Source organism: Streptomyces minutiscleroticus (assembly GCF_014650875.1).
Lineage (GTDB): Bacteria > Actinomycetota > Actinomycetes > Streptomycetales > Streptomycetaceae > Streptomyces > Streptomyces minutiscleroticus.
Window position 1 is genome coordinate 56,249 of sequence record NZ_BMVU01000014.1, and the last position, 98,539, is coordinate 154,787.

Consider the following 98,539-nt stretch of genomic DNA (forward strand, 5'->3'; position numbering starts at 1 on the left):
GGATCTTCGTGGCGTGGGCCTCGCCCAGCGCGCCGCCGAAGATCCGGAAGTCGTGCGCGTAGACGAAGACCGTCCGGCCCTCCACCGTGCCCCACCCGGTGATCACACCGTCGGTGTACGGCTTCTTCGCCTCCAGCCCGAACCCGCTCGCCCGGTGCCGCCGCAGCTGCTCGACCTCCTGGAACGATCCCGGATCCAGCAGCAGCTCGATCCGCTCCCGCGCCGTCAGCTTGCCCTTCGCGTGCTGCGCCGCGGTCGCCTTCTCGCTCGGGCCCGCCAGCGCCTGCGCACGGATCTCGTGCAGCTCGGCCACACGCCCGCGCGCGTCGGCGGGTTCGCCGGCCGAGGATCCGGTGTCGTCCAAAACGGTCATGTAGCGACCTTACGAAGTCGACCAAGGAAACAGGGCCGTCGACTCCTCACAGTCTCCGACCCGTTTTCCTGGTGCCCTTGAACAGAACCACCCCCCTATTCACGCGATTCGACTGCTCAGGGGCCTCGTGGCTTGTAGGGGTCGCACAAACCGGTCAGCTGAGAGCCAGCTCACATTCCCGTGTGGCGCATGCCGTCCCCGGGGTGATGCGCAGCCTCAGCCGGTGCCCGGTGGCGAGGGGTTCGACGCCCTCGCCGGCGCCGAGCACCCGGCGCACGGGGTGCTCCCACACGAGGTCGAAGGGGGTGCCGGTGCGCGGCGGCTCGCCGACGCAGAGGGTAGCGGTCCGCCCCCGGCGGCGCACGAGCAGGCTACAGGGGGCCGTTGAGGTGAACGGTCCCGCCGTCCCGGCCCGCCAGAGGTTCGCGGCGAGAAGGCCCAGGCGGTCCACGCGGACGGCCTGACGGGCCGGGTCGTTGGCGAGGACGCACAGCCCGCCGCCGGTGGCGGCCCGGCGCGCGACGGCCCCTCGCGCGGCACCGGGCAGCACGACGTAGACGTACGCCGCGCCGTCCGGGTCGGTGCCGTGGTCGAGCCAGAGCGTCCGCCAGCGGCGGGTGCGGCGCTCGGCGGTGCCCCCGGCGTTGATGTCGGCCCAGGCCCCGGTGCGGTCCTCGCACAGCGTCCGGGGCGCGGCCCCGCCCGGGAAGAGCCAGCCGCCGTGCCCTTCGAGGTGCGCCCAGCCGCGCCCGGTGGTGAAGGCCCGCGTCCCGCCCTCCCCGAGGTTGCGGTTGTCCACGACCGTCTCGACCGGCACGCCGTCCGAGGCCGTGATCCCGGCCCCCAGGCAGACCACGCAGTCGTCGAGGAAGAACCAGGACTTGCGGGCCCGCAGGGTCGAGCCGAGCCCCTTGAGGTGCTGGCCGACGGCCGCGTACTCCCCGTCCGTCGTGCCGCCGACCCAGCGCGCGTCCGGCCGCGGCTCGCCCCACTCGCCGCCCGCCCGGTCGGCGAGCCGCTTCGTGGACACGGTCGTGCCGGGCATCCGGTAGGGGTCCACGGTCGGCCAGAACCAGTCCGTGTACTGGTCGGCGGGCTCCTGGGCGGCCCACCAGTAGAGCATCCCCGAGCCGGTGTGCCAGCCGCGCGGGTGCTCGCCGTTGCCGCACTCGTAGTGGGCGATCCGGTCGCTGGCCATGGCGAGGTGCGCGGTGAAGCCGGGCCGCCGGTGCACCGCCCGGTCCATGGCCGGGAACAGCCGGTGCCCCACCGGCTCCGGCGCGGCGGGCACCGGGGAGGCCGCCACGGCGTGCAGCCTGGCCAGGTCCGCGACGCCGAACTGCCGCGCCCGCAGGACCGGGGCGACGGTGTCCCGCTCGATCCAGCCCTTCACCATGCCGTGCCAGCGGGCGCGCTCCGCGGGGCCCGCGCTCTCGGCGAGCAGTGCGATCGCCGCGATCAGCGCCTGCCCGTGGACGTGGTCGCCACGCATCACGTGCCGGTCGTCGTCCTTCTGGCACCCGCGGCTGACGGCCCGTCCGCTGACGCCGTCCATCACGAGGCCGTCGTGGACCAGCGGCGCGTACGCGCGCTCCACGCTGTCGAACACGGCCTGCCGGGCGGGGTCGGTCACCTCCCAGGGCGAGTCCGCCAGGAGCGCGAACAGCCGTCCGAGCCCGTCGAGCAGCACCTGCCCGTACGTCCCCGAGTAGGCGACGTGGGCGTGCTGCACGAACGAGCCGTCGGCGTACGGGCCGTCCCCCTCGGTGACGTACCGGAAGACCGGCGACAACGCGTCCCGGGCCAGCGCGATCTTCCCGGGCGCCCGGCCGAGGACGCCGCGCAGGGCGACCGAGCGGCACAGGTCGACGCGGTTGGCCCCGGTGGAGGTGCCGGAGTGGTTCCGCAGCGCCTCGTCCGGGACGAAGTGGTCGACGGCGGCGCAGGCTGCGGCGATCCGGTCGGCGGAGAGCTCGTCGTACAGCGCGGCGACGACGTCCGTCAGGAGCCGGGGGCTGCCGATCCGCCACTCCCACCAGTTGCCGTAGGGCGTGGTGCCGGGGCGGTAGACGGTGGCCGACAGGTGGTCCAGGCCCCGGACGACGTCCGCGAGCAGGCCCGCGTCGCCGGTCGAGCCGGTGCCCGGCTGCACGTACGCCTGCGTCATGGTCCACAGCCGGTCGTAGCTCCGGGTGATGCCGGCCGGCGGGTCGAAGGGGTGGTCGGGCCAGAGGGAGCCGGGCGCGGGGGCCATGGCCGGGCGCAGGCCGCGGGCCAGCTCGCCGGTCTCGGCCAGGCGGGCGGCGCAGGGCTCGGCGGCCGGGTCGTACCCCGTGCCGAGTGCGATCTCCAGCCAGCGGGTGCGGAGCGCGTCGTACACGTCGGCGCCGCCCCCGGCGGCACGGGCGAGGGGGACGCCGGCGGCGTGCGCCGCGAGGGCGGCGGCGAGCAGGAACGTACGGCGCGACGCGGTCACGGGCGGGTCCTCCGACGGCTCGGCGGGCGCGGGGGCCGGACCGGCACCGGCCGCTCCGCGCGGTCGTCCTGGTCCTACCCCGTCCTGTCCCGTCCCGCCCGGCGGACGGGCGGGACGGGGCGCGCGGCGGGCGGACTCAGCAGCCGCCGCAGTTGTAGTACAGGACGTCCCAGTGGTTGCCCTCGTCGGCGTAGACGTTGCCGGAGGCGGACCGGTACTGCGGTGCGCCGTCGCCGCGCAGGCCGATGTACGTGAACGTGCTCTTGACGTAGTTCGTGACGCAGGTGTTCTTGCCGTAGTCGAGCTTGTAGCCGTTCCAGTGCGAGTACGTGCCGCTCGCGTGGCCGGTCTCGGTGCCGCCGGTGATGTTCAGGGCGCAGCCGGTGGCCCGCTTCAGGGTCTGGGCGCCCTGCGCGGTGGCCAGGTTGAGCTGGTCGAACGACGTGCAGGTGGGGGTGTTGCGGTCCGAGCAGCCGCCCGAGGAGGACCAGGTGACGCCGGCCTCGCGGAACATCGAGGTCGCGGTGGCGTGGCTGATCTTGGTGACGGCGACGGCCCCGGCGGAGGCGGCGGCCGCGGAGGCGCCGCCGGCCACGGCGGCGCCGGGGGCGAGAACCAGGGCCAGGGCGGTCAGGGCGGAACGGAGCTTCATACGGGTCCTTCCTGCGGGCTGTGGGGGTCGGGGCACGACGGGCCGTCGCGCCCCGGGAACGGCCGTGCGTCTCGTGGGGCGGTCGTGCGGCAGAGCGGTGCGCGCGCCGGGAGGCCCCTGCGCGGCAAGGAGATGGTGCACGAGGTCTACGCGTGTCCACCAGAGGGCGTCGAGGAGCGTCAGAGGTCTGGACCCATGGCACCGGATCCGGAGGGGTGACACTTTCGCGGAAGCTGTTGAAATCTAAACAGGAATAGGTCTATGGTCTTTCTAGTTGAACGTTAAACAGCTTCGGCGCAGGGCCGGAGCCCGTCTCCGCAAGGACGCGTCATGAGCATCTTCGGCCGCAAGAACAGCACCGCCTCCGCCGCCACCGCCACGGCCCCCGCCCCGGTGAACCCCGAACTGGCCGCGCTGACCGGCGAGTACACGATCGACCCGTCCCACACGACGATCGGTTTCACCGCCCGGCACGCCATGGTCACCAACGTCAAGGGCAGGTTCCTCGACTTCACCGGCACGCTGCGCCTGGACGGCTCCGACCCGGCGAGGTCGACGGCCTCCATCGACGTCGTGATGGACAGCATCGACACCGGCTCGGCGGACCGCGACGGGCACCTGAAGAGCGCGGACTTCTTCAAGACGGAGGAGTTCCCCTCCATGACCTTCCGCTCCACCTCGGTCGAGGCCCTGGGCGGCGACGACTACCGGATCACCGGCGACCTGTCGATCCTCGGCACCACCAAGCCGCTCACCATCGACCTGGAGTTCAACGGCGCGGCGAAGGACCCGTTCGGCAACGAGCGCGTCGGCTTCGAGGGCAAGGCCGAGCTCCTGCGCTCCGAGTGGGGCCTGACCTGGAACGCGGCGCTGGAGACCGGCGGTGTCCTCGTCTCCGACAAGATCAAGCTGAACTTCGACATCTCCGCCGTCAAGCAGGCGTGACCGGCCTCCGCCGGCCCTGTTCCCCGCGAGCGCGAGCGCCCGTCCCCCACTCCGCCATGGAGGGACGGGCGCTCGCACGTCCGCGGCGCGCCACGCCACGGGTCGGCACGCCACGGGCCGTCACGCCGCGGGTCCTCGTCCCGCCGGCCGGCACGCCGCCGGTCCTCGTGCCGCCGGCCGGCACGCCGCCGGTCCTCGTGCCGCCGACCTCGGTGCCGCCGGAGCGCTCGCGCCGCGGTCAGAAGTCGCCGCCCCCGCCGAAGTCCCCGCCTCCGCCGAAGTCGCCGCCCCCGAAGTCCCCTCCCCCGCCGCCGAAGCCGCCGCCGAAGTCGTTCGGGTCGAAGTTGGCGCCGGAGACGTCGCCGCCGCCGAAGGCGTCGTACCCCTCGGCCCCCGCGGCGTACGCCGGCCCGTACATCGACGAGCCGAGCAGGGTGCCGACCAGGAGCCCGGGCAGCAGGCCGCCGCCGAAGTAGCCGCCGGCCCAGGGCGCGTACGCCGGGCCCGCGTCCCAGTACGGGCGGCGGCCGTGGTCGGTGTCGACCTCGCGGACCGCCGGGTCGTGGCCGTCCTGGATGCGGGCCAGGTCGGCCGCGCAGACCGGCACCTCGCGCGGGACGCCGCCCCGCGGGGTCCAGGCGGCGTCGGCGACCGACGGCCCGTGCCGCGGGTCGAAGAAGCAGGGTGCGCGGCGCTCCGGCAGCGGGCGGCCCTCGCGGCGCGCGGCCAGCACGGCGAGCGCGTACCGCCCCTCCTGGAGCGTCTCGGTGACCCGGCGCACGTCCTCGGGCGCGCGGGCGGCCGCCATGAAGGACTTCGCCCGCTCGTAGGCGTCCAGGGCGTGCTCGTAGTCCGTGCGCATCGCGTCGTCGGCGCCGGGTTCGCCGGGGTGGAAGTCGAGCCGGTCCAGCTCCTCGCCGAAGGCGGTGATGTCCTCGTCGACGACGGTCCTCAGCCGTTCGAGGGCCGCCCGCTCCTCCTCCTCGCGGTGCCGGCGGTTGCGCCGTGCGAGCGCGTACGCGCCCGCGCCGCCCGCCACGACGACCGCGCCGACGGTGACGAGCGCGCCGGTGGAGGGCCCGCCGCCGGAGTCGTCCCAGCCGGACGGCGCCGATCCCCGGATGCTCGCCAGGGCGCGGCCGGTGAAGTCGTCGAGCTGCTGCCGGGCGCCCTCGCCCTGCACGCTGGTGACGAGGTTGCGCACGCCGTCGCGCGACATCACCGCCGAGTCGGCGCGCGCGTCGAACCGGTCGCCGAGGCGGATGCCGTACAGGCCGGTGACGCCGGTCGCGGTGCGCAGGTTCTGAAAGAGGTTCTCCGTGGGGTAGTCCCCGGGGAGCACGGCGACGAAGACGGGCTTGTCCGCGTCCTCGATCCTCTTGGCCAGGGCCTCGGCGTCGGGAGCGGACAGGATGTCCGAGGCCGCCGGATCGACGTACACGGGGCTCTCGCGGAGCGCCTCGGCGATCACGGAGACGTCCGTGGCGGCGTCCGCGCGGGGGGCGCCGGCGGTCAGCGCCAGCAGCGCCGCGAACACGGCCAGCAGCGCGGCGAGCCCCTTGGGCAGTGCGGCAGCACCCTTCATACTTCGACGCTACCCCGATTTACGCATTACGGACATCGAACCTGATGGGCGGTGCGTGCCGCGTGCCGCACCGCCCATCAGGAGCCGTCGGGCGACGGCGTCACGCCGCCCGGTATGCCTGCGTCAGCTTCGCCACCGCCGCCGCGTACCGCCCGGTGAGCAGCAGGTGGTCGGCGTCCGCGAACGGCCCGGCGAACTCCGCCGTGACGGTCGTGCCCGCCTTCTCCTGCACCAGCAGCCGCGCCCGGGTGACGGCCGCCCGGCCGGCCTTCTCGGCGCCCGCCTTCTCGGCGGCGGCGGCCGCGAGGGCCAGCGCCTTGAGGGTGCCGGTGCCGCCGGAGGGCACGGCGGTGCGCGTCGTCAGGCCCCAGCCGTAGGGGAACTGCGGGTCGTACGAGGCGTCGCCGACGTTGATCGGCAGCTGCGCCTCGGACCTCGGCCAGGTGACCGGCAGCTGCCCGGTGAAGGCCCGCCGGCCGTAGAGCACGTCCGCGACGCCGTCGCCCTCGGTGCCCGGCAGCCAGGAGGCGACGAGCGCGTCGATGGCGCCGAGCCGGTCGCCGATCAGCTGGGGGCGGCCGGAGACGACCAGCACCGCGCACTTCATGGCGCCGCACACCTTGTCCACGGCGGCCCGGTCGGCGGCGGTCGGCTCCAGGTCGTTGCCGTTGCCGACGTCGCCCACGCCCTCGGCGTACGGGGTCTCGCCGATCACGACCACGCCCACGTCGTAGCCGTCCGTGGGGGCGGAGGCGTCCTCGGAGTAGGTGATGCCGGCGCCGGGGGCGGCCTTCCTCATGCCCTCCAGGACCGTCGTGCCCTCGGTGATGTCGCCGGAGGAGCCCTGCCAGGTGACGGTCCAGCCGCCGCTCTGGTTGCCGAGGTCGTCGGCGTTGGACCCGGCGACGTACACCTTCTGGTTCTTCCTCAGCGGCAGGACGCCGCCCTCGTTCTTGAGCAGGACCTGCGACGCGGCGGCCGCCTCGCGGGCCACCGCCCGGTGCTTCGCCGAGCCGATCCCCGAGGCGCCGCGGGTGTCCGCGTACGGCTTCTCGAACAGGCCGAGGCGGAACTTCTGGGCGAGGATGCGCGACACGGCGTCGTCGATCCGCTTCTCGCCGATCCGGCCCGCCTCGACCTCGTCGACCAGGATCTGGTGGAAGGACTTGTACTCGTACGGGACCATGATCATGTCGAGGCCCGCGTTGACCGAGGTGCGCACGTCGGAGGCGTAGTCGCCAGGCAGCTGGTCGATGGCGGCCCAGTCGCTGATCACGAAGCCGTCGAAGCCCAGGCGGTTCTTGAGCACCCCGGTGAGCATCTCCGTGTCGGCGTGCATCTTCACCGGGCCCTTGTCGTCGCCGACGATGTCGAGCGAGGAGTACGAGGGCATGACCGTGCCGACGCCGCGGTCCACGGCGTCCCGGTACGGCGCGAGGTGCACCGCCTCCAGCTGCTGCCGGGTGACCGTGGTGACGCCCTGGTCGACGGTGTAGCTGCCGGTGGTCGACGAGCCGTACGCGGTGCCGCCGTCGGCCACGAAGTGCTTGGCCGTGGCCAGCACCTTGTCGCCGCGGTCGAGGTCCCGGCCGTCGGCGGCCCCCTGGAAGCCCTGGATCATCGTCTCCATGGACTCCACCAGAGCCGGGTCCTCGCCGAAGGACTCGTAGGAGCGGCCCCAGCGCTCGTCGCGCGTCACGCACAGGCAGGGGGCGAAGTCCCACGGGACGCCGGTGGCGCGCACCTCGGCGGCGGTCACCGCGCCGGTGTCGTACGCGATCCCCGGGTCGCGGGCGGCCCCGATGCCGATGTTGTGCGGCATGATCGTGGCGCCGACGAGGTTGTTGTGGCCGTGCACGGCGTCCACGCCGTAGATCAGCGGGATCTGGAACCGGGTGGCCCGCGTGCGCAGCTGGAAGCCGTCGATCGTCTTCGCCCAGGCCTCGGCCGTGTTCGGGGTCGGCGTCGAGCCGCCGCCGGAGAGCACGGAGCCGAGGCCGTAGGCGGCGACGTCGCCCGCGGTGCCGAGCGCGGCCCGCTCGGCCTGGGTCATCTGCCCGGCCTTCTCCGCCAGGGACATCCGCGACAGCAGGTCCGCGACCCGCTTCTTCACCGGCAGTCCCTTGTCCAGGTAGGGCAGTCCGTGGGCGTCCACGACGACCTGCGGGGTCTCCGCGGGCGCCTTCGCGCCGGTCACCGTCAGCCTCAGCGGGATCGTCTCGGCCGCCTCGGCCGCCCTGTCCTCCAGGGTGCGCACCTCGACCGTGCGGGAGGTGCCGGAGGCGGTGCCCGCGGGGAAGCTGACGGAGCCCTCGACCTCGGCGTAGTCCTCGGCGGAGGCGGTGCCGCCGGCCGTCTCGTACGCGACGGTCACCGGCTCGTCGAGGGGCGCGGAGCCGGTGGTGGCGACCGAGATCCGCACCTTCGCCGTGCCGCCCTCCCGTACCGGGTGGACGGCGGAGTCGGTGAGCACCTGGGCGCGCAGGGACTGGTCGGCCCGGCCGTACAGCTCGACGCCGTCCATCGCGAAGCCGCTCTTCACGCCGGTGGGCAGCGTGACCGCGTAGCCCCACATCCGCGTCAGCCCGAGGACGTGGTCGATGCCGCCGACCGGCTGGTGGTCCGTACGGTACGTGAAGTCGGCGAAGGGGATCTCCACCTGTTTCCAGCCGGTCCGGTCGTCGGTGAAGGACGTGGTCCACAGCTCGGAGGCGCCGCCGTTCGCGCCGCCGTCCTTGATCTCGAAGTGGACCGCCTCGCCGGTGCCCCGGCCCTCCCACCAGAAGCGGACGCCCTTGTGGGCCGACCAGTCGTGGGCCGGCCCGTCGGAGGCGAACTCGTGGCTGAAGCCGCCGTAGCCGCTGATGTCGTAGCCGCCGGAGAGGACCTTCTCCCCCTCGGGCGCGTCGTCGCGCGCGGCGAGTTCCAGAGTGGGCGGGTCGTCGGTGTCGCCGCCCCAGGTGAAGAGGGCCTCGGCGGGCGGGTTCGCGAACGGAACCTCGCCCTCGAAGCGGTCCACCGGCACCGGGGCCGGGTCGCCGGCGCCGGCCGCCTGTCCCGCGGCGGCCAGCGGCAGCAGCCCGGTGAGCAGGGCGGCGGAGACGAGCAGGGCGGTTCTTCGCATGGGTCCCTCGGCTCCCGTCATTGAGATCGCGGCTTAAATCATGGCGTGAGTTAACTGGCGTGACGGTACGCCGTCAAGACCTGACGCCGGAACCGGTACAGCCGCGGCCCATGGCCGGAACGTGCCCGCCGCCCTTTCATTCCCTGAACGCCGAACCCCTTGACGTGTACACGAAGGCGTCATTTACTCACGGCTCGCACGCCCCGTTCCCCCACCCCCAGAAGGGCGGCACTCGATGCACCCCTCCACCAGAGCCGAGCGGCTGGCCCGGTGTCTCCTCACCGGCGCCCTGGCCGCGGCCGGACTCGCCGGCGTCGCGGCGGCGCCCGCGCACGCCGCGGGCGAACAGGTCACGGCCTATCTGACGACGACCGACGACTCCGGCGGCCGCCACGTCGTGCGCGGCCTGGAGGCCCAGGCCCCGTTCGCCTTCCAGTCCGGCAGCGGCGGCGGCGAGAACATCTCGGTCGACGAGAACACCCGCTACCAGACCTTCACCGGCGGCGGCGCGTCCTTCACGGACACGGCGGCCTGGCTGATGAACAGCAGCGGCGCGCTGTCGCAGGCCACGCGGGACGCCACGATGCGGAAGCTGTTCTCGCCGACGGAGGGCATCGGGCTGTCGTTCCTGCGCAATCCGATGGGCGGCTCCGACCTGGCCCGCTTCGGCTACACCTACGACGACGTGCCGGCCGGGCAGACCGACGCCGGCCTCTCCCGGTTCTCGATCGCCCACGACCAGGAGGCCGTGCTGCCGCTCACCAAGCAGGCCCGGCAGCTCAACCCGGACCTGACCGTGATGGCCTCACCGTGGACGGCCCCGGCCTGGATGAAGGACAGCGGACAGCTCAACGGCGGCTGGCTGAAGGCCGAGTACTACGGCGCGTACGCCTCGTACTTCGTGAAGTACCTCCAGGCCTACCGCGACCAGGGCGTCCCGGTCTCCTACGTCACCGCGCAGAACGAGCCCACCTGCTGCTCGGGCTACCCGTCGATGAGCTGGAACGCCTCCGGCCTCGCCTACTTCACCAAGAGCGAGCTGCTGCCCAAGCTCCAGGCGGCGGGCCTGTCCACCAAGGTGCTCGCGCACGACTGGAACTGGGACACCTACGACGCCTACGCAGCCCGGACGGTCGACGACGCGGCGGTGCGCTCGCACCCGAACTTCGGCGGCATCGCCTGGCACGGCTACGGCGGCGACGTGGCCGAGCAGACGTCCGTGCACGACCGGTACCCGCAGCTGGACGCCTTCGGCACCGAGCACTCCGGCGGCACCTGGATCGCCAACCAGCAGCGCGAGGACATGAGCAACATCATCGACTACACCCGCAACTGGGCGAAGTCGGTGACGAAGTGGTCCCTGGCCGTGGACCAGAACCGGGGCCCGCACAACGGCGGCTGCGGCACCTGCGACGGCCTGATCACCGTGCACAACGGCGACTCCCGGCACGGCCAGGTGGACTACACGATCGAGTACTACACGATGGGCCACCTGACGAAGTTCGTGAAGCCGGGCGCGCAGCGCATCGCCTCGACCGCGAGCTCGTCGGTGCCGAACGTGGCGTGGCGCAACCCGGACGGCTCCAAGGCCCTGATCGCCTACAACGACGCCTCGTCCGCGAGGACCGTGACCATCGCCTGGGGCTCGCAGCACGCGACGTACTCGCTGCCCGGGAAGACCTCGGCGACCTTCACCTGGTCCGGCACGCAGTCCGGCGGCGGCGACCGCTCGGGCGCCTTCGTGGGCCTGGCGGGCAAGTGCCTGGACGTGGCCGGCGGCTCGACCGCGAACGGCACCGCCGTGCAGCTCCACGACTGCAACGGCTCGGCCGCGCAGCGCTGGACCGTGAAGGCCGACGGTTCGGTCCAGGCGCTCGGCAAGTGCCTGGACGTCACCTCCGCCTCGACGGCGGACGGCGCGAAGGTGCAGCTCTACGACTGCAACGGGACGACCGCCCAGCGCTGGTCGTACAACGCCTCCACCGGCGACGTCGTCAACACGGCGGCCGACAGGTGCCTCGACGTGACGGACAACTCGTCGGCGAACGGGGCGCGGGCGCAGATCTGGTCGTGCACGGGGGCGCCGAACCAGAAGTGGCGCCTGCAGTAGGCGCGCGTTCCGGTCCCGCCGCGCCTCCCGTCCCGGCTCCTGGGGGCAGCGCCCCCGCACACGGGACGGGAAGGAGCGGCGGGGCGAGGAGGCGTCGGCCGGCCCCGGCAGGGCGGGGCCGGCTACTCGGCCGGCTCGACCCCGGCCCGCAGCAGGCCGTACGTGTACGCGTCCTCCAGGGCGCCCCACGACGCGGCGATGACGTTCTCCGCGACGCCCACGGTCGACCACTCGCCCGCGCCGTCCGAGGTGGAGATGAGCACACGGGTCGTGGAGGACGTGCCGTGCTTGCCCTCCAGGATGCGGACCTTGTAGTCGACCAGCTCCAGCTGCGCGAGCTGCGGGTAGATCTTCTCCAGGGCCACGCGCAGGGCCCGGTCCAGGGCGTTGACCGGGCCGTTGCCCTCCGCCGTGGCGACGATGCGCTCGCCCTTGGCCCACAGCTTCACCGTGGCCTCGTTGGCGTGGGTGCCGTCGGGGCGGTCCTCGACGATGGCGCGCCAGGACTCGACCCGGAAGTACGAGCGGGCCCGGCCCTCGGCCTCCGCGCGCAGCAGCAGCTCGAAACTGGCGTCGGCCGCCTCGTACGTGTAGCCCTTGAGCTCGCGCTCCTTGACGCGCTCCACGACCCGGCCGACCAGCTCGCGGTCACCGCCGAGGTCGATGCCCAGCTCCTTGCCCTTGAGCTCGATCGAGGCGCGGCCCGCCATGTCGGAGACGAGCATCCGCATGGTGTTGCCGACCAGCTCGGGGTCGATGTGCTGGTACAGGTCCGGGTCGACCTTGATGGCCGAGGCGTGCAGGCCCGCCTTGTGCGCGAAGGCGGAGACCCCGACGTAGGGCTGGTGCGTGGACGGGGTGAGGTTGACGACCTCGGCGATCGCGTGCGAGATGCGGGTCATCTCGGACAGCGCGCCCTCGGGCAGCACCTTCTTGCCGTACTTCAGCTCCAGGGCGGCGACGACCGGGAAGAGGTTGGAGTTGCCGACGCGCTCGCCGTAGCCGTTGGCGGTGCACTGCACGTGGGTCGCGCCCGCGTCGACGGCGGCGAGGGTGTTGGCGACGGCGCAGCCGGTGTCGTCCTGCGCGTGGATGCCGAGCCGGGCGCCGGTGTCGGCGAGGACGGTGGCGACGACGGCCTGCACCTGGGCGGGGAGCATGCCGCCGTTGGTGTCGCAGAGCACCACGACGTCGGCGCCGGCCTCCGCGGCGGTGCGCACGACCGCCTTGGCGTACTCGGGGTTCGCGCGGTAGCCGTCGAAGAAGTGCTCGCAGTCGACGAAGACGCGGCGGCCCTGGGCGCGCAGGTGGGAGACGGTGTCGCGGACCATCTCCAGGTTCTCTTCCAGGGTGGTGCGCAGGGCCAGTTCGACGTGCCGGTCGTGAGACTTGGCGACGAGCGTGATCACCTGGGCACCGGAGTCGAGCAGTGCCTTGACCTGCGGGTCCTCGGACGCCTTCCCGCCTGCACGGCGGGTGGCGCCGAACGCGACGAGCTGCGCGTTCTTGAAGTCGATCTCCTGCTGGGCGCGGGCGAAGAACTCGGTGTCGCGGGGGTTGGCCCCGGGCCAGCCGCCCTCGATGAAGCCCACGCCGAAGTCGTCCAGGTGCCGGGCGATGGTCAGCTTGTCCGCGACGGTGAGGTTGATGCCCTCACGCTGCGCGCCGTCGCGCAGCGTGGTGTCGAAGACGTGGAAGTCGTCGTCGACGCGCGAGGGGGCGAAATGCTCGTCGGTTGCGTCCGTCATCTCTCTGGCTCCTGGAACTCGGAATCGGTCTACCGGAATGACCGGCTCCACCGCCCTCATGGTCCCGCGCGCTCCGGTCCCGGCCGCGGGTGGGGCCAGGAAACAGAAAAACCCCTCGCGGGTGCGAGAGGTCTGCGCGCGGGTCGAGGACGACGGTGTCCGCCCGTACGTGGTCGTACAGGAGGTCACTGCGGACCGGCGCGCCTGCTGCCCATAATCATGGCGAGCGAGAGCACGGGGGCAGTCTGGCACAGTCCGCCCCCGCGTTCACCGTTCGTCTCAGCATGCGAGCCGCATCGTCCGGTCCGCGGCGGTCCCCGGGGCCGGACGCGCCGCGGACGGGCGGGTCCGCGGCGGCCCCGGCGGCCGGTGCGGGGCTCAGGCCAGGCGGTGCATCCAGCCGTGCTCGTCGCCCGCCGTGCCGCGCTGGATGTCGAGGAGCTTCTCGCGCAGGCGCAGGGTGACCTCGCCGGGCTCGCCGCCCGCCTGCCGCCACTCGGCGCCGCTGGTGCGCTTGACCGTGCCGACCGGGGTGATGACGGCCGCGGTGCCGCAGGCGAAGACCTCCGTCAGCGCCCCGCTCTCGGCGTCGCGCTGCCACTGGTCGATCGAGACGCGCTCCTCCTCGGCGGTGTAACCGAGGTCACGGGCGACCGTGAGCAGCGAGTCGCGCGTGACGCCCTCCAGGATGGAGCCGGACAGCGCCGGGGTGACGATGCGGTCGCCGTAGACGAAGTACAGGTTCATGCCGCCGAGTTCCTCGACCCACGCGTGCTCGACGGCGTCGAGGTAGCAGACCTGGTCGCAGCCCTGGGCGGCGGCCTCGGCCTGGGCGAGCAGGGAGGCCGCGTAGTTGCCGCCCGTCTTGGCGTCGCCCATGCCGCCGGGGACGGCGCGCACCCGGTCCTCGGAGACGAAGATGGAGACGGGCTTGACGCCGCCCGGGAAGTAGGCGCCCGCCGGGGAGGCGATCACGATGAACAGGTACTCGTCGGCGGGCCTGACACCCAGGCCGACCTCGCTCGCGATCATGAACGGGCGCAGGTAGAGGGACTCCTCGCCGCCGTGCGCGGGCACCCAGGCCCGGTCCTGCCGCACGAGGGCGTCGCAGGCCTCGACGAAGGTCTCGACCGGCAGCTCGGGCATCGCCAGGCGGCGGGCGGAGCGCTGGAAGCGCTCGGCGTTCTTCTCGGGCCGGAAGGTGGCGACGGACCCGTCGGGCTGCCGGTATGCCTTGAGCCCCTCGAAGATCTCCTGCGCGTAGTGCAGGGTCATGTTCGCCGGGTCCAGCGAGAGCGGCCCGTAGGGAACGAGCTGGCCGTCGTGCCAGCCCCGGCCCGCGGTCCACTTGATCGTCACCATGTGGTCGGTGAAGTGGCGGCCGAATCCGGGGTTGGCCAGGATCGCCTCCCGCTCCGCGTCGGAGAGCGGGTTCGCGGTGGGCTTGAGCTCGATCGTGGGCGTCGTCATGAGTGGTGTCCTTCACCGGTTGTGTGTGGCGGGCCGCGCTCACGCCTGTACAGCCAGTGGCCAGTGTTAGGACGTCCGAGCAATCCGTCATCGTACGGCTCCGCGTTCGATTATCGCGCGCGGACGACCGTGGACGAAACGGCGTGAATGCGGCCCAGGGTTGATGGTGGCACCCGGCGACGCAGAGGAAAAGCCGCCGGGTGCGATGCGACCCGGCGGCTTGGGGTGACGAGGGGTTCCTCGGGTACCGGCGGGTCAGCCGGATACTCGGGCGGCGAGCGCGTCGCCGATCTCGTCGGTGGTGCGGGCTGGCTGCCCGGCGCGCGCGGCGAGGTCGGCGGAGACGGCGTCCTCGATGCGGGCGGCCTCGGCCTCGTGGCCGAGGTGGCGCAGCATCAGCGCGACGGACAGGACCGTGGCGGTGGGGTCGGCCTTGCCCTGGCCGGCGATGTCGGGGGCCGAGCCGTGGACGGGCTCGAACATCGACGGGTACTCGCGGCCGGGGTTGATGTTGCCGGAGGCGGCCACGCCGATGCCGCCGGAGACGGCCGCGGCGAGGTCGGTGATGATGTCGCCGAAGAGGTTGTCGGTGACGATCACGTCGAAGCGCTCGGGCTGCGTGACGAGGTAGATCGTCGCCGCGTCCACGTGCATGTACTCGGTGGTGACCTCGGGGTACTCCTCGGCCACCTTGTTGAAGACGTTGGTCCACAGGTGGCCCGCGAAGGTCAGCACGTTGTTCTTGTGGATCAGTGCCAGCTTCTTGCGCGGGCGGGCCTGGGCGCGGGCGAAGGCGTCGCGGACGACGCGCTCGACGCCGAAGGCCGTGTTGACCGAGACCTCGGTGGCGACCTCGTGCGCGGTGCCCTTGCGGATGGTGCCGCCGTTGCCCGTGTAGGGGCCCTCGGTGCCCTCGCGCACGACCACGAAGTCGATCTCGGGCTGGCCGGCGAGCGGGGTGGCGATGCCGGGCAGGAGCTTCGACGGGCGCAGGTTGACGTGGTGGTCGAAGGCGAAGCGGAGCTTGAGCAGGAAGCCGCGCTCCAGGACACCGGACGGGACCGAGGGGTCGCCGATCGCGCCGAGCAGGATGGCGTCGTGCCGCTTCAGGTTCTCCAGGTCGGCGTCGGTGAGGGTCTCACCGGTGGCGTGGTAGCGCCGGGCGCCGAAGTCGTACTCCTTGGTCTCCAGCTTCACATCCTGCGGGAGGACGGCGGAGAGGACCTTCAGACCCTGGGCCACGACCTCCTGGCCGATGCCGTCGCCGGGGATCACTGCGAGATCGATGGTGCGAGAGCTTGCCGACATGGGCAGCACCGTACTCCTGGTCCCACGGGATGACACGGGGTGTCCGCCATACGGACGCCAGGCGACACGGCCGGACGGGACGGGGCGGCGGGGCGGGGCGGCCGGGGCGACAGCGCGTAAGACGCCGTTCACCCGTATGCCCGGCGGGCGTTGGGGACCGCCGGGAAGTCTCTCGGGCATGGACACCCCTGACGTCGGCATCCCGGAGCGGCTCGCCCGCACGATGAGCATGGCCGAACAGCACGACTACCTGCGGTCGCGGCTCTCGCGGCGCCGGGTCCTGGCGACCGCGGGCGCCCTCGCCGCCGCGGGCGCGGCGGCCGGCTGCTCCGGTCCGTCCGGCCCGGCGGACGCGAAGGCGCCGCGCTCGTCCGCGGCCCTCCCCGGCGCCGCCACCGGGCGCGTGCACGGTTCCGTCGTGGCGCCCTTCGGCCGCCACCTCGCCTTCGGCGCCGACCCGCGCACCCGGATGCGGATCTCCTGGCAGGTCCCGCTCGCGGTCCGCGGGCCGTACGTGCGGGTGGGCACGGAGCCCGGGGAGCTGGACCGCAGGATCGAGGCCGAGGTCCGCGCCCTGCGCACCCCGTCCCTCTCGAAGCTGCTCCCGGCCGTCGACCAGTACTACCTGCACGCCGCCCTCGACGGCCTGGAGCCCGGGACGACGTACTACTACGGCGTGGGCCACGAGGGCTTCGACCCGGCGTCGCCGGAGCGGATCTCCACCCTCGGCACCTTCCGCACCGCGCCCGCGCGCCCGGAGAGGTTCGTCTTCACGGCCTTCGGCGACCAGGGCGTCAACCGCGCGGCCGTCGCCAACGACCGGCTGATCCTGGACCGCGGCCCCGCCTTCCACCTGCACGCGGGCGACATCTGCTACGCGGACACCACGGGCCACGGACAGCGGACGGACGTCTACGACGCCCGGGTGTGGGACCGGTTCCTCGCGCAGACCGAGCCGGTCGCGCGCACCGTGCCGTGGATGGTGACGACCGGCAACCACGACATGGAGGCCTGGTACTCGCCGGACGGCTACGGCGGCCAGGCGGCCCGCTGGTCGCTGCCGGACAACGGCCACGACCCGCACGGCTCCCCGGGCGTGTACTCGTTCGTCTACGGCAACGTCGGCGTCGTCGCGCTGGACGCCAACGACGTCTCGTACGAGATCCCCGCCAACCTCGGCGTCTCGGACGGGCGGCAGACCGAGTGGCTGGACCGGCGCCTGGGCGAGCTGCGCGGGCGGGTGGACTTCGTCGTGGTGTTCTTCCACCACTGCGCGTACTCCACGGCCCGGCACGCCTCGGACGGCGGGGTGCGCGACGCCTGGGTGCCGCTCTTCGACAAGCACCGGGTGGATCTGGTGATCAACGGTCACAACCACGTGTACGAGCGGACCGACGCGATCCGGGACGGCGAGGTGGGCCGGCGGGTGCCGGTGGGCGGCTCCACCGACCCGACGCGCGACGGCGTCGTCTACGTCACGGCGGGCGGCGCCGGCAAGGACCTGTACGACTTCCCGGACGGCGTGAAGGACAGCTACGAGGGGCACGCCGCCGACCGCGAGTCGGTGGGCACCTTCCACTGGGCGGAGGGGAAGGACAGGGTCCCCGAGACCGTGGAGTGGTCGCGGGTGCGCTACACCGGCCACTCCTTCCTCTCCGTCGAGGCGGAACCCGGTCCGGCGCCGCGGCTGAGGGTGTCGGCGCTGGCGCAGGACGGCGAGCGCGTCGACCACTTCGAGATCGGACGCGGCGCCTGAGCGGCGCCGCGGACACGGGCGGGGCGGGCGGGACGGACGGTGCGGGCGGGGCCCGGCTCAGTGACCCGTCTCGCCGCCGTTGTCCCTGCGGTCGAGGGCGCGCTGGAGGGCGGCGGCGGCGTTCTTGCGGTCGGACTCGCTCGTGCGGGAGACGTGGCGGACTCGGCGGCGGACGGTCGTCTCGGCCATGGGGGATCGACTCCTTCGAGGAACGCGGGAGTGCAGCGGCGGACTACGAGCCCTCCCCGCCGCCACGCACCGGGCGCGGGGGGCGGCTCCCCGAAGGGGCGGGGGCCGGTGCCGCAGGGGTCGCCTGCCTCGGGCTCCGGCGCGCTGCCGCCCATCGCTGGGTCGAGCGATTCGTTCGGCTCCTACAAAGCTAGGCGACGAAGGAGTGCCTGTCTCCACAATTAGTCGGGCTTCCTACTATCTGAGACGGTGGCTTCGGTCACACCGCTCTGACCTGCAACTGCGGCACTCCGCTCGCCTGTTCGACGGGTCGCCGCGCGGGCGTGTCCCGGTACCGGCCGCGGTCCTCGCGCGCATGCCGGCCGCCTCTGCGCCCGCGCCCCGCGCGGGTGTCCCCGCGGCGCCTGTGGCCCCGTACTCAGCGCGGGGTTGAGTACACGTGCGGTGCCGCCGGGGCGGATCCGGCGGCAGAGTCGACGGTATGGAAGGACTTCACGCTCTCGGTCTCCGGTACGCGAGCGGGGCGTCCCGCGTGCGGGGCGTGCTCGCCCGGCGCGGGGTTTCGCCGGTGGCGGCGGGCGTGCTGTGCGCCGCGGGCGCGGCCACCGCCCTCGCCCTGCTGCCGGCTCCCCTCGCCGCCCTGCCCGTGCTCGTCCTGCTGGCGGTGCGGCTGCTGTGTGCCGGACCCGGCGGCCCGGCCCCGCCCGGCGGGGCGGGGCCGCGCGGCGGGGCGGGGCCGCGCGGCGGGGCGTACGGCCTGCCGGCCGGGGGCGCCGCCGACCTGCTGCTGCTCGCGGGCTTCGTGACCCGCGCCCCGCTGTGGCTGGTGACGCTCGCCGCGCTGTGCGCGACGGTCGCGTCGTGGGCCGCGCTGGCGGGCGCGGCGACCGGGGCGGTCCGCACCGCGCGACGCCCCTCCGGAACGGCGGCGCTGTCCGCGGCGGCCGTGCTGGCGGCGGCCACGGGCCTGGCCGGTCCCGCGCTGTGGGCGGTGGCCGCGGGGGCGCTCGCTCTCGCGGCGGTCCGCGTGGCACGGCTCGGGCGGGAGCCCGGGACCGCCCGCGCGGAGCGGCCGGGCGCCGCGGGGGTGCGGCACGCGCGCGAGCGCGAGGACCGGGCGGTGCGGCGCGACCGCGCCCGCGGGCCGGTGCCGCGCCCGCATCCGGAGCACCCCGCGGCGCCCCCGGACGACGAGCGCATAGAGCACGCCCGGGTGCCGGACGGCGCCGGCCACCGGACCCGGACGGGCGCGACGCCCGGGTTCCCGCACGGAAACCGCCCCCGGCCCCGGTGACCGAACCGGGGACGGGGGCGGAGCACTGGCCCGGACCGGCCTGAACACGGTCCGGGCGCGGGCGGTCAGCCCATGTGCGGGTAGGTGTAGTCGGTCGGCGGGACCAGCGTCTCCTTGATGGCGCGGGTGAGCGTCCAGCGCATCAGGTTCTGCGGGGCACCCGCCTTGTCGTTGGTGCCGGAGGCGCGGCCGCCGCCGAAGGGCTGCTGGCCGACGACGGCGCCGGTCGACTTGTCGTTGATGTAGAAGTTGCCGGCCGCGTAGCGCAGCTTGTCCATCGTGTACGCCGCCGCCGCGCGGTCGTTCGCGATGACCGAGCCGGTGAGCGCGTAGTCGGACACCGACTCCATCTGGGTCAGCATCTCGTCGTACTTCTCGTCCTCGTAGACGTGCACGGCGAGGATCGGGCCGAAGTACTCGGTGGTGAAGACCTCGTTCTCCGGGTCGGTGCACTCGATCACGGTCGGGCGCACGAACCAGCCCACCGAGTCGTCGTACGTGCCGCCCGCGACGATCGTGCAGGCCGGGTCGGACTTCGCCCGGTCGATGGCGGCCTTGTTCTTGGCGAAGGCGCGCTCGTCGATGACCGCGCCGATGAAGTTCGACAGGTCGGTGACGTCGCCCATGGCGATCCCGTCGACCTCGGCCGCGAACTCCTCCTTGAAGCCGGAGTTCCAGATCGAGGCCGGGATGTACGCGCGGGAGGTCGCCGAGCACTTCTGGCCCTGGTACTCGAAGGCACCGCGGGTCAGGGCGGTCTTGAGGACGGCGCGGTCGGCGCTCGGGTGCGCGACGACGAAGTCCTTGCCGCCGGTCTCGCCGACCAGGCGCGGGTAGGTGCGGTACTTCTCGATGTTGTTGCCGACCGTCTTCCACAGGTGCTGGAAGGTCCTGGTCGAGCCGGTGAAGTGGATGCCGGCCAGGTCGCGGTGGTTCAGGGCGACCTCGGAGACCGCGATGCCGTCGCCGGTGACGAGGTTGATGACGCCCTTGGGCAGGCCCGCCTCCTCCAGGAGGCGCATCATCAGCACGGCGGCGTGGGTCTGCGTCGGGGACGGCTTCCACACCACGACGTTGCCCATGAGGGCGGGCGCGGTCGGCAGGTTGGCCGCGATGGCCGTGAAGTTGAACGGCGTGATCGCGTAGACGAAGCCCTCCAGCGGGCGGTGGTCCAGTCGGTTCCACACGCCCGGCGCGTTGGCCGGGGGCTGCTCGGCGAGCAGGTCGCGGGCGTACTTCACGTTGAAGCGCCAGAAGTCGACGAGCTCGCAGGGGCTGTCGATCTCGGCCTGCTGGGCGGTCTTGGACTGCCCCAGCATGGTGGAGGCGGCGATCGTCTCGCGCCAGGGGCCCGAGAGCAGCTCGGCGGCGCGCAGGATGATCGCGGCGCGGTCGTCGAAGGACATCGCGCGCCAGGCCGGGGCGGCGGCCAGCGCCGCGTCGATCGCGTCCTGGGCGTCCTGCTGCGTGGCGTGCGCGCCGGTGCCGAGGACGGCCTTGTGGTTGTGCGGCTGCACGACGTCGAACCGCTCGCCGCCGCCGAGCCGCTTCTCGCCGCCGATGGTCATCACCAGCTCGATCGGGTTCTCGGCCAGTTCCTTGAGCTTGGCCTCCAGGCGGGCGCGCTCGGGCGAGCCGGGGGCGTAGCCGTGCACCGGCTCGTTGACGGGGGTGGGGACCTGGGTCACAGCGTCCATGGGTTCCGTAACTCCTTAACTGAGCGGTGTGGGTGGACTCAGCCCTTGCTGACCATCGAGCGGAGGAAGAAGCGCAGGTTCGCGGGCTTCTCCGCCAGACGGCGCATGAAGTAGCCGTACCAGTCGGTGCCGTAGGCGGTGTAGACCCGCATGCGGTGGCCCTCGGCGGCGAGCCGCAGGTGCTCCTCCTCGCGGATGCCGTACAGCATCTGGAACTCGTACTCGTCGGGCTTGCGCCCGGCGCGGCGCGCGAGCTCCTGGGCGATGGAGATCAGGCGCGGGTCGTGGGAGCCGACCATCGGGTAGCCGTCGCCCTCCATCAGCGTGCGCAGGATCCGCACGTACGCCTTGTCGATCTCGGCGGCGTTCTGGTACGCGACCGAGGCGGGCTCCTTGTAGGCACCCTTCACCAGGCGAACGCGGCTGCCGGCCGCGGCGAGGCGGCGGGCGTCGGCCTCGGTGCGGAACAGGTAGGCCTGGATCACGCAGCCGGTCTGCGGGAAGTCCTTCCGCAGCTCCTCGTGGATCGCGAACATCGAGTCGAGGGTGGTGTGGTCCTCCGCGTCCAGGGTCACCGTGGTGCCGATGCGCGCGGCGGCCTCGACGACGGGCCGGACGTTGGCGAGGGCCAGGTCGTGACCGCTCTGGAATGCGGGGGCGGGCCCGGAGGGCCCTCCGTCGAGGGCGGTGGCGGGAGACGGGAGGGCCTGGCCGAACATGGAGAGCTTGACGGACATCTCGGCCCGCTCCCCCAGGCTCAGCATCTCCAGGCGGTCGATCAGCTCCAGGTACGCGTCCCGGGCCGCGGCGGCCTGCTCGGGCGAGGTGATGTCCTCGCCGACGACGTCCATGGTGACCTCGAGGCCCTTGCCGGTCAGGTCCTCGATCACGGGCACGATCCGGTCGACGGTCTCACCGGGGATGAAGCGGTCGACGACCGGCTTGGTCACCGGGGCCGCCGACACGAGCCGGCGCATGCGGTCGCTGCGCGACGCGGCGAGAATCACGGGACCCAGCACGGGGCACCTCCAGGCAGACGGGCGAGAAGGCCGGCACCCGACGGGACGGGCACGGCACGGAGAACCACCGTGAAATCTAAGAATCCCCCTGATCGTCTGCCATCGACAGCTGTCACGCATCCGTGCCCCGTATCCCAGACATCTGTATGAAGGGGGCACGGAAATGCGGGAGAATGCCCGGGTGAAGGGCGAGCACAAGGGTGACTACCAGGAGCTGATCGACGAGATCTCGGAGCTCCTGGGCGCTCCCGCGACACTGGAGAGCCGGGACTTCGAGCTGATCGCCTTCGGCGCGTACGACGGCGAGGGCGAGTTCGACGCGTCCGCGCTCGACCCGGTGCGCGCCCGCTCGATCCTCACCCGCCGCTCCACCCCCGCCGTCCGCGCCTGGTTCGAGGGGTTCGGCATCGCGCGCGCGACCGGCCCGGTCCGCATCCCGCCGACGCCGGAGGCGGGCGTCCACCGGGGCCGCGTCTGCCTGCCCGTGCGCCACCGGGGCGTCGTCCTCGGCTACGTCTGGCTGCTCGGCGACCCGGCGCCCACCGAGCAGCAGCTGTCGGCGGCGATGGAGGTGACCGGGCGGATCGGCGCACTGCTGGCGGACGAGGCGCAGGCGGGCGCGGACCTGACCCGGGAGCTGCGGGAGGCGCTGACCGCGGAGGGCGGCTGGCGGCGCGACATGGCGGTGGCCGCGCTGCGCACCGCGCTGGGCCCGCGCGGCGAGGGGCTGCACGCCGTGGTGTGCGTGGCGCCCTGGCCCTCGGCCGACCCGGACGACGCCCCGTCGGCGCGCGCGGTGCCGGGCGCGACGGCGCTGTGCACGGTGCCGTGGGACACGGCGGGCCAGGCGCTGGCGCTGCTGGTGCGGCTGCGGTCGCCGGAGGCGCCGGGGCCGGCCGTGTCGGCGGCGTCCCGGCTGCTGAAGGAGGCGGAGGCGGCGGCCGGAGAGCGCCGGGCGCCGCGGACGGCGCCGGCCGCGGGACGCGCGCCGCGGCGCGCGGCGGCGGGGGTCGGGGCGGCCCGGACCGGGCTCGGCGAACTGGGCGCCGCCTGGCGGGAGGCGTCGGCCGCGGCCCGCGCGGCCCTCGCCGAACCGGCCCTGGGCCCGGTCGCCGAGTGGGCCTCCATCGGCCCGTTCCGGCTGCTCACGGCGCTGCCCCCGGAGGTCTCCCGGGACCCCGCGGTCCGGGTGCTCCTCGCACCGGCCCATCGGGAGCTGGCCCGCACCGCCGAGGTGTACCTGGACCGCGCGGGCCAGGCCGGCCGCACCGCCGCCGAGCTGGGCATCCACCGCCAGACGCTGTACTACCGGCTCTCCCGCGTCGAGCAGCTCACGGGCCTCGACCTGGACGACGGCGAGCACCGGCTGCTGCTGCACATGGCCTTGAAGGCGGCCCGGCTCTGACGCCCGCTCAGCCGGCCGGCGGCGCGGGCCGGTCCGTCGGGCGCGCCGCCTCGATCACCCGGCGCAGCCCCTCGGTGAGCTGCTCCGCGTCCGTCGCCGAGTCGGGGTCGAAGAGCCACTGCATGGTCAGGCCGTTGAGCAGCGTCTGGTAGAAGCCGCCGAGGGTGCGCGCCGTCTCGTCGTCGACGTCCTCCTCCAGGCCGCCCGCGAGCATGGGGATCAGGCCCCGCCGCCCCTGGTCCAGGGCCTTGACCAGGTGCTCGCGGACCGTGGGCAGCCGGTCCGCGTTGGTGACCACCTCGAAGGTGAGCAGCCAGACCGGGCGCGCCTCGGCGAAGGAGTCGACGACGTTCTGCCAGACCGCGAGGAAGCGCTCCAGCGACCCCGGCTCCCCCGCCTCCGGGCCCGCCGCCGGGACGTCGAACCGGTCGCCCTGGCCGGAGATGAGGTCGACGTACGCCTCCGCCAGCAGCGCGTCCTTCGAGCCGTAGTGGTAACCGATGGACGCCAGGTTCGTCCCCGACTCCTTGACGACGTCGCGTGCCGTCGTCCGCACGAACCCCTTGGCCAGCAGGCAGCGCTTGGCCCCTTCGAGCAGGTCTTCACGGTGTCCCATGCGGGCACCCTACAGCCGCTTCAGACGAGCGTCCCATACGCTCGTCTTATACATATGTACTAGACAAGCGTTTAAGACGCTCTTACAGTCCCTGCCATGACGACTCCGCGGAACACCCGCCGCCCCACCGCACCCGCCGGCTCCGCCGCACCCGCCCGGCGCGCCGGACGCCGCGAATGGACCGCGCTCGGCGTGCTGATGCTGCCGCTGCTGCTGGTGTCGATGGACGTCTCGGTCCTGTACTTCGCCGTCCCGGCGATCAGCGCGGACCTGGCCCCCACCGGCACGCAGCAGTTGTGGATCTTCGACGTCTACGCGTTCGTGCTCGCCGGGCTGCTGATGACGATGGGCTCGCTCGGCGACCGCGTCGGCCGCCGCCGGTTACTGCTGATCGGCGCCGCCGCCTTCGGCGCGGCCTCCCTCGCGGCCGCGTACGCGAACAGCGCGGAGATGCTGATCGCGGCCCGCGCGGTGCTCGGCGTCGCGGGGGCGACCCTGATGCCGACCACCATGGCGCTCGTGCGCACCCTCTTCACCGACCCCGGCCAGCGCGCGAAGGCGATCGCGCTGTGGTCCGGCGTGATGACCGCGGGCGTGGCGCTGGGATCGGTGCTGAGCGGCGTGCTCGTGGAGTTCTTCTGGTGGGGCTCGGTGTTCCTGGTCAACCTGCCCGCGATGGTGCTGCTGCTGGTGCTCGGCCCCTTCCTGCTGCCCGAGGCGAGGAACCCCGGGGCCGGCCGGTTCGACCTGCTGAGCGTGCCGCTGTCGCTGGCCGCCGTCCTGCCGGTGGTCTACGGCCTGAAGGAGATCCCGTCGAACGGCCCGCGCGCGCAGTACGTCGCCGCGATCGCCGTCGGCCTGCTCTTCGCCGTGCTCTTCGTGCGGCGCCAGCGCACCGCCGGGGCGCCGATGATCTCCCCCGCGCTGTTCCGCGCCCGCGGCTTCGCGCCCGCCGTCGCCCTGAACCTGCTCGCCTCGTTCGCGATCATGGGATCGGCGTACTTCACCACGCAGTACCTGCAGTCCGTGCTCGGCAAGAGCGCGCTGGAGGCGGCGCTGTGGGCGCTGGTGCCCTCCGTCTTCATCGGCTGCGCGGCGCCGGCGGCGACCTGGGCCGTGCGGCGGGGAGCCGACCGGGCGTACGTCGTGGCGACCGGCTTCGCCGTCGTCGCCTGCGGCTTCGGGCTGCTGGCCACGGTCGGCACGGACAGCCTGTGGGCGGCGCTCGCCGGAGCGGGCGTCCTCGCCTCGGGGGCCGTCACGGTCGTCTCGCAGGTGACCGACCTCGCGCTGGGCGCCGCCCCGGAGGAGCGGGCGGGGTCGGCGTCGTCGCTGCTGGAGACCGGCGCGGAGTTCGGGGGCGCGCTGGGCATGGCGCTGCTCGGAGCCGTCGGGGTGGCGGTGTACCGCGCCGGCGTCCCGGACGCGGCCCCGGCGCCCGCGCACGAGACGCTGGGCGGGGCACTGGCCGTCGCCCGTGAACTGCCCGGCCGCGCGGGCGGGGCGCTGGCGGACGCGGCCCGGGTCGCCTTCACCGACGGGATGCGGGCGGCGGCCGTCGCCGGGGCGGTGGCGATGGCGGGCGCGGCGGTCCTGGCGGTCGCGGCCCTGCGCAGGAGCCGCCTGTCCTGACCGTCCGGGACGCCGGCCCCGGACACGCACGCCTCCGGCGGACACACGTCCCATGGGGACAACTGTCCCCATGGGACAGAAAAAGATATAACCTTCAATCATGTCGACGGAGCGGTGCGCGGGCGGCGCCCGGAATGCGGCCGGGCGGAGTCCGGCCGCATCGGGCGCGGAGCGCACCGCGCCCGCGGGATCCCGGCGGAACCGCTCGGACAGCGTCGAGAAGGCCCTGGCGCCGACCGCCTCCCCGCCCTTCGGACACGTGCCCGTTCAGCACGGCGACGCCCGCCCGGCGACGGCGACGGCTTTCCGCACCGCCCGCCGCGTCCGCCCTTCCCGGCGGATGCGACGGAATCCGTGCGGTGGGAATCTGTACGTGTCTGCACGAAGGAGAACGAGATGAAAGCCGTCCAGTACCGGGCCATCGGCGCCGCTCCCGAGGTCGTGACCGTTCCTGACCCCGAGCCCGGCCCGGGCCAGGTGCTGCTGAAGGTGACCGCCGCCGGCGTGTGCCACTCGGACATCGCCGTGATGAGCTGGCCGGAGGAGAACTTCCCCTACGAGCTGCCGCTGACCCTCGGCCACGAGGGCGTCGGCACCGTCGAGGCCGTCGGCGAGGGCGTGACCGGCCTGGAGACCGGCACCTCCGTCGCCGTCTACGGCCCGTGGGGCTGCGGCACCTGCGTCAAGTGCGCCCAGGGCAAGGAGAACTACTGCCTGCGCGCCGCCGAGCTGGACATCAACCCGCCCGGTCTCGGCCGCCCCGGTGCCATCGCCGAGTACCTGCTGGTCGACGACCCGCGCCACCTGGTGCCGATCGGCGACCTCGACCCGGTCAGGACCGTCCCGCTGACCGACGCCGGCCTCACCCCGTACCACGCGATCAAGCGCTCCCTGCCGCGGCTCGGCGCGGGCAGCACCGCCGTCGTCATCGGCACCGGCGGCCTCGGCCACGTCGGCATCCAGCTGCTGCGCGCCATGACCTCCGCCCGGGTCGTCGCGCTGGACGTCAGCGAGGAGAAGCTCGCCCTGGCCCGCGAGGTCGGCGCGCACGAGACCGTCCTGTCCGACGAGAAGGCCGCCGGCAGGGTCCGGGAGATCACCGGCGGTCTCGGCGCCCAGGCGGTGTTCGACTTCGTCGGCGCGGACAGCACCCTCGCCACCGCCGCCGCCTGCGCCGCGGTCGAGAGCGACCTGGCCCTGATCGGCATCGCCGGCGGCACCATGCCCATCGGCTTCGGGCAGCCCGCGTACGAGGTCTCCGTCAACTCGTCGTACTGGGGCAGCCGCAGCGAGCTGTTCGAGGTCATCGAGCTGGCCCGGACCGGGGTGCTGGACGTGCACACCGAGACCTTCTCCCTCGACGAGGCGCCGCGCGCCTACGAGCTGCTGCACGAGGGGAAGATCAACGGGCGGGCGGTCATCCTGCCGAACGGCTGAGGCCGCGACACGGCCGGACGCACGACACGGCCGGGGCCCGGCACCGCGCGCGGTGCCGGGCCCCGGCCGTGGAACGGGCCTGTCCGGTCAGTCGGCGAGGTCGACCGCGCGGGCCGAGGTCGCGCCGATCTCCTCCGCCAGCTCCGTGAGCACCGCCTGCGGGACGGTGTCGTCGACGGTCAGCACCGCCAGCGCCTCGCCGCCCACGTCGAGGCGCGCGACCTGCATGCCGGCGATGTTGATGCCGGCCTCGCCGAGGATGCGGCCCACCGTGCCGACGACGCCCGGGCGGTCGGTGTACTTCAGCACGACCATGTGGTCGGTGAGCGCCAGGTCCACGTCGTAGTCGCCGACGGCGACGACCTTCTGGTGGTGCTTGGGGCCGGCCAGCGTGCCGGAGACCGACACCTCCTCGCCGCTGGCGAGCGTGCCGCGCACGGTCACCACGTTGCGGTGCTCGGGCGACTCGGAGCTGGTGGTCAGCCGGACCTCGACGCCGCGCTCCTGCGCGAACAGCGGGGCGTTGACGTAGGAGACGGTCTCCTCGACGACGTCCTCGAACACGCCCTTGAGCGCGGACAGCTCCAGCACCTTCACGTCGTGCTGGGTGATCTCGCCGTACACCTCGACGTCGAGGCGGACCGCGACCTCGCCGGCGAGCGCGGTGAAGATCCGGCCGAGGCGCTCGGCGAGCGGCAGGCCGGGCTTGACGTCCTCGGCGATGACGCCGCCCTGGACGTTCACCGCGTCCGGGACCAGCTCGCCGGCGAGCGCCAGACGCACCGACTTCGCGACCGCGATGCCCGCCTTCTCCTGGGCCTCGTCCGTGGAGGCGCCGAGGTGCGGGGTGCACACGACCTGGTCGAACTGGAACAGCGGGGAGTCCGTGCAGGGCTCCTTGGCGTACACGTCGAGGCCGGCGCCGGCGACGCGGCCCTCCTTGAGCGCCGAGTACAGCGCCTCCTCGTCGACGATCCCGCCGCGCGCGGCGTTGACGATGCGGACGTTCGGCTTGACCTTGTGCAGCGCCTCGTCGCCGATGAGCCCCAGCGTCTCGGGGGTCTTCGGCAGGTGGACGGTGATGAAGTCGGAGACCTCGAGGAGCTCGTCCAGGGAGAGGACCTTCACGCCCATCTGCGCGGCCCGGGCGGGCTGGACGTAGGGGTCGTAGGCGACGACCTTCATGCCGAAGGCCGACATGCGCTGCGCGACGAGCGCGCCGATGCGGCCGAGGCCGACCACGCCGAGGGTCTTCTCCGCCAGCTCCACGCCGGTGTACTTGGAGCGCTTCCACTCGCCGTTCTTCAGCGCGGCGTTCGCCTGCGGGATGTTGCGCGCGGTGGCCAGGATCAGGCCGCAGGCCAGTTCGGCCGCGGTCACGATGTTCGAGGTGGGGGCGTTGACGACCATCACGCCCGCCTTGGTGGCGGCGGAGACGTCGACGTTGTCCAGGCCGACGCCGGCGCGGGCGACGACCTTCAGCTTCCGGGCGGCGGCGACGGCCTCGGCGTCCACCTTGGTGGCGGAGCGGATCAGGATGGCGTCGACGTCGGCGATGGCGGGGAGCAGCTCGGCTCGGTCCGCGCCGTTGCAGTGCCGGATCTCGAAGTCCGGGCCCAGGGCGTCGACGGTCGCGGGCGACAGCTCTTCAGCGATGAGTACGACAGGTTTCGAGCTCACGTGAGTCCTCACAAGTCCAATGCGGACGGCCGTCCCGACGGCCGCAGGCGGTGGAGGTTGGCTAGCCGCGTGGAAGACGCACGACGCTGTGGGCCTGACGCGTATGTAGTGCAGCAGTGTAGTGGCGCTCCGGAGGCCGGCTCGCTCCCTCCGCGGAAGGATCACCCGGATGTGGTCCGCGTCCGCGGCGGCGGCGGCCGCGTCCCTTCGGCGGCCGGCCGGGCGGGTCCGGGCGGACCCGCGCGGCGGAGCCCCTTCAAGGGGCTCCGCCGCGCGGGCGGTGGGCTTACGCCTCCTCGTCGACCCAGCTCATGAGCTTGCGCAGCTCCTTGCCGGTGGTCTCCAGCAGGTGGTCGGCGTCCTGCTGCTTGTACTCGTTGTACTTCTTCAGACCGCCGTGGTACTCGTCCATCCAGGTGCGGGCGAACGTGCCGTCCTGGATCTCGGCGAGGACCTTCTTCATCTCGGCCTTGGTGGCGTCGGTGATGATGCGCGGGCCGGTGACGTAGTCGCCCCACTCGGCGGTCTCGGAGATCGACCAGCGCATCTTCTCCAGACCGCCCTCGTACATGAGGTCGACGATGAGCTTCAGCTCGTGCAGGCACTCGAAGTAGGCGATCTCCGGCTGGTAACCGGCCTCGACCAGCGTCTCGAAACCGGCCTTGACCAGGGCCGACGTGCCACCGCAGAGCACGACCTGCTCGCCGAACAGGTCGGTCTCGGTCTCCTCGGTGAAGGTCGTCTTGATGACGCCGGCGCGAGTGCCGCCGATGCCCTTGGCGTACGACAGCGCGAGCGCGAAGGCGTTGCCCGTCGCGTCCTGCTCGACGGCCGCGATGCACGGCACGCCGCGGCCCTCCTCGTACTGGCGGCGCACCAGGTGGCCCGGGCCCTTGGGGGCGACCATGCAGACGTCGACGCCGGCCGGGGGCTTGATGAAGTCGAAGCGGATGTTCAGGCCGTGCCCGAAGAACAGGGCGTCGCCGTCGTTCAGGTTCGACGCGATGTGCTCCTCGTACACCTTCGCCTGGATCGGGTCCGGGACCAGGATCATGATGACGTCGGCCTCGGCGGCGGCCTCCGAGGGGCTCACCACGCGCAGGCCCTGCTCCTCGGCCTTGGCCTTGGACTTGGAGCCCTCGTGCAGACCGACGCGGACGTCGACACCCGAGTCACGCAGCGACAGCGCGTGGGCGTGGCCCTGGCTGCCGTAGCCGATGACCGCGACCTTGCGGCCCTGGATGATGGACAGGTCGGCGTCGTCGTCGTAGAACAGCTCGGCCACTGGGTCTCTCCTAGGTGTACTCGGTGTTGCGACCCACCGTACGGCGGGCGGGGGAAGGAAGGTCTCGGGGTCTCGGAATACGGGCGGACCGGGGGTTCGGACCGCGCGTTTCCGGTCGTGGACGCGCGGGGTCGGCGCGGCGTGCGGGGTGGCCGGGGACGCGTCGGGTCCGCGCAGGGCCGGGTGCGCGGGATGCGCGCGGAGTGCGGCTCCGGGGAGAGGACGGTCCGGCGTGCGCCGTGGTCGACGGCCGCCGTCGGCCGGACCGCCCCGGGGGCCTACGCGGACCGGTCGAGCGCGCGCAGCGAGCGGTCGGTGATCGAACGGCCGCCGCGGCCGATGGCGATGGTGCCCGACTGGACGAGCTCCTTGATGCCGAAGGGCTCCAGCATCTTCAGCATCGCCTCCAGCTTGTCGCTGCCGCCGGTGGCCTCGATGGTCACGGCGTCCGGGGAGACGTCCACGGTCTTGGCGCGGAACAGCTGGACGATCTCGACGATCTGGGAGCGCGTGTCGTTGTCGGCGCGCACCTTGACCAGGACGAGCTCGCGCTGGACGGCGGAGCCCGGCTCCAGCTCGACGATCTTCAGGACGTTGACCAGCTTGTTGAGCTGCTTCGTGACCTGTTCGAGCGGGAGGTCCTCGACGTTCACCACGATGGTGATGCGGGAGATGTCGGGGTGCTCGGTGACGCCGACCGCGAGCGAGTCGATGTTGAAGCCGCGGCGCGAGAACAGGGCGGCGATCCGGGCGAGGATGCCCGGCGTGTTCTCCACCAGGACGGAGAGCGTGTGCTTGGACATGGGTGGTGGCTCTTCCTCGCTCAGTCGTCTTCGTTGTCGCCGAAGTCGGGGCGGACGTCCCGGGCGGCCATGATCTCGTCGTTGGAGGTGCCGGCGGCGACCATCGGCCACACCATCGCGTCCTGGTGGACGATGAAGTCCACGACGACCGGGCGGTCGTTGATCGAGTTCGCCTCCTCGATGACCTTGTCGAGGTCGGCCGGATCCTCGCAGCGGATCGCGTGGCAGCCCATGGCCTCCGCCAGCTTCACGAAGTCGGGGACGCGGGTGCCGCGGGCGTCCGGGTTGACGTCGTTCGGGCCGGAGTGCAGCACGGTGTTGGAGTAGCGCTGGTTGTAGAACAGCGTCTGCCACTGGCGGACCATCCCGAGGGCGCCGTTGTTGATGACGGCGACCTTGATCGGGATGTTGTTCAGGGCGCAGGTGGTGAGCTCCTGATTGGTCATCTGGAAGCAGCCGTCGCCGTCGATCGCCCAGACGGTCCGGTCGGGCACGCCGGCCTTGGCGCCCATCGCGGCCGGGACCGCGTAGCCCATCGTCCCGGCGCCGCCGGAGTTGAGCCAGGTCGCGGGCTTGTCGTACGCGATGAAGTGCGCGGCCCACATCTGGTGCTGGCCGACGCCCGCCGTGAAGACCGTGCCCTCCGGGGCGAGCTGCCCGATGCGCTCGATGACCTGCTGCGGGGAGAGGGAGCCGTCCTGCGGCTGGTCGTAGCCGAGCGGGTAGGTCTCGCGCCAGCGGCTGAGGTCCTTCCACCAGGCGCCGTAGTCGCCCACGTGGCCGTCGGCGTGCTCCTTCTGGACGGCCAGGACCAGGTCGGCGATGACTTCGCGGGCGTCGCCGACGATCGGCACGTCGGCGGTGCGGTTCTTGCCGATCTCCGCCGGGTCGATGTCGGCGTGGACGACCTTGGCGTGCGGGGCGAAGCTGTCCAGCCTGCCGGTGACGCGGTCGTCGAAGCGGGCGCCGAGGGCGACGATCAGGTCGGCCTTCTGCAGCGCGGTGACGGCGGTGACCGAACCGTGCATGCCCGGCATGCCCACGTGCAGCGGGTGGCTGTCGGGGAACGCGCCGAGCGCCATCAGGGTGGTGGTGACGGGCGCCCCGGTCAGTTCGGCGAGCACCTTCAGCTCGGCGGTGGCCTTCGCCTTCAGGACGCCGCCGCCGACGTAGAGGACGGGCCGCCTGGCCTGCGTGATCAGCTTGGCGGCCTCGCGGATCTGCTTGGCGTGCGGCTTGGTCACCGGGCGGTAGCCGGGCAGGTCGGTGACCGGCGGCCACTGGAAGACGGTCTTCGCCTGGAGGATGTCCTTGGGGATGTCGACCAGGACCGGGCCCGGGCGGCCGGTGGAGGCGATGTGGAACGCCTGCGCGATCACCTTGGGGATGTCCTCCGCCTTGGTGACCAGGAAGCTGTGCTTGGTGATCGGCATGGTGATGCCGACGATGTCGGCCTCCTGGAAGGCGTCGGTGCCGATCGACTGGGAGACGACCTGACCGGTGATCGCGACCAGCGGCACGGAGTCCATGTTCGCGTCCGCGATCGGTGTCACCAGGTTGGTCGCGCCCGGCCCCGACGTCGCCATGCACACGCCGACCTTGCCGGTGGCCTGCGCGTAACCGGTGGCCGCGTGGCCGGCGCCCTGCTCGTGGCGGACCAGCACATGACGCACCCGCCGGGAGTCCATCATCGGGTCGTACGCCGGCAGGATGGTGCCCCCGGGGATCCCGAATACCGTGTCGGCCCCGACCTCCTCGAGAGAACGGATGAGGGACTGCGCTCCCGTGACGTGCTCGGGCGCGGACTGTCCTCCGGAACGGGGCCGCGGCTGCGGATGGTGGGCCCCGGTGGCCTGCTCGGTCATCGGCATTCTCTTCTCGATGCTGAGGGTTTTTGCGAGGTTCGTACGGTCTTCGGCTGGTGCTGGTGCAACAAAAAACCCCTCGTGCCGGGAGGCAAGCGAGGGGAGCGCGCCGGGTGTGGTCGCTGGGGGTTCCGGTTCATCGGTCCGGTGGGTCCCAGCTCAGCCGACGCGCTGTCCAAGTACGAGAATTCGGGTGCGCATGGCACAGACCCTCCCCCCGGCACGCACCGACTGTCAAGTGGGTGGGACGGGAGTCTCATCATGTGAGCGCAGTGCCGTGCCGGTCCCGTACCCGGACGGAGCCCCTCCGACGGTGTACGCGGCCGTACTCCCCGTGGCGTACACCCCGCCGCCGAGACCGCCCGCGAACACCGGTTCCCCGCCTCCGTGGGGCACCGGGTAGCGGCCGGACGCCAGCGCCCGGCGCAGCCGGTACTCGTCCAGCGGTCCGGAGAACGCCATGCCCTGGCCGTGCGTGCAGCCCATCGCGCGCAGGGCGACGACCTGCTCGGGCAGGTCGACCCCGTCGGCCACGGACTGCAGCCCCAGGTCGATGGCGATGCGCAGCAGCCCGCTGGTGATCTTGTGCAGCCGGGCGGACTCGACGACGCCCTCGACCAGACCGCGGTCCAGCTTCAGGATGTCGACGGGGAGCCGGCGCAGCGCGGTGATCGCCGCGTACCCGCTGCCGAAGCCGTCCAGGGCGATACGGACGCCCAGGCGGCGCAGCGCGTTGAGCCGGCGCTCCAGCTCGTCGAGGGAGACCTGGGCGTCGGTTTCGGCCAGTTCGATGACGAGGGCGCCGGAGGGCAGGCCGTGCCGGGTCAGCAGGGCCTCGATGGAGCCCAGCGGCAGCGAGCGGTCCAGGAGGCGGCGGGCACCCAGCCGGACGGCCACGGGGACGGCGATGCCGGCGGCGGCCCGCTCGGCGGCCTGGGCCACCGCCTCCTGCAGCATCCAGCGGCCCAGTTCGGCGGTGCGGTCGCCGTCCTCCCCGGCGCGCAGGAACTCGGCGGGCGTGAACAGCGCCCCCTGGGTGGAGCGCCAGCGGGCCTGCGCGGCGACCCCCGTGACCTTCCCGCTGTCCAGGGCCACCACGGGCTGGTGCAGTAAGGCGAACTCGCCCTCGTGCAGCGCCGCCCGCAGCCGGGTGGCCAGTTCCGCCTTGCGGACGACGTCCTGCTGCATCTGCGGGGCGTACAGTTCGACGCGGCCCTTGCCCGCGGCTTTGGCGCGGTACATGGCCAGGTCGGCGTTGCGCAGGAGCTCGCCCGCGCCCAGGCCCGGCTCGGCGAAGGCGACCCCGATGGACGCGGCCACCCGGACATCGTTGCCGTCGATGGTGTAGGGCTGGGAGAGCGTGATGCGCAGCCGGTCGGCCAGTTCGAGGATGTGGCCCTCGCGCGCGGCGCGGTCGCGGGTGCCGTCCCCGACGATCAGGGCGGCGAACTCGTCGCCGCCCAGCCGGGAGGCGGTGTCCCCGTGACGCACGGCGTCCTGCAGCCTGCGGGCGGCCTGGACGAGCAGCTCGTCGCCGGCCTGGTGCCCGATGGTGTCGTTGACGGCCTTGAAGCCGTCCAGGTCGATGAAGAGCACGGCCGTGCCGTGGTCGGAGGAGCGGCGGCCGGAGAGCGCCTGCCCGACGCGCTGGGTGAACAGGGCGCGGTTGGGCAGGTCGGTGAGCGGGTCGTGCTCGGCGTTGTGCTGCAACTGGGCCTGCAGGCGCACCCGTTCGGTCACGTCGCGGCTGTTGAGGATCAGGCCGCCGTGGTGGCGGTTGACGGTCGACTCCACGTTCAGCCAGCCGCCGTCGCCGGAGCGGAAGCGGCACTCGATGCGGGTCGTGGCCTCCTCGGTCTGGCTCGCGGCCAGGAACCGCCGCACCTCGTGGACCACGGAGCCGAGGTCCTCGGGATGGATCAGCGAGGCGAGCTCGGAGCCGATCAGCTCCTCGGCGGGCCGGCCGTACACCCCGGCGGCGGCCGGGCTGACGTACCTCAGGATGCCGTTGGGCGCGGCGATCATGATGACGTCGCTGGAGCCCTGCACCAGGGACCGGAAGTGGTTCTCCTTCTCGGCCAGTTCCCGGGTGAGCGTGATGTTGTCCAGGAGCATGATGCCCTGGCGCACGACGAGCGCCAGGACGACCGTGCCGCCGGTGATGAGCACCACGCGGTCGACGCGGTGGCCGTTCAGGACGTTGCAGAGGATGCCCAGCGTGCACACGGCGGCGGCCAGGTAGGGCGTGAGCGCGGCGAGCGAGCCGGTGAGGGGCAGGTCGGCCGGATACCGGCCGAGGCCTCCCTCCTGCGGATGCTCGGCAGGCACGTGCGCCTGGTGTTCCCGGCGGAGCCTGGGCGGGTGACCGTGGACCACGCGCGCACGCCCCTCCTCGTCCGGCCGTCGGTGTCGTCGCCCCACCCAGGGGGCGTAGGCGAGGAGCAGGGATCCGGCGAACCAGCCGGCGTCCAGCAACTGCCCCGAACTGTATTCGTCGTGCAGCAGCGGTGAGGTGAACAGCGCGTCGCACATCACCGTCAGGGCGAGGGCCGCGATCGCCGTGTTGACGGCGGAGCGGTGCACCGAGGACCGTTTGAAGTGCAGGGCGAGCACCATGCTCACCAGCGCGATGTCCAGCAGCGGATAGGCGAGGGACAGCGCGGTGTGCGCGACGCTCGACGCGGCCGGCCGGGCGGTCCGGGCCAGCGCGAGGCTCCAGGAGATCGTGAGCAGCGAGCCGCCGATCAGCCAGGCGTCCAGGCCGAGGCACGTCCAGCCGGCCTTCGTCACCGGCCGCTTCGCCAGCACCAGCAGGCCGACGATGGCCGGCGGGGCGAAGCACAGGAAGAACAGGTCCGCGTAGCTCGGCGTCGGCACGGGGCGGCCGAGCACGACCTCGTACCAGCCCCAGACGAAGTTGCCGAGGGAGGCCATCGCGGAGGAGAGCGCGAAGAGCAGCCACGCGGGGCGGAACCGGCCGCCGCGGCCGCGCGCGTACAGGAAGCAGGAGACCGCGGCCGTGGCGGCCGCGGCGCTCAGTCCGAAGTCGCCCATGACCAGTGCCAGGCGGGGCGACCCCCAGCCGACGGCGGCCCCGACGGCGTATCCGCCGCAGACCAGGGCCAGGACGAGCTGCACGCGCAGGTTCGGCGGGCCGGTGGGGAGCGCGCCGCGGGCCGGCGCCGTCCCGGACGGACGGCGCTCCCGCAGGCCGCCGTCGAGGACCGTGGTGGAGGACGTCGGTGTGCTCACCGCGCCTCCCGGGTCCGGGGTGTCTCCGCGTCCCGCCGGCCGCGGTGCGCCGGGCGGGGCGCCTCCCCGTGCGGGCGAGGCCGGGGGCCCGGGGGCGTCTGCCTCCTGCGGGCGCCGTGCCTGCGCCGGTGGTGCTGGGTGTGTCCGCGTCTGCGCGTAGGCCCGCACCAGGGCCGCCTCCGGCGGGCCCGTCGCGTCGGATCGTTCGTCCATAGGCCGTGCATCGTCCGTCGCCCCCCTCGCAGTCTCATGGTCCGTCCCCGGCGCCGAACGGTGCGCGGCGCTGCCCCTGTCGGGACGATACACCAGTCTCGTCACTCAGGGACATAGCTTCTCTACGCTGCGTGACGGGCCGCGGCCATGCGCGCACGGTCCGCGGCCGGGGCGCCGCGGACCGTGTCCGAAGCGGACTACGCGCCGGTCGTGAGAACCACGTTGGCCAGCGGCTCCCCGCGCGCGAAACGGTTCAGCTGCGCGCCCAGGAGCCGCCGGGCGCGCGGCAGGAACGCGGAGGTGGGGCCGCCGACGTGCGGGCTGATGAGCACACCCGGCGCCCGCCACAGCGGGTGCTCGCGGGGCAGCGGCTCGGGGTCGGTGACGTCGAGCGCCGCGGTGATGCGGCCGGTCTCCGCCTCGGCGAGCAGGGCCTTGGTGTCGACGACCGGGCCGCGGGCGACGTTGACCAGCAGCGCGCCGTCCTTCATGCGGGCCAGGAAGTCCGCGCCGGCCAGGCCCCTCGTCTCCTCCGTGAGGGGCGTGGTCAGCACCACCACGTCGGCCTCGGGCAGCAGCTCCGGCAGGGCGGTGAGCGGGTGCACGGGACCGCGCTCCGACTCGCGGGCGGAGCGTGCGACGCGAGTGACCCGCGCGACCTCGAAGGGCGTGAGCCGGTCCTCGACGGCGCTGCCGATGGACCCGTAACCGACGATCAGGACGGTCCGGTCGGCGAGCGCCGGACGGAATCCGGACCGCCACTCGCCGCGGTCCTGGCCTCGGACGAAGTCCGGTATCCCGCGCAGCGAGGCGAGGATCAGCGCCAGCGCGAGTTCGGCGGTGCTCGCCTCGTGCACACCGCGCGCGTTGCACAGCCGCACGCCCGGGGGCAGGTGCCGCAGACCGGGCTGCATGTGGTCGACGCCCGCGGTCAGCGTCTGCACCACCCGCACGGACGTCATCGCGGGCAGCGGACGCAGCACCGTCTCCCCCGGCCTCATGTACGGCACCACGTAGAAGACGCAGTCGGCGGGGTCGGCGGGGAAGTCCGGACCGCCGTCCCAGAAGCGGTAGCCGAAGCCTTCGGGGAGGCCGGCGAGGGTGTCGGGGTCCTTCGGGTCGAACGGGAGCCACACGTCGGAAGTCATGGTCAGGAGGCTAGGTCAGGTGCCCCGCGGCGCAGAGGTTAGTTTGGGGTGCCAGGAGAGGGAGGGTACGGCCAGGTGGAGCGCAGGACGATCGGCGCGGCGGCGCTCGAGGTGGGGGCGGTCGGACTCGGGTGCATGCCGATGAGCTGGGCGTACTCGACCTCGCGGCAGCGGGGGGCCGAGTCGCTGCGGGCCGTGCACGCCGCGCTCGACCGGGGCGTGTCGCTCCTGGACACCGCGGACATGTACGGGCCGTTCACCAACGAGCTGCTCATAGGGCGGGTGCTGCGGGAGCGTCGCGCCGACGCCTTCGTGTCCACCAAGTGCGGGCTGCTGGTGGGCGAGCAGCACATCGTGGCCAACGGCCGCCCCGGGTACGTGAAGCGGGCCTGCGACGCCTCCCTGCGGCGGCTGCAGACCGACGTCATAGACCTGTACCAGCTGCACCGCGCGGACCCCGAGGTGCCCGTGGAGGAGACCTGGGGCGCGATGGCGGAGCTGGTCACGGCCGGGAAGGTGCGGTCGCTGGGGCTGTGCGCGGTGGGCGTGCGCGCCGGGCGGCGTGCCGGAGGGCGGCAGTACGACGCGACGATCCGTCAGCTGGAGCGGGTGCAGCAGGTCTTCCCCGTGAGCGCGGTGCAGGCGGAGCTGTCGGTGTGGTCGCCGGAGGCGCTGGAGGCGCTGCTGCCGTGGTGCCGGGCGCGCGGGGTGGGGTTCCTGGCCGCGATGCCGCTCGGCAACGGGTTCCTGACCGGGACGCTGCGGCCCGGCGAGGGCTTCGAGCCCGACGACCCGCGCGCCCGGCACCCCCGGTTCACCGCCGAGATGATGGCCGCCAACCAGCCGATCGTGGCCGGTCTGCGCCGGGTCGCGCACCGGCACGGCGAGGGGGTCACGGCGGCCCAGGTGGCGCTGGCGTGGGTCCTCGCGCAGGACCCGCACGTCGTCCCGGTGCCGGGCGCGAAGCAGGAGCGCTGGGTGGCGGAGAACGCCGGGGCGGCACGGCTGCGGCTGACCCCGCAGGACCTCGCGGAGGTGGCCGCGCTGCCCCCGGCCCTGGGCTCCTGGGACTGAGCGGACGGCCCCGGGCGGCCCCTCCCGGACCGGGCGCGGCACGCGTCGAAGACCGCGGACCGGGAACCCGGAGAGCGGCTGCGGTGTATGAACGGACAGAAGCCGCCGCGTCGAAGGGATCCTGATCGTGCAACGTCGAGCTGTGACGGCCGTGCTGGCCGCGGCCGCCCTCCTGCTGACGGCGGGCTGCTCCACCGGCGACGGGGGCGGGGCGAGCGCCGCCGGTGAACCGTCCGCGACCGGCGGGGGGACCAGGGCGTCCGCGTCGGGGAAGGCCACCGCGACACCTCCGCCGGCCAAGGGCTCCGTGAAGGTCGTACGGACCGTCACCGAGGGCCTGAAGAGCCCCTGGGGCCTGGCCCCGCTGCCCGACGGCGACCTGCTGGTGTCCTCGCGCGACGAGGGCACGATCACCCGGGTCGACGGCGACAGCGGCAAGAAGACCGAGGTGGGCTCGGTGCCGGGCGTCTCCGCCTCCGGCGAGGGCGGCCTCCTGGGCATCGCGCTCTCCCCCTCGTACGCCACCGACCGCATGGTGTACGCGTACTTCACCACCGCGTCCGACAACCGCGTCGCGCGCATGGCGTACGACGAGAAGAAGCCCTCGGGCGAGCAGCTCGGCGCGCCCGACACGGTCTTCAAGGGCATCCCCAAGGGCGTGATCCACAACGGCGGGCGGATCGCGTTCGGCCCGGACGGGATGCTGTACGCGGGCACGGGCGAGAGCGGCGACCGGGGGCTGGCCCAGGACAAGGACTCCCTGGGCGGCAAGATCCTGCGGCTCACCCCGGACGGCGAGCCCGCCCCGGGCAACCCCTTCGCCGACTCCCCCGTGTACTCCTACGGGCACCGCAACGTGCAGGGGCTGGCCTGGGACGGCGAGCAGCGGCTGTTCGCCTCGGAGTTCGGCCAGGACACCTGGGACGAGCTGAACCACGTCAAGCCCGGCGACAACTACGGCTGGCCGGAGGCCGAGGGCAAGGAGGGCGGCTCGCAGTTCCACCGGCCGCTGGCCCAGTGGCGCACGTCCGAGGCCTCCCCCAGCGGCCTCGCGTACGCGGAGGGCTCGCTCTGGATGGCGGGCCTGCGCGGCGAGCGGCTGTGGCGGATCCCGCTGGACGGCACGAAGGCGTCGGCGGACCCGCAGGCGTTCCTGGAGGGGAGGTACGGGCGGCTGCGCACGGTGGCCGCCGCGGGCGGCGACAGGCTGTGGCTGGTCACGAGCGAGACGGACGGCCGCGGCGAGCCGGGCGCCGGGGACGACCGGATCCTGGAACTGAAGGTCGGCTAGCGCCGTGACCGGAAAGGTCCGCCGTGGGCTCGCGGCGTCCGGTGCGGTGCATCGCAAGGCGGAGGACCACCCTCGTACCGGACGCACCCGGGTGGCTCCGACAACGCGGCGTGGGGGTCCCCTGCTCGAAGAGCCAGGGGGAGTGCCGTGCCGGGCGTCGTGAGCCGGTGAACCCTTCCGGTCACGGCACTAGGGCCTGTGGGCCGGCCTCCGGGCCTACGGAGTCGGCTTCCGGCCGGGGCCGGTTCCTTCGGCCCCCGGCCGGGGGGCCGCCGTGTCGGCCTCCGGCAGGGGGCCGTTCCCCTCCGTCCCCGGTCGCGGGTCCGCGGGCGCGTCCTCGGGCGCGGGTCCCGGCTGTACCGGGAGGCGTACGACGACCTTGCCCGAGGACAGGTCTATCGGGCCCCGGCCGGGGTCGCCGTCGTTCAGGTCCACGCGGGTCAGCTCCAGGCGCCTGCGCTCGTCGTTCGTGTGCTTGCGTCCCGGTGCGAACAGCTCCTCGAACATGTTGAACACGGCGCCTCCCTCGGCCCGGAGTTCCCTCCAGCGTACGGCGGCCCGTACGGAAGAGGCCCCGGGCGGATCCGCCCGGGGCCTCTTCCGTGCACGGTGCCTCAGCCGGTGGAGGGCAGGCCGAGCAGGACGTCGGTGTACTTGAGGACCGAGAGCAGCAGGCCCACGACGCCGAGCACGACGCCCGCCCAGGCGACCGACTTGATCCAGGTCGGCTGCGGCGCGCCGGGGACCCCGAACGCGGGCCGGGCCAGCACGAACACGCCGACGATCAGCGCGGCGAGGGCGAACAGGCCGCCGACGAGGGCGGTGGCCTGCCAGGCGTCGCCGTAGACCTCCTGGACCTGCTTGGCGACGCTCGCCGACGACGAGGTCTCCAGCTGGCCGATCAGGGTCTCGCGGGCGGCGGCCACGGTCCCGACCCAGCTGCCGGTGAGGGAGACGACGCCCAGCCCGGCGGAGACGACGGCGCCCGCGCCCTGACCGGCCCCGGGCGTCTTCGCGGCCCCCGCGGTCTCCTCGGCGTGCTCGTCGCCGTCCTGCGCCACGGCCTCGGGGGCCGCGGCCCCGGTCACGGCCGCGTCCTGCGCCTCGGCCTCGGGCTGGGTGCCGGCTCCGGTGCCGGCCGGCTCCTCGGACTTGCTAGGTTCCACGGTTTCCTCGTCGCTCTTCGCCTCGGTGCCGGTGTCGGCACCGGCCTCGTCGTCTGTCTTGGTTCCCATGGTCCGCACCGTACGGACGGAGTCTGAGAGGTCCCTTAACGCCCGCCGCCCCGCGGCCGCTGCCGCCGGACGCCGTCGTCCGCCACCGGGTCCGGGGGATCGCGCGCGTACGTGCGGCCCGCCGTTCCGGTGCGAGCACCGACCATACTTCCATGTCGTGCCGTACGCCCCGGTAAGGGCGGCTCTCCCGTGCGGACGCGCGAATCTCCCGGCGTCACCCGCAGATGCCGCGCGCGTCCTCCTGCCGCTCCCCCACGAGCGCGTCCGCGGGCGCGTCCCCGCGCGCTCCGGGGATCGTCGCGTGCGCGGGGCGGTGCCCGGGCGGCTCGATGCTGATGCGCGGCAGGCGGCGGTCGAGCCACCGCGGCAGCCACCAGCTGGCGCCGCCCAGCAGGTGCATGAGGGCGGGGACGAGGAGGGTGCGCAGGACGAAGGCGTCGAGGGCGACCGCGGCGGCCAGCGCCGTGCCGAACATCGCGACGACCCGGTCGCCGCTGAGCACGAAGGCCAGGAACACCGAGATCATGATGACGGCGGCGGAGTTGATCACGCGGCTGGTCTCGGCGAGGCCGACGCGGACGGCGCGCCGGTTGTCGCCGGTCTCCAGCCACTCCTCGTACATCCGGCTGACCAGGAAGACCTGGTAGTCCATGGAGAGCCCGAAAAGCACCGAGACCATGATCACGGGCAGAAAGGGCTCGATCGGGCCCGCGCGGCCGAGGCCCAGGGGCCCGCTGCCCCAGCCCCACTGGAAGAGCACGACGACCACGCCGAACGCGGCGGCGACCGCGGCGACGTTCATCACCGCGGCCTTGACCGGGATGCCCACCGACCGGAACGCCAGCAGGAGCAGGACGCAGCCCAGGCCGATCACGACGCCCACGAAGAGGGGCAGCTCGCCGACGATGACGGCGGCGAAGTCGTCGTGTCCGGCGGTGACCCCGCCGACCTGCAGGTCGAGGGTGGTGCCGGCCTCCGCGCGCGGCAGCACCTCGGTCCGCAGCCGGTCGACGAGGGCGCTGGTCCGCTCGGACTGGGGCGAGGAGCCGGGCACGACGGTGAGGTGTGCGGTGCGGCCGGCGGGGCCGTACTCCACCGGCGTCACGGCGGCGACGCCCTCGGTGCTCCGCAGGGTGTCGCCGAGGGCGTCGAGCGCGACCCGGTCCTGGGCGTCGCCGACCCGGGTGACGAGGAGGAGCGGTCCGTTGACGCCGGGCCCGAAGTTCTCCGCGAGCAGGTCGTAGGCCTGCCGGGTGGTGGTGGACCCGGGGTCGTTGCCCTGGTCGGAGGTGCCCAGGCGCAGCGAGAGGGCGGGCAGGGCGAGCAGCACCATGACGGCGACGGCGACGGCGCCGAGGAGCTTGGGGCGGCGCTCGACGACGGCGGCCCAGCGGGCGGCGAAGCCGGTGGGCAGCTCCGGTTCGGGGCCGTGCTCGGCGAGTCGGCGGCGCTCGCGGCGGCTGAGCGCCCGCGGACCGGCCCAGGACAGCAGCGCGGGCAGCAGGGTCACGGAGGCGGCGACGGTGAGCAGCACGGTCAGGGACGCGGCGACCGCGACGCCGTCGAGGAAGCCCAGGCGCAGTATCAGCATCCCCAGGAGCGAGACGCACACGGTGACGCCCGCGAACACGACGGCCCGGCCGGTGGTGGCGACCGCGTTCCGCGCCGCCTCGGCGACGGTCAGGCCGCTCTTCAGGCCGCGCCGGTGCCGGGTGACGACGAACAGGGCGTAGTCGATGCCGACGCCGAGCCCGATCAGCATGCCGAGCATCGGGGCGAAGTCGGCGACGGTCATGGCGTGGCCGAGCAGCACGGTCCCGGCGTACGCGGTGCCGACGCCGACCAGGGCCGTCGCGATGGGCAGCAGCGCGGCGACGAGCGAGCCGAAGGCGAGGAACAGCACGACGGCGGAGACGAGCACGCCGACGATCTCGGCGGTGTGCCCGCCGGAGGTCTGGGTGAGCGCGACGGCGCCGCCGCCCAGCTCCACCCGGAGGCCGTCGCCGCGGGCCGCCGCGGCGGTGTCGGCCACCGCCCGCGCGTCGCGCGCGTCGACGCCTCCGACCGGGTCGTCGAAGGTCACGACCGCGTACGCGGTGCGTCCGTCGTCGCTGACCCGCCCGGCGGCCTGCTCCCCGTAGGGGCTGTCGACCGCGGCCACGCCGGGCAGTCCGGCGATCTCGTCCAGGGTGCGGTTCATCGTCTGCTCGACGTCGGCGGCGCGGACCGTGCCCCGCTCGGTGTGCCAGACGACGGTGGCGCTGTCGCCTCCCCGGCCGGGGGATGCCTCGGCGAGCAGGGCGGTGGCGCGGTCGGACTCGGTGCCGTTCGCCTCGTAGGAGGCGGTGTACGCCACCCCGGCGACGGCCGCCGCGGCACCGGTGCCGCCGAGGACGCCCAGCCAGAGCAGGACGGTGACGAGGCGGTGCCTGACGCACCAGCGCGCGAGGGCGGCCACGGACGTGCTCCCCGGGGGTCTTGTGGATCTTCATCGGGAACGCCCCGCAAAGAACACATGAGCGATGTCCGCCACTCTCGCAGCAGAAATAGATCATTTGTGGCTTTCGTGGGCCTGCTCACACGGGTACGGGCCGCATGTCGCACGGCCCGTCCGTGACCCCCGCCGCACCGCCCGGCGCCGGCAGGCATACCGAAGCCGGCAGACATGCCGAAGGGGGTGCACCGGAACCGATGCACCCCCGACGCCGTACGGCGGGCCGGGTCCCCCTCCTCCTCGAGGACGGGAACCGAAGGCCGTCTCAGCCCTCGACGCCCAGCTTCTCCAGGATGAGCTCCTTGACGCGGGCCGCGTCGGCCTGGCCGCGGGTGGCCTTCATGACCGCGCCGACCAGGGCGCCGGCCGCGGCCACCTTGCCGCCGCGGATCTTGTCCGCGACGCCCGGGTTGCCGGCGATGGCCTCGTCGACGGCGGCGCCGAGCGCGGAGTCGTCGGAGACGACCTTCAGGCCGCGCTTGTCGACCACCTCGTCGGGCGTGCCCTCGCCCGCGAGGACGCCCTCGATGACCTGACGGGCCAGCTTGTCGTTGAGGTCGCCGGAGGCGACGAGCTCGGTGACGCGGGCGACCTGCGCCGGGGTGATGGGCAGCTCGTCCAGCGCGCGGCCGGTCTCGTTGGCGTTGCGCGCCAGCTCGCCCATCCACCACTTGCGGGCCTGGTCGGCGGGGGCACCGGCCTCGATCGTGGCGACGATCGGGTCGATGGCCCCGGCGTTCAGGATCGACTGCATGTCGTGCGCCGTGACGCCCCACTCCTCGCGGAGGCGGTTGCGGCGGGCCAGCGGCGGCTCTGGCAGAGAGGCGCGCAGCTCCTCGACCCACTCGCGCGAGGGCGCGACCGGCACGAGGTCGGGCTCCGGGAAGTACCGGTAGTCCTCGGCCTCCTCCTTCACGCGGCCCGAGGTCGTCGACCCCGTGTCCTCGTGGAAGTGGCGGGTCTCCTGGACGATGGTGCCGCCCGAGGACAGCACCGCGGCGTGCCGCTGGATCTCGAAGCGGGCCGCGCGCTCCACGGACCGCAGCGAGTTGACGTTCTTCGTCTCCGAGCGCGTGCCGAACTTCTCGGCGCCCTTGGGCATCAGCGAGAGGTTCACGTCGCAGCGCATCTGGCCCATCTCCATGCGGGCCTCGGAGACGCCGAGCGCCCGGATCAGCTCACGCAGCTCGGCGACGTAGGCGCGGGCCACCTCGGGGGCGCGCTCGCCGGCGCCGACGATCGGCTTGGTGACGATCTCGATGAGCGGGATGCCGGCGCGGTTGTAGTCGAGCAGGGAGTGGGACGCGCCGTGGATACGGCCGGTGGCGCCGCCGACGTGCGTCGACTTGCCGGTGTCCTCCTCCATGTGGGCGCGCTCGATCTCCACGCGGAAGACCTCGCCGTCCTCCAGCTGGACGTCCAGGTAGCCGTTGAAGGCGATCGGCTCGTCGTACTGGGAGGTCTGGAAGTTCTTCGGCATGTCCGGATAGAAGTAGTTCTTCCGGGCGAAGCGGCACCACTCGGCGATCTCGCAGTGCAGCGCGAGACCGATCTTGATCGCGGACTCGACGCCGGTCGCGTTCACGACCGGCAGCGCGCCGGGCAGGCCGAGGCAGGTGGGGCAGGTCTGCGAGTTGGGCTCGGCGCCCAGGGCGGTGGAGCACCCGCAGAACATCTTGGTCGCGGTGCCGAGCTCGACATGGACCTCCAGGCCCATGACGGGGTCGTAGGACGCGAGGGCGTCCTCGTACGACACCAGGTCGTCAGTGACGGTCACGATGAAACTTTCCCTCTCAGCCCAGCAGGACGTCTTCGTCGCCCAGGCGCTTGAGCTCCCGGTAGAGGATGGCCAGGCCGGTGACGATGCCGACGGCGGACACGGCGGCGTCGACGAGGCGCAGCGTGTCGCCGTCCGAGCGGGCCAGCCTGGCCTGCTTGGCGACGCTGATCACGCCGAAGGCCGTGCTGGCCATCGACACGTACAGGCCGGTCTTGGACTTCTTGAAGTTCTTCGCCTTGTTGGCCACGGAACTCACAGCGACGGAGCCTCCTCGATGAGCGGGTGACCCCAGCGTTCCACGAAGGCGGCCTCGACGGCGGCACCGACCTTGTAGAGGCGGTCGTCCTGCATGGCCGGGGCGATGATCTGCAGGCCCACCGGGAGTCCGTCCTCCGGCGCGAGGCCGCAGGGCAGGGACATCGCGGCGTTGCCGGCGAGGTTGGTGGGGATGGTGCACAGGTCCGCGAGGTACATCGCCATCGGGTCGTCGGCGCGCTCGCCGATCGCGAAGGCGGTGGTCGGCGTGGTCGGCGAGACGATGACGTCGACCTGCTCGAAGGCCTTCTCGAAGTCCCGCGTGATGAGCGTGCGGACCTTCTGCGCCGAGCCGTAGTACGCTTCGTAGTAGCCGGAGCTGAGCGCGTACGTGCCGAGCATGATGCGGCGCTTGACCTCGTCGCCGAAGCCGGCCTCGCGGGTGAGGGCGGTGACCTCCTCGGCGGAGCGCGTGCCGTCGTCGCCGGTGCGCAGGCCGTAGCGCAGGCCGTCGAACCGGGCGAGGTTGGAGGAGCACTCCGACGGCGCGATCAGGTAGTACGCCGACAGGGCCAGGTCGAAGGACGGGCAGTCCAGCTCGACGACCTCGGCGCCCAGCTCCTTCAGCAGCTCGACGGACTCGTCGAAGCGCTGCAGGACGCCGGCCTGGTAGCCCTCGCCGCGGAACTGCTTGACGACGCCGACGCGCATGCCCTGGACCGAGCCGTTGCGCGCCGCCTCGACGACCGGCGGGACCGGCGCGTCGATGGACGTCGAGTCCAGCGGGTCGTGCCCGGCGATGACCTCGTGCAGCAGGGCCGCGTCCAGGACCGTGCGGGCGCAGGGGCCGCCCTGGTCCAGCGAGCTGGAGAAGGCGACCATGCCGTACCGCGAGACGGCGCCGTACGTCGGCTTCACGCCGACCGTGCCGGTGACGGCGGCGGGCTGGCGGATGGAGCCGCCGGTGTCGGTGCCGATGGCGAGGGGCGCCTGGAAGGAGGCGAGGGCGGCGCTGGAGCCGCCGCCGGAGCCGCCGGGGATCTTCGTGAGGTCCCAGGGGTTGCCGGTCGGGCCGTAGGCGCTGTTCTCGGTGGAGGACCCCATGGCGAACTCGTCCATGTTGGTCTTGCCGAGGATGACGACGTCGGCGGCCTTGAGCCGCTTGGTGAGCGTCGCGTCGTACGGCGGGATCCAGCCTTCGAGGATCTTGGAGCCGACGGTGGTCGGCACGCCCTCGGTGGTGAAGATGTCCTTCAGCGCGAGCGGCACGCCGGCGAGCGGGCCGAGCTTCTCGCCCCGGGCCCGCTTGTCGTCGACGGCGCGGGCCTGCGCGAGGGCGCCCTCGCGGTCGACGTGCAGGAAGGCGTGCACCTTCTCGTCGACGGCCTCGATCCGGGCCAGGTGCGCCTCGGTGACCTCGACGGCGGTGAGCTCGCCCTTGGCGATCCGCTCCGCGGTCTCGGCCGCGGTGAGCTTGACGATGTCCGTCACGGCTTACTCCTCCCCCAGGATCTGCGGCACCTTGAAACGCTGCTGCTCCTGTGCCGGGGCGCCGGAGAGCGCCTGCTCGGGGGTGAGCGACGGACGGACCTCGTCCGGCCGCATGACGTTCGTCAGCGGCAGCGGGTGGGAGGTCGGCGGTACGTCTTGGTCGGCGACCTCGCTGACGCGGGCCACCGCGCCGATGATGTCGTCGAGCTGGCCGGCGAAGTGGTCGAGCTCTTCGCCCTTCAGCTCCAGACGCGCCAGCCGGGCGAGGTGGGCGACCTCCTCGCGCGTGATGCCAGGCATGCAGCGATCCTTCAGGGGGTGAGTGTGTGTGGTTTGCGCCCAATCCTATGGCGCCGGTACGAGTGCTGGCGCCCGGGTTTCCCGGCACGACGGACGGGGCGCCCCGCCGCCGGGGGCGACGGGGCCGGGACGCGGCGACCGCGCGGGCCGCGCAGGCGGCTGACCTCGGACGGGGCACCACGGGCGGGGCGCCCCCGGAGGCGGCCCCCTGTCATGGGACAACGGCCACGGGACGCACCGCCCGCGTCCACCGGCCGAGGGCGGCCGCCCTCGGCCGGTGCGGCGGGCCCGGAGCCCTTCACCGGAGCCGGCGGGCCGGCGGGCCCCTGTCCGAGGCGGCGGACACCCGGCCCGGTCGTCACGGGCGGGAACGGCAGACCCCGACACGCCACGCCGAGGCGGCGGACGCCCGGCCCGGTCGTCAGGGCCCGGAACGGCAGGTCCCGATGTGCCGCGCCGGGCGGCGGGTCGGGGGCCTGCCGCCGGGCCCGGCGGGCCGGCGGGTCCGTGTCCCGGTGCCGGGCCCGGCGGGCTCCGGCGGGCTGTCCGGGCCGGCGGTCCGGAACCCCTCGTGCCGCGGATCCGGCGGGCCGCCGGGTCCGGGTCAGTTGATGACGCGGCCCGGCTCGTCCGCCGTCGCCGCCGGGAGGGCGGCGGCGGGCCGCTGCCAGCCGCGGGACCCGCGGGCGCGCAGCCACGCCGTCGTCTCGTCCGACGGCATCGCGGCGGCGACCAGCCACCCCTGGACCGCGTCGCAGCCGAGGTCGCGCAGCCGCTCCCAGGTCTCGTCGTCCTCGACGCCCTCGGCGACGACGAGGAGGCCCAGCGAGTGCGCCAGGTCCACCGTGCACCGCACGATCTCCGCGTCCTCCGTGTCCACGGCGAGCCGTGCCACGAAGGACCGGTCGATCTTCAGCTCGCTCACCGGCAGCCGCCGCAGGTGCACCAGCGACGAGTAGCCGGTGCCGAAGTCGTCGAGCGACATCTTCACGCCGTGCCCGGTCAGGCCGGCCAGGGTGTCCGCGGCGCGCTGCGGGTCCTCGAGGAGCACGTGCTCGGTTATCTCCAGCTGCAGCGCCCCCGCCGGGACCCCGTGCCGGGCGAGCCGCGCGGCCACCGACCCGGCGAAGCCGGGGGTGTGCACGTCGCGCGGCGAGACGTTCACCGCGACCGGCACGTGCAGCCCCTGCGCCCGCCAGTGCGCGACCTGCCCGAGCGCCTTCTCCAGCACGTACTCGGTGAGGTGCGGCATCAGCCCGGACGACTCGGCGATCGCTATGAACTCGTCCGGCGGCACCTTCCCGCGCTCGGGGTGCACCCACCGCACCAGCGCCTCCAGGCCCGCCACCTGCCCGTCGAAGCGGACCTTGGGCTGGTAGTGCAGCTCCACCTCGCCGGCGTCCAGGGCCCGGCGCAGATCGCCCAGCAGGCCGAGCCGGTCGGGGGTGTTGGAGTCCCGCTTGGACTCGTACACCTCCACGCCCGTGCGGTCCCGCTTCGCCTGGTACATCGCGACGTCCGCGCGCCGCAGCAGCCCCTCCGCGTCGAGCGCGTGCTCGGGGTAGACGGCGACGCCCGCGCTGGCCTCCAGGACCAGGGTCAGCCCGTCCAGGTCGAGGGGCGAGCCGAGCGCCGCGACGAGATTGCGCGCGACCCGGATGGCCGACGTGGTGGAGTCCGCGATCGGCAGCAGCACCGCGAACTCGTCCCCGCCCAGCCGCGCGGCCTCCGCCCCGCGCGGCAGCGCCACCCGCAGCCGGTCGGCTATCTGGAGCAGCAGCCGGTCACCGGCGAGGTGCCCCAGCGTGTCGTTCACCGAGCGGAAGCGGTCGAGGTCGATCAGCATCAGGGCCGACCGCGCCCCGATCCGCTCGGCGTCGTCCAGGGCCGTCCAGGTGCGGTCCAGCAGCCACTGGCGGTTGGGGAGCCCGGTGAGCGGGTCGCGCAGCTGCTCCTCGGCGCGGGCGCGGGCGATCCGCAGGGTGGAGTCCAGCGCGATGAGCGGGATCGAGAAGAGCGGCAGCAGGATGGGCGCCGTCGTGGCGACGACGCAGATCAGGGGGGCGATGCCGAGCAGCGCGACGGCCACGAGTCCATGCCGGACCAGGGCGGTGCGGGCGACGGCCGGCAGGCCGCCCCGGCGCGGCGCGCTGAGGTACCAGTGCAGGGCGCGCGGGACCACGAGGTAGGCCGCCGCGACGAGCACCACTTCGAGCGCCGTGTAGAGGGTCCAGCTCTCGGGGTTCCAGGGCCGCTCCACGCTGGGGACGCGGCCGAACGCGGCGAGGACCAGCGCGCCGGCGCCCGTGCCGAGGATGTCGGCGGCGCCGTGCAGCGTCGCCTGGCGCCACCGGTTGCGGCGGGCCGCGGCGACGAGCACGACGACGGTGAGGCTGACCATGCCGGCCGGCACCCAGCCGTACAGCAGCAGGACGGCGAGGGTGAGGGCGCCGCCGGAGCCGGTGGCGCCCCACCAGCGGGCGCGGCCGAGCGCGACCAGGTGGCCGACGATGACGCCGGTCAGCACGGCCAGGGACCAGCCGACGGTGCCGGACGGGAAGAGCGCGTGGTGACCGGCGAACGCCCGGTAGAAGCCGGCGCCGAGGACGAGCGCGGCCGCGGCGGCGACCACCGCGGGCAGCACCGGCAACGGCGTGTTCCGCTCCTGTTCGTGCCCCTGCAGGGCGGTGCCGGGCGGCACCCGGGACGCGGTGCCGCGCCCCCGTCCGGTCCCGGCGCCCGGACGCTTCGGCGGCCGTGTCCGGCCGCCGCTCCACCACGTCCCCGGAGCCCGGCGCAGGCGCAGCCGGGAGTCCGGGGCGGCGCTCTCGGTCGGTTCCATTCCCGTCCCTCTCACAGCCGGCGGTGCCCACGCCACACGGCCCGGTGCCCGAACGAACCCTCGGCGGACCACGTCTGAAAACTTTCCCCCGGCTCTTTGCCGAGCAGGAGATGCCCCGACCGCAGCTGGGCACGGCAGGCGCACTTCTCAACAGTAGGCCGCAGAAGGCTTCCACGGGCAGCGGTCGTCCACGGTTGCCCGAATGCGACCCGGCCACCCGTATGCCTCTGGTATGCGCCGAACGGGTGGCCTTCAACCGCTACTCCCCGGTCGGAAGTGCGACTTCCGCGGCCGCTTCCGGCCCCTGTTCGAGCAGCACGGCGAAACCCCCCTCGTTCAGCACCGGCACCTTCAGCTGCACGGCCTTGTCGTACTTCGAACCCGGATTGTCACCCACCACCACGAAGGATGTCTTCTTCGAAACGGAACCGGCCACCTTCGCACCCCGGCTCTGCAGCGCCTCCTTCGCCCCGTCTCTGGTGTGCTGTTCGAGTGTCCCGGTGACCACGACGGTGAGTCCTTCGAGCGGGCGCGGCCCCTCGTCCTCGCCGGAGCCCTCCTCCTCCAGCCGGACGCCGGCGGCCTTCCACTTGCGGATGATCTCGCGGTGCCAGTCCTCGGCGAACCACTGCTTGAGCGCGGCGGCGATGGTCGGCCCGACGCCGTCCGTGGTGGCCAGCTCCTCCTCGCTCGCCTGCTCGATGCGGTCGATGGAGCGGAACTCGCGGGCGAGCGCCCGGGCGGCGACCGGGCCGACGTGGCGGATGGAGAGCCCGTTGAGGAAGCGGGCCAGGGGGCGGTCCTTGGCCGCCTCGATGTTCTGCAACAGGGCCAGCGCGTTCTTCTTCGGCTCGCCCTTCTGGTTGGCGAAGACCGTGGCGATCTTCTCCTCGCCGGTCTTCGGGTCGCGCTTGGGCAGGCCGCTGTCGGGGTCCAGGACGTACGCCCTGATGGGGAGCAGCTTCTCCACGGTGAGGTCGAACAGGTCGCCCTCGTCGACGAGCGGCGGGTCGGCGGGCTCCAGGGGGCGGGTCAGCGCGGCCGCCGCGACGTCGCCGAAGTGCTCGATGTCGAGGCACTCCCGGCCCGCGAGGTAGGCGAGCCGGCCCCGCAACTGCGCCGGGCACGCACGGGCGTTGGGGCAGCGCAGGTCGACGTCGCCCTCCTTGGCGGGCTTGAGCGGGGTGCCGCACTCGGGGCACTTCGACGGCATCACGAACGCGTGTTCGCTGCCGTCGCGCAGGTCGGCGACCGGCCCGAGGATCTCCGGGATGACGTCGCCGGCCTTGCGCAGCACCACCGTGTCGCCGATGAGGACGCCCTTGGCCTTGACCACGTCCTGGTTGTGCAGCGTGGCGAACTCCACCTCGGAACCGGCCACCGTGACCGGCTCGACCTGGGCGAACGGCGTGACGCGACCGGTGCGGCCGACGGCCACCTTGATGTCGACGAGCTTGGTGTTGACCTCCTCCGGGGCGTACTTGTAGGCGATCGCCCACCGCGGCGCGCGGGCCGTGGAGCCGAGCCGGCCCTGGAGGCGGATCTCGTCGAGCTTGACGACCACGCCGTCGATCTCGTGCTCCACGGAGTGCCGGTGCTCGCCGTAGTGCTCGATGAACTTCCGCACCCCGTCGAGGCCGTCCACCACCCTGTTGTGCCGGGAGGTCGGCAGGCCCCACTCGTGCAGCAGCTCGTACGCCTGCGACAGCCGGTCGATGGCGAAGCCCTCGCGGGCGCCGATGCCGTGGACCACCATGTGCAGCGGGCGGGTGGCGGTCACGCGCGGGTCCTTCTGGCGCAGCGACCCCGCCGCCGCGTTGCGCGGGTTGGCGAAGGGCTTGTCGCCGGCCTCCACCAGGCGGGCGTTGAGCTCCTCGAACTTCTCCATCGGGAAGTAGACCTCGCCGCGGATCTCCACCAGGGAGGGGACGCGGTCGCCCCGGAGCCGCTCCGGGATCTCGGCGATCGTACGGACGTTCGGCGTGATGTCCTCGCCCGTACGGCCGTCGCCGCGGGTCGCCGCGCGCGTGAGGCGGCCGTTCTCGTAGGTGAGGTTCACCGCGAGGCCGTCGACCTTGAGCTCGCACAGGAAGTGGTACTCCTGCGTGCCCAGCTCCTTCGCGACGCGGTCGGCCCAGGCGGCCAGCTCGTCGTCGTTGAAGGTGTTGTCCAGGGACAGCATGCGCTCGCGGTGCCGGACCGCCGTGAACTCCGTCTCGTACGCCCCCGCGACCTTCTGGGTCGGCGAGTCGGGCGTGCGCAGCTCCGGGTACTCCTCCTCCAGCGCCTCCAGCGAGCGCAGGAGCTGGTCGAAGTCCGCGTCGCTGATGACGGGGGCGTCCTTCACGTAGTACCGGAAGCGGTGCTCCTCGACCTGCTCGGCGAGGCGTACGTGCTTCTGCCGCGCCTCGGCGGGTACCGCTGTGGACTCCGCTTGCTTGTCGCCGGCCACCGTGTTGTCCTCCCGTCACTCAGGGTCGTCCGCGAGGGACCTCGCCGCCCGGACGCAGTGGGCGAGCGCCTTGCGCGCGTACGCGGGAGAGGCTCCCGCGAGCCCGCACGCCGGAGTGACCGTGACCGCCTCCGCGAGGAGTCCCGGATGCAGTCCCAGCCTGCGCCACAGCGTCCTGACCCCCATGACGCTACCGGCAGCGTCGGACAACTCGGCGTCCGTGCCCGGCACGACACCGGCGAAGAGTCGCGTGCCCGCCTCCACGGCCTCCCCGACCGCCTCGTCGTCACGCTCCGTGAGCAGCGAGAAGTCGAAGGAGATCCCCGCCGCGCCGGCCCGGCGCAGCAGCGCGAACGGTACGTCGGGGGCGCACGAGTGGACCACGACGGGCCCGTCCCCGTTGACGGCGACGAGGTCGCGCAGCGCGGCCTCGGCGACCTGCCGGTCCACGGCCCGGTGCGTCCGGTAGCCGCTGGCGGTGCGCACCCGCCCGCGCAGGACGGCGGTCAGGGACGGCTCGTCGAGCTGGAGGACGACCTCCGCGCCCGGCACGCGCCGCCGCACCTCGTCGAGGTGCAGCCGCAGGCCCTCGGCGAGCGACCCGGCCAGGTCCCGGCACGCGCCGGGGTCCGACAGCGCCGCCTCGCCGTTCTTCAGCTCCAGGGCGGCGGCCAGCGTCCAGGGCCCCACGGCCTGCACCTTCAGCGGCCCCTCGTAGCCCTGGGTGAACTCCTCCAGGGCGTCGAGGTCCTCGCCGAGCCAGGACCGGGCCCGCCGGGTGTCCCGGCCGGGCCGGTCCCCGATGCGCCAGCCGCTGGGCTCCACGCGCGCGTACAGCTCGACGAGCATCCCGGCCGTCCGCCCGATCATGTCGGCGCCCGGTCCCCGGGCGGGCAGCTCCGGCAGGTGCGGGAAGTGCTCGAAGGACCCGGTCACGGTCTTGGCGGCCTCGCGCGCGTCGCCGCCCGGCAGGGATCCGACCCCGGTCGCGGGCCCGAACCCGGTCCCGCTCCTGGTCTCGCTGTTTTCGCTCACCGGGGAAGCCTACGGAATCCCCGCCCGGCGGACACGCGGTGCCCACCGGAAACGGACGACGGGCGGCGGCCGCGCCGGCGCGGCCGCCGCCTCCGCGGAGCCGCCCGCCGCGCCGCCGGCCCGGCTAACGCCCCGGACGCACCGTCAGGTCGTTGACCTCGGCGTCCCGCGGCAGGTCGAGGGCCATGAGGACGGTCGTGGCGACCGACTCGGGGTCGATCCACCTGCTCTCGTCGTACGGCTTGCCCTCCTGCTGGTGCACCTTGGCCTGCATGGGGCTGGCCGTGCGGCCCGGGTAGACCGAGGTGACCCGGACGCCGTTGCCGTGCTCCTCCTCGCGCAGGGCGTCGGCCAGCGCCTTCAGGCCGTGCTTGGAGGCGGCGTACGCGGACCAGCCGGCGTGGGCGCCGAGGCCGGAACCGGAGTTGACGAACACCACCTGTCCCCGGGTGACGCGCAGCTGCGGCAGGAAGAGGCGGGTCAGCTCGGCGGGCGCGATCAGGTTGACGTCGAGCTGGTGGCGCCAGGACTTGGGGGTCAGCTCTCCCACCGGGCCGAGGTCCACGACGCCCGCGACGTGCAGCAGGGAGTCGACCCGGTCGGGCAGCGTCTGGTGCGAGAACGCCCAGGAGAGCCGTTCCGGCTCGGACAGGTCGCCGACCAGCGTCCTCGCGCCGGGGAAGGCGGCAGCCAGCTCCTTGGCGCGGCCCGCGTCGCGGGCGTGGAGCACGAGGTCGTCCCCGCGCGCGTGGAGGCGGCGGGCGACGGCCGCGCCGATGCCGGACCCGGCCCCGGTGATCACATGTGTAGCCATGACCGCCATGCTCGCATCACTGCGTGCCGAGCGACTCCTCGAGGTAGGCCAGCGCCCCGACCGGCTCCTCCGCGAAGAACACCAGGTCGGTGAGGGGCACCGGCAGGAAGCCCTCGTCGTCCATGCGCCGGAACTGCTCCTTGAGGCCGTCGTAGAAGCCCGCCGTGTTGAGCAGCACCACCGGCTTGGCGGTGTGGCCGTGCTTCTTCAGCTCCAGGATCTCGGTGGCCTCGTCGAGCGTACCGGTGCCGCCGACCATGATCACCACGGCGTCGGCCTTCTCCAGGAGCAGCGCCTTGCGCTCGGCCAGGTCGCGCGCGACGACCATCTCGTCCGTGCCCGGCCGCGCCTTGGCCGACAGGAACTCCACGGAGACGCCCACCAGCCGTCCCCCCGCCTCCTGCACGCCGTCGGCGACGACCTTCATCAGGCCGACGTCGGAGCCGCCCCACACCAGGGTGTGGCCGCCCTTGCCGAGGAGCTCGGCGAACTCGCGGGCGGGCCGGGTGTAGCGCTCGTCGAGGTCGGCGGCGGAGAGGAAGACGCAGATGTTCATGCGCCTACGGTACGAGTCCGCGGGCGGGGAAGAACCCCGGCCCTCCCGGCGCTGTCCCTCGTATGGCCAAGGGACACGAGATCACGATCGAGCGGGGCACCGAGCACGTCCGCGTGGTGCGCGGCGGACAGGTCCTCGCGGACAGCACGCGCCCGCTGCTGCTGCGCGAGACGGGCCTGCCCGTGCGCTACTACCTCCCGCCGGAGGACGTACGGACGGACCTGCTGACGCCCTCGCGGACGCACACGCACTGCCCCTTCAAGGGCGACGCCTCCTACTGGTCGCTCCCGGACGCCCCGGACCTCGTCTGGGCCTATCCGGAGCCGAAGCCGGAGGTCGCCGAGATCAAGGACCACTTCTGCTTCTACGAGGTGGAGGTGGTCTGAGGCCCGTTGCCGGGGAGTTCCGCCGCCTGGGAGGCGGGACTCCCCTGCGGGTCCGGGAGCGCCGCGGCCGGCCGGGACCGGCTCAGGCCACCGCCGTCCGCGCGCGCGTGGTCGACGCGATCGTCGCCGAGCCCACCACGCGCGTGCCGTCGTACAGCACGACCGCCTGGCCGGGGGCGACGCCGCGCACGGGCTCCTCGAAGGTCACCAGCAGTTCGTCCCCGGCGGGTTCGGCCCTCACGGTGGTCTCGCCGCCGTGCGCGCGCAGCTGGGCGGTGTAGGTGCCGGGGCCCGACGGGGCGGCGCCGCACCAGCGGGGCCTGACCGCGGTCAGGGCGGTTACGTCCAGGGCCTCCACGGGGCCCACCGTCACGGTGTTGTCCACCGGCGAGATGTCCAGGACGTAGCGCGGCTTGCCGTCGGCGGCCGGGGTGCCGATGCGCAGCCCCTTGCGCTGGCCGATCGTGAAGCCGTACGCACCCTCGTGCGTGCCCAGCTTCGCGCCGGACTCGTCCACGATGTCGCCCTCGGCGCGGCCCAGGCGGTTCGCGAGGAAGCCCTGGGTGTCGCCGTCGGCGATGAAGCAGATGTCGTGGCTGTCGGGCTTCTTGGCGACCGCGAGGCCGCGGCGCTCGGCCTCGGCGCGGATCTCGTCCTTGGTGGTGACCGTGTCGCCGAGCGGGAACAGGGCGTGCGCGAGCTGCCGGTCGTCCAGGACACCGAGCACGTACGACTGGTCCTTGGCCAGGTCCGAGGCGCGGTGCAGCTCGCGCGTGCCGTCCTCGTTCACGATCACCTTGGCGTAGTGGCCGGTGCAGACGGCGTCGAAGCCCAGGGCCAGCGCCTTGTCGAGCAGCGCCGCGAATTTGATCTTCTCGTTGCAGCGCAGGCAGGGATTGGGCGTGCGCCCCGCCTCGTACTCGGCGACGAAGTCCTCCACGACGTCCTCGCGGAAGCGCTCGGCGAGGTCCCAGACGTAGAACGGGATGCCGATGACGTCGGCGGCGCGGCGGGCGTCGCGCGAGTCCTCGATGGTGCAGCAGCCGCGCGCGCCCGTGCGGAACGACTGCGGGTTCGCCGAGAGTGCGAGGTGCACACCGGTCACGTCGTGCCCCGCTTCCGCGGCGCGGGCGGCTGCGACGGCGGAGTCCACGCCGCCGGACATGGCGGCCAGGACGCGGAGGGGGCGAGGGCGCTGCGAGGTCTGAGTCATAGCCCCTCAAGAGTACGGGGCCGCGGGAACCGGCATCCGCCCGTATCCGTTCTCGATCACATGGGCGCGAGGAAGAAGGACTCCGACCGGCGCATCGGGAGACGGGCGCTGCTGATCGGCACGGCGGCGGCCGCCGTCGGCACGGCCGCGCTCGCGCGCGACGAGCTGGGCCGCCTGTGGTGGCGCGTGCCGGGCGTGGAGAAGCCGCGCAAGGAGGGCGAGGTCGACTACGCGGGCGCGCACTGGGTGGCGGCCTCGGCGGCGAACTGGCGGCGGGCGGACAGACCCGACGACTACGGCATAGACAAGGTGGTCGTCCACGTCACCCAGGGCAGCTTCGACAGCGCGGTGAAGGTCTTCCAGGACCCCGCGCACGGCGCGGCCTCGCACTACGTCGTCCGCAAGGACGGGCACGTCACGCAGATGATCCGCGAGCTGGACGTGGCGTACCACGCCGGCAACCGCACGTACAACGAACACAGCGTCGGCATCGAGCACGAGGGCTTCGTCGACGACCCGTCGTCCTTCACCGACGCGATGTACGAGGCGTCGGCCCGGCTCACGGCCGGGATCTGCGCCCGCTACGGCATCCCCGTGGACCGCGAGCACATCATCGGGCACGTGGAGGTACCGGGCACCGACCACACCGACCCCGGCCCGCACTGGGACTGGGACCGGTACATACCGCTGGTGCGGCGGGCCCGGACCGCCGCGACGCGCGGCCCGTCGCCCTCCGCCTCCGCCTCCGCGTGAGCCGGTCCCCCCGCCTGCGCCCGTCCGGCGCCCTCGCCCGAGCCGTCTCAGACGAGGCCCGCGGTGCGGGCCCGCTCCACCGCGGGGCCGATCGCCCGGGCGACCTCCTCCACGTCGGCCGCCGTGGAGGTGTGGCCGAGGGAGAAGCGCAGGGTGCCGCGGGCCAGGTCCGGATCGGTGCCGGTGGCGAGCAGGACGTGGCTGGGCTGGGCGACGCCCGCGGTGCACGCCGAGCCCGTCGAGCACTCGATGCCCTGGGCGTCCAGGAGCAGCAGGAGCGAGTCGCCCTCGCAGCCGGGGAAGGTGAAGTGCGCGTTGGCCGGGAGGCGTCCGCCCTCGGCCGGGTCACCGCCGAGGATCGCGTCGGGCACCGCCTTGCGGACGGCGTCGACCAGGTCGTCGCGCAGCGCCCCGACCTCCCGCGCGAACCGCTCGCAGTGCTCGGCGGCGTGCCGCCCCGCGACGGCGAACGAGGCGATCGCGGGCACGTCGAGGGTGCCGGAGCGGACGTGGCGCTCCTGGCCGCCGCCGTGCAGCACCGGCACGGGCCCGTACTCGCGGCCCAGCACCAGCGCGCCGATGCCGTACGGGCCGCCGACCTTGTGGGCGGAGACGGTCATCGCGGCGAGCCCGGAGGCACCGAAGCCGACGGGGACCTGACCGAAGGCCTGCACGGCGTCGGCGTGCAGGGGGACGCCGAACTCGGCGGCGACGTCGGCGAGTTCGCGCACCGGCATGACCGTGCCGATCTCGTTGTTGGCCCACATCACCGTGGCCAGCGCGACGTCGTCGGGATTGCGCGCGACGGCCTCGCGCAGCGCCTCGGGGTGGACCCGGCCGTACGCGTCGACCGGCAGGTACTCGACGGTGGCGCCCTCGTGCTCGCCGAGCCAGTGGACGGCGTCGAGGACGGCGTGGTGCTCGACGGGGCTGGCCAGGACCCGGGTGCGGGCGGGGTCGGCGTCGCGGCGCGCCCAGTACAGGCCCTTGACGGCGAGGTTGTCGGCCTCGGTGCCGCCGGAGGTGAACACCACCTCGCTGGGGCGGGCGCCCAGGGCTTCGGCCAGGGTCTCCCGCGACTCCTCGACGGTGCGCCGGGCCCTGCGGCCGGCGGCGTGCAGGGAGGACGCGTTGCCGGTGACGGTCAGCTGGGCGGTCATGGCCTCGACCGCCTCCGGGAGCATGGGGGTGGTCGCGGCGTGATCGAGGTATGCCATGGTGGGCCCGATTCTACGGGCCTCCGTCCAGCGGCTTCGGACCGGAGGACGGCGTCCGCCCGTACCGGGCCGTGACCGTGCACCAGGGCATCCAGGAGAACGACCCGCCCGGCGGGCTCCACGGACGCGACCCGGCGGACTCCACGGACGCGCCCCGGCGGACTCCACGGACGCGCCCCGGCGGACTCCGCGGACGCGGCCCGACCGGCCGGGCGGCCCCGGACTTCCCGGGCCCCCGCCTCATTCAGCCCTGCAGGCTCCAGGACAGCGTGCCGTCCATCGCCATGAACGCGGCCAGGACGAGCAGGTCGGCGACGCCGAGGCCCAGGCCGAGGAGCGCGCGGCCGCGGCGGGCCGTGCCCCGCCTGAGGGCCACGGAGGCCAGGACGACGGCGACGGGCCCCAGGAAGACGTTCAGCACGAGCAGGCCCAGGAGGCCCAGGACGAAGGACGCGACGGCCATGCCGTCGGCGTCGTGCGCGGCGGTCCGGCGCCGCGGGGCGGCGGAGGTCAGTTCCATGGATCTGCTCCCAACGGGGGTTCCGCTCCCCCGGGTGCGCGGAGGGGGCGGGAAGGCGGGGTCGGCCGGGTGCCGGCCGGTGCGGGCCGACCGGGGAAAGCCGGCCTGCGCGGGTCAGTCGGCGGAGCGACGGCGGCGGGCGTGCCGCTCGCGGAGCGCGAAGACTGCCAGCCACAGGGCGATGACGGTCCCCGCGGCGAGGGTGAAGGGGAGCGGCGCGTGGGCCACCGGGCCCAGCAGGACGCCCAGCAGGAGGAGCGCTGCGACGAGGAACAGCATGGGGATGCCTCTCGTGACGATCCGGCGAGCGGCGGTGTCCCCTCCGGGTGGTCCGGGGACGCCACGACTCGGTGAACGCTTGTAGTTACAGTTGTTCACTGACTATCGAGTCTAACGCGTTGTCCGGCTTTCCAATTTCGGAGAACAGTTGTTAACTGCATGGCATGAGTCACACCGCCGGCGTCCGGGCCGCGCAGAAGCAGAGGACGCGGCAGGCGCTGCTGGAGGCCGCGCTGGACCTGCTGGCGGAGCAGAGCCTGAGCAGTCTGGGACTGCGTGAGGTCACCCGGGCCGCGGGCGTCGCCCCGACCGCCTTCTACCGCCACTTCCACTCCACGGCCGACCTCGGCGTCGCCCTGGTCGAGGAGGCGCTCGGCAGCCTGCACCCGCTGATCGGGCACACCGTCTCGGCGGCCGGGGACACCGGAGAGCGCATCGCGCGCGCCATCGACCTGATCGCCCGCCACGTGCGCGAGCACCCCGCGCACGTCCGCTTCGTCGCCCGCGAGCGCAACGGCGGCGTGCAGCCGGTCCGGGCCGCGATCGCCGGCCAGCTCGCCCGGTTCACGCGGGAGGTGCGCACCGGACTCGCCGCGGACCCCGAGTCCGCGGGCTGGAGCGACGAGGACCTGCTGATGCTCGCGGGCCTGTACGTCGACCAGATGCTGGCGACGGCCGCCGCCTTCCTGGAGGCGGAGCCCGGGCAGGAGCGGGACATCGCCCGCGAGGCGGCCCGCCGCCTGCGCCTGATCAGCATCGGGCGGCGCCACTGGCTGGGGTGAGCGGCGTGCCGCCCGGCGCACCTGCTCCCGCTCCCGAAGCGGGGGTACCCGTGCGAAAGGCCGCCGTCGGCGGGCGCGGCGATTCCCCGTGCGCACGCCGAGGCGGCCCCGATGATACGGACGCCCTGGACGGCCCCGACGATCCGAGCGGCCTGCACGCCCCGGACGGCCCCGATGCCCCGGACGGCCCGGACGGCCCGCCGGCCGGCACCGGAGCCCGGACGGTCCGCCGGCCGGTGTCAGGGCCGACGACCCGACGGCCGGTGTCAGGGCCGACGACCCGACGGCCGGTGTCAGAGCTTGGCGCGTGCCAGCTGGCGGGACTGGGCGACCAGCCGGCCGGCGGTGTCCCAGACCTCCGCGTCCTCCTCCAGGAAGCCGCCGGCGAGGTTGCGGGTGGTGACCGCGACGCGCAGCGGACCGGGCGCCGGGCGGCAGCGCACGTGCACGGTCAGCTCGACGGTGGGCACCCAGCCGGAGAGCCCCAGCTCGAAGGCGGTCGGCGGCAGCGCGTCCACCGCGAGCAGCAGCGAGAGCGGGTCGGCGTCGCGGCCGTCGGCGAGCCCGAACCAGGCGCGCATCTCCCCCTTGCCGGAGGGCGCGCCGAGCACCCAGCCGAGGGTGGCGGGGTCCAGCTTGATCCACAGCCGGTCCATGATCGCGGAGCTGCCGGTCACCGGCGAGGTGCCGGGCGGCGCGTCCTCGGCTCCGAAGCACTGCTCGACCGGCGGCATCGCGGGCGGCTCGGCGCTGGTGCGCACGTCGTCGGGCAGGGCGTCGAGGTCCCCGTACGAGGCCAGGACGCGGATGCGCTCGACCTCGGTGCCGTCCTCGTCGTACTGGAAGAGCGAGGCCTGGCCGGTCGAGAGGGTGCGGCCGGTGCGGACGACGTCCGTGCGGACGACCGCGGGACCCGGCCGGGAGGCGGTCAGGTAGTGCGCGGTGATCGTGAACGGGTCGCCGTGCGGCAGCGCGTCCGCCAGCGCCCGCCCCAGGACGGCCAGCAGGTAACCGCCGTTGACGGCTTTGATGATGGTCCAGCCGGCGGAGAGGTCGATGTCGTAGACGCCGGGCTCGCGTCGCGTGACGGCGGTGTCGCGGTCGAACTCGCTGTCGCCGATCGTGGCCTGTACGGCAGCTGCTTCTGACATGACTGAACGGTACAACAGGTGATTACTAAGCGGTAGCTTGCGCTGCTGCGGCCACCTGACGCCGCGGTCGCCCGACGCGTGCCGCCGTCGGCCCTCACGCGCCGCCGGCCTGCCGCTCCCGCTCCTCCCAGCCGGCCGGCTCCTCCACCTCCGCCACCGTGGAGCGGCGGTTCCAGGCGCGCGGGGCGCGCCAGTGGTAGCGCATCGCCAGCAGCCGCAGGACGAAGGCGGTGAGCACGGCGAGCGCGGTGGTGACGGTGGTCAGCGCCTCGTACCGGATGCACAGGACGACCATCGTGGAGCCGACCATCGCGGGCACCGCGTACAGGTCGCGGTCCCAGCGCAGCAGCGAGGGCACCTCGTTGGCCAGGACGTCGCGCAGGACGCCGCCGCCCACGGCCGTGGCGAGGCCGAGCACCGCCGACGAGGTGAGGCCGAGGCCGTAGTCGTACGCCTTGGTCGTGCCCGCCACGCAGAACAGCCCGAGTCCGGCGGCGTCGAAGACGTTCACGCCGGCCTGGATCCGCTCCACCTGCGGGTGGAGGAAGAACACCAGCAGCGCGGCGAGCAGGGGCGTCAGGAAGTACCCCAGGTCCGTGAAGGCGGCCGGGGGCACGGCGCCGATGATCAGGTCCCGCAGCAGCCCGCCGCCCAGCGCGGTGACCTCGGCGAGCACGGCGATGCCGAAGACGTCGAAGTTCTTGCGGACCGCCAGCAGCGCGCCGGAGATCGCGAAGACGAAGATGCCGATCAGGTCGAGCGCGTGCTGGACGGACGGGCTGAACAGTTGCTGAAGCACCCCGACATTCTCACCCAGCGACGGGCCCCCGCCTTGCAAAGCAAGGCGGGGGCCCGTCGACCGGCCGAACTGCCTGCGTCCGGCCTACTTCTCCTCGGCCTGCTTCTTCCCGGCCGGAGCCTTCTCGGCGGTGGTGGCGTCGGACGCCGCCCCGGTCTCGGCGGCCACCGCCGCCGAGGTCTCCGCCGACTCCTCCAGGACCGCGTCCGGCACCAGCTCCGCCGCCTCCTTGGCGTCGGAGAGCAGGATCGTGTCCTGCGGCGCCTGGTCCTCGAAGTTCTCCGGGTGGTGGCAGGCGACCCGCTGGCCCGGCCGCAGCTCCAGGAGCGGCGGCTCGGTGGTCTTGCAGATCTCCGTCGCCTTCCAGCACCGGGTGTGGAAGCGGCAGCCGCTCGGCGGGGAGATCGGCGAGGGCACGTCGCCCTTGAGCAGGATGCGCTCGCTCTTGACACCGCGCCGCGCCGGGTCCGGGATCGGCACCGCCGACATCAGGGCCTTGGTGTACGGGTGCATCGGCGCCTTGTACAGCGAGTTCCGGTCCGCGAGCTCGACGATCTTGCCGAGGTACATCACCGCGATGCGGTCGGAGACGTGCCGGACGACGGACAGGTCGTGCGCGATGATCACGTAGGTGAGGCCCAGCTCCTGCTGGAGGTCGTCGAGCAGGTTGACGACCTGGGCCTGGATCGACACGTCGAGCGCGGAGACCGGCTCGTCCGCCACGACCAGCTTCGGCTTGAGCGCGAGCGCGCGGGCGATGCCGATGCGCTGGCGCTGGCCGCCGGAGAACTCGTGCGGGTAGCGGTTGTAGTGCTCGGGGTTGAGCCCGACCACCGACAGCAGCCGCTGCACCTCCTTCTTGACCCCGCCCTCGGGCTCGACGCCCTGCAGACGGAAGGGGGCGCTGATGATCGTGCCGATGGTGTGGCGCGGGTTCAGCGACGAGTACGGGTCCTGGAAGACCATCTGCACGTCGCGGCGCATCGGGCGCATGCCCGCCACGCCGAGGTGCGTGATGTCCTTGCCCTCGAACTCGATCGTGCCGCCGGTCGGCTCGAGGAGCCGGGTGATCAGCCGGCCCATCGTGGACTTGCCGCAGCCCGACTCGCCCACGACGCCCAGGGTCTCACCGGCCCTGACCTCGAAGTCGAGGCCGTCGACCGCGTGCACCGCGCCGACCTGCCGCTGGAGCAGCCCCTTCTTGATCGGGAAGTGCTTCTGCAGCCCGGTCACCTTCAGCAGGGTCTCGCCGGGCGCGGCGTCCTTCGTGAGGGTGGCGCCGGCGCTCTGCGCAGGGGCGGCCACTGCTTTGTCCTCTGCGTTCTCGCTCACAGCTTCGGCGCAATCTCTTCGGTCCAGATACGCTCCCGCTGCTCCTGCGACATGTGGCAGGCGGCCCAGTGCTTGCTGCCGACCTCGGTCAGCTCGGGCCGGACCGTGCGGGTGACGTTGTCCTTGGGCACGTCGGCGTACGGGCAGCGCGGGTTGAAGGCGCAGCCCGACGGGATGTTGATGAGGGAGGGCGGGGAGCCCTTGACCGGGATGAGGCGTTCCTGCTGGTCGCGGTCGAGGCGCGGCATCGAGCCCAGCAGGCCCCAGGTGTAGGGGTGGCGGGGCTCGTAGAACACCTTCTCGGCCGGGCCGCGCTCGACGCAGCGGCCGCCGTACATCACCAGGAGGTCGTCGGCCAGCTCGGCGACGACGCCCAGGTCGTGGGTGATGATGATGACCGCGGAGCCGAACTCCTTCTGCAGGTCCCGGATCAGGTCGAGGATCTGCGCCTGGACGGTCACGTCCAGGGCGGTCGTCGGCTCGTCCGCGATCAGCAGCTCGGGGTTGTTGACCAGCGACATCGCGATCATCGCGCGCTGGCGCATACCGCCGGAGAACTCGTGCGGGTAGTTGTCCACCCGCTTGTCCGGCTGCGGGATGCCCACGCGGTCGAGCATCTCCACGGCGCGGCGCCTCGCGGTCTTCTTGTCCACGTCGTGGTGGATGCGGTACGCCTCCACGATCTGCTGGCCGATCGTGTAGTACGGGTGCAGCGCCGACAGCGGGTCCTGGAAGATCATCGACATCTCCCGGCCGCGCAGCTTGCGCACGTGGTCGGGGTCGGCGGAGAGCAGCTCGGTGCCGTTCAGCCAGATCTCGCCGGAGATCTGCGCCTTGCGCTTGCCGTACTGGCCGGCGGTGTGCAGGCCCATGATGCCGAGCGAGGTCACCGACTTGCCGGAGCCGGACTCGCCCACGATGCCGAGGGTCTTGCCCTTCTCCAGCGTGAAGCTGAGGCCGTCGACGGACTTCACCAGGCCGTCGTCGGTCGGGAAGTGCACCTTCAGGTCGCGCACTTCCAGGAAGGCGGAGGGAGCGGGGGAGGCCGCGGCGGGCTCACCCACGGCGGCCCCGCTCTTGGTCGATTCGGTCATGCGAGCCTCACTCGGGGGTCGATCACGGCGTACAGAACGTCCACCACGAGGTTGGCGATGAGCACCGCGAGAGAAGTGATCAGGGTGACGCCCAGGATGACGGGCAGGTCCTGGTTCCTGATCGCGTTGAGCACGGCCTGGCCGAGGCCGGGCAGGCTGAACGTGGTCTCCGTCAGGATCGCGCCGCCGATGAGGGCGCCGAGGTCCATGCCGAGCATGGTCAGGATGGGCGTCATCGTCGAGCGCATGGCGTGCTTGCGGATGACGACCTGCTCCGTCAGGCCCTTGGCGCGGGCGGTGCGGATGTAGTCCTCGCCGAGGATCTCCATCATGGTCGCGCGGGTGATGCGCGCGTACATCGCCGCGTACAGGAAGGCCAGGGTGATCCACGGCAGGATCATGCCGCCGAGCCAGCCGCTGAAGCTGTCCGCCAGGGGCACGTACTCGGCATTGATCCACTTCAGGCCGAAGGCGAAGACCGCCAGGCTGAGCATGCCGGTGAAGTAGATGGGCAGCGAGACGCCCGCGAGGGCGACGATCATCGCGCCGCGGTCCCACAGGGTGCCCCGCTTGAGCGCGGAGAGCACACCGGCCGCGACACCGAAGAGCAGCCACAGGACGGCGGCGCCGAGCGCGAGACCCAGGGTCACCGGGAAGCGGTCGGTCAGCACCGGCCAGATGGCCTGCTCGCTGCGGAAGGAGTAGCCGAAGCACGGCGCGGCGCAGTTCGTGACGTCACCGCCGGCCGCGTAGGTGCGGCCCACGAAGATGCCCTTGAAGAACTCCCAGACCTGGGCGTAGATCGGGTCGTCCAGACCCAGTTTCTCCGCCACTGCCCGGACCGCGGCGGGGTCGGCCTGCTTGCCCACGAAGCTCGTGGCGATGTCGACCCCGGCCCACTTGGGGATGAGGAAGAAGATGCTGAAGACCACCATGACGATGACCACGAGCATCACAGCGGCGGCGAACAGCCGCCTGAGGAGGTAAGCGAGCACAGCTAACGGCCCGCTGCGGACCGCGGGCCACTGGGATCCACCAGTGGCCCGCGGTCACGCCGCGCCGGCCTTCACCTGCCTTTCGTGCCGTACGGCGGGTGTACCGGTTACTTCTCGGACTTCAGGCCGAGGTTGACGAAGTCGTACTGACCGCTGTAGCCGTCGGTCGTGTAGACGTTCGCCAGTCGGCTGGAGCGCCAGTTGATGAACTTCTCGAAGACGAAGGGCAGGTAGTAGCCGCCCTCCATCACCTTGTGGTTGATCTCCTTGGCGATGTCGGCCTTCTCGGCGTCGTCCAGCGTGTTGACGTAGTCGTCGAACAGGCCGTCGATCTTCTTGTCCTTGATGAGCGCGTAGTTGTTGTTACCGCTCTCCAGGATGTAGTCGCTGTTCCACAGCGGCAGACCGTAGCCCTGGACGGACGGGAAGTCCGGGCCCCAGCCCATGATGATGATGCCGTAGCCCTTCTTCTTCACGTTCGAGGGGCTGCCGATGATGCCGGTGGTCTGCGAGCCGTCGAACTGGTCGATGTCGACGGTGATGCCGACCTTCTTCAGCGACGCCTGGAGCGACTCGGCGGTGGCCACCTCGACCGGCTTGTTGTTGCGGACGGCGATGGTGGTCTTGAAGCCGTTCGGCTTGCCGCAGGCCTTGAGCTCTTCCTTGGCCTTCTCGACGTTGCCCTTCTTGTTCGCCCCGGCGAGGTCGTACGGGTCGTAGTCCTGGCCCTCGGAGCCCGGGACGGACGGCGGCAGCATGTTGGTGCCGATGTCACCGCCGGCCTGCGGGCCGCCGCGGGCGGTCTGGAGCGACACGTGGTCGGCGCCGTAGATCACGGCCTTGCGGCAGTGCTCGTTGTCGAAGGGCTTGACGCTCTGCGGGAAGACCGCGTAGCGGATGTAGCCGGAGACCGGGTTGTCCAGGTTCTCCTTGTGCTCGTTCAGGGCGGTGGTGCGGCCCTGCGGGGACAGACCGGTCTGGGCGAGGTCCAGGTCGTAGTCGCCGGCGATCAGGCGCTGGTCCAGCTCGTTGGCGTTGGAGAAGAACTTGATCGAGATCTTGTCCGGGTACGCCTTGCGGATCGGGTCCGAGGACTGCTTCCACTCGGTGTTGCGGACCAGCACGAGGTTCTTGCCCGGGCTGTAGGACTCGAACTTGTACGGACCCGAGGAGAACGGGTGCAGGCCGTACTTGGACTTGGTGTCCTTGTCCTGGCGGACCGGGGACGCGGAGGTCAGCGCCAGCATCTCCTCGAAGTCCGAGTTGGCCTTCGGGAGCTTGAAGACGATGGTCTTGTCGTCCGGGGTCTCGATCGCCTTCAGGCCGAGCTTGTCCTTGGACTTGTCCTTGTACGGGCCCTCGTACTCGTCCTTGGGGTCGAGCACCTCCTTGAGGTACGTCGGACCGCCGGACAGCACGTCCTGCGCCCAGGAGCGCTCGATGCCGTACTTGACGTCCTTGGAGGTGATCGGCTTGCCGTCCTCCCAGGTGATGCCGTCACGCAGGGTGTACGTGTAGGTCTTGCCGTCGTCGGAGACCTTGGCGACCCCGGTGGCGAGGTCCGGGGCGATCTCGGCGCCGGCCTTGCCCGGCTCCGTCTTGTTCGTGACGAGCTGGCGGGAGTAGTAGCGGGAGAAGTTCCACATGAAGCCGTAGTAGCCGCGCGTGGTGTCCCACGAGTCGGCGTCCTGGGCGCTGGCGAACTTCAGCTCGCCGCCCTTCTTGGCCAGCGAGGCCTGGGCGACCTTGTTGTTCGCGGCGTCGAAGCCGGCCGCGCCGTTCTTCGATCCCCCGCCGTTGTCGTCGCCGCCGCCGCACGCCGCGGTGGTCAGCAGCGCGGCGACCACTGCGGCAGCGGCCAGAGCCTGCTTGCGCCGCCCTGAGGTGCGTTGGGTAGTCACGATCTCGGATCCTCCGGATTAGATGAGAGACCCCGTGCAGGTTCCACGGGAAGCTGGTGCGGTACGGCGGTCAGCGGGAGCCCTTCGGGTCCAGCGCGTCGCGCACGCCGTCGCCGAAGAGGTTGAAGGCGAGAACGGTGATGAAGATCGCCACGCCCGGGATCACCATGTACATGGGATCCGACTTGTAGTAGTCGATCGCGCTCGACAGCATCTGTCCCCAGGAGGCCGTCGGCGGCTTGACGCCCACACCCAGGAAGCTGAGCGCCGCCTCGGTGAGGATGTTGGTGGGGATCATCATCGTCGTGTAGACGATGATCGGCGCGATCAGGTTGGGCAGCAGTTCCTTGAACAGGATGTAGAACCGTCCCGCGCCCAGCGAGCGGGCCGCCTCGACGTACTCCCGCTCGCGCAGCGAGAGCGTCTGACCGCGCACCACACGCCCGATGTAGGGCCATCCGAAGAAGCCGATGACCAGGATCATCACGAACAGGCGCACGCCCGTGCCGGTCAGGCCCAGCAGCTCGTTCGGCATGACCGAGACCAGCGCGATGATGAAGAGCAGCTGCGGGAAGGCCAGCAGGCCGTCCATGACGCGGCTGATGGCGGCGTCGACCCAGCCGCCGAAGAAACCGGCGAGGACACCGAGGATCGTGCCGAGGACCACGGCGACGACCGCGGAGAGGAAGCCCACGAGGAGCGAGATCCGGGCGCCGTAGACGATGCGGGCGAAGATGTCGCGGCCGCTGACCGGCTCCACGCCCAGGAGGTGGTCGCCGCTGATGCCGCCCAGGGATCCGACGGGCGTGCCGAACAGCGGGTCGATCAGGTCCTCGTGGTGGACCTCCGGATCCTGTCCGACCAGAGCGGTGATCACGGGCGCGAGCAGCGCGATGGCGATGAGCACCAGGACGATGACGCCGCCGGTCAGGGCGAGCTTGTCGCGCTTGAGGCGCTCCCAGGCGATGCGGCCGAGCGAGCGGCCCTGGACGGCCTGCCGCTTCTCCTCGGCATTGGCGACCGCCGCCTCCTCGGCCGCACTGGGGGCCGCTTCTGCGGTCGGCTCGTGCAATGGTGCCGTCATCGTGGCAGGGACCCCTCTCAACCGGCTGTAGCCGGGCCGCACTTGCCGCTGTAGCGGCATGATCGTCCGTCGTACACAGGGGCGAGGCGCCCCCGGATCGGGAGTCTTCAAGACGTGAGCGATCTGCGGCCAGTCTTGACGGGGAATGGATGCGCAAACGTGATGCTGTTTGAGGGATTCCGTTATCCGAACGCTGGGTAACGGGCTTCGGACGCATGACACTTGCCTCACAAGGGGACACCAGCACCTCTGTATGCCTTACCCGTCGTAACGGACATTCGCCGCTTGCCCTCTCGGAGCCGCAGGTCATTCAGGTGCCAGGAAAACGGAACCACTTGGTCCGCACGAGGCGCACGCGTACCGCCGAGTCACGCGCGAAGGACGCCGACACGCTCCGTGACGACGGAAACCGGACGAGTGAGCGCCCCGGGGGACGGCCGCCGGAGGGCGCCTCCGGCCGTTCCAGCCTACGGCCGGCCGCGCGCCGCCTCTCCGGCGGCGGGCACGGCGCGGCCTCCGGCAGGGGGGACCGGGCCGTTGTCAAGAGGGCGCGCGCTTCCGGCGGGCCTGCGGGGTCCGGCCGGGCCGGAGGGCCCGGTGAGACCGAAGGGCCCGGTCAGACCCGAGGGATTCGTGAAGTCGGAGGGCTCCGTGGAGCCACAGGGCTCCGTCAGGCCGCAGGACCGGGTGGGGCGCCGGGCTCAGTAGGCCCGCGGGTAGCCGTAGCCGCCCGTGGCGGGGGCGGGCGCCGCGTGCGCCTCGCGGTCGTAGAACGGCCGGGCGTTGGCCCGCATCCACATCGCCACCGGGTCGTAGGCGTCGGACATCGCGACGGTCGACACCGCGAGGCCGTCCGGCACCGCCCCGACGGACTGCTGCATCATCGCCCGCACCGAGTCCACCGCCTGCGGGCCGGTGTCGTACACGTCGAGGCCGACGGCCAGGTACGGCGCGCCGAGCGCGGGCTGCACCCAGGCGCGGCGCAGCGCCCGCACGGCGGACGTGCGGTGCGCGTTCTGCGTGAGCAGCGCCCAGAACTGGGGGATCTCGATGCCGGGCTCCGACAGCCGCAGCGGGCCCGCGGGCTGGCGCTCCAGGCCGGTGGCGATGCGGCGCAGGTCGAGCCAGGGGACACCGACGCCGCCGCCCGGCGCGTGCGGGTTCAGCCAGAGACCGTAGTGGTCGGGGTAGAGGGTGCGGGCCACGTCGAGGCCGTCGACCACCTCGTACGAGCGGTTCCAGCCGCTGGCGGAGAGCTCCTGGGCGGAGGTGACGCAGGGGGCGTAGTTGACCCCCTCCACCTCCATGTTCCCGTACTGGGCGTCGGGGGAGCCGGCCTGGCCGTGCCACAGCAGCATCCAGATCTGACCGGCCGAGGGGGTCGCGAGGGCGCGCAGCAGCGCCTCGTACGCGTCGTAACGCCCGGGCGTCACTTGGCGCAGCATGTGCTCGACCTGCCCGGCCGCGGCCGTGCCCGACGCGCTCACCCTCAACCGCCCCTTCGCGACAAACCTGACGAACCTGTCCCACGCGCCCGGGGTGCCGCGCACACTTCCCCGGCGCACCACCCCGACCGAGCCATGAAACCAGCTTAAGCGGCGATCCTGACAGCGACTTGACGCACGCCCCGGTCCGCGGCGCGCACGCCGTCAGTGACCGTACTGATAGAAGGGGCGGACGTGGGACTTCATCCAGTCGCCCACCGGGTCCTGCGCGACGTCGAGGAAGACGATGTTCACCGGCCGCTCCACGGGCACCCGGCCGAGCGCCCGGCCCACGGCGTCCATCGGCACCGTGCGCACGCTGTCGTCCCAGGAGACCATCTCGACCCCGATGAACATCACGGGTGCGTCGCCCTCGATGCTGGCCAGGCAGCGGCGGGCGCTGAGCACGGCGCCCGTCCCCGCGAACTCGGCGGAGGCGGCGGCCAGGAAGTCCACCGGGTCGTCCTGCCAGTCGGGCTCGAACAGGCGCACCCGGGCGCCGCTCGCGGCCCCGGCCGGCGCGGTCCGGCCCGCCCGGCACAGCTCGGCCACCGCGAGCGGCGGCAGCGGCGCCCCGACCACGCCGTCCGGGTTCACGACGATGCCGCACTGCGGCGGCAGGCCGCGCGCGAACTCCACGGCGGGAGCGACGGCGAACGACATGTGGTCGCCGACGACGGCGCGGAACTGCTGCTCGGAGCTGAAGACGGGAACGTACGCCTGCCCCTCGATCTCGATGGTGGGCAGGTCCAGCGGGCCGCTGTGCGGGCCGCCGCCGTTGGGCAGGGGTATCCACAGGTGGCTGCGGCCCAGCACCTCGACGATCCGGCCGGCCGCCGAGGGCACGCCGAGGGACGCGGCCAGCACCTCCTCCAGTTCGTTGCCGGGCCAGCCGACGTGCGGATGGGGGTGCGCCTGTGCCGGGATGTCCATCTGTCTACCACCTGCTCGAACCGCTGCCGCGGCTGCCGTCCGCCCGGGGCCTCCCCCCGGGGCTCCCGCCGGGGGCGGGGCCGGGCGGTCCGTCCGGCCCCGGCGCGCACCGCCGGGTGGAATTCCGCCGAAACCCTAACCCGTACGACCGTACGACCGGCCGGTTACGGTCAGCCGGGCGCCGCCGTCCGCGACCGGCCGGGTCGCCCCGCGCGACCGGCCGACGGCATTCCGGGCACGGCCGGGCGGCGGTGCCCGGTGCGCGGTCAGTCCGTGAAGCCGATGCGGCGCAGCACGTCCGCGGCGTCCCGGTCGATCAGGACGGCCGAGCCGCAGCCGTCGGGCAGGTCGCCCCTCTCCACGGAGCGCAGCAGCGCGGCCACCGCCGCGCGGTGGCGCGCGAAGGCGTACCGCGAGACGCCCCGGCCGCGCTCGCGCTGCCCCTGCAGCGCGGTCTCCACCGGCACGTCGAGCAGCAGCAGGTGGAGGGTGCCGCCGCGCCGCTCGGCCGCGCGGGCGAGCCAGGACCGCACCCAGGACTGCGTCCCGCAGTCGTGCACGACGACGCCGCCGCCCGCGCGCAGGGCCCGCCGCAGCGACGCGTAGTGGGCGAGGCGGACGAGGGGGCGGTAGACCGCGTACGGCAGGAGGCGCGGCATGCGCGCGTCCCAGCGGTCCCGGGTGTCCTGCGAGTCGATGCGGATGCCCCGCGCGGCACGGCTCATCAGCGTCGACTTGCCGCTGCCGGGCAGGCCCGTGACCACGACCAGGTCGGTCGGCGCGAAGGCCAGCTCCCGTGGGCCGCGCCCCGCCCGCTCCCGCAGGTCCCGCACCACGGGCGCGGGCCGGCGCCGGCAGTCCTGCGCGGCCGGGGCGTCCGGCCGGCCGGGCAGCGCCACCGCCGGTCCCGTCGCGTACACCGTCGTCCTGTCCACCCTGATCGTCCTCCCCTTGGGGTCGGGAGACCCATCCCCGTCGAGTGTAAAGAGAAGGTAATGCGGGGCAGGGTGCGATTCCGTCTTTGTCCTGCCACAGACCCGTCACAACCCGCCGCGGAAGCCACGGCGGGACCCCACTGCCGGACACTCCCGTGGCGTGCGATGATGAGCGCGCCAACTGCATACCGGCCGCTTGAATCCGCGCGGGAGAGTTCCGGGCACGCGACGCGTGCGCCGGGCGCCGAAGGAGCAAGTCCCTCCCTTGAATCTCTCAGGCCCCGTTACCGCGCGGGCGAGGCACATCTGAAAAGCGGGCCGCCGACCGGCGGCCCCACCCAAGGTGCAAGTCACGGCCGCCGCCGCGCGGGGCCGTGGTGAACCTCTCAGGTTCGATGACAGATGGGGAGGACCGTCCCTCGCCCTGCCCCGCGCCGGAATCCGCTCGCGCGGGCAGCCCCATCGCCCCGGGAGCAGAACCGATGAGCAGTACCGCGTCCCCCGCACCGCGCCGCACCGCGCTCGATGCCCTGCACCGCTCGCTCGGCGCGACGATGACCGACTTCGCCGGCTGGGACATGCCCCTGCGCTACGGCTCCGAGCGCGACGAGCACACCGCCGTGCGCACGAAGGCCGGCCTCTTCGACCTTTCCCACATGGGCGAGATCACGGTCACCGGCCCGCAGGCCGCCGCGCTCCTGGACTACGCGCTGGTCGGCCACCTGTCCACGGTCGGCGTCGGCCGCGCCCGCTACACCATGATCTGCCGCGCGGACGGCGGCATCCTCGACGACCTGATCGTCTACCGGCTGCGCGAGGCCGAGTACATGGTCGTCGCCAACGCCTCCAACGCCCAGGTCGTGCTGGACGCGCTGACCGAGCGCGCCGCCGGCTTCGACGCCGAGGTGCGCGACGACCGCGACGCCTACGCGCTCCTCGCCGTCCAGGGCCCCGAGTCCCCCGGCATCCTGAAGAGCCTGACCGACGCCGACCTCGACGGCCTGAAGTACTACGCCGGCCTGCCCGGCACCGTCGCGGGCGTCCCGGCCCTGATCGCCCGCACCGGTTACACCGGCGAGGACGGCTTCGAGCTGTTCGTCGCCCCGGCCGACGCCGAGAGGCTGTGGCAGGCGCTCACCGGGGCCGGCGCCGCGGCCGGGCTCGTCCCGTGCGGCCTGTCCTGCCGGGACACCCTGCGCCTGGAGGCGGGCATGCCGCTGTACGGGCACGAGCTGTCCACCTCCCTGACGCCGTTCGACGCGGGGCTCGGCCGGGTCGTGAAGTTCGACAAGGAGGGCGACTTCGTCGGCCGCGAGGCGCTCGCCGAGGCCGCCGACCGCGCCCGGGAGAAGGCGCCGCGGGTCCTGGTCGGCCTGGTCGCCGAGGGCCGCCGCGTGCCCCGCGCCGGGTACCCCGTGGTCGCCGGCGGCGAGGTGGTCGGCGAGGTCACCTCCGGCGCCCCCTCCCCCACGCTGGGGAAGCCGGTCGCGATGGCGTACGTCGACGCCGCGCACGCCGCGCCCGGCACCCCCGGCGTCGGCGTGGACATCCGGGGCAGCCACGAGCCGTACGAGGTCGTGGCGCTGCCCTTCTACAAGCGCCGCAAGTAGCCGCCCCGTGGGCGCGCGCCCGGCCCCGCCGGCACGCGCCACCGGGTCCCGCTCCGCGCACCGCTTCCGGCCATGTGCCGACGCGGCGCGCCCGGCCTGCGTACCGTCGCGTACGGCAGGACCCAGGACCGCACGTTCACCGCACTTCCCGCGTACAGGAGAATTCAGGCCATGAGCAACCCCCAGCAGCTGCGCTACAGCAAGGAGCACGAGTGGCTGTCGGCCGCCGAGGACGGCGTCGCGACGGTCGGCATCACGGAGCACGCGGCCAACGCGCTCGGTGACGTCGTGTACGTCCAGCTCCCCGAGGTCGGCGACACCGTGACCGCGGGCGAGACCTGCGGCGAACTGGAGTCGACCAAGTCGGTCAGCGACCTGTACTCGCCGGTGACCGGCGAGGTCGTCGAGGCCAACCAGGACGTCGTGGACGATCCGGCCCTGGTGAACTCCGCCCCCTTCGAGGGCGGCTGGCTGTTCAAGGTGCGCGTGGCACAGGAGCCGGCCGACCTCCTCACCGCCGACGAGTACACCGAATTCTCCGGATCCTGAGGACTCCTTCACCGATGTCGCTTCTGAACACCCCCCTGCACGAGCTCGACCCCGACGTCGCCGCCGCCGTCGACGCCGAGCTGCACCGCCAGCAGTCCACCCTGGAGATGATCGCCTCGGAGAACTTCGCTCCGCTCGCGGTCATGGAGGCCCAGGGCTCGGTCCTCACCAACAAGTACGCCGAGGGCTACCCCGGCCGCCGCTACTACGGCGGCTGCGAGCACGTCGACGTCACCGAGCAGATCGCCATCGACCGGGTGAAGGAGCTGTTCGGCGCCGAGTACGCCAACGTGCAGCCGCACTCGGGCGCCTCCGCCAACCAGGCCGCCCTGTTCGCGCTGGCCCAGCCCGGCGACACGATCCTCGGCCTGGACCTGGCCCACGGCGGCCACCTGACCCACGGCATGCGGCTGAACTTCTCCGGCAAGCAGTTCGACGTGGTCGCGTACCACGTGGACGACGAGGGCCGGGTCGACATGGCCGAGGTCGAGCGGCTCGCCGAGGAGCACCGCCCCAAGGTGATCATCGCGGGCTGGTCCGCCTACCCGCGGCAGCTGGACTTCGCCGAGTTCCGCCGGATCGCCGACAAGGCCGGGGCGTACCTGTGGGTCGACATGGCGCACTTCGCGGGCCTGGTCGCCGCCGGTCTCCACCCGAACCCGGTCCCGTACGCGGACGTGGTGACCTCCACCACCCACAAGACGCTGGGCGGCCCGCGCGGCGGCATCATCCTGGCGAAGAAGGACTTCGCCAAGAAACTGAACTCCTCCGTCTTCCCGGGCTTCCAGGGCGGTCCGCTGGAGCACGTGATCGCCGCCAAGGCGGTCTCCTTCAAGGTCGCGGCCTCGGAGGAGTTCAAGGAGCGCCAGCGCCGCACGGTCGAGGGCGCGCGGCTGCTGGCCGAGCGGCTCACCGCGCCGGACGCCCGCGAGGCCGGCGTGAACGTGCTGTCCGGCGGCACGGACGTGCACCTCGTCCTGGTCGACCTGCGCGAGAGCGAGCTGGACGGGCAGCAGGCCGAGGACCGCCTCCACGAGGTCGGCATCACGGTCAACCGCAACGCCGTCCCGAACGACCCGCGCCCGCCGATGGTCACCTCCGGCCTGCGCATCGGCACGCCGGCCCTGGCCACCCGCGGCTTCACCGCCGAGGACTTCGCCGAGGTCGCCGACGTCGTCGCCGAGGCCCTCAAGCCGTCGTACGACGCCGGCGCGCTGAAGGCCCGGGTGTCCGCCCTGGCCGACAAGCACCCGCTGTACCCCGGCCTGAAGTAGTTCGCCCGGATCGCGTAGGATTTCGTACGCTTTCCAGCTGCATATCCGGGGCACCGCGCCCACCGAGGGGTCGGGCGCGGTGCCCCGTTCCTTGCCCCCCACGCGTCCCGCACCGCATCCCCCTGCGGACAACGGCGTCCGCTGCCCCCTAGGAGTCCTCCGTGGCCATCTCGGTCTTCGACCTGTTCTCGGTCGGCATCGGCCCCTCCAGCTCCCACACGGTCGGCCCGATGCGGGCGGCGCGCATGTTCGCCCGCCGGCTGCGCAACGACGGCCTGCTCGACGCCGCGGCCACGGTCCGCGCCGAGCTCTACGGCTCGCTCGGCGCCACCGGGCACGGCCACGGCACGCCGAAGGCCGTCCTGCTCGGCCTGGAGGGCGAGTCGCCGCGCACCGTGGACGTCGAGAAGGCCGACGACCGCGTGGCGGAGATACGCGAGGCCGGCCGCCTGCGCCTGCTCGGCGAGCGCGAGATCGCCTTCGACTTCGACCGGGACCTGGTCCTGCACCGCCGCAAGGCCCTGCCGTACCACGCCAACGGCATGACGATGTCCGCGTACGACGCCGCCGGGGCGCCGCTGGCGGAGAAGACGTACTACTCCGTGGGCGGCGGCTTCGTCGTGGACGAGGACGCCGTGGGCGCCGACCGGATCAAGCTCGACGACACCGTCCTGAAGTACCCCTTCCGCACCGGCGACGAGCTGCTGCGCCTGACCCGCGAGACGGGCCTGTCGATCTCCGCCCTGATGCTGGAGAACGAGCGCGCCTGGCGCACCGAGGAGGAGGTCCGCGAGGGCCTGCTCGGCATCTGGCGCGTGATGCGGGAGTGCGTCGCGCGCGGCATGTCCCGCGAGGGCATCCTGCCCGGCGGCCTGAAGGTCCGCCGCCGCGCCGCCGTCTCCGCCCGCCAGCTGCGCGCCGCCGGCGACCCGCTGGCCCACTCCATGGAGTGGATCACCCTCTACGCGATGGCCGTGAACGAGGAGAACGCGGCGGGCGGCCGCGTGGTCACCGCCCCGACCAACGGCGCGGCCGGCATCATCCCCGCCGTCCTGCACTACTACATGGACTTCGTGCCGGGGGCCGACGAGGAGGGCGTGATCCGCTTCCTGCTCGCCGCCGGCGCCATCGGCATGCTCTTCAAGGAGAACGCCTCGATCTCCGGCGCCGAGGTCGGCTGCCAGGGCGAGGTCGGCTCCGCCTGCTCGATGGCCGCGGGCGCGCTGGCCGAGGTCCTCGGCGGCAGCCCCGAGCAGGTGGAGAACGCCGCCGAGATCGGCATGGAGCACAACCTCGGTCTGACCTGCGACCCCGTGGGCGGCCTGGTGCAGATCCCGTGCATCGAGCGCAACGGCATGGCCGCGGTGAAGGCCGTCACCGCCGCCCGCATGGCCATGCGCGGCGACGGCTCGCACAAGGTGTCCCTGGACAAGGTCATCAAGACCATGAAGGACACCGGCGCCGACATGTCGGTGAAGTACAAGGAGACGGCGCGCGGCGGGCTCGCGGTGAACATCATCGAGTGCTGATCCGGACCGGTTCCGTCCGCCGGTGCGCACCGGCGGACGGAACCGGCTCCCCCGGTGCCACTCGGGGGTCACTAGGGGGTCACTCGTCCGGGGTGGAAATCCCTCAACTCGGGGAAAAGCCAAGTGGGTTGTTGCATCTTTCAGCATCAGTCCCGTCCCCCCACCGCACCACCGCGAGGAGCACCATGCTGCGTGGCATCGACGTCAGCGCGTACCAGTCGTCCTCGTACGACACCGACGGCCTGTCCTTCGTCTTCGTGAAGGCCACGGAGGGCCGCTCGTACGTCAATCCGAAGCTGTCCGCCCAGGTGAAGAGAGGCCGCGACGCGGGCCTGGCGATCGGCTTCTACCACTTCCTGTGGCCGGGCAACATCACGGCCCAGGCGGAGTACTTCGTCGCCAAGGCCCCGGAGAAGGCGGGCGACCTGCTGGTGGTCGACTGGGAGACCACGGGCGAGGGCACCCACGCCACCAACGCCGAGAAGGACCGCTTCATCCGCGAGGTGAAGAGGCTGCGGCCGGACCACCGGGTCCTGCTGTACTGCAACAGGAACTACTGGCTCAACGTCGACACCACGTCCTACGCGGGCGACGGCCTGTGGATCGCCGACTACACGACGGCGGGCAAGCCCCGCATCCAGGCGAAGTGGCGCTTCCACCAGTACACGGACGACCCGGTCGACAAGAACGTCGCGGACTTCGCGAGCAGGGCGGCGCTGAAGGAGTGGGCGACGGGCGCCTGACCCCGGCCCCGCGGCCGGACCGCCGGACGCGCACGGCCCCGGGCACCGTCCGGCCGGCCCGCCCGCGCGTACGGGCGGACCGGCGGCATCCGGGCGGACCGGCCGCGGGACCGCGCGGGGAGGCCGCGCGGACGGGACCGGTGGCTACGCCCGGAAGTCCGGGGTGCGCTCCGGGGACGCCTTCGCCAGGGCCTCGGTGACCGCTTCGGCGTCGCCCCGCAGGCCGTACACCGGGGTACCGGGCTGCTGGCGCCAGGAGTCGTCGGTGCCGCCGGCGTCGACGGTGTCGAAGCCGAGTTCGTCGATCAGGTCCCGGACGCGCCGCTTGGCCGCCTCGTCGTCGCCGGCCACCGGCAGGGCCAGGCGGTCGGGGGCGCCGGCCGGACGGTGGCGGTCCAGGATGTCCTGGGCGAAGGTGCCGTTGAAGGCCTTGATCACCGGGTGGCCGATCCGGCGCTCGGTCCAGCGGCTCTCGGTGATCCCCTCGTCCTCGATCTCCGCGATCCTGCCGTCGCGCTGCTTCGGGTAGTAGTTGCCGGTGTCGATGACGGCGACGCCGTCCGCCGCTCCGTCCAGGAGGCCGGACGGCAGGTCGGGGACCGCCTTGACCGGGACCGCGACCACGACGACCTCGGCGCCGCGTGCCGCCTCCTCGACCGGGACGGGCCGCGCGCCGGTCTCCTCGGCCAGGTCGGTGAGCGTGTGCGGGCCGCGCGAGTTGGCGACGGAGACGTCGTGCCCGAGGGCGGTGAGCCGCCGGGTGAGGTTGCCTCCGATGTTGCCCGCGCCGATGATGCCGATCTTCATGTCCTGCTCGCCTCGCCCTTCGGGGTCGGTGTCCGCCGGGGTCGGGTGGCCCCGGCGCCGGACACCCCCAACCCCCCCGTCCGGCGGGCTATTCCGGACCGCGCCGAACGGGTGGCGGGTTTTCGGACACCGCCGGGCTCACTCCCGCCCGCCCGCCGCGAACGGGTCCTCCAGTTCGCGGCCCAGGACCTGCGCCGCCGTGTCCGCGTCCCCGTCCGCGACGGCCGCCACGAGCGCCTCGTGGGCCGCGTCCCCGGGGTTGCGGTCGCGGGCGCGCAGGCCGGTCAGGGACAGCAGGTCGACCAGTCCCTCGCGCAGGGCGGGCACGAACTGCGTGAAGAGGTCCGTGAGCACGGGGTTGTGGGCGGCGGCGACCACGGCCGCGTGGAAGGCGATGTCGGCGTCGACGAAGGCGGCGTCGCCGGAGGCCGCCGCGGCGCGGCGCCCCGCCAGCGCGGCCCGCAGCGCGGCGACGTCCTCCCCGGTGCGGCGGCGGGCGGCCAGCCGGGCCGCGTGGACCTCGACCGCCGCGCGGACCTCGTAGACGTCCGTCACCGCGGCCCGGCGCAGCCGCGCGGACCACTCCTCGGCGGGCTCGGCGGCGACGACGAACACCCCGGCCCCCTGGCGGGCGCGGACGAGCCCGGCGCCGGCGAGCGCGCGCAGCGCCTCGCGGACGGTGGAGCGGCCGACGCCGAGCTCCTTGGCGAGCGTGGTCTCCCCGGGCAGCTTCGTGCCGACCGGCCAGTGGCCCCCGGTGATCTGGGCGCGCAGCCGTTCCACGGCCTGTTCGACGAGCGGGCTGGGGCGGAGGGCGTCGAGCGGCATCGGGACACCTGCCTGGTGAGGAGGGGGAACGGGAGGTACGGCGCGCGGGGTGCACGCGGCGTACGGGACCCCAGGAGCCGGCGTGCCGCGGCCGGTGGGCCGGAGGCCGCCACTTGTCTGAGGAGCTGAGCGGTGGTTAGCGTACCGCCCATGAGTCCCGAGGTACTGCGCGCCGAGAACGTCCACGTCGTCCGGGACGGCCGGCCCATCCTCCAGGAGGTGTCGCTGACCGTCCGGGCCGGCGAGCACTGGGCGCTGCTCGGCGCGAACGGGGCCGGGAAGTCGACCCTGCTGAGCCTCCTCGGGGCGCGGGTGCACCCGACCGAGGGGCGGGTGGAGGTCCTCGGCCGCCGTCTGGGCCGCGTGGACCTGCGCGAGCTGCGGTCGTACGTGGGTCACGTCGACCCCCGGCACGCCCCGTCCTCGCCGCTGCGCGTGCGCGACGTGGTGCTGACCGGCGTGACCAACTCCGCCGAGCGGCCGCCCCGCTGGCGCCCCACGGCGGAGCAGGAGGAGCGCGCCGACCGGCTGATGGGCACGCTCGGCCTGGACGGGCTGCGCGAGGCGCGCTGGACGACGCTCTCGCAGGGCCAGCGCGGCCGCACCCTGATCGCCCGCGCGCTGATGCCCGAGCCGCGCCTGCTCCTGCTGGACGAGCCGGCGACGGGCCTGGACCTGCCGGGCCGCGAGCGGCTCCTGGAGGCGCTGGACGGGCTGCGCCGCGACCACCCCGAGCTGGCGACGGTCCTGGTCACCCACCATCTGGAGGAACTGCCCGCCGGGACCGGCCACGCGCTCCTGCTGCGCGACGGCCGCGAGCTGGCCCAGGGCCCGGTGGACGAGGTGCTGACCGGCGACCTGATCGGCAAGTGCTTCGACCTGCCGCTGGACCTGGAGCGCCGGGACGGCCGCTGGAGCGTACGCATCCGCCGCCGGGCGGCGTGAGCGGGCGCCGCCGCGCGGCGCGACAGGACCGCGTCGCTCCGTGCGGGCGGGGTGTGGTCGGCTGTCGCCCGGCGTGGGCAGGAGCCGGCCGTACGGCAGGAACGAGGCGCGCGCCGGGCGGAGGTAGGTGCGCCTGAGGCGCGCGCCGAGCGGCGGCGTGCGGCGTGCCGCGGCACACGCCGGACGGTGTGCGCCACGGTGCGGCCGCCGCGCGGCGCGACGGGCGACCGCACGCCGTACGGGGCGGCACGGGACGGCATGACAGAGGGGCGTTCCCGGGGTCACCGGGAACGCCCCTCGCGCGCGTCACTTGTTCAGGTGGGCCCAGAACTCGTCGAACGACAGCAGCTTGTCCTTGTCGGTGTCCTGAGCGGCGATGACGGCCTCGGCCACCGACTCGGTGACGTGGAAGTCCCCCATCTGCGCCATCGCGCTCTTGTACTCGGCCGCCGTGATGAAGCCGTCCCCGTCCGCGTCGAAGCGCTCGAACGCCGCGCGCGCCGCCTCTATGTCCGCCACCTGATCCGCCCCTTCCTGGTGCATTACTGACGGCAGTCAGGGTAAGCGGTGCCCCTCCCGGCCGGTCCCCCAGGTCCGGGTGCCGTCCGCGCCGGGGCCGCCGGGGCGCGGGGAGTGCTCCCGTCCGCCGAACGGCGGGGCGGTGGTACCGCCGCTCCCCGGCTCAGCGCTCCGCGACGCGCATCTCGAACCAGGTCGTCTTGCCGCGCGGCAGCAGGTCGACGCCCCAGCGGTCGGCGAGCTTGTCGACGAGGAACAGGCCCCGGCCGCTCACGTCCAGGTCCTGGACCGGCATCAGGCAGGGCAGCCCGCGCGAGGGGTCGCGGATCTCGACGCGGAGCCAGCCCCGGCGGCGGCGCATGCGCAGGCCGAAGACGCGGGCGCCGGTGTGCCGTACGGCGTTGCCGACGAGTTCGGAGACGAGCAGGACCGCGTCCTCGGCGAGCTTCGGGCCGAGGGCCCAGTGGCGCAGAATCACGACCTGGGCCAGCCGGCGGGCGGTGGCGGCGGACTCGGGACGGGACGGCAGCGACACCTCCGCCTCGGTCGGGTTCCCGAACAGTTCCAGCGCCTTCAGGGCGTGTTCGTCCTCGACACCGGGCGACCAGCGCGCCGCGGTCGCACTCCCGTGCCGCCGCGGCTGTTCGATACCCTCCAGCCCCGCCATGCCCCCATCATGGCCAACGGAGGCGCGTTCCGGGGTCGTTCCGGCGGAATACATCCCCCGGAACACCCCCATCCGCAACATTCGCCCGGCATGTGCCACTGGCAGTCCGGAACTCGATAAACCCACTCCGAGCTGCGACAACCTAGCGATCCGGACCGGAGGAGGGCCATTCCGCCCCACCCTGCCCCACGGCCTTCCCGCGGCGTCCGCGAAACGCCCCATCGAGGGACGTCGGATCAGACACCGCGTCAACTGCAAGACCTGAAAGCCGCGACTTCGGGTGAACTTTCAGAAGCCCTCAGAGGAACTTCGCCTTGCCCGGGCCCTCCTCCACGAAGCTCCGCATCCCGCGCTCGCGGTCCTCCGTGGCGAACAGCCCGGCGAACCAGTTGCGCTCGATCGCGAGCCCGGTCTCCAGGTCGGTCTCCAGACCGGCGTCCACCGACTCCTTGGCGGCGCGCAGCGCGAGCGCGGGCCCCTGCGCGAGCTTCGCCGCCCAGGCGTGCGCCTGCTCGTAGGTCTCGGCGGCGGGCACCACCCGGTCCACCAGACCGAGCGCGAGGGCCTCGTCGGCCTTCACCATCCGCCCGGTGAAGATCAGGTCCTTGGCGCGGGACGGGCCGATCAGCCGCGCCAGGCGCTGGGTGCCGCCCGCGCCGGGGATCAGCCCGAGCAGGATCTCGGGCTGCCCGAGCTTCGCGTCGTCGGCGGCGATCCGGTAGTCCGCGCAGAGCGCCAGTTCGCAGCCGCCGCCCAGCGCGTAGCCGGTCACGGCGGCCACGACGGGTTTGGGGATGCGGGCGACGGCGGTGAAGGAGTCCTGCAGGCCCCGGGAGCGCACGACCATCGCCGCGTGGTCCATCGCCTGCATCTCCTTGATGTCCGCGCCCGCCGCGAACACCTTCTCGCCGCCGTACAGGACCACGGCCCGTACGTCCTCGCGGCGCGCGGCCTCCTCGGCCAGTTCCTTGAGCCGGTCCTGGACGGCGACGTCCAGCGCGTTCATGGGCGGGCGGTCCAGGCGGATCGTGCCGACGCCCGCCGCGACTTCGAGATGCACAGTCATGCGAGCAGGTTAACGGCGACTAACGGCGGCGGGCCCGGTGCGATCGCTCACACCGGGCCCGCCGCGAGAGGCCGTGGGCCGCGGCTACGCGGTCCACTTCTCCCAGGACATGTTCCAGCCGTTGAGGCCGTTGTCCGGGGCGATCGTCGCGTCGTCGGAGTTCTTCACCACCACGACGTCGCCGATCATCGACCGGTCGAAGAACCACGCGGCCGCGACCTGGCTGTCGTAGCCGCCCTTGACGTCGCGCAGGCCGACGCAGCCGTGGCTGGCGTTGTAGTTGCCGAAGGCGTCGCCTCCCCAGTAGTTGCCGTGGATGAAGGTGCCGGAGTCGGACAGGCGCATGGCGTGCGGCACGTCCTTGATGTCGTACTCGCCGCCGTAGCCGACCGTCTCGCCGTTCATCCGCGTCACCTTGAGGCGCTCGCTGATGACCATCCGGCCGTTCCAGGTGTCGTAGCCGGGCTTGCCGGTGGTGACCGGGATGGTCTTGATGGTCCTGCCGTCGCGCTTGACGGTCATCGTGTGCTTCTTGACGTCGACCGTGGAGACCTGGCTGCGGCCGATGGTGAACTTCACCGTCTTGGCCTGCTCGCCGTAGACCCCCGGCCGGCCCTCGACGCCGTCGAGGTTGAGGGCCACCGTCACCTTCGTGCCGGGCTTCCAGTACTCCTTCGGCCGGAAGTCCAGCCGGTCGTTGCCGAACCAGTGGCCCCGGACGTCCACCGCGGGCTCGGTCTTGATCGTGACGGCCTTCTCGACGTCCTCGGGCTGCGTGATGCCCCGGGTGAAGCGGATCGAGAACGGCATGCCCACGCCGACCTTCGACCCGTCCTCGGGCGTGAAGGTGCCGATGAAGGTGTTCTTCGGCTTCAGCGTGGTGAAGACCGACTCCTCGGTGGTCTCGCGGCCCTCGGAGTCCTCGGCGACCGCGCGCACCTTGTACTCGGTGGACGCGGCGAGGTGCGTCGCGGGGGCCCAGCCGGTGCCCCCTGCGGTGATCTTCCCCGCTATCCTCCCGCCGTCGGCGTCCTCGACCTCGACCTCGGTCAGTTTGCCCCCGGCCGCGGTGACCTTCAGGGCCCCGCTGGTGTCCACGCCGTCGGCGCCGTCCTTCGGCGCTATCGTCACCTTCGCCTGCGAAGCCGTCGCCTTCGCCGCGGCGGAGCCCTTCTCCTTGCCCCCGGAGCCGGTGTCCGAGCCCCCTCCGCCGCCGCACGCCGTCACGGCGAGCAGCAGCACACCGGCCAGCAGCGCCGGCCCCCTCTTGCGTCCCCGTGCGCCAACCGACGCCCCCGATATCGGTCGCCCGTCCAAGTCGTCTCTCCCCTCGCACGGCGCGGCTCGCGTCCGCGCCCCCCGCGCGTCCCGCGCGTACACGGCGTCAATTAACCACATGACCAGCGCCGACGATGCCCCGGGAATGTCACCGTTCCGTTCCAAGTGCGCCGGTCGGTGATCACGTGTGCGTCGCCGTGCTCCCGTCTCCCTGTCCGTCGGGTTCCCTGCCGGGCCCGTTTTCCACTCCTTTCACGCCGGGTTCCGCCCGGAGGACGTCCTCACCGGGACCTCCGCGACCGGTCCCTCCTGCGCAAACGTGAGGGAGAGCCGCGCGATGGGCAGAACAGGGGGGAGGACGACACGACGGGGAGCCGCGGCCGGGACGCCGCACGCCCCGATGCGTGCCGTTCACCCGAGCCGCTGGAGGCTGAACAGTGTCGAGCGCAGCCGAGCAGGAGGCAGTACCGCAGGTGCGGCGGACGGGCGGTCAGGCGCCCGTGCGCGCGCCCGCCGTGCGGGACGGTGCGGAGCCGGCGTCCCCGGCCGTGCCCGTGTGGCCGGGCGCGTCCACCCCGCTGGGGGCGCGCTTCAGGACCGGGCCCGACGGCGTGACCGGCACCAACTTCGCGCTGTGGGCGGGCGGCGCGGAGGCCGTGGAACTGTGCCTGTTCTCCGAGCGGGGCGCGGAGACGCGGGTGCCGCTGACCGAGCTGACGCACGAGATCTGGCACGGGTTCGTGCCGGGCGTGCGGCCGGGGCAGCGCTACGGCTACCGGGTGCACGGCCGCTGGGACCCGTGGACCGGCGCCCGCTGGAACCCGGCCAAGCTGCTCCTCGACCCGTACGCGCGGGCCGTGGACGGCGAGTTCGCGCTGCCGCCGGAGGTGTACGGGCACGTGCGCGACTGGCCTCAGCAGCACGCCGCGGACACCGTGCGCGACGAGCGCGACTCGGCTCCGTTCGTGCCCAAGGGCGTCGTCGTCCACGACGACGACGACTGGTCCGACGACCGGCGGCCCAAGACGCCCTGGGCGGACTCCGTCCTCTACGAACTGCACGTGCGCGGCTTCACCATGCGGCACCCGGACGTCCCCGAGGAGCTGCGGGGCACGTACGCGGGGCTCGCCCACCCGGCGGCCGTCGAGCACCTGACGAGGCTCGGGGTGACGGCGGTGGAGCTGCTGCCGGTGCACCAGTTCGCGCACGAGGACCACCTGCTGCGCCGGGGGCTGCGCAACCACTGGGGCTACAACTCCATCGGCTACTTCGCCCCGCACGCGGCCTACGCGGCGTCCGGCACGAACGGGCAGCAGGTCGGCGAGTTCAAGCGGATGGTGCGCGCCCTGCACGCGGCGGGCATCGAGGTGATCCTCGACGTGGTCTACAACCACACGGCCGAGGCGGGCGAGCTGGGCCCGATGCTCTCCTTCAAGGGCATCGACAACCGCGGCTACTACCGCCTGGCGCCGGACGCCCGCCGGTACGCGGACTACACCGGCTGCGGCAACACCCTGCACGTGGTGCAGCCGCAGGTGCTGCGGCTGATCACGGACTCGCTGCGGTACTGGGTCACCGAGATGGGCGTGGACGGCTTCCGCTTCGACCTGGCGGCGGCGCTGGCCCGCTCGATGCACGACGTCGACATGCTCTCGCCGTTCCTCGCGGTGATCGCCCAGGACCCGGTGCTGCGGCGGGTGAAGCTGATCGCCGAGCCGTGGGACGTGGGCTCGGGCGGCTACCAGGTGGGCGCCTTCCCGCCGCTGTGGACGGAGTGGAACGACCGCTACCGCGACGCCGTGCGCGACTTCTGGCGCGGCGCCCTGCCGGACGTGCGGGAGATGGGCTACCGCCTGTCGGGCTCGAGCGACCTGTACGCCTGGGGCGGCCGGCGCCCCTACGCGTCAATCAACTTCGTCACCGCCCACGACGGCTTCACCCTGCGCGACCTGGTGTCGTACGACCACAAGCACAACGAGGCCAACGGCGAGGGCAACCGCGACGGCACGCACGACAACCGGTCGTGGAACTGCGGGGCCGAGGGCCCGACGGACGACGCGCGCGTGCTCGCCCTGCGCCGCCGCCAGCTGCGCAACCTGCTCACGACCCTGCTGCTGTCGACGGGCGTGCCCATGCTGGTGGCGGGCGACGAGATGGGCCGCACCCAGCACGGCAACAACAACGCCTACTGCCAGGACAACGAGATCGGCTGGGTCGACTGGAGCCTGCTGCGGGAGCCCGGCTGGCGGGCGTTGTACGAGCTGACGTCCCGTCTGGTCGCGCTGCGCCGGGCCCACCCGGTGCTGCGCCGCCGCGCGTTCTTCTCCGGCCGGCCGCAGGCCGCGGACGGGCTGCGGGACCTGGCGTGGTTCACCGCGTGCGGCACGGAGATGGCCGAGGGCGACTGGTACGCGCCCGCGGCCACCCTGGGCATGTACCTCTCCGGCCGCGACATCCCGGGCCGCGACGCGCGCGGGGACCAGGTCGTCGACGACAGCTTCCTCGCGGTGCTCCACGCCTCCGACCGCCCGGTGGACTTCGTCCTGCCCGGGCCGCCCTGGGCGGAGCGCTACGAACTGGTCGTCGACACCTCCCGCGAGGACCAGGGCCGGCCCCCGGGGACGGTCCACTCCGCGGGGACGCCGGTGACCGTGCCGGCCCGCTCGGTCCTGCTGCTGCGGGTGGCGACGGCGGACGGGGGGCGGTCCGCGGACGGGTCCTAGGCCCCCCGGACCAGTGGTTCCGGGCCGAAATCCGGTGGGCGCCGGCGGAGCCGAAACGTAGGCTCCCCCGTGATGGCCACCACACGTGTAGACACCAAGGATCGCAGGGGGCGTCCGGCCGCCGGGGACCCGGCCGACCGGACGGGGCGGGCGGACCGGGCGGACCCGCCCGCCCGTCCGGACGCGCCGCCGCGCAGGGACCGCTCCGCCGTACGCAGTCTGCTGCGCCTGTGGCCGTACGTACGGCCCGTGCGCGCGCGGTGGTTCACGGCGGCCGTCGTCGCCGTCGTCGCCTCCTGCACGGGCCTGGTGATCCCGCTCGTGCTGAAGTGGATCGTGGACGGGCCGGTCGCGGACCGCGATCCGCGCGGGGTGTGGCTCGGCGCGCTGTACCTGCTGCTGATCGGCGTCGCGGAGGCGCTGCTGTTCGGGCTGCGGCGGTGGCTGGTGGCGCGGCCGCTGGCGGGCGTCGAGGCGGGCATGCGGGCCGAGCTCTACCGGCACCTGCAGCGGCTGCCGGTCGCCTTCCACGACCGCTGGGCCTCGGGCCAGCTGCTGTCGCGCGGCACCACGGACCTGATGCTGGTGCGGATGTTCCTCGCCTTCCCGCTGACGTTCCTGCTGGTCAACTCGGTGACCATCCTGGTGGGCATGATCATCATGCTGGTCCAGGACTGGGTGCTCGGGCTGGTGCTGCTGGTGCCCGCCGTTCCGGTGATGATCGTGTGCTGGCTCTTCGAGAAGAAGTACGCCCTGGTGGCGCGGCAGGCACAGGACCAGGTCGGCGACCTGACGACGGTCGTCGAGGAGAGCGTGCTCGGCATCCGCATCGTCAAGGGGTTCGGCCGGCACCGCAGCCAGGCGCGCGCCTTCCACGAGCTGTCCCGGACCCTGCGCGGCACGGAGCTGGCCAAGGCCCGGCTGCTGGCGGCCATCTGGCTGGTGATCGTGACGCTGCCGGAGCTGGCGATCGGCGCCGCACTGGTGCTCGGCACGGTCCGGGTCTCCGACGGCGAGCTGTCCGCGGGCACGCTGGTGGCCTTCCTCTCCACGGCCCTCGCCCTGCGCTGGCCCATCGACTCCATCGGCTTCCTGCTGGCCATGAGCCAGGAGGCGGCGACGGCGACGGAACGGTACTTCGAGGTGATGGACGCGGAGCAGGAACGGGAACGGGAGCGGACGCCGGAGTCCGCATCGGCCGCGGGCACGGCCGCAGCCACGGCCACGGGGGACGCCGAAGCCGAGGTCGTCCCGGATTCCCGTCCGACAGCAGACGCGGCCGAGGGCTCCTCCGAGGCCGCCCCGGACTCCCGTACGGCGGTGGGCTCCGCCTCCGGTGCGGCCGCGGACCCCCGCCCGGCGGCGGACGCGGCTGCGGTCCGCGCCGGGGAGGGCGCGGGAGGCGGTGAGCCTCAGGGCACCGGCGGGCTGCGCTTCGACGGGGTCGCCTTCCGGTACCCGGACGCGCCCGCCGACGCGCCGCCCGTGCTGGCCCGCATCGACCTGCACATCCGGCCCGGCGAGACGATGGCCCTGGTGGGGGCGACGGGATCGGGCAAGACCACGCTCACCGCGCTCATCCCCCGGCTGCACGAGGCGACCGCGGGCCGCATCACCCTGGACGGCACCGACATCACCGCGATGTCCCGGCGGGAGCTGCGCACGCTCGTCGCCGTCGCCTTCGAGGAGCCCACCCTCTTCTCCGCCACCGTCGGCGAGAACGTCCTGATGGGCGCCGCCCCCGACGCGGGCGAGGCCGAGCTGGCCCGGGCGCTCTCCGTGGCCCAGGCCGACTTCGCGCACGACCTGCCGCAGGGCACGGACACCCAGGTCGGCGAGCAGGGGCTCAGCCTCTCCGGCGGCCAGCGCCAGCGGCTCGCCCTGGCCAGGGCGGTCGTCGGCCGTCCCCGCTTCCTCGTCCTGGACGACCCGCTGTCCGCCCTGGACGTGCACACGGAGGCGCTGGTGGAGGCCGCCCTGCGGCGCGTCCTGGCGGAGACGACCGCGCTGGTCGTGGCGCACCGACCGTCCACGGTCCTGCTCGCCGACCGCGTCGCCCTGCTCTCGCGGGGCCGCATCGCCGCCGTGGGCACGCACCACGAACTGCTGCGCACGAACGCCGAGTACGCCTGGCTGATGTCCGGCGCCACGGAGGCCGGCGCCGCCGGGACCGGCGCCCCGACGTCCCGTACGGAGAAGACGGAGAAGGAGGCCGGACGATGACGGCGCCCCCGACGACCGCGGCGACCGCGCCGGCCGACGACGGGGCCGCGAAGCGGCACGACGGCGGCGGCGACCCCTTCGACCGCGACGCCCTGCCCGCGCCCCCCGGCGCGACGACCGCGCTGCTGCGCTCCCTGCTCGCCCCGCTCAGGGCCCGCGTGGCCGTGGCGACGCTGCTGCTCCTGCTCCAGCAGGCGGCCGTGCAGGCGGGCCCGCTGCTCGTCGCGTACGCCATCGACCGCGCCGTGCCCGCGCTGCGGGACCACGACACCGGACCGCTGGTCATGGTGGCCGCGGCGTACCTGCTGTGCGCGGGCCTGTCGGGCGGTCTGCAGTACGCCTTCATCGTGGCGTCCGCCCGCATCAACCAGGACGTGCTGCTCGACCTGCGCGGCCGGATCTTCCGGCACGCGCAGGCGCTCAGCGTCGACTTCCACGAGCGCTACACCTCGGGCCGGCTGATCTCCCGGTCCACGACGGACGTCGAGTCGCTGCGCGAGCTGCTCAGCGAGGGCCTGCAGGAGCTCATCGCCGTCGTCCTGTCCTTCGTCTACATCTCGGCGATGCTGCTCTGGCTCGACCTGGGCCTGGGCGCAGTCGCCGTGGCGTCCTTCGGGCCGCTGTACCTCCTGGTGCGGCGCTACCGCCGCCGCGCCGACCGGATCTTCCAGCTGCGCTCGACCGCCATCGCCGCCGTCATCGTGAAGTTCGCCGAGACGATGAACGGCATCCGGCCCGTGCGCGCCTTCCGTCGCGAGGAGGCCAACGACGGCGCGTTCCGCGTCCTGAACCGGCGGCACGAGCGCACCAACGGCGACGCCCTGCTGGAGATGGCCCAGTACGTCGTCGGCTCGCGGCTGGTCGCCAACACGGCGGTCGCCGGGATCGTGCTGTGGGGCGCGTACCGGGTGGCGTCGGGTTCGCTGGCGCTCGGCGTGCTGGCCGCGGCGGTGCTCTACCTGCGGCGGCTGTACGACCCGATCGACCGCCTCGGCATGTTCCTGAACTCCTACCAGTCGGCGGCCGCCTCGCTGGAGAAGATCGCGGGGCTGCTGGCCCAGGTGCCGTCCGTACCGGAGCCCTCCGCGCCGCGCCCGCTGCCCGAGCGGCGCTCCGCGCGGCCGGGGCGCGAGGTGGTCTTCGACGAGGTGCGCTTCGCGTACCGCACCGGCGGCGAGGTGCTGCCGCGCTTCTCGCTGACGCTGCCGGCCGGGCAGACCGTCGCCGTGGTCGGTTCGACGGGCGCGGGCAAGTCGACGCTGGCCAAGCTGCTGGCGCGGTTCTACGACCCGTCCGACGGACGCGTGCTGCTGGACGGCGTCGACCTGCGCGACCTGGCGACGCCGGAGCTGCGGCGCGGCGTGGTGATGGTGACGCAGGAGGCGTTCCTGTTCTCCGGCACGGTCGCCGAGAACATCGCCGTCGGCCGTCCCGACGCCACCCGCGAGGAGATCGAGCAGGCGGCGAAGGCGATCGGCGCGCACGACTTCATCAGCGGCCTGCCCGACGGCTACGACACCGACGTACGCAAGCGGGGCGGCCGTATCTCGGCCGGTCAGCGGCAGTTGGTGGCCTTCGCGCGGGCACTGCTGGCCGATCCGGCGGTGCTGATCCTGGACGAGGCGACCAGTTCGCTGGACATCCCCGGCGAGCGGGCGGTGCAGCGCGCGATGCTCACGGTGCTGCGGGGCCGGACCGCGGTCGTGATCGCCCACCGGCTGTCGACGGTGGAGATCGCCGACCGGGTGCTGGTCATGGAGCACGGCCGCATCGTCGAGGACGGCGCCCCGGACGAACTGATCGCGGGCACCGGCCGCTTCGCCGACCTCCACCGCGCCTGGCGCGACAGCCTGGCCTGACCCCGCGCCCCGGTCCCTCCCGGGACATCCGGCCCGTCCCCGCTCGTAAGGACCGGGGCGGCCGGCGGGAGCCGCGCGGATACGGCCGCTCCGCGGACCCGGCCGCACCCGTGCCCGGCGTCCCTGCGAGGTTCCCGATGTCCCGGAGGACCGGCCCGCACGGCGAGAACCGGGACGGCCCGCGGGCGCGGCGGTCCCGCGCCCCGCACCGGACCCCGCCCGGCGCGCAGCCGGTCCGCGTCCGACCCATCGATTCCGGACAACGGCCCCGTCGCTCGCGGCGGTGTCCGCGGTTTCCGGCCGGGGCGGTGCCGTGCGGTCGGTCGCGCGGTCGCGGCGACGGCGTGCGGGGCCGGCCGGGACGCCCCGCGCGTCCACCGGGCGCCCCGGGCGGTACCGCGTACCACCGGCGGGCCGCGGCTGCGCGGGCCCGGCGGCGCCCGGCGCACGGTCGCGTACCGCCGCGCTGCGTCCTGAAGTGGCCGACAAAGCCTGGCAGTTGTCGTTCGAGTGCTAGGCGGGCGGGGAAGCCGGTCCCGCCGGACGCAGGTGACCGGCGTTCCCGCAGACCGGAGCGCATGTGCCCGCGCCCGCGCCCCTCCGCTCCCGACGGGTCTTTACCGCACCCGTCCCCTCTCTTTGCCCACCCTTTAAGGGGGGGGGCGAGTCCGCATTGCGTACTCCGATCTTCGGACAACGGACGATTTTCGGCCAACCTGTCTTTGCCCCACTGACATGTACGCGTCCTGCCTGGCACTGTTCACACCGCACGGCAGTCCCGCACAGCACCCGCATCGCACGTCGCCCCGCCGACCGGCACCCCACGCCGTTCGGACCACCCCCACGAAGGAGCTCGCGTGACCCCCTTCTACGCGCGTCACAAGCGGACCACCCTCGCCATCGCCACCGCCGTGGCGGCCGGAGCACTCCTCACCACCGGAATGACGGCCGGCGCCTCCGCCCAGACGCCCGCGTCCCAGGGCGGCACCACCCTCGCCGCGGCCCCGACCCAGCTCACCCCCTCCGCCCGCACCGCGCTGATCAAGGAGGCCGACGCCGCCACCGCGCGGACGGCCGACTCCATAGGTCTCGGCGCCAAGGAGAAGCTGGTCGTCAGAGACGTCGTCAAGGACGCCGACGGAACGCTGCACACGCGCTACGAGCGCACCTACGACGGCCTCCCCGTCCTCGGCGGCGACCTGGTCGTCCACGAGTCGAAGGCCGGCAAAATCGAGAGCGTCACCAAGGCGACGAAGGCCACCATCGAGGTCGCCTCCGTGAGCCCGAAGATCGCCGCCTCGAAAGCCGAGAAGCAGGCCCTGACCGCCGCCAAGGCCGAGGGCTCCACCGCGACCGAGGCCGACCGGGCGCCCCGCAAGGTGGTCTGGGCCGCCGACGGCAAGCCCGTCCTCGCCTACGAGACCGTCGTCGGCGGTCTGCAGGACGACGGCACCCCGAACGAGCTGCACGTCGTCACCGACGCCGCGACCGGCGAGAAGCTCTACGAGTACCAGGGCGTCCAGACCGGCAGCGGCAAGAGCCTGTACTCCGGCACCGTCACCCTCGGCACCACCAAGTCCGGCACGACGTACCAGCTGAACGACGCCTCGCGCGGCGGCCACAAGACGTACAACCTCGCGCGCGGCACCTCCGGCACCGGCACGCTGTTCACCGACGCCGACGACGTCTGGGGCACCGGCGTCGCCTCCAGCTCCTCCACCGACCAGACCGCCGCCGTCGACGCCGCCTACGGCGCCCAGGTGACCTGGGACTTCTACAAGAACACCTTCGGCCGCAACGGCATCAAGAACAACGGCGTGGCGGCGTACTCCCGGGTCCACTACAGCAGCGGCTACGTCAACGCCTTCTGGTCCGACAGCTGCTTCTGCATGACCTACGGCGACGGCTCGGGCAACACCCACCCGCTGACCTCGCTGGACGTGGCGGCCCACGAGATGAGCCACGGCGTCACCTCCAACACCGCGGGCCTGAACTACAGCGGCGAGTCCGGCGGCCTGAACGAGGCGACCTCCGACATCTTCGCCACCGCGGTGGAGTTCTACGCCGCCAACGCCAGCGACCCCGGTGACTACCTCATCGGCGAGAAGATCAACATCAACGGCAACGGCACCCCGCTGCGCTACATGGACAAGCCCAGCAAGGACGGCGCGTCCAAGGACTACTGGTCCTCGTCGCTCGGCAGCGTCGACGTGCACTACTCGTCCGGCCCGGCCAACCACTTCTTCTACCTGCTGAGCGAGGGCAGCGGCGCCAAGACGGTCAACGGCGTCAGCTACAACTCCCCGACCTACAACGGCTCGACGGTCACCGGCATCGGCCGCGACAAGGCCATCCAGATCTGGTACAAGGCCCTGACCACGTACATGACGTCCACGACGAAGTACTCGGGCGCCCGCACGGCGACGCTGAACGCGGCGTCGGCGCTGTACGGCTCCACCAGCGCGGAGTACAAGGCCGTGAACGCGGCCTGGGCCGCGATCAACGTGAGCTGACCGGCAGCACATGCGCAACAGGCGGTCCCCGGAGCCACACAGGTTCCGGGGACCGCTCTACGCTTGGTGGGCATGTCCTTCACGTACGAGCCCGTGGGAGCGACGCGCTCGGGAGAACTCCCGGCCGGTTTCCATCACCTGAACGTCAGAACCCGCATCGGCGAGGACGTCTTCCGCCGGGCCGCCGACGCCGTCCTGTCCTGGCGCATGCACCGGGCCATGGGCGTCGCCATGGACACGGCCGCGGAGACCGCGGCCCCGGGCGTCGACGTGACCGTGGGCCTCGGCCCGGTGAAGGCGCCCTGCCGGGTGGTCTGGACGGTGGACGAACGCCGCCGCGCCGGCTGGGCCTACGGCACGCTGCCCGGCCACCCGGAGTCCGGCGAGGAGGCGTTCCTCGTGGAGGCCACCGGCGACGGCACCGTGTGGCTGACCGTCACGGCCTACAGCCGCCCCGCCTCCTGGCTGGCGCGTGCTGGAGGCCCCGTGACCAGGGGATTCCAGCACGCGTACGCCCGCCGGTGCGGCGTGGTGCTGCGGCGGCTGTGCGCCGGGCCCGCCGGCGCGTGAGCCCCGTCAGCGCATGAGCACGCCCGCCGCCTCCACCAGCTCCTCCGAGGGCTCGGCGAGCAGGCCCAGCTCCGCGTGCGAGGCGAGCAGCCGGTGGTCGGGCAGGATCCGGACGGTGTAGCCGAAGGGACCGGTGCGGTTCAGCGACAGGGGGCCCTCGTAGACCCAGCCGCCCTCCGTGTCGGGCCCGCCCGCCGGCTTCAGCGGCACGGTCGTGGCGTCGGTGATGCCGTCGTCCGCGTCGACGCGGCCCGACACCGCCTGCACCTCGACGTCGTCGGGCGCGAGGTCGCCGAGGTTCACCCGCACGCGCAGGAGGAGGGTCGAGCCCAGTTCCGCCGTCGGGGTGAGGGAGGACGTCTCGACGTGGTCGACGCTCACGCCGGGCCAGGCGGCGCGCACCCGCGTCTTCCACGCCGCGAGCTCCCGGGCGGCCGCGGCGTCCAGCGCGCGGTGGGCGCGCGCGGCGGGCGCGTACAGGCGCTCCACGTACTCCCGGACCATGCGGCCGGCCAGCACCTTCGGGCCCAGATGGGTGAGCGTCCTGCGGACCATCTGGATCCAGCGGTCGGGCAGGCCGTCCTGGCCGCGCTCGTAGAAGCGCGGGGTGATCCGTCGCTCCAGCAGGTCGTACAGGGCCGCCGCCTCCAGCTCGTCGCGGCGGTCGTCGTCCGTGGCGGTGCCGTCGGCGGTGGGGATCGCCCAGCCGAAGTCGGGCTGGAACCACTCGTCCCACCAGCCGTCCAGGACGGAGAGGTTGAGACAGCCGTTCAGGGCGGCCTTCATACCGGAGGTGCCGCATGCCTCCAGCGGGCGCAGCGGGTTGTTCAGCCAGACGTCGCAGCCCGGGTAGAGCTTCTGTGCCATGGCCATGCCGTAGTCGGGCAGGAAGACGATGCGGTGGCGCACGCGCGGGTCGTCGGCGAACCGCACCAGCTCCTGCACCAGCCGCTTTCCGCCGTCGTCCGCCGGGTGCGCCTTGCCCGCCACCACGATCTGCACCGGCCGCTCCTCGTGCAGCAGCAGGTCCATCAGCCGGTCCCGGTCGCGCAGCATCAGCGTCAGCCGCTTGTACGAGGGGACGCGGCGCGCGAAGCCGATCGTCAGCACGTCGGGGTCGAGCACGCCGTCGATCCAGCCCAGCTCGGCCGCGCCCGCGCCGCGCTGGCGCCACGACGCGTACAGCCGCTTGCGCACCTCCGTCACCAGCTGCTCGCGCAGGGCCCGGCGCAGCTCCCAGATGTCCTGGTCGGGGATGTCCGCCACCGCGTCCCAGCGGTCGGAGCCGCCCACGGTCAGCGCCTCCTCGGTACGCCGGCCGCCGAGCTGCCGGGCGCCCAGGCGCAGCACCTCGGGCGCCACCCAGGTGGGCGCGTGCACGCCGTTGGTCACGGAGGTGATCGGCACCTCGTCCGCGTCGAAGCCCGGCCACAGCCCGGAGAACATCTCGCGGCTGACCCGGCCGTGCAGCAGCGACACGCCGTTGGCCCGCTGGCCCAGGCGCAGGCCCATCACCGCCATGTTGAACAGGTTCGGCTCGCCGCCCGCGTACGTCTCCATGCCCAGCCGCAGGATGCGCTCGACCTCGATGCGCGGCAGCTCCGCGTCGGGCCCGAAGTGCCGGGCGACCAGCTCGCGGTCGAAGCGGTCGATGCCGGCGGGCACGGGCGTGTGGGTGGTGAAGACCGTGCCGGCCCGCACCGCCTCCAGGGCGGAGTCGAAGTCCAGGCCCTCGTCGGCCAGCTCCGCGATGCGCTCCAGGCCGAGGAAGCCCGCGTGCCCCTCGTTGGTGTGGAAGACCTCGGGCTGCGCGTGCCCGGTCAGCCGGCAGTACGTGCGCACGGCCCGCACCCCGCCGATGCCGAGCAGCATCTCCTGCAGCAGCCGGTGCTCGCTGCCGCCGCCGTACAGCCGGTCGGTGACGCCGCGCTCGCCCGGGTCGTTCTCCTCGACGTCCGAGTCGAGCAGCAGCAGCGGCACCCGGCCGACCCGCGCCTGCCAGACGCGGGCGCGCAGCGACCTGCCGCCGGGCAGCGCGAGGGAGACCTGCGAGGGGGTGCCGTCGGGCTCGCTCAGCAGCTCAAGCGGCAGCTCGTTGGGGTCCAGCACCGGGTAGTGCTCCTGCTGCCAGCCGTCGCGCGACAGCGACTGCCGGAAGTAGCCGTGCCGGTAGAGCAGCCCGACGCCGATCAGGGGGACGCCGAGGTCGCTGGCGGCCTTGAGGTGGTCGCCGGCGAGGATGCCGAGGCCGCCGGAGTACTGCGGCAGCGCGGCCGTGATGCCGAACTCGGGTGAGAAGTAGGCGACCGCCTCGGGAAGTTCACCCGAACGGGTCTGGTACCAGCGGTCGCCGTGGACGTACTCGTGCAGGTCGTCGACGGCCGCGGCGAGGCGCCGCCGGAAGTCCGGGTCCTCGGCCAGCTCGGCGAGGCGCGCCGGCGCGACGCTCCCGAGCAGCCGGACGGGGTCGCACCCGGTGGCGGCCCAGCGCTCGGGGTCCACGGACTGGAACAGGTCACGGGTCTCGGCGTGCCAGGACCAGCGCAGGTTGCGCGAGAGGTCGCTCAGCGGCTGGAGGGCTTCGGGGAGGACGGGACGGACGGTGAACCTACGGATGGCCTTCACGAATTCCACCTTCACGGAGGACGTACGCGCCAGCGGGACGCACAGGCGTGCGCCCCTTGTCACTCCCAGACGGTAGCGGCGTCGACGCCCTCCGAACCACGGCGCACAGCCGCCCGGGACCGTTCCGGCGTACGGTCGGCCACACCCCGTGCCGCCGCCGATCACCGTCCTCCCACGCTGACCTCTGCCTTCGACCTGCGCAACTCCGGCCGGGACCCACCGCACTCCCCCCATGCGCCCCATGGGCGATATGGCCGAATCCGCACCGTCGTACGACCTTGTGATGCTTCGCGCCGCACGAGAGGCTTCCAGCGGCATATGTGGAACGGACCGGCCGCGCGTCGCGGCCCGTCCGCCGTGTGCCGAGTTGAGGAGGGGAACTCACACCATGGCAGTGACGCCACCCTGGCGACTGCGCCGGGCGGGGGGCCTGATCGGGGTCATCACGGCCGCGGTCCTTTCGGCCGCGACCCTGCCCGCGCACGCCGTCCCGCAGGGACACGTGCACGGCGCCGGCGCGCCCGGCTCCGTCGGCGACAGCTACATCGTCACCTTGAAGGCGGGCACCGAGGCCCGGTCGAAGGCGGGCACCGAGGTCGCCACCGCGCACGGAGCGCGCATCCGTCAGGTCTACGACGCCGCGCTCAACGGCTACGCCGTGCGGACCGACGCGGCCGGGGCCAGGAGGCTGGCCGCCGACCCGCGGGTCGCGGCGGTCACGCAGGACGCGAGAGTGCACGTGGAGGACGTGCAGCAGGACCCGCCCTGGAACCTGGACCGGCTCGACCAGATCCAGCCGCCGCTCGACCACCGCTACGCCTGGCCGGAGTCGGGCGGCCGGGGCGTGAGCGTGTACCTGATCGACACCGGCGTCCGCGCCACGCACCGCGACTTCGGCGGCCGGGTGGACACCGGCTGGGACTTCGTCGACGGGGACGCGGTCGCCGAGGACGAGAACGGCCACGGCACCCACGTGGCGGGCACGGTCGCGGGCGCCACCCACGGCGTCGCGAAGAAGGCGCGGATCGTCCCGGTCCGCGTGCTGGACGGCACGGGCTCGGGCACCCTCGCCCAGGTGATCGCGGGCATCGACTGGGTGACCCGGCACGCGCGCAAGCCGGCCGTGGCCAACATGAGCCTGGGCGGGTACGCCAACGCCCAGCTCGACGCGGCCGTGCGCGCCTCGATCGCGTCCGGCGTGACGTATACGGTCGCGGCGGGCAACGACGGGCTGCCGGCCGAGCTGGACTCGCCGGCCCGGGTGCGGGAGGCCGTCACGGTCGGCGCGACCGGCAGGCAGGACGCGCGGGCGGCCTTCTCCAACTTCGGGCCCTCGCTCGACCTGTTCGCCCCTGGCGTATCCGTCACCTCGGCCGGGCACACGAGCGACACCGCGACGGCCACCTTCTCCGGCACGTCGATGGCGGCGCCGCACGCGGCGGGCGCGGCGGCGCTCCTGCTGTCCGTCCGCCCGACGGCGTCTCCGGCCGAGGTGAGCAGGGCGCTCACGGCCCGGGCCGCGCCCGGTGTGGTGTCCGGACCGGGCCGCGGTTCACCGAACAAACTGCTTCAGGTCAACCCCCGCTAGCGGGCCAACCTCGCCCGTACCGGCCTCGTCCTCCGGGACGAGGCCGGTCTTGTGTGTAGACATACGCGCGAGTAGTTAACAAAGTGCCGGATTGCCCACCCGAAAAGAGTGGGAAGGCTCCACACCGGTACGCTCCGCAGGACCCACCTCCCCACACTCAATCCGCCCACCCAAGTTGACGCGGACAGGAGCGGTCATGCCCGCCAAGCACCACTCGACCCCACCCCCCGAGCACAACAGCACCACCGCACCACCGGAGCAGGACACCGCGGCGCCCCGTGGGAACGGCGCCGCGGCCCGTTCCGCCCGCCGGACGCGGACCGGCACGGCCCGGTCGGCCGGCGCTCCCCCCACCGCCACGAAACAGGCGAACTCCCCCCTCACCGCCAGGAAACAGACGAACTCCGCCCGGACCGAGCCCCAAACGGGCCGCATCCCGGTCCTGGACGTCCGCCCGCTGGTCCTCGGTGGCCGCCGGCCCGCCAAGGCCGTCGTGGGCGAGGAGTTCGAGATCTCGGCCACGGTCTTCCGCGAGGGCCACGACGCGGTCGCCGCGAACGTGGTGCTGCGGGACTCCAGGGGCCGCTCCGGCCCGTGGACGCCGATGCGCGAACTGGCCCCGGGCACCGACCGCTGGGGCGCCACCGTCTCCGTACCGCGACAGGGCCGGTGGACCTACGCCGTGGAGGCGTGGGGCGACCCGGTCACCACCTGGCGCCACCACGCGGAGATCAAGATCCCGGCCGGCATCGACACGGAACTGGTCCTGGAGGAGGGCGCGCTGCTGTACGAGCGCGCCATGGAAGGCGTGCCGAAGACCAGGGCCCGTGCCCTGCGCGCCGCCGTGAAGGCCCTGCGCGACACCGCGCGGCCCGCCGCGGCCCGGCTGGCCGCCGCGCTCACCCCGGAGGTGGACGAGGTCCTGTCCCGCTGGCCGCTGCGGGAGCTGGTGACCTCCTCCGAGCCGCTGCCGCTGCTGGTGGAGCGCGAGCGGGCGCTGTTCGGCTCCTGGTACGAGTTCTTCCCGCGCTCGGAGGGCGCGGTGGTCGAACCCGGGAAGCCGC

75 protein-coding genes, 2 pseudogenes and 2 riboswitches (1 of these 79 only partly in view) are annotated in these 98,539 nt (G+C 73.2%); of the genes and pseudogenes, 25 read left to right on the forward strand and 52 right to left on the reverse strand.

Going from position 1 to position 98,539, the window contains the following annotated elements; translation table 11 throughout:
• From IE271_RS16445 to IE271_RS16455, 3 genes are all read right to left on the reverse strand, one after another.
• On the reverse strand, positions 1-373 hold the beginning of the coding sequence (locus IE271_RS16445) for an acyl-CoA carboxylase subunit beta (protein ID WP_190191057.1). Its footprint begins 1,220 nt before the window's first position; the window shows 373 of its 1,593 coding nt (coding positions 1-373); it begins with the start codon at positions 371-373; its stop codon lies off the left edge, out of view.
• Between the two features lie 154 nt (positions 374-527).
• Positions 528-2,849, reverse strand: coding sequence for a polysaccharide lyase 8 family protein (locus IE271_RS16450; protein WP_190191058.1), 2,322 nt, complete (start codon positions 2,847-2,849; stop codon positions 528-530).
• 136 nt (positions 2,850-2,985) lie between these two features.
• A complete protein-coding gene (locus tag IE271_RS16455; RefSeq protein ID WP_190191059.1) occupies positions 2,986-3,501 on the reverse strand; it encodes a hypothetical protein in 516 nt (171 codons plus the stop codon).
• Positions 3,502-3,831: 330 nt separating this feature from the next.
• Between IE271_RS16455 and IE271_RS16460 the strand changes: the two genes are divergently transcribed.
• Positions 3,832-4,446, forward strand: a complete 615-nt coding sequence (locus IE271_RS16460) for a YceI family protein (protein WP_190191060.1) — start codon at positions 3,832-3,834, stop codon at positions 4,444-4,446.
• Positions 4,447-4,684: 238 nt separating this feature from the next.
• Here the strand turns inward: IE271_RS16460 and IE271_RS16465 are convergent, their stop codons facing one another.
• Both IE271_RS16465 and IE271_RS16470 read right to left on the reverse strand, forming a co-directional pair.
• On the reverse strand, positions 4,685-6,031 hold the full coding sequence (locus tag IE271_RS16465; RefSeq protein WP_190191061.1) for a hypothetical protein: 1,347 nt from the start codon (positions 6,029-6,031) through the stop codon (positions 4,685-4,687).
• Between the two features lie 100 nt (positions 6,032-6,131).
• On the reverse strand, positions 6,132-9,155 hold the full coding sequence (locus tag IE271_RS16470) for a glycoside hydrolase family 3 protein (RefSeq protein ID WP_190191062.1): 3,024 nt from the start codon (positions 9,153-9,155) through the stop codon (positions 6,132-6,134).
• Between the two features lie 235 nt (positions 9,156-9,390).
• Between IE271_RS16470 and IE271_RS16475 the strand changes: the two genes are divergently transcribed.
• Positions 9,391-11,265 carry a ricin-type beta-trefoil lectin domain protein gene (locus IE271_RS16475; protein WP_190191063.1) on the forward strand — a complete coding sequence of 625 codons (1,875 nt, stop codon included), beginning with the start codon at positions 9,391-9,393 and terminating at the stop codon, positions 11,263-11,265.
• A 122-nt stretch (positions 11,266-11,387) separates the two neighbouring features.
• On the opposite strand, the gene cimA is transcribed toward IE271_RS16475, so the two are convergent.
• From cimA to IE271_RS16490, 3 genes are all read right to left on the reverse strand, one after another.
• Positions 11,388-13,013 carry a citramalate synthase gene (gene cimA, locus IE271_RS16480; protein WP_190191064.1) on the reverse strand — a complete coding sequence of 542 codons (1,626 nt, stop codon included), beginning with the start codon at positions 13,011-13,013 and terminating at the stop codon, positions 11,388-11,390.
• A gap of 378 nt (positions 13,014-13,391) precedes the next feature.
• Entirely contained in the window at positions 13,392-14,483 is a 1,092-nt protein-coding gene (locus IE271_RS16485; RefSeq protein ID WP_190191065.1) for a branched-chain amino acid aminotransferase, read from the reverse strand.
• Positions 14,484-14,738: 255 nt separating this feature from the next.
• Positions 14,739-15,791, reverse strand: coding sequence for a 3-isopropylmalate dehydrogenase (locus tag IE271_RS16490; RefSeq protein ID WP_190191066.1), 1,053 nt, complete (start codon positions 15,789-15,791; stop codon positions 14,739-14,741).
• 178 nt (positions 15,792-15,969) lie between these two features.
• Between IE271_RS16490 and IE271_RS16495 the strand changes: the two genes are divergently transcribed.
• Positions 15,970-17,547 (forward strand): purple acid phosphatase family protein, encoded by a 1,578-nt coding sequence (locus IE271_RS16495; RefSeq protein WP_190191067.1) that lies wholly within the window; start codon positions 15,970-15,972, stop codon positions 17,545-17,547.
• 57 nt (positions 17,548-17,604) lie between these two features.
• Here the strand turns inward: IE271_RS16495 and IE271_RS43325 are convergent, their stop codons facing one another.
• Entirely contained in the window at positions 17,605-17,736 is a 132-nt protein-coding gene (locus IE271_RS43325; protein WP_015493350.1) for a hypothetical protein, read from the reverse strand.
• A gap of 481 nt (positions 17,737-18,217) precedes the next feature.
• On the opposite strand from IE271_RS43325, the gene IE271_RS16500 reads away from it, so the two are divergent.
• Entirely contained in the window at positions 18,218-19,030 is an 813-nt protein-coding gene (locus tag IE271_RS16500) for a phosphatidate cytidylyltransferase (protein WP_229919377.1), read from the forward strand.
• A 65-nt stretch (positions 19,031-19,095) separates the two neighbouring features.
• Here the strand turns inward: IE271_RS16500 and pruA are convergent, their stop codons facing one another.
• Positions 19,096-20,727, reverse strand: coding sequence for an L-glutamate gamma-semialdehyde dehydrogenase (pruA, locus tag IE271_RS16505; RefSeq protein WP_190191068.1), 1,632 nt, complete (start codon positions 20,725-20,727; stop codon positions 19,096-19,098).
• 38 nt (positions 20,728-20,765) lie between these two features.
• Entirely contained in the window at positions 20,766-21,746 is a 981-nt protein-coding gene (locus tag IE271_RS16510) for a proline dehydrogenase family protein (RefSeq protein ID WP_190191069.1), read from the reverse strand.
• A gap of 163 nt (positions 21,747-21,909) precedes the next feature.
• Here IE271_RS16510 and IE271_RS16515 point away from each other — a divergent pair, with 163 nt between their 5' ends.
• Positions 21,910-23,151, forward strand: coding sequence for a PucR family transcriptional regulator (locus tag IE271_RS16515; RefSeq protein ID WP_190191070.1), 1,242 nt, complete (start codon positions 21,910-21,912; stop codon positions 23,149-23,151).
• A 7-nt stretch (positions 23,152-23,158) separates the two neighbouring features.
• On the opposite strand, the gene IE271_RS16520 is transcribed toward IE271_RS16515, so the two are convergent.
• The gene (locus IE271_RS16520) at positions 23,159-23,767 is read right to left on the reverse strand and encodes a TetR/AcrR family transcriptional regulator (RefSeq protein ID WP_190191071.1); all 609 of its coding nucleotides are present in this window, start codon (positions 23,765-23,767) and stop codon (positions 23,159-23,161) included.
• Between the two features lie 96 nt (positions 23,768-23,863).
• On the opposite strand from IE271_RS16520, the gene IE271_RS16525 reads away from it, so the two are divergent.
• Both IE271_RS16525 and IE271_RS16530 read left to right on the forward strand, forming a co-directional pair.
• Positions 23,864-25,399: an MFS transporter gene (locus IE271_RS16525; RefSeq protein ID WP_190191072.1), complete on the forward strand. Its 1,536-nt coding sequence runs from the start codon at positions 23,864-23,866 to the stop codon at positions 25,397-25,399.
• A 396-nt stretch (positions 25,400-25,795) separates the two neighbouring features.
• Positions 25,796-26,836, forward strand: coding sequence for an NAD(P)-dependent alcohol dehydrogenase (locus tag IE271_RS16530; protein WP_190191073.1), 1,041 nt, complete (start codon positions 25,796-25,798; stop codon positions 26,834-26,836).
• A gap of 87 nt (positions 26,837-26,923) precedes the next feature.
• On the opposite strand, the gene serA is transcribed toward IE271_RS16530, so the two are convergent.
• From serA to IE271_RS16560, 6 genes are all read right to left on the reverse strand, one after another.
• Positions 26,924-28,516 (reverse strand): phosphoglycerate dehydrogenase, encoded by a 1,593-nt coding sequence (gene serA, locus IE271_RS16535; RefSeq protein ID WP_190191074.1) that lies wholly within the window; start codon positions 28,514-28,516, stop codon positions 26,924-26,926.
• A gap of 286 nt (positions 28,517-28,802) precedes the next feature.
• On the reverse strand, positions 28,803-29,801 hold the full coding sequence (gene ilvC, locus IE271_RS16540; RefSeq protein WP_190191075.1) for a ketol-acid reductoisomerase: 999 nt from the start codon (positions 29,799-29,801) through the stop codon (positions 28,803-28,805).
• A gap of 278 nt (positions 29,802-30,079) precedes the next feature.
• Positions 30,080-30,604 (reverse strand): acetolactate synthase small subunit, encoded by a 525-nt coding sequence (gene ilvN / locus IE271_RS16545; protein WP_190191076.1) that lies wholly within the window; start codon positions 30,602-30,604, stop codon positions 30,080-30,082.
• Positions 30,605-30,624: 20 nt separating this feature from the next.
• On the reverse strand, positions 30,625-32,469 hold the full coding sequence (locus IE271_RS16550) for an acetolactate synthase large subunit (RefSeq protein ID WP_190191077.1): 1,845 nt from the start codon (positions 32,467-32,469) through the stop codon (positions 30,625-30,627).
• Between the two features lie 234 nt (positions 32,470-32,703).
• The gene (locus tag IE271_RS16555) at positions 32,704-35,721 is read right to left on the reverse strand and encodes a putative bifunctional diguanylate cyclase/phosphodiesterase (protein ID WP_190191078.1); all 3,018 of its coding nucleotides are present in this window, start codon (positions 35,719-35,721) and stop codon (positions 32,704-32,706) included.
• 410 nt (positions 35,722-36,131) lie between these two features.
• Positions 36,132-37,082 (reverse strand): 2-hydroxyacid dehydrogenase, encoded by a 951-nt coding sequence (locus IE271_RS16560; RefSeq protein WP_190191079.1) that lies wholly within the window; start codon positions 37,080-37,082, stop codon positions 36,132-36,134.
• Positions 37,083-37,157: 75 nt separating this feature from the next.
• On the opposite strand from IE271_RS16560, the gene IE271_RS16565 reads away from it, so the two are divergent.
• A complete protein-coding gene (locus IE271_RS16565) occupies positions 37,158-38,156 on the forward strand; it encodes an aldo/keto reductase (RefSeq protein ID WP_190191128.1) in 999 nt (332 codons plus the stop codon).
• A gap of 121 nt (positions 38,157-38,277) precedes the next feature.
• On the forward strand, positions 38,278-39,447 hold the full coding sequence (locus IE271_RS16570; RefSeq protein ID WP_190191129.1) for a PQQ-dependent sugar dehydrogenase: 1,170 nt from the start codon (positions 38,278-38,280) through the stop codon (positions 39,445-39,447).
• A gap of 216 nt (positions 39,448-39,663) precedes the next feature.
• Here the strand turns inward: IE271_RS16570 and IE271_RS16575 are convergent, their stop codons facing one another.
• The 13 genes and pseudogenes from IE271_RS16575 to IE271_RS16630 all read right to left on the reverse strand — a co-directional run bounded on the left by IE271_RS16575 (position 39,664) and on the right by IE271_RS16630 (position 54,701).
• On the reverse strand, positions 39,664-39,963 hold the full coding sequence (locus IE271_RS16575) for a DUF6191 domain-containing protein (protein ID WP_190191133.1): 300 nt from the start codon (positions 39,961-39,963) through the stop codon (positions 39,664-39,666).
• Between the two features lie 98 nt (positions 39,964-40,061).
• Positions 40,062-40,682 carry a hypothetical protein gene (locus tag IE271_RS16580; protein ID WP_190191080.1) on the reverse strand — a complete coding sequence of 207 codons (621 nt, stop codon included), beginning with the start codon at positions 40,680-40,682 and terminating at the stop codon, positions 40,062-40,064.
• A 100-nt stretch (positions 40,683-40,782) separates the two neighbouring features.
• Positions 40,783-40,872, reverse strand: a pseudogene (locus tag IE271_RS42040) (GNAT family N-acetyltransferase); the annotation flags it as partial.
• Positions 40,873-40,896: 24 nt separating this feature from the next.
• Positions 40,897-43,140, reverse strand: coding sequence for an MMPL family transporter (locus IE271_RS16585; protein WP_190191081.1), 2,244 nt, complete (start codon positions 43,138-43,140; stop codon positions 40,897-40,899).
• 301 nt (positions 43,141-43,441) lie between these two features.
• Entirely contained in the window at positions 43,442-44,956 is a 1,515-nt protein-coding gene (gene gatB / locus IE271_RS16590) for an Asp-tRNA(Asn)/Glu-tRNA(Gln) amidotransferase subunit GatB (protein ID WP_190191130.1), read from the reverse strand.
• A gap of 13 nt (positions 44,957-44,969) precedes the next feature.
• Positions 44,970-45,212: a hypothetical protein gene (locus tag IE271_RS16595; RefSeq protein ID WP_190191082.1), complete on the reverse strand. Its 243-nt coding sequence runs from the start codon at positions 45,210-45,212 to the stop codon at positions 44,970-44,972.
• Complete coding sequence (gatA, locus tag IE271_RS16600) at positions 45,209-46,702, reverse strand: Asp-tRNA(Asn)/Glu-tRNA(Gln) amidotransferase subunit GatA (protein ID WP_190191083.1); 1,494 nt, start codon at positions 46,700-46,702, stop codon at positions 45,209-45,211. Before gatA ends, IE271_RS16595 begins: the two co-directional genes overlap by 4 nt.
• Positions 46,703-46,705: 3 nt before the next feature.
• Positions 46,706-47,002: an Asp-tRNA(Asn)/Glu-tRNA(Gln) amidotransferase subunit GatC gene (gene gatC / locus IE271_RS16605; protein WP_190191084.1), complete on the reverse strand. Its 297-nt coding sequence runs from the start codon at positions 47,000-47,002 to the stop codon at positions 46,706-46,708.
• A gap of 604 nt (positions 47,003-47,606) precedes the next feature.
• Positions 47,607-49,844 carry a putative bifunctional diguanylate cyclase/phosphodiesterase gene (locus tag IE271_RS16610; RefSeq protein WP_190191085.1) on the reverse strand — a complete coding sequence of 746 codons (2,238 nt, stop codon included), beginning with the start codon at positions 49,842-49,844 and terminating at the stop codon, positions 47,607-47,609.
• A 259-nt stretch (positions 49,845-50,103) separates the two neighbouring features.
• Positions 50,104-52,296, reverse strand: coding sequence for an NAD-dependent DNA ligase LigA (ligA, locus tag IE271_RS16615; protein WP_190191086.1), 2,193 nt, complete (start codon positions 52,294-52,296; stop codon positions 50,104-50,106).
• Between the two features lie 15 nt (positions 52,297-52,311).
• Positions 52,312-53,331 carry a methionine synthase gene (locus IE271_RS16620; protein ID WP_190191087.1) on the reverse strand — a complete coding sequence of 340 codons (1,020 nt, stop codon included), beginning with the start codon at positions 53,329-53,331 and terminating at the stop codon, positions 52,312-52,314.
• Between the two features lie 124 nt (positions 53,332-53,455).
• Positions 53,456-54,145, reverse strand: coding sequence for an SDR family oxidoreductase (locus IE271_RS16625; protein ID WP_190191088.1), 690 nt, complete (start codon positions 54,143-54,145; stop codon positions 53,456-53,458).
• 16 nt (positions 54,146-54,161) lie between these two features.
• Positions 54,162-54,701: an LOG family protein gene (locus IE271_RS16630; RefSeq protein ID WP_190191089.1), complete on the reverse strand. Its 540-nt coding sequence runs from the start codon at positions 54,699-54,701 to the stop codon at positions 54,162-54,164.
• A 62-nt stretch (positions 54,702-54,763) separates the two neighbouring features.
• Between IE271_RS16630 and IE271_RS16635 the strand changes: the two genes are divergently transcribed.
• Complete coding sequence (locus tag IE271_RS16635) at positions 54,764-55,087, forward strand: DUF427 domain-containing protein (protein WP_190191090.1); 324 nt, start codon at positions 54,764-54,766, stop codon at positions 55,085-55,087.
• An 82-nt stretch (positions 55,088-55,169) separates the two neighbouring features.
• Here the strand turns inward: IE271_RS16635 and mnmA are convergent, their stop codons facing one another.
• Positions 55,170-56,300, reverse strand: coding sequence for a tRNA 2-thiouridine(34) synthase MnmA (gene mnmA / locus IE271_RS16640; RefSeq protein ID WP_190191091.1), 1,131 nt, complete (start codon positions 56,298-56,300; stop codon positions 55,170-55,172).
• 60 nt (positions 56,301-56,360) lie between these two features.
• Here mnmA and IE271_RS16645 point away from each other — a divergent pair, with 60 nt between their 5' ends.
• On the forward strand, positions 56,361-57,053 hold the full coding sequence (locus IE271_RS16645) for an N-acetylmuramoyl-L-alanine amidase (protein ID WP_190191092.1): 693 nt from the start codon (positions 56,361-56,363) through the stop codon (positions 57,051-57,053).
• Positions 57,054-57,100: 47 nt separating this feature from the next.
• Here the strand turns inward: IE271_RS16645 and IE271_RS16650 are convergent, their stop codons facing one another.
• The 3 genes from IE271_RS16650 to IE271_RS16660 all read right to left on the reverse strand — a co-directional run bounded on the left by IE271_RS16650 (position 57,101) and on the right by IE271_RS16660 (position 59,069).
• Positions 57,101-58,270, reverse strand: coding sequence for a cysteine desulfurase family protein (locus tag IE271_RS16650; RefSeq protein WP_190191093.1), 1,170 nt, complete (start codon positions 58,268-58,270; stop codon positions 57,101-57,103).
• Positions 58,271-58,514: 244 nt separating this feature from the next.
• Complete coding sequence (locus IE271_RS16655) at positions 58,515-58,790, reverse strand: DUF4190 domain-containing protein (RefSeq protein ID WP_190191094.1); 276 nt, start codon at positions 58,788-58,790, stop codon at positions 58,515-58,517.
• 114 nt (positions 58,791-58,904) lie between these two features.
• Positions 58,905-59,069 carry a hypothetical protein gene (locus IE271_RS16660; protein ID WP_190191095.1) on the reverse strand — a complete coding sequence of 55 codons (165 nt, stop codon included), beginning with the start codon at positions 59,067-59,069 and terminating at the stop codon, positions 58,905-58,907.
• A 164-nt stretch (positions 59,070-59,233) separates the two neighbouring features.
• On the opposite strand from IE271_RS16660, the gene IE271_RS16665 reads away from it, so the two are divergent.
• Positions 59,234-59,851, forward strand: coding sequence for a TetR family transcriptional regulator (locus tag IE271_RS16665; RefSeq protein WP_190191096.1), 618 nt, complete (start codon positions 59,234-59,236; stop codon positions 59,849-59,851).
• A gap of 293 nt (positions 59,852-60,144) precedes the next feature.
• Here the strand turns inward: IE271_RS16665 and IE271_RS16670 are convergent, their stop codons facing one another.
• The 10 genes from IE271_RS16670 to IE271_RS16715 all read right to left on the reverse strand — a co-directional run bounded on the left by IE271_RS16670 (position 60,145) and on the right by IE271_RS16715 (position 71,565).
• Positions 60,145-61,002, reverse strand: coding sequence for a thioesterase family protein (locus IE271_RS16670; protein WP_190191097.1), 858 nt, complete (start codon positions 61,000-61,002; stop codon positions 60,145-60,147).
• A 94-nt stretch (positions 61,003-61,096) separates the two neighbouring features.
• Positions 61,097-61,801 carry a trimeric intracellular cation channel family protein gene (locus IE271_RS16675; protein ID WP_190191098.1) on the reverse strand — a complete coding sequence of 235 codons (705 nt, stop codon included), beginning with the start codon at positions 61,799-61,801 and terminating at the stop codon, positions 61,097-61,099.
• An 84-nt stretch (positions 61,802-61,885) separates the two neighbouring features.
• Positions 61,886-63,133 (reverse strand): ABC transporter ATP-binding protein, encoded by a 1,248-nt coding sequence (locus IE271_RS16680; RefSeq protein ID WP_190191099.1) that lies wholly within the window; start codon positions 63,131-63,133, stop codon positions 61,886-61,888.
• On the reverse strand, positions 63,130-64,227 hold the full coding sequence (locus IE271_RS16685) for an ABC transporter ATP-binding protein (RefSeq protein ID WP_190191100.1): 1,098 nt from the start codon (positions 64,225-64,227) through the stop codon (positions 63,130-63,132). The genes IE271_RS16680 and IE271_RS16685 overlap by 4 nt, the downstream gene beginning before the upstream one ends.
• Positions 64,224-65,222, reverse strand: a complete 999-nt coding sequence (locus tag IE271_RS16690; RefSeq protein ID WP_190191101.1) for an ABC transporter permease — start codon at positions 65,220-65,222, stop codon at positions 64,224-64,226. The genes IE271_RS16685 and IE271_RS16690 overlap by 4 nt, the downstream gene beginning before the upstream one ends.
• A gap of 107 nt (positions 65,223-65,329) precedes the next feature.
• Entirely contained in the window at positions 65,330-67,123 is a 1,794-nt protein-coding gene (locus IE271_RS16695; RefSeq protein ID WP_190191102.1) for an ABC transporter substrate-binding protein, read from the reverse strand.
• Positions 67,124-67,193: 70 nt separating this feature from the next.
• A complete protein-coding gene (locus IE271_RS16700; protein WP_190191103.1) occupies positions 67,194-68,207 on the reverse strand; it encodes an ABC transporter permease in 1,014 nt (337 codons plus the stop codon).
• A gap of 701 nt (positions 68,208-68,908) precedes the next feature.
• Positions 68,909-69,694, reverse strand: coding sequence for an enhanced serine sensitivity protein SseB C-terminal domain-containing protein (locus tag IE271_RS16705; protein WP_190191104.1), 786 nt, complete (start codon positions 69,692-69,694; stop codon positions 68,909-68,911).
• Between the two features lie 162 nt (positions 69,695-69,856).
• Positions 69,857-70,624: an enhanced serine sensitivity protein SseB gene (locus IE271_RS16710; RefSeq protein WP_190191105.1), complete on the reverse strand. Its 768-nt coding sequence runs from the start codon at positions 70,622-70,624 to the stop codon at positions 69,857-69,859.
• 266 nt (positions 70,625-70,890) lie between these two features.
• Positions 70,891-71,565, reverse strand: a complete 675-nt coding sequence (locus IE271_RS16715) for an AAA family ATPase (protein ID WP_190191131.1) — start codon at positions 71,563-71,565, stop codon at positions 70,891-70,893.
• Between the two features lie 191 nt (positions 71,566-71,756).
• Positions 71,757-71,859: riboswitch (glycine riboswitch) on the forward strand.
• Positions 71,860-71,971, forward strand: a riboswitch (glycine riboswitch).
• A 70-nt stretch (positions 71,972-72,041) separates the two neighbouring features.
• Here IE271_RS16715 and gcvT point away from each other — a divergent pair.
• From gcvT to IE271_RS16740, 5 genes are all read left to right on the forward strand, one after another.
• Complete coding sequence (gene gcvT, locus IE271_RS16720; RefSeq protein WP_190191106.1) at positions 72,042-73,169, forward strand: glycine cleavage system aminomethyltransferase GcvT; 1,128 nt, start codon at positions 72,042-72,044, stop codon at positions 73,167-73,169.
• Positions 73,170-73,340: 171 nt separating this feature from the next.
• Complete coding sequence (gene gcvH / locus IE271_RS16725) at positions 73,341-73,718, forward strand: glycine cleavage system protein GcvH (RefSeq protein ID WP_190191107.1); 378 nt, start codon at positions 73,341-73,343, stop codon at positions 73,716-73,718.
• A gap of 14 nt (positions 73,719-73,732) precedes the next feature.
• Positions 73,733-74,992, forward strand: a complete 1,260-nt coding sequence (gene glyA, locus IE271_RS16730) for a serine hydroxymethyltransferase (RefSeq protein WP_190191108.1) — start codon at positions 73,733-73,735, stop codon at positions 74,990-74,992.
• 161 nt (positions 74,993-75,153) lie between these two features.
• Positions 75,154-76,521: an L-serine ammonia-lyase gene (locus IE271_RS16735; RefSeq protein ID WP_190191109.1), complete on the forward strand. Its 1,368-nt coding sequence runs from the start codon at positions 75,154-75,156 to the stop codon at positions 76,519-76,521.
• A gap of 185 nt (positions 76,522-76,706) precedes the next feature.
• Positions 76,707-77,264: a glycoside hydrolase family 25 protein gene (locus IE271_RS16740; protein WP_190191110.1), complete on the forward strand. Its 558-nt coding sequence runs from the start codon at positions 76,707-76,709 to the stop codon at positions 77,262-77,264.
• A gap of 144 nt (positions 77,265-77,408) precedes the next feature.
• Here the strand turns inward: IE271_RS16740 and IE271_RS16745 are convergent.
• Positions 77,409-78,086: pseudogene (locus tag IE271_RS16745) on the reverse strand (NADPH-dependent F420 reductase); the annotation flags it as partial.
• 123 nt (positions 78,087-78,209) lie between these two features.
• Positions 78,210-78,899 (reverse strand): FadR/GntR family transcriptional regulator, encoded by a 690-nt coding sequence (locus tag IE271_RS16750; protein WP_190191112.1) that lies wholly within the window; start codon positions 78,897-78,899, stop codon positions 78,210-78,212.
• 150 nt (positions 78,900-79,049) lie between these two features.
• Between IE271_RS16750 and IE271_RS16755 the strand changes: the two genes are divergently transcribed.
• Positions 79,050-79,844: an ABC transporter ATP-binding protein gene (locus tag IE271_RS16755; RefSeq protein WP_190191113.1), complete on the forward strand. Its 795-nt coding sequence runs from the start codon at positions 79,050-79,052 to the stop codon at positions 79,842-79,844.
• A gap of 306 nt (positions 79,845-80,150) precedes the next feature.
• On the opposite strand, the gene IE271_RS16760 is transcribed toward IE271_RS16755, so the two are convergent.
• From IE271_RS16760 to IE271_RS16775, 4 genes are all read right to left on the reverse strand, one after another.
• A complete protein-coding gene (locus IE271_RS16760; protein WP_190191114.1) occupies positions 80,151-80,363 on the reverse strand; it encodes an EF-hand domain-containing protein in 213 nt (70 codons plus the stop codon).
• A 163-nt stretch (positions 80,364-80,526) separates the two neighbouring features.
• On the reverse strand, positions 80,527-81,135 hold the full coding sequence (locus tag IE271_RS16765; RefSeq protein WP_373308776.1) for an ATP-binding protein: 609 nt from the start codon (positions 81,133-81,135) through the stop codon (positions 80,527-80,529).
• Positions 81,136-81,328: 193 nt separating this feature from the next.
• The gene (locus IE271_RS16770; RefSeq protein ID WP_190191116.1) at positions 81,329-82,096 is read right to left on the reverse strand and encodes an enoyl-CoA hydratase/isomerase family protein; all 768 of its coding nucleotides are present in this window, start codon (positions 82,094-82,096) and stop codon (positions 81,329-81,331) included.
• A gap of 84 nt (positions 82,097-82,180) precedes the next feature.
• Entirely contained in the window at positions 82,181-83,413 is a 1,233-nt protein-coding gene (locus IE271_RS16775) for a L,D-transpeptidase (protein ID WP_229919378.1), read from the reverse strand.
• A gap of 398 nt (positions 83,414-83,811) precedes the next feature.
• On the opposite strand from IE271_RS16775, the gene glgX reads away from it, so the two are divergent.
• The 5 genes from glgX (at position 83,812) to IE271_RS16800 (ending at position 93,262) form a co-directional block, all read left to right on the forward strand.
• Positions 83,812-86,097 carry a glycogen debranching protein GlgX gene (gene glgX / locus IE271_RS16780; RefSeq protein ID WP_190191118.1) on the forward strand — a complete coding sequence of 762 codons (2,286 nt, stop codon included), beginning with the start codon at positions 83,812-83,814 and terminating at the stop codon, positions 86,095-86,097.
• 72 nt (positions 86,098-86,169) lie between these two features.
• Positions 86,170-88,320 (forward strand): ABC transporter ATP-binding protein, encoded by a 2,151-nt coding sequence (locus IE271_RS16785; protein ID WP_190191119.1) that lies wholly within the window; start codon positions 86,170-86,172, stop codon positions 88,318-88,320.
• Positions 88,317-90,179: an ABC transporter ATP-binding protein gene (locus IE271_RS16790; RefSeq protein WP_190191120.1), complete on the forward strand. Its 1,863-nt coding sequence runs from the start codon at positions 88,317-88,319 to the stop codon at positions 90,177-90,179. The genes IE271_RS16785 and IE271_RS16790 overlap by 4 nt, the downstream gene beginning before the upstream one ends.
• 857 nt (positions 90,180-91,036) lie before the next feature.
• Positions 91,037-92,692: a M4 family metallopeptidase gene (locus tag IE271_RS16795; RefSeq protein ID WP_190191121.1), complete on the forward strand. Its 1,656-nt coding sequence runs from the start codon at positions 91,037-91,039 to the stop codon at positions 92,690-92,692.
• A 72-nt stretch (positions 92,693-92,764) separates the two neighbouring features.
• Positions 92,765-93,262, forward strand: a complete 498-nt coding sequence (locus IE271_RS16800; protein ID WP_190191122.1) for a DUF1990 domain-containing protein — start codon at positions 92,765-92,767, stop codon at positions 93,260-93,262.
• A 6-nt stretch (positions 93,263-93,268) separates the two neighbouring features.
• Here the strand turns inward: IE271_RS16800 and glgP are convergent, their stop codons facing one another.
• Positions 93,269-95,887, reverse strand: a complete 2,619-nt coding sequence (gene glgP / locus IE271_RS16805; RefSeq protein ID WP_190191132.1) for an alpha-glucan family phosphorylase — start codon at positions 95,885-95,887, stop codon at positions 93,269-93,271.
• 388 nt (positions 95,888-96,275) lie between these two features.
• Here glgP and IE271_RS16810 point away from each other — a divergent pair, with 388 nt between their 5' ends.
• Positions 96,276-97,475, forward strand: a complete 1,200-nt coding sequence (locus tag IE271_RS16810; protein ID WP_190191123.1) for a S8 family peptidase — start codon at positions 96,276-96,278, stop codon at positions 97,473-97,475.
• A 196-nt stretch (positions 97,476-97,671) separates the two neighbouring features.
• Positions 97,672-98,539, forward strand: an 868-nt coding sequence (locus IE271_RS16815) for a maltotransferase domain-containing protein (RefSeq protein WP_190191124.1), incomplete at its 3' end; no start/stop codon positions are given.

Excerpts from the sequence above, each read along its gene's own strand:
- IE271_RS16455 (WP_190191059.1), bottom strand. The coding sequence starts at position 3,501 with ATGAAGCTCCGTTCCGCCCTGACCGCCCTGGCCCTGGTTCTCGCCCCC.
- IE271_RS16460 (WP_190191060.1), top strand. The coding sequence starts at position 3,832 with ATGAGCATCTTCGGCCGCAAGAACAGCACCGCCTCCGCCGCCACCGCC.
- IE271_RS16465 (WP_190191061.1), bottom strand. The coding sequence starts at position 6,031 with ATGAAGGGTGCTGCCGCACTGCCCAAGGGGCTCGCCGCGCTGCTGGCC.
- IE271_RS16470 (WP_190191062.1), bottom strand. The coding sequence starts at position 9,155 with ATGCGAAGAACCGCCCTGCTCGTCTCCGCCGCCCTGCTCACCGGGCTG.
- IE271_RS16475 (WP_190191063.1), top strand. The coding sequence starts at position 9,391 with ATGCACCCCTCCACCAGAGCCGAGCGGCTGGCCCGGTGTCTCCTCACC.
- cimA (WP_190191064.1), bottom strand. The coding sequence starts at position 13,013 with ATGACGGACGCAACCGACGAGCATTTCGCCCCCTCGCGCGTCGACGAC.
- IE271_RS16485 (WP_190191065.1), bottom strand. The coding sequence starts at position 14,483 with ATGACGACGCCCACGATCGAGCTCAAGCCCACCGCGAACCCGCTCTCC.
- IE271_RS16490 (WP_190191066.1), bottom strand. The coding sequence starts at position 15,791 with ATGTCGGCAAGCTCTCGCACCATCGATCTCGCAGTGATCCCCGGCGAC.
- IE271_RS16495 (WP_190191067.1), top strand. The coding sequence starts at position 15,970 with ATGGACACCCCTGACGTCGGCATCCCGGAGCGGCTCGCCCGCACGATG.
- IE271_RS43325 (WP_015493350.1), bottom strand. The coding sequence starts at position 17,736 with ATGGCCGAGACGACCGTCCGCCGCCGAGTCCGCCACGTCTCCCGCACG.
- IE271_RS16500 (WP_229919377.1), top strand. The coding sequence starts at position 18,218 with ATGGAAGGACTTCACGCTCTCGGTCTCCGGTACGCGAGCGGGGCGTCC.
- pruA (WP_190191068.1), bottom strand. The coding sequence starts at position 20,727 with ATGGACGCTGTGACCCAGGTCCCCACCCCCGTCAACGAGCCGGTGCAC.
- IE271_RS16515 (WP_190191070.1), top strand. The coding sequence starts at position 21,910 with ATGCGGGAGAATGCCCGGGTGAAGGGCGAGCACAAGGGTGACTACCAG.
- IE271_RS16520 (WP_190191071.1), bottom strand. The coding sequence starts at position 23,767 with ATGGGACACCGTGAAGACCTGCTCGAAGGGGCCAAGCGCTGCCTGCTG.
- IE271_RS16525 (WP_190191072.1), top strand. The coding sequence starts at position 23,864 with ATGACGACTCCGCGGAACACCCGCCGCCCCACCGCACCCGCCGGCTCC.
- IE271_RS16530 (WP_190191073.1), top strand. The coding sequence starts at position 25,796 with ATGAAAGCCGTCCAGTACCGGGCCATCGGCGCCGCTCCCGAGGTCGTG.
- ilvN (WP_190191076.1), bottom strand. The coding sequence starts at position 30,604 with ATGTCCAAGCACACGCTCTCCGTCCTGGTGGAGAACACGCCGGGCATC.
- IE271_RS16550 (WP_190191077.1), bottom strand. The coding sequence starts at position 32,469 with ATGACCGAGCAGGCCACCGGGGCCCACCATCCGCAGCCGCGGCCCCGT.
- IE271_RS16560 (WP_190191079.1), bottom strand. The coding sequence starts at position 37,082 with ATGACTTCCGACGTGTGGCTCCCGTTCGACCCGAAGGACCCCGACACC.
- IE271_RS16580 (WP_190191080.1), bottom strand. The coding sequence starts at position 40,682 with ATGGGAACCAAGACAGACGACGAGGCCGGTGCCGACACCGGCACCGAG.
- gatC (WP_190191084.1), bottom strand. The coding sequence starts at position 47,002 with ATGCCTGGCATCACGCGCGAGGAGGTCGCCCACCTCGCCCGGCTGGCG.
- IE271_RS16610 (WP_190191085.1), bottom strand. The coding sequence starts at position 49,844 with ATGGAACCGACCGAGAGCGCCGCCCCGGACTCCCGGCTGCGCCTGCGC.
- IE271_RS16625 (WP_190191088.1), bottom strand. The coding sequence starts at position 54,145 with ATGGCTACACATGTGATCACCGGGGCCGGGTCCGGCATCGGCGCGGCC.
- IE271_RS16630 (WP_190191089.1), bottom strand. The coding sequence starts at position 54,701 with ATGAACATCTGCGTCTTCCTCTCCGCCGCCGACCTCGACGAGCGCTAC.
- IE271_RS16635 (WP_190191090.1), top strand. The coding sequence starts at position 54,764 with ATGGCCAAGGGACACGAGATCACGATCGAGCGGGGCACCGAGCACGTC.
- mnmA (WP_190191091.1), bottom strand. The coding sequence starts at position 56,300 with ATGACTCAGACCTCGCAGCGCCCTCGCCCCCTCCGCGTCCTGGCCGCC.
- IE271_RS16645 (WP_190191092.1), top strand. The coding sequence starts at position 56,361 with ATGGGCGCGAGGAAGAAGGACTCCGACCGGCGCATCGGGAGACGGGCG.
- IE271_RS16650 (WP_190191093.1), bottom strand. The coding sequence starts at position 58,270 with ATGGCATACCTCGATCACGCCGCGACCACCCCCATGCTCCCGGAGGCG.
- IE271_RS16655 (WP_190191094.1), bottom strand. The coding sequence starts at position 58,790 with ATGGAACTGACCTCCGCCGCCCCGCGGCGCCGGACCGCCGCGCACGAC.
- IE271_RS16660 (WP_190191095.1), bottom strand. The coding sequence starts at position 59,069 with ATGCTGTTCCTCGTCGCAGCGCTCCTCCTGCTGGGCGTCCTGCTGGGC.
- IE271_RS16665 (WP_190191096.1), top strand. The coding sequence starts at position 59,234 with ATGAGTCACACCGCCGGCGTCCGGGCCGCGCAGAAGCAGAGGACGCGG.
- IE271_RS16670 (WP_190191097.1), bottom strand. The coding sequence starts at position 61,002 with ATGTCAGAAGCAGCTGCCGTACAGGCCACGATCGGCGACAGCGAGTTC.
- IE271_RS16685 (WP_190191100.1), bottom strand. The coding sequence starts at position 64,227 with ATGACCGAATCGACCAAGAGCGGGGCCGCCGTGGGTGAGCCCGCCGCG.
- IE271_RS16700 (WP_190191103.1), bottom strand. The coding sequence starts at position 68,207 with ATGACGGCACCATTGCACGAGCCGACCGCAGAAGCGGCCCCCAGTGCG.
- IE271_RS16710 (WP_190191105.1), bottom strand. The coding sequence starts at position 70,624 with ATGGACATCCCGGCACAGGCGCACCCCCATCCGCACGTCGGCTGGCCC.
- gcvT (WP_190191106.1), top strand. The coding sequence starts at position 72,042 with ATGAGCAGTACCGCGTCCCCCGCACCGCGCCGCACCGCGCTCGATGCC.
- gcvH (WP_190191107.1), top strand. The coding sequence starts at position 73,341 with ATGAGCAACCCCCAGCAGCTGCGCTACAGCAAGGAGCACGAGTGGCTG.
- glyA (WP_190191108.1), top strand. The coding sequence starts at position 73,733 with ATGTCGCTTCTGAACACCCCCCTGCACGAGCTCGACCCCGACGTCGCC.
- IE271_RS16740 (WP_190191110.1), top strand. The coding sequence starts at position 76,707 with ATGCTGCGTGGCATCGACGTCAGCGCGTACCAGTCGTCCTCGTACGAC.
- IE271_RS16750 (WP_190191112.1), bottom strand. The coding sequence starts at position 78,899 with ATGCCGCTCGACGCCCTCCGCCCCAGCCCGCTCGTCGAACAGGCCGTG.
- IE271_RS16755 (WP_190191113.1), top strand. The coding sequence starts at position 79,050 with ATGAGTCCCGAGGTACTGCGCGCCGAGAACGTCCACGTCGTCCGGGAC.
- IE271_RS16770 (WP_190191116.1), bottom strand. The coding sequence starts at position 82,096 with ATGACTGTGCATCTCGAAGTCGCGGCGGGCGTCGGCACGATCCGCCTG.
- IE271_RS16785 (WP_190191119.1), top strand. The coding sequence starts at position 86,170 with ATGGCCACCACACGTGTAGACACCAAGGATCGCAGGGGGCGTCCGGCC.
- IE271_RS16790 (WP_190191120.1), top strand. The coding sequence starts at position 88,317 with ATGACGGCGCCCCCGACGACCGCGGCGACCGCGCCGGCCGACGACGGG.
- IE271_RS16800 (WP_190191122.1), top strand. The coding sequence starts at position 92,765 with ATGTCCTTCACGTACGAGCCCGTGGGAGCGACGCGCTCGGGAGAACTC.
- IE271_RS16810 (WP_190191123.1), top strand. The coding sequence starts at position 96,276 with ATGGCAGTGACGCCACCCTGGCGACTGCGCCGGGCGGGGGGCCTGATC.